This window comes from Oricola thermophila, assembly GCF_013358405.1.
Lineage (GTDB): Bacteria > Pseudomonadota > Alphaproteobacteria > Rhizobiales > Rhizobiaceae > Oricola > Oricola thermophila.
On the sequence record NZ_CP054836.1, the window covers coordinates 2437255 to 2552597 of the forward strand.

Below are 115343 nucleotides of genomic sequence, written 5' to 3' on the forward strand. Positions count from 1 at the left end.
CAGCAAGGGTCGTAGTGGACGTGTTACGCACCGGCACGGTAGATTGCCGGATCGCGGCCCGTTTCTGGCGGCAGTGCGTCAATGAAGACGAAGTCGGATGAAGAATGACTGTTTCACGCAAGGAATCTGACGAGGGCGCCAACAAGTACACGGCGCCCGCACTGTCTAAGGGGCTGGACATTCTCGAGTTGCTCGCATCCCGGGCCGAGGGAATGCGCAAGAGTGACATCGCCAAGTCGCTCGACCGGTCGATAAGCGAGATCTTCCGCATGCTCGCGGTACTGAACGAGCGTGAATACGTGTCCTTCGATCCGGCGACGGAACGCTACTCGCTGACCACCAAGCTGTTCGAGATCGCCCACCGCCATCCGCCGGTGCGACGGCTTTCATCGATCGCCATCGACACGATGAGAAAGCTGGCGCTGGACGTGAACCAGTCGGTTCACCTGGCGATCCTGCACGGCGACGACATCCTTATCATCGCGCAGGTCGACGCGCCGGGAAACAATGTCACCAGCGTCCGCCTCGGCGCGCGCGTGCCGATCACCATAACGGCATCGGGCGCGGTCCTGTTCTCTTCCCTTCCCCCGAAGGAGCGGGAAAAGCTGCTCGACCGCACTCGGCAGAAGGAGCCGGAACTGGTCGATACCTTCCGGCGAAACGTGGAGAACTTCGAGAAGCTCGGCTGGTGCGAGTCCGTATCCGAAGTCATCGAGGGCGTGCACAACATGTCCGTCCCTGTCCGCGACTATTCCGGCACGATCGTTGCCGCGCTGACGATCCCCTTCATCAACCGTCTCCGTACCGACCATTTCCTGCCGATCGGGGATACCCGCGCCAGGCTGATCGAGGCGGGCCGGACGATCTCCGAGCTTCTCGGCTCCAGGGCTTCGGCCGCCGGATCGGCCGACAGCCCCTGACCGGGAGGCACCTGCCGCCGGAGACCACGCCACCAGGACCATCAGGCACTCGGCGTTCCCGCGGGGTGGCGCACCACGCCGCGGGGACTCGCGTCACAGGTTGGGCAGGAATGTCGATATCTGCGGAAACAGGATCAATATCATTCCGACCGCAAGGAACGTGAGGAAATAGGGGATCCCCGTGCGGGCAAAGTCCTCGATGGGCACCTTGGTGACGGAGCAGGTGGTAAACATCACGGTGCCTACGGGCGGAGTGATGCCGCCGAAATTGATGGTGAAGATGAACACGATCCCGTAGTGGAACGGATCGATGCCGAGCCTCTGCACCACCGGAAGAAACAGCGGCGCCAGCACCAGTATGAGCGCGGTCCCCTCCACGAACATGCCGATGACCAGCAGCACCAGGAAGATCAGCATGAGCATCATTGTCGGGTTCTGGGTCACGGCGATCAGCGCTTCGCCGATCTGCTGAGGCACCTGTTCGAAGGTCATGATCCAGCTGAACGCGGAGGAGGCTATGAGCACGAGCATGATCGCGGCGGTCGTGGACACGACGGACCGCATCGAACGGTAGAGGGCGGCCATGGTGGTTTCGCGGTAGACCACGCAGAAGACCAGCGCGTAGAAGACGGCAACCGCCGCCGCCTCGGTCGGCGTGAAGACGCCGCCACGAATGCCGCCGATAATGATCACCGGCAGCATGATGGCCGGCAATGCCTTCAGGAACGAAACGAGGAGCGTTTCCTCGGACGGTTCCGTGGCGGGCGGCTCGTAACCGTGCTTGCGCACCTGCACGTAGGTGGTCGCCATGAGGGCCAGGGTGAGCAGCAGTCCGGGCACGATACCCGCCATGAACATCCTGCCGATCGACAGGTCGGTGACAAAACCGAACAGGATCAGGCCGATCCCCGGCGGGATCATCGGCGCAATCAGCGCCGACGACGCCGTCACCACGCTTGAAAAGGCCGGGGAGTAGCCGCGCTTCGTCATCTCCGGCACCAGCGTCTTGGCCTGCATGGCCGCGTCGCCATTGGACGAACCGGACATGCCTGCAAGCAATGCGCTGAGCACGACATTCGTCTGCGCAAGACCGCCCCACATGCGTCGCGTCAGGACAACCGCGAAGGTCATCACCCGCGACGAGATGCCGGAAAGGTTCATCAGCTCGCCGACCAGGATGAACAGCGGCACGGCCAGCAGCGGAAAGGACTGCGTGCCCAGGATGATGCGCTGGGCGAAGGCGACATCCATGATCGCAGGTTCGTTCACGACATAGAAAATGCCCAGCGACAGGATCACGAACGCGACCGGCACGCCGAGCAGAAGCATCACGAAGAAAAGGATGATGGTTGTCAGGAGCATGCCGGTGCCTCCCCGTCGCCGGAATTCGTTTCATCGTCGTCCGGCGGATCGTCCGATCCCCGGAGCGCGGTGACACTGCGCACGGCGGAAAGGACCGCCATCAGCGCGAAACCGATCGGCATCGCGATGTAGAATATCCGGACGGAAACCTGCAGCGACGGAACGCGCTGCCCGGCCCGCATCGCCAGGTCCCAGGACTTGTCCGCCAGATAGAGCGAGACCAGCAGGATGACGAGGTTGCGAACAGCCGCCAGGATTCGCCGGCCGCGCACGGAGAGATATCCGTCGATGATCCTCACGCCCAGGTGGAACCGGTCCTTGTAGGCCAGGAAGCTGCCCAGGAACACGATCCAGGCGAAGAGGATGGTCGAAGCCTCGAAGGAGAACACGAGCGGGCGTTCCAGCACGTAGCGGAAGAACACGCCGGCCAGCACGATCGCGGTCATCAACGTAAGCGCCGCGATCAGAAGGAATTCCAATCCCTTCTCGATGCCCCGGGAGATTTTGCACAGAATGGTCAGCATGCTTTTTCCTGACGATGGAGACACCACGCACCGCCGCCCCGCACCGGGCGGGGCGACGGCATCTGCGGAAAACCGCCGTTACCTGGCGCGGATCTTCTCGACCTCTTCACGCGCCCGGTCATAGAGTCCGGGGGTCCAGTCGGGGAACGCCTTGTAGATCCCGGCGGCGCCGGCCGCGAAGGCCGCACGGTCGATATCGCGCACGATCTTGACGCCCGAGGCCTCGACCTTCGCGACATCGCTCTCGTAGCTCGCCTTGACCTGGTCGGTGATCCAGTCGCAGGCCTTCCGGGTCTCCTCGGTCACGATCGCGCGGTTCTCGTCGCTGAGCGCATTCATGGCCGCAGCGCTGGTCGTGAAGGTCGAGACATCGTGAATGTGGTTCGTGGTCATGTAGTACTTCACGTGCTCGTTGTGCTTCTGGTCGAGCATCGCGGACGGCGGTGCCTCGGCCGCGTCGACGACACCGACGGCAAGCGCGTTGTAGACCTCCGGCCACGGCAGCGGCGTCGGAACCGCGGTGAAGGCCTGCTTGGCCAGCTCGATGTAGAGCGGCAGGGGTTGCTCGCGGATCTTGAGGCCCTGCATGTCCTCCGGCGAATGCACCTCGGTCTCGCGCGTGTAGAGATCGCGCACGCCGAAAGCGAAGTAGCACATCACCTTCAGGTTCTTTTCCTCGACGACCTTCTCCATGTCACGAACCAGCGGGGTCTTCATGAACTCCATGAGCTCGTCGAAGTCCTGGAACATGAACGGATAGGTCGTGACCTGGTAGTCCGGGTTGTAGTCGGCGAGGTTGGGCGTGCCCATGTGGCCGATGATCTCGCCGCCGAGCGAGATCTGCTCGGCAACCTGCGAGTTGGAACCGAGCTGGCCGCTAGGGAACAGCGCGATCTCGACCTCGCCCTTCGTACGCTCCTCGACGGCCGCCTTGAGGCGTTCGCCGGCCAGTTGCACGACGTGCGTGGGCGAGTTCATGTGCGCGAAGCGCAGAACCGTCTTCGCGTCGGCGCCGGTTGCGAATGCCGTCATAGCCGTCGCGCAAAGGGCCCAGGTGCCCAGGTGTCGCGTGATAGTCTTCATAGGGGGTTCCTCCTTTGTTTTCCCTATTCGAACGCCGGGCAACCTCTGCAACTGTTCGATGCGACCCGGAGAACCTGTTGAATCAATCGCCGCCGGGGGGTGCGTGCTCTCCCAGCCCGACGCGCTCCGTGATTTCGGCCCCTGCCTCCTGCAGTGCCTTCAGTATCTGCTCCGTGTCCGGGCCGCTGGCGCTGCGCAGCGTCGCCACGACGAGCGCGGCGCGGACGCTCGACCGCCTCGTTCCGACCAGCACGCCGACATCCAGGCCGCCGACGAAGCGCTCGCCGTCGGCGATCTCGTAGCCGCGCTCGGCGACATTGCGCACGCGGATGAGAAAGGCCTCGCGGACATCCTCGGGCAGATCGTGGAAACTCGTGTAATCCGACAGGAAGGCCAGGCGGTCCTCTTCCTCCATCGCCGCCAGCAGGATGCGCCCGGAGGTGGTGGTCAGCGGCGAATGCCGGGAACCGACCTCGATGGAGAGGCGGAACGGCCGCGGGCTCTCCTGCTGCGCCAGCACGACGATCTCGCCGTCCCGCAATGTCGTGAGGTGGCACGTCTCCCCGATCCGCTCGGACAGGCGGCGCATGACCGGAAGGGCGACGCGCAGCAGTTCCTCGTAGGGCGAGTGGGTGCGGCTGAGCTCGAAGAGCTTCAGCGTCAGCCTGTAGTGCCCCGCCTCGGTGCGCCGGATGTAGCGACGCGCCTCGAGCGCGCTCAGGGTGCGGAAAATCTCGCCGGTGGTCCTGCCGAGCGCCCTCGCGATGTCGGCCTGCGACATGGAGATCGCGCGATCGGACAGGAGCTCGAGCACGTCGAGCCCCTTGTCCAGCCCCGGAACCGAGTATTTGCCGGCGGGTTTCCCCGCTTTCCGATTATCGTCAGTCATGCTGCGAATTCCTGCTGTCTGGTGAGATGTGAACGGCGTCAGATAAACACGCCACCTCACCGGACGCGCAACCGGGCCGAAAGCCCGGACAGGCAGCGAACCGGATGTTCAGCGCCGTTCCCGGAAAGGGACGGTGCGGTTTTCAAAACGGATCATCATTCTCAACTCCTCCCGATTTCACTTCGATGCCGAAGGCGACGCCTGCCGGATCAGGGCAAGGGTTCCCGCCGTTCCACGAGGTAAAGGTGGTCGCACACCAGAACGACCGTGCCGTCCTGCTTCGTCATCTCCACGGCCTCGTGGACATAGCCGTGCGTCTTTCTCTTCGGATGGTCCCGCTTCTCGGTGATGGTCGTCTTCACCGTGATGGTGTCGCCGATGAACACCGGCCGAACGAAGCGCAGGCGGTCGTAGCCGTAGGACATCGACCGCGGGTTGATCGTGGACGCGGTCATCCCGATGCCGACCGAGAAGACGAGCGTCCCGTGCGCGATGCGCTGTCCGAAATCCTGAGTCGCGCACCACTCCTTGTCCATGTGATGGGGAAAGAAGTCGCCGGTCTGCCCGGCGTGCATGACAATGTCGGCCTCCGTGATCGTTCTGCCGAACGACCGGCGGCTGGCCCCGATTTCGTAATCCTCAAAGAACTGTTCGTGGATCATCAGGCACACTCGATCTCTTCGTGCGCGCGCAGCGCGGAAAGGTTTCTGTCGGTATCGGCCCCGAGCACGGGCGCCGCGGCCGCATTCCTGGGAACGCGCCCGTCGAAGCGGATGGGACAGGCGGTCGTCTCGATCTCGCGCCCCGAGGCGGTTTCGATGCGCTGGAGGATGTCCAGCGCATCCAGTGCGCCGGAACGCTCCAGGGACGGCCAGTCCAGGACCTCGGCACACCAGATCCCCGCCGGCTCCAGCAGGTTCATCCAGGTCTCGGTCGTCCCCGTCTTCAGGTGATCGCGCAGGATCGCCTTGATCTCGTCGCGCCGGGAATAGGCCACCGCCGGGTCGGCAAGAGGTAACAACCGATCGAGCGACAGGAGTTCCGCGAGCCGGGCAACGGGCGTCATGGCGATCGCAATGAATCCGTCCAGGGTCTCATAGATGCCGTAGGGCGCAGCCGCGTAGACATTCGCGCCGCTCACCGCGCTGCGCACCGGCTGGACATGGCCGTCATTGAGATAGCTCGTGAACTGCTCGAACTGCAGGTCCATCGCGGAAGCCAGCAGACTCACCTCGACCAGCCCTCCCCTTCCGGTCCGGAACCGGCGGAAGAGCGCCGCGAGAATGCCCTGCGCCAGGTGCATGCCCGCCGCGATGTCGGTGATCGAGATCCCCATCGGAACGGGCGCATCGGCGGCGCTGCCCGTCAGCCACACCATTCCGGAGCGGGACTGCGCCAGCAGGTCCTGGCCGGGCTTCCCGCTCCAGGGACCGGATTTCCCGTAGCCGGAGACCTGCCCGTAAACCAGCCGCGGGTTGAGCTCGCGGACATCCTCGTGGCCGAGCCCGATGCGCTCCATGACGCCCGGACGGAAATTGTGGATCATGACATCGGCCGTCGCGACCAGCCGCTTCACCGCCGCCAGGTCGTCGTCGTCCTTCAGGTCCGCGACCACGCTCTGCTTCCCGCGGTTGATCGTGTGGAAGAGCAGGCTGTCGCCGTCCACCTTCTGGTCCGCCACCACCAGGCCGCGGCAGGCATCCCCGACGCCCGGGCGCTCGACCTTGATGACCTCGGCGCCCATGTCCCCCAGGCGCAAGGCGCAGACCGGGCCGGCAAGAAACTGCGAGAAATCGAGAACCCGGATTCCGGCAAGCGGCAATTCCTCGACCGAACCACTCAAGACCACATTTCCCTTATCGTTGACCAGTGAGAGAACATTTCATATATGAGTCATCCCATAGGGATTGTGCGTCATATTTGTCAAGCGGTGACGTATTCGCATTGTCTTCACGCATGACATTCCGAATTCCGGATGTGTGATTCATATATGAAAGGTGCGGCATGGAAGAACACGGGAAAGGCGAGACTCGGCCGGCGGCCGGAACGAAGCTGATCGGAATGACCTGGGATCACCCGCGCGCCTACGACTCCCTGGTCGCCGCATCGGAGGCATACCGCGAGAAGACGGGCGTCTCCATCACCTGGGAAAAGCGCTCGCTGCAGGCTTTCGCCGACGTGCCGATCGAGGGCCTCGCGAAAGCCTATGACCTGATAATCCTGGACCACCCGCATGTGGGGCAGATCGCCGAAAGCGGATGTTTGCGCTCCCTGCCGCCGATGGCGGGAGACGTGTCCCTCGGCGGGTCGGTGGAATCCTATGTATGGAAAGGCGAGACCTGGGCATGGCCGATCGACGCCGCCTGCCAGATGGCCGTCGTTCGCCCCGACCTGGCATCGGAGTTTCCGCGCACCTGGGACGAGATCATGGCCGAAGGCGCGGAACGCTTCGGGCTCCTTACACCCCTCCTCCCGGTCGACGCCTTCGATACCATGCTGACCCTCCTTGCCAGCATGGGCGAGGAACACCTTCCGGTCGGCGAGAGCGAGTTCTGCTCCCGCGAGGGCGGCGAGCGTGCCCTGCGCGTCCTGAAACGCCTGTACCGGCTGGGACCGGGCGAGGCCGTGGAATGGAACCCGATCCGGGTTCTCGAGGCACTTTCCGAAACCGACGAGTTCTCGGGATCGCCCTGCCTGTTCGGCTACATCAACTATGCGCGCCCGGGATTTCGCAAGAACCCGCTTCTCTACGTCGACCTCCCGGTCTTCGCGATGCCCGGCTGGCGCAGATCCATCCTCGGCGGCGCCGGCATCGGCGTCTCGTCGATGAGGGAAAACGGCGACGTCGCCCAGGATTTCGCGGCATGGGTGGTCTCGGAACCCGTCCAGTCCGGCGTCTACCTCGAGAACGAGGGCCAACCCGCGCATCTCGACACGTGGAAGCGGATGCGCACCGATCCGCGCTACGCCGGTTTCCTGGACGGCGGCTTCGAAACGATCCGCATGGCATGGACTCGCCCGCGCGACCACTGGTTCCTGCATTTCGTGGACGACATCTGCGAGATCTTTCCGGATTTCTTCCGCAAGGACCGGGACGAGGCGGCATTCCTGTCCGACCTGAACAAGCTCTATCGGCATCACATCGCGAGGGACTCGAAATGAAACACGTCGTAATTACCGGCGGAAACAAGGGGCTGGGCCTCGCCCAGACTTCATTGTTCCTCGACAGGGGCGCGCATGTGCATGTCGTGGCCCGCTCGCGCGGCGAACTGGACCGGCTGCCGCAGGAGCGGCTGGATTTTGTCCAGGCCGACCTCGCGAACTGGCGGGACACCGGCTGGCTCGACGCCATCCACGCCAGGGCCGGCCACATCGACGGACTGGTCAACAATGCCGGCGTCCACCTGAAGAAACCCGTCTGGGACGTTGCCGGCGACGAGCTCGAAACCGTGCTCGACATCAACGTGAAAGCGATGTTCGCCGCATGCGGCCGCTACATCGCCCTTCAGAAGGATAGCGGCGGCGCGATCGTGAACATCTCGTCGATGGGCGGCCTCATGGCGCTGCAGTCGGCGGCGGCATATGTCACGGCCAAGACGGCCGTCATCGGCCTGACCCGCAGCGTCGCCGTCGACGCCGCCCCCATGGGCTTCCGCTGCAACGCGGTCTGCCCGGGCTTCATCGAGACCGACATGACCCGGGCCGTGCTGGAGAAGGACCCCGAGCGGCGCAGGAAGATCGAGGGGCGCATTCCGTCGCACCGTTTCGGAACGCCAGAGAACGTGGCGAAAGCCATCCACTTCCTGGTCTCGGACGAGGCGGACTACATCAACGGCGTCGCCCTGCCCGTCGACGACGGCTATTCCATCGGATTCTGAGGACATTCCATGACCCATTCAGCCACCGTCCTGGCCGCGGCGAGGACCATCGAACTGACCGAACGATCGCTGCCTGATGCCGTGCCGGAAGGTCACGTTCGCCTCGCGCTCGCCACGGCCAGCCTCTGCGGAACGGACCTGCACTACTACCGGCATTTCGCGAATGCCGGGTTCGAGCTGCAGCGCCCCGTCACGCTGGGCCACGAGGCATGCGCATATGTGACGGATCCCAATGGCAGCGACTTCGCGCCGGGACAACTCGTCGCCCTGAACCCGATAATCTTCTGCGGCGAATGCGAGAACTGCCGGGCCGGGCAGGAAAACTACTGCACCGCCAAGAAGTTTCCGGGCTCCGCCACCACGGTGCCGCATATCGACGGCTTCTTTCAGGCCCGGTTCGACTTCCCGGCCTTCTGCTGCCACGCGGTCCCGGAAGGCACCGATCCGGATCACCTGACCTTCACCGAGCCGCTTGCCTGCGCCATGCATTCCGTGACCGTCAGCCGCGCCGGCGCGGGCGACCGGGTTCTCGTCACGGGTTGCGGCCCGATGGGGCTTCTGGCGGTGGTCGCCGCGCGTTCCGCGGGAGCGGAGGTCGACGTGACCGACATCCGGCCGGAAGCCGTCGAGCTTGCCCGGAAGATCGGCGCCGGTGCCGGATTCGTTGCCGGAAAGGACGCGCCCCCCTCCGGCGCCTATGACGCGGTGATCGAGGCCAGCGGCTCGCCCCACGCATTCAACCAGGCGCTGGACGCCGCCAGGCGGCAGGGCCGCGTGTCCATCCTCTCCAACATCCAGCTCTCCGACACGCCCGTGCATCTGCACCGGATCATGCTGAAGGAACTGACGGTGGCCGGGTCGTTCCAGTTCAATGTCGAGTTCCGGCAGGCGCTGGAGCTCATCACCTCCGGACGGCAGGATTTCGAACAGCTCGTGGCCGCGCGGTTCCCGCTTTCACAAACCGCCGACGCGCTTGAACTGATGCTTTCCGGCAAGGCCGCCGGAAAGATCCTGATCAAGCCGGAGGAATAGCCGACCGTCGCGGCACCGGGGCGGGGCGGCCAGCGCCCCGTTGGACAAATCCCGCCCCTCTTGCCCGGAATCCCGGCATTTCCGCGAAAACTTGTCCACCGCATCCGGCCTTCTCGTACCCTTGTCCGCGCGACCACGGAGAGGACCATGGAGTTCGACTGGAAACGGGCGGTGGAAAGGAACCTGGACGATCTTCTGCGGATCGTCGCGCAGCTGTTCCTGGTGGCCGGGATCAGGACCGGGCGCTCGCTGGTCTTCCTGCCGCGCGCCCTGCGCAGCCGCATCCTGTCGGTCCTGCGCCCCGCCGAGTTCGCCGCCCGCCGCCTGATCGTCATGGCCGCCTGCAAGCTGGAACGGGACGTGACGCTCGGCCCGGAACGCAACGCGGGTCAGTCCGACGCGAACGCGCAGCCGGAAACAGCGCCCGAAGACGGGACGGACAGGGAGCCGGACGCAGAACCCACCGACGCGGAACTGCTCGACCTCTACCGCGACCGTCCGTCCTTCCAACTCTTCGACCCGTGGAAGCGCTACGCACCATTCCTCTTCGATGTCACCGGGCTGGACGGGCCTTTCGGCCATGTCTTCCTCGAATATGACGACGCGGAAGAAGGCTGGCCCGGTCCTGACGCCGATCCCGACGAGCTGGTGGATGCCCGTGGCATCTCGCGCCGCATCCGGGCGCTGGCACTGGCACTGGACGATCTCGACGGACAGGCCGCCCGCCTTGCCCGCTGGAAGGCGCGCCTCGAGCGGGCCATCGAGCGCATCCGCGCCGCCGACGCGGGCGAGATCGCCGGCCTGTCGCCCGACGCCGTGCGCAGGCCCGCACCATGGCGCTTCCGCCCCTTCCGGCCCGGCCTGCCGCCGGGCTGGCGAAGGCGGCCGCGAACGGAAATCGAAGAGGTGCTGAAGGAATGCCACGTGCTGGCGCTCGACGCATGGAACACGTCGTGAGAGCGCCACTGCCGAAATCCGTGTCCGTCCATGCCCCGCACGCCCGGCGCGGGACCAATGGCGCGCGTCACGCTCCTTCGCATCGCGGGAGAAAGTGCCGGGGCGTGGCGAAGGCGGATGAAGGGGAAACTGCGCCGATGCGCCTACGAGCGCGGATAGGCGATTTCCAGTTGCCGGATCTCCGCCTCCCCGAGCAGGCGCGGATTGTGTCCGCGCGTCAGGAGGGCGAGTCTGGCGGTCGCCTCCAGCTCCTCCATCGCGTTGACCGCGGCTTCCAGCGTCTTGCCCGCGACGACCGGGCCGTGATTGGCCAGCAGGACGGCGGAGTGCTTGCCGGCCAGTCCCCTGACCGCGTCCCCCATCGCGGGGTCGCCGGGCATGAAATAGGGGAGCAGTTTCACCTTGCCGAGCTGCATGATCGAGTAGGGGGTGATCGGCGGCAGCACGTTTTCCGGGTCCGTGTCCGGCAGCACCGACAGCGCGACGGAATGGGTGGAATGAAGGTGGACGACCGCGCCGGTTTCGGACGTCCCGGTTTCGTAGAATGCCGCGTGGAGGGGAACCTCCTTCGTCGGCCGGTCGCCGCCGACATGGCGGAACGAGGAGTCCAGCTTCGCGATACGCGCCGGATCGAGCCTGCCGAGCGAACTGCCGGTGGGGGTCACCAGGATCGAGCCGTCGGACAGGCGAGCCGAAATGTTGCCCGTCGAACCGTGGGTCAGGCCGCGATCGAAGATGGATTTCGCGAGGGACGCGATCTCCTCCCGCATCCGCGCATCTTCACTCATCGCCGCCTCCCATGATGCGTGCCGCCTTCAGGAAAAAGTCCGGCGCGCCGAAATTCCCCGACTTTAGTGCCAGCCGCAGCTCCCTGCCCCCGACCTTGAGGGCGGGAACGCCCGGATCGATCTCGGGGCCGATCTCGAGCGCCTCGATGCCGAGCGCGGAAACGACGGCTCCCGACGTCTCGCCACCGGCACATATGACGATACCCGCGCCGCGGGCGACCGCCACGCTTGCCGTCTCCGCGAACAGGTTCTCGATTGCGCCGGCCACCGCTTCCTTCCCGTAGCGCTCCTGGTTCTCGGCGACACGTTCCGGCTCGACGGAGGAATAAGCCAGCGGCACGCCGGGCTGGGCGAGAAGCCAGTCGCTCAACGTCTCCGGGTCGAGGCGCCCCTCCATGACATCCGAGGCCCGGACCTCGAAGGCCGGCTGGCCGGCGGCGACATGCGCCCGCACCTGGCCGCGCGTCGCGCGCGAAACCGAGCCGGCAAGCGCGATGGCCCTGGCTCCGGGGCGGGCAAAGCCGGACGCGCGGTCCGCACCGCCGGCCCGGCAGCCGAAATTGGCGGGCAGCCCCATGGCGATGCCCGACCCGCCGGTGACGAGCTTCATGTCCGGGATCGCGCGCCCGATCTCGACCAGGTCGCGCTCCGAGATCGCGTCGACGATCACGAAGGGACGTCCCTCGTCGTTCTCCCGGGATATCGCTTCCGCGATGGCGTCCGCCCCGGCTGCCACGTCGGCCATGGCGACATGGCCGACGTGGCGGCTTGTCTGGCGCGCGAGCACGCGGCGCAGGTCCGCATCGCGCATCGGCGTGAGCGGGTGGTTCTTCATGCCCGACTCCGAGAGCAGGCGATCGCCGACGAAGAGATGGCCCTGGTAGACCGTGCGTCCCGTTGCCGGGAAGGCCGGGCAGAAAACCACCGGCCCGCCGCCGAGCGCATCGCTCAGCGCCTCGGCGACGGGGCCGATATTGCCCCGGTCCGTGGAATCGAATGTCGAGCAGTACTTGAACAGGAACTGCGTGCAGCCCTGCGCTCGCAGCCAGTCCAGCGCGGCAAGGGACTGGCGCACGGCCTCCTCGGGCGCAATGGTGCGCGACTTGAGTGCGACGACACCGGCCTCGACGTCGTCACCGGCAGGCCCGGCGGGAATGCCGCAATACTGGACCACCCGCATACCGCCCCTTGCCAGGGTGTTGGCGAGATCGGAGGAACCTGTGAAATCGTCTCCTATGCAGCCCAGCTTCATGTGCCCTGCCCGGTCCTGACGAGAAAATCGGATGTCGGCTCCGCATCGAGCCTGCTGACTGTCAGCTTCCCGTCCTGCGCAACGAGGGGGAAGACCTCCCGCACCAGCGGATCATGGCCCGGGATGACGAGCGACCTGTCGCTCGCCAGGCGCGGGAGAAGATCGAAACCGTCCAGCATCGCCTGCGGATTCTCCACGATCGGAAAGAGCTTCTTCCGCAGGTAGTTTTCGTAATAGTGAGAAGCATCCGACGCGAGGACGAGCCAGCCGCGCCCGGTCTTCACGCGAACGCATTGCAGGCCGCGGGAATGTCCGCCCACCGGGTGCACCTCCACGCCCGGCGCCACTTCCGCCGCGCCTTCGTGAAACGTGACGCGACCCGAATAGACGAGGCGAACCATGTCGCAGACATGATCCACCGTGAACGGCGCGCGCATGACCTCGTGGCACATGCAGGGGCCGGTCGCGAAGGCCATCTCGGCTGCCTGAATGTGGAACCGTGCCCTTGGGAAGGAGCCCAGCGTGCCGGCATGATCGTAATGGAGATGGGTGACGACAACCGTCTCCACCTCTGCCGGATCAATGCCGAAATCGAGGAGGCATCGTTCAGGCGCGCGCAACACGGGCCGGCCGCGGCGGGCCGCCTCCGCCTCGTCATAGCCGGTATCCACGACGATCGTGCGATCGTCGTTGCGGATGACCCAGACGAAATAGTCCATGGCATGCGGGCTGGCGTGGTCGTCGTCGAAAAGGAACGAGTCGGCGCGCGTGCGGCCGTTGCGCTCGGCATATTTGAGTGCATAGACCTCGTAGGTATCGCTCATCGTCCGCCCCTTCCGAGATCGACGCGCCGGCCGTGCAGCGGCTGGCGCGGGTCCATGTAGTTCGGCACGGGCGTGGTTCCGGGCATGCACAATCCGCTCAAGACCGTTTCATCCTCCTCATCATAAGGGCACTGGCTCGCGGCGATATAGGCGTCCAGCTGCTCAAGGTTCTTGGGTCCGATCAGCACGCTGGTGACCGCATCATTGGCCAGAACCCACCGGAGCGCGAGATGCGCCGGTTCCCGTCCACGCGCGTCCGCGTGTTCCGCGGCCCGGGCCGCAAGGGCAAGCGTCTCGTCGCGAAACTCGGTTTCCATCATGCGCCTGTCGCCGCGCGCGGCACGCGAACCGGGCGGCAGGCCGTTCCTGTACTTGCCGGTCAGGACACCTCGCGCCAGTGGCGAATAGGGCACGACACCGATGCCGTGGTGACGGCAGGCGGGAATGTAGTCCGCCTCCGCGATCCGGTTGAGCATGTGATAGCACGGCTGCGCGGCAACGGGGCGGGCAATGCCGGCCCTGTCGGCCAGCGCGACCATCTCCACGATCTTCCAGGGCCGAAAGTTGGAAATGCCCCAAGTGGCAATCACGCCGTCGTCGATCAGTCGCCCAACCGCGTGCACGATCTCGTCAAGCGAAGTCTTGTTGTCGTCATGGTGAAGATAGAACAGCTCGATGCTATCCCGCCCCAAACGCTCCAGCGACATCCGCGCCGCACGCCCGATCCATTCCGGATCGAGACCGCCGCTGCCCTCCACACCCGGCAGAGGGTTGCCGCATTTCGTCGCCAGGACAATGTCCGCATTTCTCGCCGACAGCAGCCGACCGAGCATCTTCTCGGAGCCGGTTCCCGCGTAGGAATCGGCGGTATCGACGAAATTCCCGCCGACCGCGAGGAACCGATCAAGCATCGCCGCCGCGGTCGCCTCGTCCGTCTGGTCGGCGAACATCATGGTGCCAAGACACAATTCCGAAACCATGAACTCGCTCGAACCGAGCCGCCTCCTGTTCAGTGTCATCATGTCTTGCGGCTCCAGGTCTGCACCTCCTTCGCTGCCACCATGTCCGCCACTTCGGCGTCGAATGACCGGAAATGCGCGCTTTTCAGGTGGGCATCGAATGCCGCGCGATCGTCATACACCTCGTAAAGGAAGATTTGGTCCTCGCGATCTTCGTCCGTCCAGACGTCGAACACCCTGCATCCGGGCTCCCTCTCAAGGGATTCCGCAGCCTGCTGGCGCATGCGTTCCATGAAGGCCGCGCGCGTGGCCGGGCGAAGCGTGAAATTGACTGTTACGCAGTACATCAGGCGCCCTTCTCATCAGTTCTTGCATTTGCGATGTTCGGTCGGCTGCTGCGAACCACCCGGCGCAGGAGGCGCTTGGCGGCAGGGAGCTGCACCAGCACAAGCACCACATTCAGGAAGACCAGGATCGCGGCACCCGGCCGGGTGAGGAACGTGGTCAGGTCGCCGTCGGATACGAGCAGCGAGCGGCGGAAGGTCTCGTCGAAAAGTCCGCCCAGTATGACGCCTATGACCAGCGGCGCGATGGGATACTGCATGCGGATCAGCGCATAGGACACCATGCCGACGACGATCATGAGGAAGAGGTCGTTGGTTCCCCCGCCGACGGAGAAGGAGCCGATCGTGGTCAGGACCAGAACGACCGGCAGGAACACGGTCTGCGGAAGGCGCAGCACGGAAATGAAGACGCGCGCCATGAAGAGGCCGAGCACGAACATGGTGAAGGAGGCCAGCACGAGTATGGCCACGATGCGGATGATGAGCGCCGGATCGATGGTGGGGCCCGGCGTTACGTTGTTGATCATGAGCGCACCGAGCAACGCGGCCGCGGGCGGAGACCCCGGTATGCCCAGGACCAGAAGCGGGATCAGTGCCCCGCCGATACAGGCATTGTTGGCCGTCTCCGACGAAATGAGCCCCTCCAGCGAACCCTTGCCGAACTCCTCCGGTGTCTTGGAGAAGCTCTTGCCGACACCGTAGGACACCCATCCGGAAACGTCCTCGCCGACGCCCGGCAGGGAGCCGATCCCGACACCGATTGCGCCCGAGCGCGCGATGGTCGGCATGTAGCGGCGTACCTTCCGGAGATTGGGCCGGATGCGCCCGACCTGCACCGGGCTGCCGGCCTGCGGCCCCTCGCGCAGCCCGAACAGGATCTGCGGGATGGCGAATGCCCCCATCAAAACCGGCACCACCTGGAACCCGCTGAGCAGATAGGACCATCCGAATGTATAGCGCTGTTCAGAAAGGATCGGATCGAGGCCGACCATGGCCATGGCAAGGCCGATCAGGCCGGCGATCCACCCCTTGATCACCAGGTCCGAACTCATCAGCGTGCCGGAAACCAGGATTCCGAACAGCGCCAGAAGAGCCTTTTCCGGCGACGCTATCTGCTTCGACATGGCCATCAGGACCCATACGAAGACGAGCAGGCAAAAGGTTCCGATCAGGGTCCCGATGAAGGAAGCGGTCGTGGTCATGCCAAGGGCTTCGCCGCCACGTCCCTGCTTCGCCAGCGGATAACCGTCGACCGCCGTGGCCGCGGACGCGGCCGTGCCGGGAATGTTGAGCAGGATCGAAGGATAGGAACCGCCATAGATCGCGCCGACATAGGCGCCGATGAGTGCGATCAGCGATTGCTCGACGGGAAACTTGTTGCCGAAGAAGCCCGTCAGGATCGTCACGGCGAGCGTCGCGGTCAGACCGGGAAGGGCCCCGAACACGATGCCAAGCGCGACCGAACCGACAAGATAGATGTAGGTCACCGGGTCGGTTGCCAGCTCCAGAAACTGTGAGGCGAAGCCCGCGAATTGTGCGAAAATGAAATCAAGCATGGATCACCTGCCGTCCTTGCCCGCGAGCCACGGCTTGATCGTGACATAGTAGTGATACTCGATCTTCTGGAAGACGAGCCCCGTGCGATTGGGCACGTTCTGGCGGAAGCCGAAGGCCATGGCGATGATCAGCAGGATCGGCACCGCGACCGCGATAACGGGAGCAATCTTCAGATAGGCGTCGGGGCGCCGACCTGCACGGCGGATCTCGACGTACATCACCAGCGTCAGGGCGACGAACGCCGCCAAAGTCAGCCAATCGTCGTCATGGTGCGCATTCCATTCCGACCGCGGCAAATGCGCGGCCAACGCGTAGACCGAGGGAACCAGCACGACTAGAAGGGCTATCCGGGTCGCACGCAGTCGTGTTTCATGGAAACCGTAAATGAGCGCCAGCAACACGAGCGCACTCGAAAGGATGAAATCGACCCGGGGAACGAGCGCAAAGATGTAGGCAAGCATGACGAGCGCCCCGGCCGCCATGCGCTGGACCGAATCCGATCGCATCCACGCAACGACGCTTCGGAACTGCCCCGCGTCGGGGGTTCCACCCTGCCTTATCGCCGTAACAAGCAGCATCACGCCAAGCAGAAGGATCGCGGCAAATATGCCATAGGGCACAAGGGCGGCCGAATTGTACCAGCGCCCCGATTCCACGCCGGCCGCATTGGCCTGGAAGAACGGTATCTCGCTCGTCTTGAACAGGAAGAAGCCGCTGACGGCAATAAGGGTAAGCGCCGTCCAGAAATCCTGCTGGCGCAGCCTCGTTCTTTCGTTCATCCGATTTCCTCCGCTGGCACGAATCACGCCGGGCACGAATCATGCCCGGCGCAGATTTACCGGAATACCGGTTACGGCTTGGGAATGCCGAGTTCCGCAGGATCAACAGCCGCGGCCCCGAGTTCCTTCAGCGTCCATGCGAAGTTGCTTTCGAGCTTGGAGAACTGCGCGCTTGCCTCCTCGCCCGCCAGACCGGACAGATCATAGTAGTTCGATGACGCCCACTCCTTGACCTTGTCCGATTGCATGGCCTTCGCAAAGGCTTCCTCGAGCACCGCTTTCGCCGCATCGGGCGCGTCGGCCAGAACCGCGAAGCCGATAGCCTGCTTCAGCGGCAGATATTTCGAAAGGTCGGGATAGTTCTCGAATGCGGACGGGATCGTGGTTCCATCCAGGTTTCCGGCCTCCGGGACCAGCATGGCCAGCGGTTTCAATTGACCGCCCTTGATCAGTCCCTGCTGCTCGGCAAGCGAAGTGACTATAACCTGCACCTCGCCGGCGACCGCCGCTTCCTGGGCCGGCCCCGATCCTCCGTAGGGCACGAACTTGAACTTCGCGCCGGTGCCGTTCTCCAGAGCCAGAAGGTTGAGGTGATGGATAGATCCGGAACCCGAAGCAGCCGCCGGAATTGTACCCGGATCCTTCTTCGCCGCCTCGATCAGCTCTTCGAACGTGTCGAATGGCGCATTCGCCGACACCGAGATGAGGTCGGGCGATCCGCCGACGATGAAGGGATGCCACACATCGAATTTCTTGTCCCAGCCGCCCTGCACCGCAGCGGTCACGTTCGATTCCGAAATGCCTGCCAGCGTGTAACCGTCAGCGGGCTGATTGAGCACGTGGATCATGCCGTTCGATCCGGCCACACCCCCGGTCACATTGGTCACCGTGATGCTGACCGGAAGCTCCTTCTCCATCTCGGCCATGATCATGCGGTTGATCGAATCGGTGCCGCCACCGGCACCCCAGACCACAACGGTGGTGATGTCGCGATACGGATATTCCTGCGCGGCAGCCGGCACCGCGACCACGGATGCCGCCAGTACGGCAGCCGCTCCCCATTTGGTGAATTTGAGCGTCATGTCGGTTCCTCCCGATGATGGTTTGCATTCATGCGCGGCCTTCGCCGCTCGACAAGGCCATAATTTGCGTATGCATTAATTTATGCGTTGTCAACGACATTGTTTCCGGCTAAGTCTGCGGCAACATCGGAGGACCCCTGTCTATGGATGCTCGCAAACAGAATCCGGGAGCCATTTCCGGAAACAACAAGCCACCGCGTTTCACGATTGCCGTATTCGAAGGTGACGGCATTGGCCCGGAGATCATGAAGCCGACGGTCGCGCTTCTGCGCGAAATATCCGTGGCAACCGGCGCTTTCTCGCTCGATTTCGAAACAGTCCCGGCCGGCGCCACCCACTATGCCAAACATGGCGTGTCACTGCCCGAGGAATCCATGAAAACAGCCAAGGAGGCGGATGCCATCCTCCTGTCGGCAATGGGGATGCCGGATATCCGCTATCCGGATGGAACGGAGATCTCACCGCAGATCGAGCTCAGGATGGAACTCGGACTGTTCGCCGGCGTGCGTCCCGTCATCATCCAGCCCGGACAAGGCTCGCCGCTGAAAGTGGCGGAAGAACGCGGCATTGATTTCGTCATAATCCGCGAATCGACGGAAGGCCTTTTTGCCTCCCACGGAAAAGGCCGGATCAACGACAACATCTCTGCGGAGGAAACGCTGGTCATCACCCGCGAGGTTTCCGAGAAGCTGTTCGAATTTGCCTTCAACCTCGCGCGCCGGCGAAAGGAAACCGGCAGGGGGCCCGGGCGTGTCCATTGCGTCGACAAGGCAAACGTGTTCCAGGCCTTCGCCTTTTTTCGGAGCATTTTCGACGAGGTCGCCGCGCGGCACCGCGATATCAAGGCAGATGCCGCCTATGTTGACGCCGCAGCGCTCTGGATGGTTCAACGCCCACAGATATTCGACGTCCTGGTGACCGAAAACATGTTCGGCGACATCCTTTCCGACCTCGGGGCCGGACTGATGGGCAGTCTCGGACTGGCGCCATCCGCGGATATCGGCAGCGATCACGCCGTATTCCAGCCCTGCCATGGCAGCGCACCGGATATCGCCGGGCGCAACATCGCAAACCCGCTCGCCATGATCCTGTCGGCCGCCATGATGCTCGAGTGGCTGGGCCAGAAAAGCGGCACCGCGGAAATGCAGACCGTATCGGACTCGCTTTCCGGTGCGGTCGCGGATGTAATGGCAGCCGGCAGCGCGAAGACACCGGATCTCGGTGGCACAGCCTCGACCGATGATGTTGCCGAGGCGGTGCTGGAAGCATTCAGAAACCGTACAGGAACCACGGCATGACCAAATCCGAAACGGTACTCTCCGTCGCAGTGATCGGCGCAGGCTATTTTGCCGGATTCCACGTCGACGCCTGGTTGCGCAATCCCGATGCACGGCTCGAGGCCGTCGCCGACCTGGACGTGGAAAAGGCCCGCGCGCTTCTTGAAGCGAAAGGCGCGAACGGCGTGGATGCCGTCGACAGCCTCCCCTCTCTCGACGCCCGCTTCGACATCATCGACATCGCCGCCCCGCCCGCCACGCATCTTTCTCTGATCCGGCAGGCGCTTCCACTCGCGAACCGCGCCATCATCTGCCAGAAACCATTCTGCAACTCGCTCGAAGACGCGAGGGAAGCGACCCGTCTTGCAGAGGAGGCCGGCAAGCTTCTGATCGTGCACGAGAACTTCCGCTTCCAGCCCTGGTACCGCGTCATGCGCGCGGAACTGGACGCCGGGCGCATCGGCGAGCCCTTCCAGATCACCTTCCGGCTCCGACCGGGCGACGGCCAGGGCGCGGACGCCTACCTGTCGCGGCAACCCTATTTCCAGCAGATGGAACGTTTCCTGATCCACGAGACGGCCATTCACTGGATCGACACCTTCCGCTACCTCATGGGCGAACCAAAGGACGTGTTTGCGGACATTCGCAAGCTGAACCCGGTCATCGCTGGCGAGGATGCAGGGTATTTTCTCTACCGCTATGACGACGGCCGGCGCGCCATGTTCGACGGCAACAGGCTCGCGGATCACGCGGCCGACAATCCCCGCCTCACCATGGGCGAATGCCTGGCCGAGGGAAGCGAAGGCGCGATCATGCTCGACGGGTTCGGCGTCCTGCGCTTCCGACAAAGGGGAGCGGTCGAATGGCAACAGATCGAATGCGACTACGACCGCAGAAATTTCGGCGGGGATTGCGTCTACCACCTGCAGCGCCACGTGACGGACCACCTGCTTCGCGGCAGGCAGATCGAAAACACGGCGGGCGATTATCTTCGCAACATGGAGATCGAGGAGGCATTATACCGTTCCGCAGAGAGCGGTTGCGTGATATCGACTGCAGCGGTTCGGGAATAGCGAATGGTCAATACAGGGCTCAAAGACAGATCGAACGTCGGGGACAAGCCGCAGTCCCAGACCCAGCGGGCAGTCGCCCTGCTCCGCGACATGGTCATTTCCAACAAGCTGCCTCCGGGCTCGAATCATCTCGAGGCCGAGCTTGCGGAAATGCTTGGCATGTCGCGGACACCGGTTCGCGAGGCAGCGATCATCCTGGAAGGACAAGGGCTCGTCGAGGTCCGTCCGCGCAGGGGCGTGCGCATCCTGCCCATCCTGCCGAGTGACATGGAGGAAATATATTCCATCCTGACCGAGCTGGAATCGCTGGCCGCCTACAATGTCGCCCAAAGAGGACTGCAGCCCGAAGAGCTGGCGGAGTTGCGCAGCTACATCGAGGAGATGGAGGAAGCGCTCGGACAGGACGACCGCCAGCGCTGGGCCGCTGCGGACGACCGGTTTCACCGGAGGTTGATACAGCTGGCCGGAAACGGAAGGCTGGAAAATATCGTGGCCACCTACTGGGACCAGGTACACCGCGCCCGTCTTCTGACGCTCTACATCCGCCCCGCACCGCACAAGTCCAATGCCGATCACCGGGCACTCGTCGACGCCATCGCCGACGGCAAGGCCGAGGAAGCCCGCGAGATACACCGCCAGCACCGCATCGCAGCCAAGGAAACGATGATCAACCTGATCGCGACACATGGTTTCAACGCGGTATAGCGACCAGCCGAACGGCACAACCATCGGTCGGGATTTTCGCTCGCGCCGCCAATTCGGCTGCGGGTGATGCCGAATTCATCCAGTGCCCCACGCCGAAATCCGATCAGATGCCGAAGGTAATGGCCCTGCGAAGCAGGCTCTCGCGGAACCAATCCAAGTACCGGTCCCTCGAAGTACGAGGCATCGGGTGAAAGCGCATCTGCCCACCGGGATCAGCTTGCCGCGCTGCCATCGCACAACGCACCGGTCAGCCGCTCCAGGTCGAAGTCGATCGTGTCGTCGCCAAGGATATCGACAACCGTGTCTATCGCGTTCGCGGAAAACCGGCCCCTGCGCATAAGAGTTCCGGCCTTGTTCACGAGACCCTCGACATCAAGCGGCCTTTCGGGGTCACCGAGCGCATCGACAATCTCGCATCGTTCAATGCGCCCGTCCTGCGCCTCGATCTCTATCGTTGCCGACATGTGGGCGGGATAGCGCTGGTCGCAATCCCCGGAAAAATCCAGATCCACCTTTCGCCTGAGCGCGGCGATCGCAGGATCGGAAATGGCATCCGGCTCGAAATCGGCAAGCCGGGGTTCGCCCCTGAGCAGGGCCACCGCGACCGAATGCTGTATGCTGAACCGCGCCTGGCCCGCGTTTTCCGGCTCAGCCCTGTCGCAGAACTTGAGCGCATCGCCGAAAGTCCTGATCGACACGCGCGCTATGCGTTCCGCAACGAAACGCTCTCCAAGGGCGAGCGCCGCCTCGATCGAAACATGACAATGCCGGCAGGACGGCCACGGTTTGAACGTCGTTTCGAAGATCCGCCAGGGCGCCTCGGCATCCTGACATACCGCCCGGACATCACCGTCAGGGCACATCGCGGCGAAAAAACCCTGGCTTCCTTCCAGGATCGACAATGGTCCCTCGCCGCCCGCTGCCGCCACCCGGGCCGCGGTCAGCCCGTGTCGGGCCGCATGGGCAGTGTGCAACTGCTTCGTCACCGTCTCCTCGTGGCGAAGTTGCCAAAGCCCTCCCGCCAGGCTCCCCGCATGGCCGAGGGCGTATGCCGTCTTCAACGGATCGAGGTCCAGAATGGTCGCCACCCCCGCTGCGGCCCCGAACGGCCCACAGGTCGCGGTGTTGTGCCAGTAACCGTAATGGGCGAGCCCGACAGCCCGCGCGATCCGGATCATCACCTCATAGCCGCGAACGATGGCCGCGAGCACTTCGCGTCCCCCAACTCCCTCGGTTTCGGCGCAGGCAAGAACGGGCGGGATCACGACATCTCCGGGATGTACCAGTCCCTGCCGGTCGGTATCGTCCATCTCGAGCAGGTTGCCCAAGGCGCCGTTTGCGAATGCCGCCGCGTTCTCGTCGCGCCGATTGCCATACATCGTGAAGCAGGAGCCGGAACCGGCAGCCGCGTTCAGGGAGCGAAACGATACGGCACCGCATTCCGCCGTTCCGGCCGAAGCGCAGCCAATCCAGTCGAGGAGATGAAGCTTGGCTCTCGCCAGGGCCTCGTCATCCACCCTTTTCGCCGTCATTCGGGCCAGCTCAACAGAATACGAATTCATCACCGACACCTCAGACGCACCAAGCCACATAGATTCAGTACCCCCTCTTGCAGACGTATTCAAGTGTGCTAGCCTTACGTCAGCTCAGGAGGCTCACGAACGCACATGGTGAAGTTTGAGGATGTCGATTTCGAGTTTCAGACCGATGTAGTCGTAGTCGGCGCGGGAGCTTGCGGACTCACCGCCGCCCTTGCCGCGCGGGACGCGGGAGCAGAGGTTTTCGTTCTGGAGCGTGACGCTACGCCCGCCGGAAGCACCGCAATGTCACAAGGCCTGATCTGCGCGGCCGGGACCAAGCTGCAGGCGGACGCCGGCATCGAGGACAATGCCGATCTCTTTTTCGACGACATCATGGCGAGGACGAGAGGCACGGCCGATCCTCTCGTTGCGCGCGTCGTCGCGAACGAGGCCGGACCCACGATCGACTGGATGATCGCCGCCCATGGAATTCCCTTTGAGCTCAGAGCCAGTTGGTCCGGATTTTTCGGACACAGCGCGTCACGGATGCACGGAACACCTTCCAAAACCGGAACGGAACTGGTTGGGGCACTGGTGCGGGCTACCGAAAACGCCGGTGCAAATATCGTGTGTGACGCGTTAGTCGACGAGATTTATGCACGGCCAGACGGCACCATTCGCGGCGTTTCGTTTCTCCGCCCCGACGGCGGCCGCGAATTCGTCGGCTGCAGGGCTCTCGTGGCGGCGACCTGCGGCTTCGGAGCCAATACCGAGATGGTCCGGAAATACATTCCGGACTTCAGCGCAATCGCCCACTACCGCTATTTCGGTCACGAGGGCAATGACGGGAGCGGGATTCGCTGGGGCCTGGAGCTCGGAGCCGGCACCGGAAGCATGAATGCCTTTCAGGGATACGGCTCACTGGCAATGCCTCAGTCGATTGTCGTCAATTACGACATGGTCATGAATGGCGGCTTCGTCGTGAATCTTGACGGAGAGCGCTTCTCGGACGAACTGGCCGACATCTCCGGCCAGGCGATCAACGTGCTGTCTCAACGCGACGGCGTCGGATGGATGATCTTCGACGAACGGCGCCACGAACAGGCGAAGCATCTCCCCGAATACCGTGAGCTCGATGCGATTGGCGCGTTCAAATACGCAGATGATCTCGACTGCCTTGCGTCCGTTACCGGGCTGCCGGCGGACCGCCTCAAGCAAACCGTCGCCTCTGTCGAAAACGCGATTGCCACCGGACAGAAATGCCCCTTCGGTCGAGACTTCGCCGGCGTGACTCCCCTGCGCCCGCCCTACCGTGCCGTTCGAGTGACCGGCGCCCTGTTCCATACCCAGGGCGGTTTGCTCGTCGACGAAAGCGCACGAGTCTTGCGGCCGGACGGCACTCCCCTGCCGAATTTCTTTGCGGGAGGCGGAGCTGCTCGCGGAATATCGGGCGACGGACCATCAGGATATCTTCCCGCGGCGGGTCTTTGCACCGCCGTCACGCTGGGACGCCTTGCCGGCAGGAATGCAGCGGTTACCGGAGGATCGACCGACACAAGGTAGAGCCGCCGAGTGGAAAGGGAACGCATCCGCCTTGCAAGAACGAAGCGGAGGCTTCGCTTCGCGCATTTTCATGACAACTTATTGATTTAATTTATATAATTTTTTGAATAGGTATGCAATTCTCGTTGACAGCGACCAACTGGCCGGGCACGCTTTGTTGCGTCAGACGCACCTATCCAGCCAGTCACCAGGAGATCGCTAATGAGTTATTCCCGTACCCTGACAAGAGTATCCGCAGCCACGGTGCTTGCCATCACCGCAAGCTCCGCATCCATCGCGATAGCCGACGAAAGCTGGGACATGGCATTGCCGTGGGGCGTCAATGAGTTTCACACTGTCGATGCAAAGCGCTTCGCCGAAGTTGCAGAAAAGGTCACTGAAGGCAGGCTGACCATTGCGGTGCATCCCGGCGGGGCGCTTGGCATCAAGGGCCCCGAAACTGTTCGCTCGGTGCGTGACGGCGTCGTCCCGATGGCGGACGCAGTGATGTTGCAGACCGTCGGCGAGGTTCCGATCAACGGAGTGGAGTCGCTTCCCTATCTCATCAGCAACATGGACGACCTCAAGACGCTGCACTCCATAGCAAGGCAGGACTTCGAAGCCGGGCTCGCCGCGCACAATATCAAGGTTATGTATATGGTGCCCTGGCCAGCCAACCAGATATTTTCCAAGAAGGAGCTGAAATCGCCAGAGGACTTCAAGGGCCTGAAGATCCGCACTTCGGACAGCAATTCCACTCTTTTCTTCGAGGCTCTGGGCGCCACCCCCGTGCAAATGCCTATCGCCGACGTGCTTCCCTCGCTGGCGTCCGGTGCGCTCGACGCGACAATGACGTCGATGACGACTGCGGCAGACCAAAAGTACTGGGAGTTCCTATCCTACGGCTACCTCACAAGCCATCTTTGGGCATCGAACGCGATGCTTCTCAACATGGACGCCTGGAACAGGCTTTCCCCTGAAGACCAGACGGCGCTCGACGCCGCTTCGGCGGAACTCGAACCACAGTTCTGGGCGGTGTCCGCCGGCGAGGACGAGAAGGCCATAGCCAAGCTTCGTGAAGGCGGCATGACCGTAGAGGCACCGTCGGCCGAGTTGATCGAGGCAATGCAGGAAGCGGCCAAGCCTGTCTGGGATACCGTGATCGCCAAGGTCGGGCCAAGGGCCCAGGACATTGTCGACACCTATCTGGCGGAAGTCGGACGTTAGTCACCAATCGAGGCAACGGCGCCACCCGATGCGCCGTTGCCCCTGCGGGGAAGCAGCGCCATGACCTTGTTCCTGAAGATTGCAGACCGCCTCGCGCTCGCCGGAGCCATCATCGCGGGCACTTGCCTCTGCCTGCTCGTAGTGCTCGACAGCGCCGAAATCATTCTGCGCAGTTTCTTTTCGTCATCCCTATCGTTCGTCGTGGAATACAACGGATATTTGCTTGCGATGGCTTTCCTGGGAGGAACCGCACGCACCTTTCGCGAGGACGGGCATATCCGGGTGAATATGCTGATCCAGCAGCTTCCTCCACCGGCAGCCAGGGTGCTGGATATCGGCTGCACCATCGTGGGGTTCGGATTGTCCGTCTATCTGTGCATCGCGATGTGCCGTCTCGCTTATGGCAGCTACGCTCACGACACCCTCTCATTCTTTCCGAGCCGGACCCCTTTGGCCTATCCGCAAGCTGCGGTCTCCGTCACGCTTGCCATCCTGGCGGTCGCGGTCCTGGCGCGCCTCGTCCGCCTGCTCGCCAACGATGAGCCGGCAGGCGCTGCCATCACTGGCGAGGACGGAATCTGATGGCCATCTGGATCGTAATTCTCTCGGCCGTTCTCCTTCTCGGCTCATCCCTGTGGGTCGGACTGTCGTTGATCGGAATCGGCGTCATCGGCCTGGACATATTCAAGCAGATGCCAGTACAGCGCCTTCTCGGACAGGACGTGTGGTCAAGCCTTACCTCACCGGAACTCGTGGCATTGCCCCTGTTCATCCTGATGGGCGAGATACTGTTCCATACCCGTCTGGCCGACCAACTCTTTCGCGGACTGTCGCCGTGGGTCGGATGGCTCCCGGGCAAACTGCTGCATGTGAACATCCTTGGCAGTACCGTATTCGCCGCAGCGTCCGGTTCGTCGGCAGCGACTGCGGCGACCATCGGCAAGATCACCCTGCCCGAGCTCCGGCAACGAGGCTATGACAGTTCGCTGGCAATGGGGTCTCTCGCCGCAGCCGGTGCGCTCGGGCTGCTGATACCACCAAGCCTGGTCCTGATCGTCTACGGCGTACTGACCAGCGTTTCGGTGCTGCAGCTTTTTGCAGCGGGCATCGTTCCGGGCATCCTCCTTGCCCTGTGCATGAGCATGTACGTCATCCTTCGAGATGTCTTGAATCCATCGCTCACGCCCGCAGCCGAACCGCGCATCCCCATGCGCGAGCGACTCAAGTCGATCCTGTCGCTGGTCCCGCTCTTCCTGCTTGTGGTGCTTGTGATTGGTTCGATGTATGCGGGCTACGCCACACCGAGCGAAGCTGCCGTCATGGGCGTATTCGGTTCGCTTGTTATCGCCGGAGCACAGCGCGTGCTGACGGTCAGTCTGCTTGTCAAAGCGATCGATGCAAGTGTGCGGACCAGCTCGATGATCGGCCTCATTCTCGCAGGCGCCCTGTTCCTCGCAAAAGCGCTGGCGTTCCTGTCGATACCTGCGCAGGTTGGTGCGTTGGTCGAGTCCATGAGTCTTTCGCCAATCGCACTGATCTGCGTGCTGCTCGTGTTCTACGTGGTCCTCGGCTGTTTTCTGGACGGCACATCGATGATCGTTATGACCCTTCCAGTGACTTTCCCGCTGATCGTCAACGCAGGCTATGATCCGATCTGGTTTGGCGTGTTCCTTGTACTCGTAGCGGAAATGGGTGCGATTACCCCGCCCGTTGGGTTCAATCTGTTCGTGGTGCAGAACTTGACAGGTGCCAAGCTGGGGGATGTCGGTCGCGCCGCACTGCCATTCTTTGTGGTCATGCTAGTGTTCGCGATGTTCATCACGATCTTTCCTCAGGTAGTGCTTTGGCTACCGTCGATCACATGACAAATTCGCCCGTGGCAGCATGATTTTTTCCGATCGACGAGAAAAACGCTGCAGTCACTGATGGGAATGCACCGGCGATACAGTGCCCAGAGCGCGCTAAACGGCATTTGTCTCGGCAGGCTGCCGCACCGGCGAAGACAGCCGGTTCGGGGCGGACTTGGCAGGTCGAAGATGCCATTCGGAAATCGGATCGCGATACGAGTAATGCTTTAACTTGCCAAGCTGGATTAAGGTGCTACACTTTTTGCATACGTATGTATCGCCGTTTTTTTGGGCAGTACGAAAGCCGAGGAATTGTGGACGGACATGTGAGACTGCGGACGCGGACAGTGCGTTTTCCGACCATGCAACCGGTTGCCCGATTTCGTGGCCAGACGAGAGCGCTCGACTTCCTACAGTTGGTATCCTTGACCTCGATGCAACGCGGTACTCGGCTCAATCACAAAGCCGGCACCGGCAATACAACTGGTATTTGCGCTATCCGGAAAGCGACGTGAAACGGCTGCACTAGGAGAAATTTCAATACGCATAATTTCGGCTCGCTGCATGAATAGAAGAAATAAAAGGAACAAAAGCAGATGGAGATTCCCAGGGGAAATCGTGAAATCGTTCCGCTAAATGCCCTCAGGGCCTTCGAGGCCGCGGGGCGACGATTGAGTTTTGTTGCCGCAGCCGAGGAATTGTTCGTCACCCCGGCGGCGATCAGCCACCACATCAAGGCACTCGAAATCCTGGTCGGGACACCCCTCTTCATTCGTCACCATCGGGCAATCGAACTAACTGATGCCGGTCGGGATCTTCTTGTTCCACTGACCAAGGGAATGCGCATCATAGAAGATGCGACCATGGGACTGCGCAGGGCCAATGCCGGCGGCCCGCTTCGTGTCCGCGTAGCAGCGTGCCTGGCATCGAAATGGCTCCTTCCGAGACTGGAATCCTTTTACAAGGAATATCCTCAAATCGATCTACAGGTAACGGTATCCAGCCAGATCTACGAATTCAGATACAATGAGATGGATGCCATGCTTCGACTGCGCAGGGGCGAATTCAACGGCATGAGCGTAGAACCGGTTCTATCAGAGTATGTGACGGCCGTGTGTTCGCCCGAATTTCTCCAACGCAATGGGCCAATCAACGATTACAGTGACCTTGTCGACCTGCCGTTGCTGCATGACGACAATCTCAAGTGCATCCCCACATATCCCGATTGGTATTCCTGGCTTGATGCAGCCGGCGTCCATGTTGACAAGGAATTGACCGGTCACCGTTTCGATTCATCTTCGATCGTTCTGGATGCGACTCTTGAAGGTAAAGGCGTTTCGCTGGCTCGCAGTGCCCTCGTTGCTGAGGACCTGTCCGCGGGCCGGCTCGTGCGCCTCGGAGATTTCGACTATCCGATCAAGCACGACTATTTCCTGATCCACCCGATTTCCTCTCCGAAAGTGAAGCAGATCAAGATCTTCTACGAGTGGCTCTTGAAGGAGGCAGCGAAGACCGAGCAATGCTGGTCGCGACTGAAGGCTACTGACGTCGGCATCAGTATCAGGGAAATGCCCATTGCATCGCACGAAGGAAGCAACTCACAGGCATTGGCTCCGACAGTGGTGTAACCGGTCTACCCACGAGGACTTGATTGCCAAGAATTCGAAAGGGCGCTCGAAACGATTTGCGGGCAACCACTTCAGTTCGCATGAAGCGATCCGCTTCAATTCGGCTGCGAATTTCCCGTCCGGCAGTTATGCGATCACGATTGGGAACGCGGAACCGCCACTACCACTGGCCGCCACCGGACAACGGTCCAGATACTGCTGACGAAAAACACCGCGGCAAGCAACATTACCGCCGTCCACAGGATCGGATCACGAGCGTGGATGTAGTTCGAACCGCTGAACTGGAACAGACCTGAGGTCAGCAGTACCGCTCCCCACGCCAGATACAGCGAAAGCTGAGAGAACCGTTCGCGCGCCTGCGCTCTCACCGCACCATCCTCCGCATCCGAGACCAGCATCTCCAGCAACTCATCCTCATTTCGACTTGTCTGGCCAATTGCAGCCTCTCCTTCCTTCGCCATGCGACCGCTCGCCCACCGATTCAACCAACCGCCGCCGTCCGAAACAGCCGACTCCTGTATAGGCACAACAGCTTCTTGGCGACGACGGGATTTGCGCCATGAATAGGCCGCCCACAGTGCAATAGCCACGAGCCCAGCCAAATCGGTCGCAGGCTCGGGGATAAACAACAGCAACGATCCAATCGCCCCAACCAGACGCTCGGTCACGTTCAGCCCGGCGAAAAGATAGCCGGTAGTCACAGCCGCAAAGCCGATCAGCGCCAGCAATGATGTTATAGAAACCGTGGCGATCTCGCCCCAGCTTCCTTCCAACAGGATCGCGGGGTGATAAACGAAAAGAATCGGAAGAAGCAGGTTGGAAATTCCGAGCTTGGCCGCATAGAAGCCGGTTTCGATCGGCTTTGATCCCGCGATCGGGGCGGCCGCATAGGCTGTCAGGGCAACAGGCGGAGTAATGTTGGATGCAATGCCGAAATAGAAAGCGTAGAAGTGGGCAGCCATTTGCGAGATGCCGGCAACTTGCATGATCGGAACTACGGTTGCCGCAAGCGTGAGGTATACCGCAGCGGCGCTCATGCCCATGCCCATTATGATGGCCATTACCCCGCACAACATAACCAGTATCCACAAGTTGCCGTCGGCCATCCGAGCGGCCTCTTGGGCGACCTGAAAACTGAGTCCGACCGCGAAAATCGCGCCGAGCATTATTCCGGCCGCTGCAGCCGTCGCTGAAAGGCCTGCCGTCGATCGCGCCGTCTCCTCAATCGCTCCCATCAGTCGTGCCGGGTCCAGGCGGCTATTGCTGCGCAGGATGCCTATGATGAACGTGGTCGCAATTGTCATAACGGCGACAAAGACGATGGAATACCCCAACACGAGTGCTACACAAATCACGATCAGCGGAATCAGGAAGTACCCTTGCTTGCGCAGCATAGGGCCGGCGGCCGGCAGCTTCCCGCGTGGCAGCGGAGCCAATCCGTACTTTCGCGCCTCAAGGTCAATCGTGACGAACATTGTCATGTAGTAAAGCAGCGCCGGAATGGCCGCAGCGGCGATAATGGTCAGGTAGGACACCCCCATCAGATCGGCCATAATGAAAGCGACGGCCCCCATGATCGGAGGGCTGATCATGCCTCCGTTCGAAGCCGCCGCTTCAACGCCGCCGGCGAAGGCACGCCGGTAGCCCAGCTTTATCATCAGCGGAATGGTGAATATGCCGGTGGTCACGACGTTGCCGATAGCGCTGCCGGAAATCGTACCGAGCATGGCCGATGATACAACCGCTGCCTTGGCCGGCCCCCCGCGACGGTGGCCGAACAAGGCGAATGCCAACCGCGTGAAAAACCGGCCGCCGCCGACGGCGTTCAAAAGGACGCCGAAAAGGATGAAAAGCACGACATATTGCGCCATGACCGTGACCGCCACGCCGAAGATCCCGGCATTGCCGAGGAAGATCGTCTGCAGCAGGCGCGTCGGCGAGGCAGGCGCACCGTAGAACATGCCGCCGAAATGATCGGACGTCAGGGCGTAGGCCATGAGCACGAGACAGATGACGACAAGGACGCCCCCTACCGCGCGCCGGCATGCCTCGAGGATCAGCGCGATGAAAATGACGGATGTCACATAGTCGACCGGCCGGAAAATCAGCGTGCGAATGGACCACGTCTTGATTTCCATCATGAAGTAGATCGTGCACCCGACGCAGGCGCACAGGGCAAGGAAATCGAGAACGCGGCCGAACAGATAGGCCGGATGGTCCCGGCGCAGGAGGGGCATGGTCATGAAGACGATCGCCAGCGCGGTGTTGACGTGCAGCGCATTGAGCAGCTGGCTGTCCGGCGAACCGTAGATACCGATATACAGGTGAATGAAAACGTAGAAGGTGCACAGGACGGCGACAAGCCAGTGAAACAGCGCATCGACTGCGCGCATGCGTTGCCTAGAAAGCAGGGTCTCGGTCGAGGTCATGGAAGGCATAGGGCCGCGTCCCGCGTTTGATCCGCCCGGTTCGAGCGCTCATCCGTCCAGCCGGGCCCGGACGGATGAGGCCATGCGGTCTGCTACTTGATCAGACCGATTTCCCGATAATAGCGCTCCGCCCCGGGATGCAGCGGAACCTCGTTGTTGGCGAGGACGTCCTGATCGTCGATCTGCTCCGACCCGGGAAACAGGCCGTGGAACTGCTCGTATTCCTCGTACATCAGCTTCGTGACCTGATAGACCAGATCATCGGAAACATTGGCGCTCGTGACCAGCTGATTGACGTAGAACGGAACCTTCACGTCCTCGTCCTGGTTGGCATAGGTGCCGGCCGGAATCGTGTAGGGCGTAATTCCCGGCAGGATTTCACCGAGCCTGGCAAGGACTTCATCGCTCATGTCCACCAGTTCGAAGCCCGGCGAACGCTCGATCTGTTGCAGCAAGCCATAGGGTACGCCGCCGGAGAAGAAGCCGACATCCAGCCGGCCGTCCTGGAAGGCCTGGATCTCGCCGCCGTAGTCGACCGTCTCGGTAACGCCGCCAGCTTTGCGGATATCGTCGATTTCCAGGCCGTGCGCCTGAACCACCGGTTCCACGATCTGGTAGAAGAACTGCGCTTCCGGACCCGTCCATACGCGAACCGGCTTCTCCGAGAGTTCCGTCAGGCTGTCGATAACGCCCGGACGCGCAATGGTCTGCAGGGTTGAACCGTACAGCGTGATGATGTGCCGGACATCGGGCGTATCGACGTCGTATGCGCCGCGTCCGTCGGCAATCTTCTTCACCAGCCAAGTGTAGGCAATGTTGAATTCCAGCTCGCCGAGCTGAAGCATGGCCTGAGCCTGCTCACTGTCCGAGGGAACCACGGAGGCGCGGACGCCTTCGACGTTGTTGTTGATCAGCTCGGAAAGCTTGGCGGAAAAGAGGGGATAGGTTCCCGCCAGTCCGCCGCCGATCCGTGCAAACTCCTCCGCATTCGCGCTCCAGCCGGCCATCGATACCATGGCGGCCAGGACAGTCGTCCTAAGGATTTTCATGATGCATTCCACCTCTTCTGTTTGCTCCCTGTCCAATCAGGTTCACCCACGAGCTTTTCGAAGAGGTCGTGAAATGACTGAATTGAACCCCAACTCACGGCATAGCCGCGAGACGTTTTCCGAGATCGGCCTTGATCACCTTCCCGCCGGAATTTCGCGGCAGTTCATCGATGAAGTGGATTTCACTCGGAATCTTGTAAGGCGCGAGCGATGCGCGACAGTAATCCGCAAGCTCCTGGTCGGAGACCCGGTCTGCGCCCGCAACAACGAAGGCGACGACCTGTTCGCCCAGTTCTTCCGAAGGCTTGGGCACGACCGCGGCATCCGAGACATCGGGATGCGATATCAGCAGCGCCTCGATCTCGGCGGGATAAATGTTGACGCCACCACGGATGATGATGTCCTTGGATCTGCCGGTGATGAACAGGTATCCGTCGTCATCGACGTAGCCCAGATCACCCGGCAGGTACCATCCGTCCCTGAAGTAGCGCGCCGTTTCCTCGGGGTTGTTGAAGAACCCGTCCGGATGCCAGGGCGCGGACTGCCTGATGTGACCGATTTCGCCGATTGCCAGCGCATTTCCCCGATCATCGCAGATCCGGATATCCGACCCCAGGATCGGCCGACCGACCGACGGCGCGCCAGTGCCGCCCTCGTCCGCATTGAGCACGGAGACGCCGCCGCCCTCGGTCGAGGCATAGAAGTTCACGATGCGCGAATTGACAGTTCGCAGCAACTCGTCCCGTTCCTTCGGATGAAGGGCCGATCCGCTGCATATCACGAAACGGAGGGAGCGCATCGCTTCCAGCACATCCGGGGCGGAATCCTTGATGCGCCGCAGCAGGGTGGGAACAAGAAACGTCGTCGTCACTCCGTATCTGCGGACAAGCGCCTCGATATCGCCCGGCCGATATGGCGGCTGGCAAAAGACGATGGTCGCACCGCCCAGAAGATAGGATAGCGTAAACCCGCGTCCCCCGCCGAAATAGAGCGGCGTCGCGCAGAGGAACACGTCATTCGGGCTGAAATCCAGCGACATCCATTCCGAATAGTGGCGCAGGAACATCTGGCGGTGCGTTATCCGGGGCCCCTTGGGAATACCGGTGGTGCCGGAAGACAGCGACATCAGCAACGGTTCATCCGGGCTGAAATCGGCGGGCGGCGTGAATTCATGCCCGGCCCCGGACGTCACCATGTCGAACTCGATCACCGACGCGGACGTCAAGACACAGCTCGAGGGCGTGTCGGTAATGACGTAGGATGCACCAAACGCCCGGGCCACATTGTCCTTTTCTTCCGATGTCCAGCGCACGTCGAGCGGCAACAGCACCGCGCCAAGCCGAATGATTGAAAGCATGGCGATCACGTGATGCACGCCATCGCGCATCGTCAGGCCCACGACTTCGCCCCGTTTCACGCCAAGATTCTGCAGGAAGCCGGCATAGCCATCGACCGCGGACCGAAGCTCGCCGAAGGTGATTGCATGATTATCGTCGCGCAGCGCAACGCGTTCGCGACGGCGCTCCGAATTGAGAAGTATGCATTCCGCAAGGTTCGAACGGATCACAATCCCATCTCCCGTGCAATGAGATCGCGCAACATCTCGTTTGCCCCTTCCCCGAATGTCAGGAGGCGCGCATCCCGCCAGTATCTGTTCATGTCGCTTTCTTCGAAATAGGCCGTGCTCGCCATCATCTGCATGCCGTGATGGGTGACATACTGGAGAGCCTCCGACGCGAGTATCTTGGCGGCGGCGGACTCGCGTCTGCAGCGTTCGCCGCGGCTGATCCGCCAGGCAAGGTTGTAGAGTACGAAACGCGCCTGATCGACGCGCATCTGCATATCGACCAGCCGGTGACGGAGAACCTGAAACTGGCTGAGCGGCCGGCCGAACTGCTCCCTCTCGCAAACATGCGCATGGGCCAGATCGATCGCCGCCTGAGCCTGACCGATGGCATTCGCCGCCTGACCGGCCCGGCTGTACTGCAGTGTCGACATCAGAACCCGGAAACCGTCGCCAACCTTCCCGATGACCGCATCTTCCGGCACCTCGACATCGTCGAACTCGATTTCGTAGGAGATCATGGAGTTGTTGCCGATCTTGGGAAGCGGCTCCATCCGGATGCCGGCCGCATGGCGCGGCACCAGCATCATGCTCACACCATCCTTGCCGGTGCTGCCGGGATCGGTCCTGCAGGGCGTGACCAGATAGTCCGCCATGTCCGCGAGGCTGATCCATACCTTGCGCCCGCGCAGCCGCCATCCGGCGGAGGTCCGGGTGGCCCGTGTCGATATGGCCGAGGCATCGGTACCGGCCTGCGGTTCTGTCAGCGCGAGCGCAAACTGCAGCTCGCCGGCGATAAGCCTCGGGAGAAGTTCGGCCTTTTGCGCTTCCGTTCCAGCCGTCAGCAGCGTCATGCCGCCGAAATCGACATTGACGGAATAGAGCGAAGCCGCGATCGACGCATGGCGACCAAGGCGCTCCTGGATGAGCGTGACGGTCGGCCAATCCCATTCCAACCCGCCATAGACTTCCGGGAAGGGAACCCCGAGAATTCCCAATTCTCCGAACTGCCTGAAAAGATGGCCGGGAAACTCGTGGGCGAGGTCGTACCTCCGGACGGCATCAGGCGGCAAATTGCGTTCCATGAAACGGTCGATGGAACGCAGAATCTCCGATTGCTCGTCCGTGATCGAGAAATCGAAAGCCATCTCAGCGGTCCCCCGCAGGGCCGAGATTGAAGAGCTTCAGCGCCGTCTCGCGCATCAGGGCGGCATGGGATTCAGGCCGCAAACCGAGCTCCCCGATCTCGCGAACGCCGCGCACCGGCTCGATTACGGGCCAATCCGTACCGAATAGAACCTTCCCGCGCCCATAGGTATTGAGGTAGTGGACCAGTTGGGGCGGCCAATGTTTCGGCGCGTAGGCATCAACGCCGATGTAGATGTTGGGATGTTTCCACGCCATGGAGATCATCTCGTCCGTCCATGGCACACCGATATGAATGCCGATGATCGGCAGTTCCGGAAAATCGATGGCAACCTGATCCAGCGCAATCGGCCTGCCAACCGAGGGCAAACGCCGCTCCTGCGAGTAGACCAGGTTGTGGCCTACCTGCAGCATCACCGGAATGCCAAGTTCGCAGCACTTGGCGTAGTACGGATACCACTTGGCGTGATCGGGCGCATAACCGAACCAATGCGGATAAAAATGCGCGCCGACGAATCCATATTCGCGGACGGCGCGCTCAAGATCCCGAAGGCCGGCCATCCCGCGGGTGGGATCGAGCCCGGCGAGCCCGTGGAGACGATCAGGATATGCCGCACAAACCTCGGCCACGCGCTCGTAGGGGATTTCGAAGGAACCCTTGACGTTGAGGTCCCCGCAACGAACCGCAGCTATGAAGGTCCGCTCGATACCGGCGGCATCCATGCGACGCAGATATTCATCCATCTCGACGCCGCCGCGATCGGCCTCTGCCATCCTGATCTGCGTCTTGAAGCTGTCGTCCAAACCGGTCTGATCATTGGCAACTTCTCGCGGCGTGAACAAATTGCTTATTATATCAATTGCTTGAACCAAGTTCGGAACTCCATGGACATCTGTAGACTACAGACTGGTCCATCCTCGATAGTGGCTCAACAAACAAAAACTGCACTTTGGATTAGACTTTCTAAGGCAAAAGTTTTTCTGCCCGAATACGGGTTCCCACCGTCCGCCCCCGATCAAGCCGGGCTAATGCAGCGCGTGATTTTTCTAACTTTACGCAGGTCTTCCTTCGGCGCCTTAATCGGATCCGGAGGATCGAGATGGAAGACCAGAAGACTCAAAGCCATATCGTTCGCGTCGGCGACCGGAACCTGCATCTGCGCATTCTTGGCGACGGCCCCCCAGTCGTACTCCTCCATGAGTCGCCGCGCAGCAGCATGGCGCTGATGCCGCTCGCATCGCTCCTCGCACCGAGTTTCACGGTCCTGGCAATCGACACGCCCGGCTACGGATTGTCGGACCCGCTGGATATCCGGAACGCGGAGATAGAGGACTTTGCCGACGCGATCGCCTCGTCACTGAGGACGCTGGGACTGAAAAGGGTTCCCGTATACGGAACTCACACCGGCTCGACGATCGCCGTCTCCATGGCGGTTCGCCATCCCGACCTGGTCACCGGTGTCGTGCTCGACGGATACCCGGTTTTCAGCCAGCATGAACGCGACCTTCACGAGACATGCTACCTGCCGCAATTCCCGCCGGCCTGGGACGGATCGCATGTCGCCGCGCTGTGGTCGCGCGTCCGCGACCAGTACGACTTCTTTCCCTGGTACCTGCGCGGCAATAGCAGCAGGCTGCAAACACCGCGCCCCGACCTTGCCAGGCATCGGGCCGTGTTTCGCGACTTCCTGTCAGCGGGACCGGCCTATTCCATCGCATATGCCGCGTCGTTTCGTTTCGACGCGTCGGAGCAACTGGGCAAGCTCAACTGCCCGTTCCACATCATCGCCCGCGAAACCGACCTCCTGCATGGCCACCTTCAAAGGCTGCCGGAACTGCCCGCCGGCGCGAGCGCCTCTTCCTGCCCGGCCGATCCCGTGGAATGGAAGCTAAAGATCGAGCGCCTCCTGCACACCATGCCGGGAGACAAGGCACCGCCCGGTTTCCCGGAGCCGAGCCGCGTCGATGGCGGGACGAAGGTTGTGATGGACGGGTGGCTGTTTCTCGGGTTCCACGGGAATACCGGGAGCCGGAACCCGCTGGTCCTGTTGCATGACCTGCCGGGATCCGGAAACCTGATGGCCGACGAAGCGCGGCGACGTTCCGATGATGGTCTCGTGATCGTTCCGGAGCTTCCCGGCTGCGGCATCACAGAGGTGTCCGGCAGCGGGCGGGCGGACCTCGCAAGGCTTGCCACCCTGCTCGAACGGACCCTCGACATTGCAGACGCGGAACGGGCCGAGGTGGAAGGCACGGGATTGTCTTTAGACATAGCCAAGGCATTGGCCGGAATGTCGCCGCGCCTCGAGGCAGCCGAGAACAGGGGTGGTCCGGTACCTCGCGCGAGCGTGCCGGATGCGCCCCTGCCGCCCCGTTGGGATGGCGCCGATCTCATGGCGGCCTGGTACGAGACAAGGGAGACGGAACTTGCCCGGGTACAATCCGTTGGCGGTGTGGCGGGCATGGACCTCGACCGCCTGCACGCCGCATTCGTCGCGTGGTACCTGTCCGAGGACAATTACCGGTCGCTGAAATCAGCGGCAGAACAGCTGACAACGTAGCGCACGGCGCGCAAGTGCATAAGGATATTCACCTGCCAGGCGCGATCCGGCATCGCCGGGGCATTCGCAACACATGCTTCGTTTTCAGTGCTGCCACGTTCCCCCGGGAATGGATGCAATCAATTGACGCGTATAGGTACTTTTCGGACAGTTGAATATCTCATCGGGGGTTCCGCTTTCGACGATCTCTCCGGCCTGCATGACATGGACCTGATGAGAGATCATGCGCACCACCGCAAGGTCGTGACTGATGAAGAGATAGGACAGGCCGAGATCGACCTGCAGTTGGCACAAAAGTTCCAGGATCTGGGCCTGAACTAGCACGTCGAGTGCGGATACGGCTTCGTCGAGAACGACCAGCTCGGGCGATAGCGCGAGCGCGCGCGCTATGGCCACGCGCTGGCTCTGGCCTCCGGAGATTTGATCCGGGCGCTTCTCCGCGACCGACAGAGGCAGGGCAACCTGTTCCAGCAACTCGTCCACCCTGGTTCTGCGATCAACCGCGTCGCCGTAGCCATGCAGGAGCAACGGCTCCTCGATGGACTCGCGAACAGTGTAACGCATGTCCAACGAGCCATAGGGATTCTGGAACACGGGCTGGACACGCTTGCGGAAATCCTTCAGCTGGCCGGTGGACAGGTGGTTGATTTGCGCACCGTCGAATATGATGTCCCCGGAAGTCGGCTCCTCCAGCTTGAGCAGCAACCTGGCCGTCGTCGACTTGCCGGAACCGGATTCCCCAACCACCGCGACCGTTTGCCCGCGCGGAATGGTGAAACTGCTGTTCTTGACGGCAACAAAGGGTTTTCCCTTGCCGAACCATTTTCGGCGCCCGGAATAGACCTTCCTGACGTTGATGAACTCGACCAGATCCCTCCCCGGGGCGGTTTCCGAATTGCCGCCGGCCCTGGCCGGGAGACCCGGCGCAAGCTTCTCGGAGCGCAAGGTCGGGGCGGCTTCGAGCAACCGCTTCGTGTATTCATGCCCGGGCCGTCCGAGGATTTCGGCGGCGGGGCCGCTTTCGACGACATCGCCGCGATACATCACGAGTATCTCGTCTGCCCGCTCCGCGGCCATGAGGAGATCATGAGTGACAAGGATCAGCGCGGTACCGAGCTTGCCGGTCATCCGGTCCAGTTCATCGAGAATGACCTTCTGGACCGTGACGTCGAGCGCACTGGTCGGCTCGTCGGCGATCAGCAGTTGGGGGCCGCAGGCAAGGCCAATGGCGATCAGCACCCTTTGACGCATCCCGCCCGACATTTCATGTGGATACTGCCTAAAGCAGCGCTCGGGATCATGCAGGCCGATCATCGCCATCAGTTCGAGAGCCGCGTCCCGAGCGGCCTTGCCGCGCATCCGGCCATGCACTTCGAGCGCCTCGCATAGCTGGTCGCCGATTCTCTTGAGCGGATTGAGATTCGTCATCGGGTCCTGCGGTACGCGACCGATCTGCGCCCCTCGCAACTCGCGCAGGTCGGCTTCGCCAAGGACGGAAATGTCGCGGTTGTCGAAGAGTATCCGCCCGGATGCCACCCGGCCGTTCTCCGCGAGCAAACCGTTGATGCTCGCCGCCACGGTGCTTTTCCCGGATCCGGATTCACCGACGATCGCCAGCTTCCTGCCCCTGTGCAGGGTCAGGTTGAAGTCACGGACCGCGGAAAATGTTCCCGCGGCAGTCTCGAACTCGATGCTGACATTCTCCATCGCCAGCAGTGGCGCTGTGCCTTCGTTCATCACCGGACTATTCCCCAAGCCGAGGCCTCGACAGGCCGTGAATGGCCGCGGCCCCTACGCGGCCCAGGCCCGCTCCACATCGGCGATATCCACTGTCACGCCGAAGAACCAGTCGATGGTGTTGAGGGCGTGATCGTTGCGCTCCTTCGTGAATTCCGCGACCGCGTCGCGGACCACGAAGGTGCCGTAGTCCCGCTGACCGGCATCGCGCGCGGTCCCCTCGACGCAGATATTCGTGGTGACTCCACAGATTACCACGTTCCGGATGCCCGACGCGGTAAGTACCGGCTCAAGCCTCGTACCGTAGAAGGCGCTCGGCCTCGACTTGTCGATCACGACCTCGTCCGGCCGGACCTCCAGTTCGTCAATGAGCTCGATTTCCGCCATGTCGTAGCCGAGCGAGTTCATGTCCCTACGCTTCTGGTCCATCTCGTTGCGGATCACTCCGAAGTCCGCCATGCCCGCCGAATAGACATAGCGGGTGAAGATGACCGGCACGTTGGCGGCGCGGGCAAGCTTGACCAGCCTGACAGATCCCGGGATGGCCGCCCGCAACGCGGTTACATCCAAGCCACTCCTGCTCACGGTATCGTCGCTGCTGAAAAAGCCGCGCTGCATGTCGACGACAATCAGCGCCGTATCCTTTTTTGTGAGCTCAATCATGTTCGCATTCTCTCCTGTCAAATGCCCGGAATTGTCACTTGAGGACGATCAGACCGTCCGGGCGTGAACGCCAGTTCAGCCCCTTGGTAACGCCATAGGTGTAGGTGTCGGAGAACAAGGGAGCATAGGAGGTGGTCTCGTTTACCTTCGCGGTAATCCTGGAAAAGATCTCCGCCCGTTTCTCCTGATCCGGCTCCGCCAGCTGGGCATCAAGAAGGGCGTCAATCTCGGGGTCGAAAGTATATCCCTGTCCGCCTGTACGCAGCAGCATGTCGAACGGCAGATCAGCGTCCAGCATGGTGGGAGCAAACGCCATGATGTACATGCCCGGCAACGAACTGGAGAACCAGTCATTGATCATGGTGCTGTACTCGCGTCCGTCGAGTTCCACGTTCAGCCCCGCCTCTTCCAGGAAATAGGCGATCGCCTGGGCGATCTGGCTGCTTTGCGGAACAATGGCGGTCGGGTAGCTAAGCGTCAGCGGCGCGCCGTCATAGCCGGAAGCCTCAACCAGTTCCTTGGCCTTGTCGAGATCGTGGGATGTCGCGGGTATGGACGTATCATAGCCGAAGGAGACCGGTGCCACGAGTTGCGACGACGGCGTCACCGCTCCGTTGAGAAGACGCTCTCCGATGGCAACACGATCAATGGCAAAATCGACCGCCTTGCGAATTCTGACGTCCCCCAGCCACTGTGCATTGCTGTTGAAACCGACATAAATGATACGATTGCTGTTCTGGTCTATAACATCGACAGCACCGGAAGCGCGGACCGCGGGAACGGCTGAAGGGCCGAGCAAAGCAATATCCAGGTCACCTGACTGAATGGCATTCGCACGCGTCGTCTCGTCCGGTACCGGCAGGAACTTGACCGTTTCATAGGTCCCCTTCCCGCCCCAGTAGTCGTCGAAACGCTTGAGCGTGATAGCACCTCCGGCAGCCCAATCCTCGACGCTGTAGGCGCCCGATCCGATCGGCTTTCGCGCAAATTCTGCAGCTCCCATCTTCTCGTAAGCCGCCTTACAGACGATCGGGACAAGTGTGACCTGACGATCGAAAGGCGCGAACGAGGATTTGAGGCGGAATTCGACCTCATGATCAGAGACAGCCTTGACTGTCTCGATCTGACCAAGATAGCCGCCGAGCCGCGATGCCGGATCGTTCATCGCGGTTTCGTAGGTAAACACGACATCAGCGGCGGTTACGGGAGAACCGTCGTGAAACGACGCACCGCTCCGCAGCTTGAATGTCCAGGTCTTCAAATCCTCGCTGGCAAACCACTCCTCGGCCAACGCGGGCGATACTTTCCCCTCAAAATCGATTGCCGTCAGCTGGTCATAGACGTTGTAGAATACGTTCAGCGCCGGCAGATCGGTGTCATAGATCGGATCGAGACTCTGAGGTTCGGATGCCAGCGCGGCGGTGATCGTGGTTACATCCTGCGCGCCAGCCGCAAGCGGATGCAGAACCATTCCGGCGATCAGGGCTGTTGTGGCAGACAGCAGGCAAGTACGACGCGTGAGGGGCATTTGGCTGGACATGGAACTCTCCTATTTGACCGAGCGTCATTGAAATGTTGCAAATCGGCCTACCCCTCTCAACAAACTTAAATTTGCGCATTCATGAGGAAAACTTGGGCTAGTCCTGCCAGGTGATCGCAGGTTTCTCCAAATAGTCGGCTGCTTGACGCGGTCATCGAAAAATCACGACAGACATCATGACGGGAGGACGTCAGTAGCCCGCTCCAAATGCTCGAAACCACGAATCACACGACCCGCATTCAAGTGCCGGCGTTCAATTGGCATGCGGGACCGGATGCGGACCATCACGTTCCGAGAACTGTACCGAAGACATGCCCAGATCTTACCAGCCCTTCCCGCGTCGCCCGATTTCCCGGCGCAATCAGGTCGGATGCCCTTCAGCCTAAAGGCGGTTTTCGCGAACCGAACCCCTGCAGGGCGAACTGGATTCCGCCTATCAGCAGAAATATTGCCAGGGCCGGAAAGAGTGTGAGGATCTGGTTGGTCTGGAGATAGCGCTGCCCCTCATTGATCATCAGTCCGAGACTCGGAGTAGGCGGCTGAATACCAAGACCAATGAAGCTGAGCGACGATTCCACCGTGATAATCAATCCCACATCAAAAGTGGCAAGCGCCAGGACCGAGGGCATGACATTAGGCAGAAGATGCTTGCGCATGATCCACCACCCCGAACCACCGGCAGCGGTCACCGCCGTTATAAATTCGCGTTCACTGAGCGATACCACCTGCGAACGGACGACGCGACCATAACTGACCCAGTTCGTGAGTCCCAGCAGCAAGACCAGAAGAAGCGGATGCGACCCCAGCGAGGCAACGAGGATGATCAGCAACAGCACCACGGGAACGGAGAGCTGGATATTGCCCACTGCCATCAGAAGGGAATCGACCGGGCCCCGAACCCACCCACTGACAAGACCGATCGTCACGCCAACCAGAACGCTAATCAGAACCGCCCCACCCGCTATGAGCATTGAAACGCGAAGAGCGACAGAAAGCCTGCTCAAGAGGTCGCGGCCAAGCGGATCGGTCCCCAAGATGTAGCGGGAGTCCTTGAAGGCCGGCTCAAGTGCCAACATCAGGTTCTGCTTCATTGGGTTGAAGGTGGGGAGCAGGGGGACCACCACCACAAGCACCACGACAACCGCGAGCATGGCGAGGGCAACGAGGAGGGAAATGCCGCCGGTCGCGACCTTTCCCCTGGCCGGGCGTATCCGGGAAACGATGGAGTTCGCGTCGTCGCTCATGCCAGCCTCACTCGTGGATCCAGTACCCGGTAGAGAATGTCGACACCCAGGTTGATGACGATGAACACGGTCGCCGTCACGACCACGCCGGCCTGGACGACGGGATAGTCGCGCTGCACGACACCCTGGACGATCAGGCGCCCGATACCCGGCCAGTTGAACACGATCTCGAGCACGACGATGCCTCCGACCAGCACGCCGAGATTGATGCCGGCCACGGTAATGACGGGCAGAAGGGCGTTGGGAAGCATGTGGCTCAGGACGACGCGGCGGCGCGTGACGCCCTTGGCGAGCGCCGTCTTGACCCAGTCGAGACTGCGCGTCTCGTCGAAGGAGGCGTTGAGCAGCCGCAGATAGAGCGCGATCTCGTAGGTCGAGATGGTCAGGATCGGAATGACATAACCCGCCAGCGTGTTCCGCCCCATCGCCGGCAAAAGCGAAAGATAGACGGAAAACAGCATGATCATCAGAACGCCGAACAGATATGGCGGGATCGCCTGGCGTATCGTCGCGGCCCAGAGCAGCGTGTTTCGCAACCTCCTGCTGCGCGATATCTCGCCCCACACGGCCAGCCCGAGCGCGACCGCAAAGCCAATGGCAAATGAGGATACCGCGAGCTCCAGCGTGGCCGGCAGGCGCTCGAGGACAAGGTCAATGGCAGGCTGACCATGCCGCAGGGACATCCCGAGATCCCCCTGGGCCGCATGAAATATGAAATCGGAATACTGGGCGAAGAGCGGGCGATTGAACCCCAGAGCTTCGCGCATGGCCTCGACATCGGCCTGCGTTGCCTGATCCGGCAGCATCAGCCTGACCGGATCGCCGGACAGGCGCGCAAGAAAGAACACGAAACTCACGACCATGAAAAGAGTCAGCAGGCTCCAGGAAATGCGATTGATAACAAAACGTACCATTCGATTCTCAAATCCGCTTCGAGACTGAAGAAAAACCCGTCCAGCACCAATCCCAATTCATCAGGCAGAACGGAAATCGGCCATTTATTCATCCGCCTCGACTGATGAGACGCAGAAAGTCCTTACAGCGCACGCAGGAATTTCCCTGTCAGCCAGCGACAATCCTGCAAGCCGCCCAAAAACATTTCAGAACCACCAAGTTCATTCAACAAAAGAAAGCTTCGCCACAGATGAGAAATTCTAGCCCGGCCATGCGAGCGCCCGGCGCAACGGCATCATCGCCGCCGGCCCGGGTCGCCGTCCCGACAGGACGGACACTGCGGCCGTCGCAATTCCTGCGTTTCGGTTATCTGCCGCCCGCGGGAGGCGTTCGGGGCCGCGCGGCGCGAGGCGCTAGCCGGCGGTCCAACCGCCGTCCAGCATCAGGGCGCTTCCCGTCATCAGGGATGACGCATCCGAGGCGAGATAGATCGCTGCGCCGACAACATCGTCGACCTGTCCGAGGCGGCCCAACCTGATCTTCTGCAACACCGATGCCCGGAATGCCTCGTCGCGGAAATAGGACTCGGTCATGGGTGTCTCGATGAAGGTGGGACAGATCGTGTTCACGCGGATCCCGTGCGGACCGAGTTCGATCGCCAGAGCCTTCGTGAAGCCTTCCAGCGCCCATTTCGAGGCGCAGTAAAGTGTCCGGTTCGCCGCACCGACATGCCCCATCTGCGAGGACATGTTGATCACCGACCCGCCTGCCCCGGCCTCCAGCATGCGTTGCGTCACCGCCCTGGCCACGAAGATTGCCGCGCGGACATTGAGATCCATGACCGCCGCGTAATCCTCCACGGTAATCTCCCCCAGGGGTTTTGGCCTATTGGTGCCCGCATTGTTGACGAGGATATCGAATGGCGGCAGCGCCGCGATTGCCGCGGTCGTGGCCCCGGTGTCGAGGACGTCCTGCACCAGGACATCCGCCTGCCCGCCGGACTCCGCGATCTCGCGCGCCACGGCCCCGATTTCGTCGGCGGAGCGGGCGCACAGGGTGACCGAGGCGCCGCTGTCGGCGAGCGCTTTCGCGATCGCCTTGCCGATCCCCCGGCCAGCCCCGGTTACCAGTGCGCGCTTTCCGTCGAGCCGGAAAAGCCGGGCGACATTCATTCCGCGGCAGCCCCGTAGGCCACGTTGCGCCCGCCATAGCGCCGCACGCGGACATTGCACTGCTCGGCATGGCCCACGAAGCCTTCAAGCATGCAGAGCCTCGACCCGTATTCGCCGATCATGGCCGCGGCCTCGTCTGTCTCCACGCGCTGGTAGCTGTGCGTCTTCAGGAACTTTCCGACCCAGAGCCCGCCGGTATAGCGACCCGCCTTCTTCGTCGGCAGCGTGTGATTGGTGCCGATCACCTTGTCGCCATTTGCCACGTTGGTGCGCGGGCCGAGAAACAGCGCCCCGTAGGAGTGCATGTTCTCCAGGAACCAGTCGTCCCGGTCCGTCATCACCTGCACGTGCTCCGACGCGATGTCATTCGCCACGGCGAGCATCTCGTCATAGGTGTCGCAAAGGATGACCTCGCCGTAATCGGCCCAGCTGACGCGCGCGGTCTCGGCGGTCGGCAGGATTGCGAGGAGGCGCTCGATCTCGGCGAGCGTGTCCTCGGCCAGCCTGCGCGAATTCGTCAGGAGGACCGCCGGCGAATTGTAGCCATGCTCGGCCTGGCCCAGAAGGTCGGTCGCGCACATCTCGGCATCCACGGTTTCGTCGGCAATCACCATCGTTTCCGTCGGGCCGGCGAACAGGTCGATGCCGACGCGGCCGAAGAGCTGCCGCTTGGCCTCGGCCACGAACGCGTTTCCGGGGCCGACGAGCATGTGCACGGGCTCGATCGTCTCGGTGCCGATGGCAAGCGCGCCAATGGCCTGGATACCGCCGAGAACGTAGATCTCGTGGGCGCCGCCCATGTGCATGGCCGCGATCACCGCCGGATTCGGCGCCCCCTTGAAGGGCGGCGTGGCCGCCGCAATTCGCGGCACGCCGGCGACATTCGCGGTCAACACCGACATGTGGGCGGAGGCGACCATCGGAAACTTGCCGCCGGGCACGTAGCAACCGACCGACTGGACCGGGATGTTCCGGTGCCCGAGAAAGACGCCGGGAAGGCTCTCGATCTCGATATCGGTCATCGATGCCCGCTGTGCCTCGGCGAAACGCCGCACCTGCGCCTGGGCGAAACGGATGTCCTCCATGTCGCGCGTCGAGACCTTCTGCATGAGAGCCTCGATCTCGGAGGGCGACAGCCGGAAGGACGGCGGCGAGAACCTGTCGAACTTCTCGGACAATTCGCGTACCGCGACATCACCGCGCGTCTCGATATCCGCGAGGGTCGTCTCCACGACCGAACGCACCTTGGCATCGTCGTCCGATCGTTCGGTCTCCGGCTTGCCCCGCTTCAGATAAGTGACTGTCATGTGTGCTCCATTCTCCTGTCCGGATGAACAAGATCGTTTGGGTTGAGGATGGATGGTGCCGGCGCCAGACGGCGCCGTCATTCAGCCGATGTCCGGCGCTTCCCTGCCGCGCGTCAGCTGTGAGATCGTCACGGCCAGAATCAGCGCGCCACCGTTGAACACATTCGTCACCCATAGCGGGATGCCGAACATGGTCAGGCCGGTAATGCCGGTGCCAAGGAAATAGACGGCGACGATCGTGCCCCAAGGGTTGAACCGGCCCGGCATGATCGTCGTCGAACCGAGAAAGGCCGCCGCGAAGGCAGGAAGAAGGTAGTTAAGGCCCGAATAGGGATCAGCGGAACCCAGCACGCCGGCGTAAAGAGCGCCGGCCGCAGACGCGACCACAGAGGACATCACGAGAGAGCCGACGCGCACGCGCTCGACGGCGATGCCATTGAGCCTCGCGACCTCCCGGCCCCGGCCGACGAAGAGAAGTCGTCTTCCGAGCGGGGTGAAGTCGAACACGTACCACATGACCACCGCAGCCGCCAAAGCATAGTAGAAGGCGTAGGGCACGCCCAACAGGCGCCCGCCGACCACCGCCATGATCAGCGCATTGTCGATCCCGCCGATGGTCGAGGAATTGGTGAACCACTGCACGAGGCCGGACATCAGCGAAGTGCTTCCGAGCGTCACGACGAGCGACGGAATCCGGAAATAAACAATGAAAAGGGCATGGAACAGCCCGACCGCAACGCCGGTCAGCAGCGCGAGCGCGATACACAGCTCGATCGGCACGCCCTGCCACGCATTCAGGACGGCGATCAGGCAGGACGACAATGTCATGGTCGCACCGACGGCCAGATCGTAGTCGCCGGAGGTCAGGGGAATGATGATCGCCAGCGCAAGCAAGGCGGCAGGCGCGTAGGAAGCGAAAAGTATCGAGAAGTTGCCCCATCGCATGAAGGAATCCGGCATGGCGACGGAAAAGCCGATGATGAGCAGAAGCCAGACCAGAAGCAACGCGTAGCGCTCGAAGATACGCGCGTAGTTCACGGACGGCTTGCCGCGCTCGGGGGTGGTGCTTTCGGAAACACTCATGGTTCTGTTCTATCCTGTCCTGTCCTTGCGCTCTTCGCCCGGCGCGTTCGCGGTGACCGCGTCGAGGGACGAGTAGCAGGCTTGTGTGATCCGGTCCTTTTCGACGCCTGCGCCGGTCAGTTCATCGACTATGCGCCCCCTGGCGAAGACGAGAACCCGGTCGCACAGTTCCGCAAGCTGCTCGGCATCGGAACTGGCGCAGACAACGGACATTCCTTCCGCGGCCGCCCTGCGGACGGCCTCGAATATGTTGGCGCGCGTTCCCACGTCGACACCTTGCGTCGGCTCGTCGAGAAGGAGGAGACGCGGCTTGCGCTTGAGCCATCTGGCGATCAGAACCTTCTGCGCGTTCCCGCCCGAGAGCGCCGCGAGGTTCAGGTCCGGGTCGTTCGGACGGACCTCGAATTCCTCTCCCAGCCTGCGCGCCTCGCGACGCATCCGGCCGTTGCGCAGGAAGCCGCCGCGAAAATAGCTGTCCAGATCCGGAAGCAGCATGTTCTCGAAGATCTTCATGCCTCCGACGCCGCTCTGTGTCGGACGATCCCCCGGCAGCAGCGCGAAGTTCTCCTGTATTGCCCTCGCCGGCGTCATGCCGCTCAGATCGAAGGCGTCACCGCCGGACAGTTTCAACATGCCCGACTTCGCCTGGCTGGCGCCGAAGAGCAGGTAGGGAACGCGCTCGTAACCCGACCCGATCAGCCCGGTGAGCCCGATGATCTCGCCGCGCCCCACGGAAATGTTGCATCGGGGTATCCCCTCGCCAACAAGGTCTTCCACCTCTGCGAAAGGCTCGAACCTTCGGGCCTCGTGAGCGACGGACGCCGACTGCCCCAGCGAGCGCCCGATGATCATCTCGATCATACGGTCGCGGCTGGCCTCGCGGGTTTCGATCTCGCCCGAGACCTTGCCATCCCGCAGGATCGTGACCCGGTCCGTGATCTCCATGACCTCGTCGATGTCATGGGAAATGAATGTCACGCTCGATCCGTGATCGGCGATCTGGCGCATGAGCCGGAACAGGCGGTCTACCCCTTCCTTCGGCAGGAAGGGCGTCGGCTCGTCCAGCAGGACCAGTCCCGGCTGGCCGGTCCGCTCGCACTCCTCGCGAATCTCCTCGAAGGCGCGGATGATCGCAATCAGCGCGCGGTTGACCGCGCTGATCTCGTCTATGCGGCGCCACTGCTCGACATCGACGCCGTAGCGATCGAGGGTCTGCTGCGCGGCGGCCCGCTCCTTGCGCCAGTTGATATGGCGGTTGTCCCCGAGCGCGATCTGCGAAAGACGGAGGTTTTCGAGCACAGTGAGGGACGGGACCAGGCCGAGATTCTGATGAACGAAGCTCATTCCGAGCCGCCGGAAATCGGAGGCGGTCAAAGGCAGCGAAACCGGCTGCCCGTTGAAGCGCATGACGCCGCCGGGATCGGGCGCATGGAATCCGGCAAGGATCTTGATCAGCGTGGATTTTCCCGAGCCGTTGGTGCCGAGCAGCCCGTGAACCTCTCCGGGCCGGACGGTCAGCGCCACATTGTCCAGCGCGCGCGTCGCCCGGAAAGTCTTTGAAACATTTTCCAGTTCAAGGGTCGGCGGCGCCCCGGGGGGCACCACCTTCCTTTCTCGCGAAGCCTGTTCCACGGTCTTCACCGAACTCAGTTCATTTTCCAGAGTTCACGGAAGCCGGAGACATAGGCATCGCCATAGCCGGTATCGAACTGCGCCGGCGTGCCGGCCTCAGCCGCATTGTCCTTGTCGAAGATGTAGAACGGGACGTTGAGCTTGTCCGGAACCGGCAGGTCGCACAGGTCCCGCATGTTCGCGTCCACCGTCGCGTAGGCGATCCAGTCGAGGCTCTCGCCGATATCCATGTCGACCGCACCCTGCTGGATGAAATCGATGACGAAGGGCGTGCCGTTGAAGGTCGGAACCTTGATCTGGCCGAGCTTGCCGGTCAGGCGAAGCGCCGGAACGACGAACTGCGACATAGAATCGTAGATCGGAACGATCACGTCGATGTCGGGGTTGGCCTGGATCGTCGACTGGACGGAGGACTGGATCTTGGTGCCCCACTCCGCGACGCCGACATTGATTTCCTGGACGATCTCGCATTCAGGGCAGTTCTCGGCAAGCTCGCTCTCGAAACCGTCGACCAGCGGAATGGTCGGCGGAACCTCGCGGGAGACCACCAGCGCGATCTTGCCCTTGCCGCCGGTGTTCACCGTGATCCAGTTCGCGAGGATCTTGCCAATTTCGTTGAAGCCGACCGGAAGGGTGGAGGAAAGCAGCGGATTGGTCTCGTCGGACGGGTCGTAGAAATGCGACGTCGTCACCTTCACGCCCGCCTCGCTGGCGGCCTTGATCTGCGGCTCCACCGTATCAGGCGAAATGCCGGAGATCAGGTTGATGACGTCGTAGCCGTCGCGGACCGCAAAGTCGAAGCCCTGGACCCACTGGCTCGGCTGCCCCTGGTTTTCCCATTCGGTGACATCGAGCCCGATATCCTCGCCGACCGCCTTCATCCGGTCGATGATGCCCTTAAGAAACGGGTTAGCGCTGCTGTTGGGAATCGCCAACATCTTCTTGCCCGCCGCGCATGCCTTGATGTCGAACGGCTCACCCGGCGCGGTGAATACCGGTTTCTCCGAATAGACGGCCAGGCGTTCCTGAGCACGGGCTATCCCGTCCTCAACGCCTTGCGCGTTGGCCGCCGTTGCGGCGACCGACAGGGCAAGCACGGATGCAAGCCCGCTGATCTTTACTGTGTGCCTCATGATTGACTCCCGGTTTCCACGTTCAAGCGCACCCTCAGGCTTCCTCCACCTGTGTTTTGAATACGCATTCACATCTTTCCCGGTAATTTCCGGTCTGTCAATCATCGTTCGGGCCAAAGCGACTTGCCGGCGACTTTCCCCTGAGCAACCGGACGAGGCCGCAGACATACGCGACGGCATTCGATATTTGCACATCGTTCGGGATCGTGGCTTATGAAGCATCCTCCCCCCGGGGAAGGACAGCAACCGCAACCAGAAATCGGCAATGCCCGCGAGAACAGAAACCGTGTCCGCGCCATGAAGAAGAAGAAATCGAGAGTTACGTCCTTCGAGGTCGCAAAGCTGGCCGGGGTCTCCCAGCCCACCGTGTCGAGAGCGTTCACGCCCGGCGCCAGCATCGCGAAGGAGAAACGCGACCGGATCCTGGCGGCAGCGAAGAAGCTCAACTATGTGCCGAACGTCTTTGCCTCCAGCCTGTCGTCGAAACGCAGCAACATGGTCGCCGTGATCAGCGGCAACCTGAACAATCCCTTCTACTCGGAAAGCCTCCAGGTCTTCGTCGAGAGCTTCCAGCGCTCGCACCGCCAGGTGCTGGCATTCTCGGTCCAGGACGGACACGACTGCGATGACGTGATGATGCAGGCGATGCGCTATCCGGTCGACGGGATCGTGGTCACATCCGCGCAGATGTCGTCGGAACTGGTTCGCATGAGCGAGGGGCTCGGCATCCCGATCGTTATGTTCAACCGCCGTGTCTCGGACTCCGAGCTGGCGGCCGTGCAGTGCGACAACACCGAGGGCAGCGCCGCGCTCGGCCGGCTCATGGTCGCGGCCGGCGCCCGGCGCATCCTGATCGTCAGGGGCGACCCGCAGGGATCCACCAGCGGCGACCGCGTCGCGGGTTTCCGGTCGGTCGTGGACAGGACCGAAGGGTGCGTGGTCGAGGAGATCGACGGCGGGTCCAGCTATTCGGGCGCCCGGAACGCGATGATCCGCCGCTTCGGCGGGCCGGCGCCACGCTTTCCCGACGCGATCTTCGCGGTAAACGACATCATGGCGATCGGCTGCGCAGATGCGCTGCGCGAGGTGCACGGGATCAGGATTCCGGAGGACGTCATGCTGGCCGGATTCGACGGCATCCGCGAGGGCCAGCGCGCGCCCTACCGGCTGACGACCGTGCGCCAGCCGATCGAGCGGATGGTGACGGAGACGCTGGAAATGCTGGACAAGGCTCCAGACGAACAGATCCCCGCGGACGAAAGGCGGCGCGTCATTCCGGGCGACCTCATCCCGGGCCGCACCATTCCGGGCATGGAGCGGCAGGCGTAGAACGCCTGCCGCGGGCATGTCACTCGGCCGCTTGGTGGACGCCGGGTATGAAGCCGAAATCGAACGGAGCCGGTTCGCCCCGGGTCGTCTTCATCTGCGCGCGCAGCGCGGTCGTTGCCGCCGTGTCGATCACCATGTCGTCGGAGATGACGACGCCGTAGTCGGCCTCCGCCTTCTCCTGCGATACGAGGCCGTCGTTGACATCGCGCAACACCTTCTCGACGGGACGGTCCAGCGGATCTCCCCAGCCGCCCGAACCGGCGGTTATGAAGATGATCTTGTCGCCGGGCTCGACCTTCAGGTTGTCGAGCTTCGACTTGATGCGCTCGGGTTCGTCCGACCCCGCACGCACGAGCCACTTGCTCGAGGTGCCGCCGTGCAGGCCGCCATTGATGCCCCATGGCGGCACGACCTCGCGGTCGTCATGGATCGAGATCGAACCAGCCTCGAGAACCCGGTAGACCTTTTCGATTCCCGCACCGCCGCGATGAAGGCCGGCGCCGCCCGCGTCGCGCACCGGGCGGTAGCTTTCCACCAGGACCGGGTAATAGTTCTCGATGTACTCGATCGGCGTCGCGCTGAAGAGCGGCCACCAAGCATGGCCGTCCAGACCGTCGCCGCGCGGACGCCCGGGCACGCCGCCGAACAGCAGTTCCATGAGCTGGAAATATTTCCCGTTCTTGTCCTTGCCCGTGTAGATGAAGTGCGGGCTGGTGCCGTAACCCGCCGCCATCGACAGATGCGGCGCCCGCTGGCCGAGCGCGCCGGCTTGGCAGTCGAAGAAGCGCGTATGCGTGTTGAGACGGTTCGACAGGGCCGCCGGGAAGCGCGGATTGAGGAGGCTTCCCTCCGGAAGGATGATCTCGAAGAGATCGTAGAAGCCCTCGTTGAACATGATCTTCGGATCGAAGGCCATGATCATGTAGACGCCGAAGAACAGCTTGCAGAGCCCTTCATGGATATGGAAGTTGATCGGGCCTTCCGCCTGGTCGTCCGTGCCTGTCCAGTCGATGACGGCCACATCGCCGCGCCGATAGATCGAAAGATGGATCTTGAACGGACCGTTTCCCACACCGTCATCATCGACATAGTCCGTGAAGGTCACGGGTTCTTCCGGAATGTAATTGGTGATGAGAACGCGCATTGCCTCGCGCGTGCGGTCCATCAGCAGGTCACATGCGGAAAGATAGGTGTCCCGACCGAAGCGGTCGCAGATCTCGCGAACGCGCTTTGCGGCCGTGCGACATCCCGCGACGAGCGCCATCAGGTCCGCCCGGTTCATGTCCGGCGTGCGGCTGTTGTTCAGCATGATCTGGAGAACGGCGTCGTTGAGCTTGCCCTTCTCGTAGATCTTCACCGGCGGCACGCGCAGGCCTTCTTCCCAGATCGAGTAGGCATCCGCCGGCATGGATCCCGGCACCTTGCCGCCAACATCGACCATGTGCCCGAAGATGGAACTGAAGCCGACATGCACCCCCTCGTGGAAGATCGGCATCATCACGCACCAATCGTTGTTGTGGGAGATCGAGCCCTTGCAGGCATAGGGATCGTTCCAGACGAAGATGTCGTCTTCGTGGATATTGTCCTTGTACTGCTCGACGATCGCGGGGATGTAGGAGCCGAACTGGCCGACAACCATCTGACCGTCCGGATTGCAGATCATCGGGAACTCGTCATGCTGTTCGCGGATGACCGGCGAAAGCGCGACGCGCACCACGACACTGTCCATTTCGAAACGGGCATTGAGAAGCGCGTTCTCGATCAGGTCGAGGGTAATGGGATCAACTTGCTTCGTCATGATTTCATTCTCCCTTTGCGGTCGGCCAGATCATCAGGTTTCCGAGCGTGTCCACCTCGGCATAGTGATCGGGCAGCAGCACCGTCGTCGTATCGTATTGTCGGATGATTGCGGGCCCTTCGACACGCGCCCCGGCAGCGAGCCGATCACGGTCCACATGCGGGGTATCGACCCACTTGCCGTTGAAATAGCCCGGCTGCGTCTCGATGATGGCCTTGCTGACGTCGGTCGACCCCGAAGCCGGAGGCGCCTCGGCGACCGGCGGCGTCGCGCCCGTGGCGACAACGCGCAAGGCGACGAGCTCGATGGGCAGGTCGAAACGGACACCATAGAGGCGCTCGTGAGTGTCATGGAAATCGGCGAGCGCCGACTCGATACCGGATGCCTCCTCTATCTTGTCGGCAGGCACCTGGATCGTCACCTCGAAGCCCTGCTGCTCGTAGCGCAGATCGAGCGAATAGGTGATGCCGCGATCGGCTTCCGCAACTTCCTGCTCGTCGAGCCATTCGACGGCCTTCCGGCGAAGCTCGGCGAACTGTTCGAACACCTGCGTATCGTCCATGCCCGCGATCGAGCCGATCAGGGTACGCACGAACTCGTTCTTGAACTCGGCTTCGAGGAAACCCAGCGCCGACAGCACGCCCGGATTGTGCGGCACGACAACCGGATAGCAACCAAGGAGCGCCGCAATCGCGTTAGCATGAAGCGGACCGGCCCCGCCGAAGGCGACCATGCCGAAATCGCGCGGATCGAGACCACGCTGAACCGTGATCACCCGCAACGCGCCAAGCATTACCTCGTTGGCGATATCGAGAATGCCCTGGGCGGCCGCTTCCGGACCGAGGCCGATGGCCTTTCCGATGCCGGCGACAGCCTCTCGGGCGCCCTCGACGTCAAGGCTCATGTCACCGCCAAGAAGGCGTGACGGAAGATAGCCGAGCACCACGTTGGCATCCGACACGGTCGGCTCCGTGCCACCGCGACCGTAGGCTACCGGGCCAGGCATCGCGCCGGCGCTGCGCGGTCCGACGCGCAGGGAACTGGTCAGCTCGGACACCTCGGCGATAGAGCCGCCGCCCGCGCCGACGCTTCGGACATCGAGCGTAGGAACCTTGGCGGGGAAAAAGCCCACTTCCGTGGAACGGGAGATCGTGGGTTCGCCGTCGATGATCACGGAGACGTCGGTCGAGGTGCCGCCCATGTCGAAAGCGAGAAGCTTGCTGAGGCCAGTGCGGCGCGCGACCATCGCCGTCGCGGTCACGCCACCGGCCGGTCCCGACAGGACGGTGTGCACCGGACGCGAAGCCGCCGCCTGCGCGCTCATCAGGCCGCCGTCGGAGCGCACGATGTGCAGCTTGGAGTCGACCCCCACCTCGGCCAGGCGCTTCTCGATCCGCGACAGATAACGGGTCATGATCGGACGCACATAGTCGTTCATCACGGTCGTTATGGCGCGGTCATACTCGCGGAATTCCGGCAAGATGTCCGAGGAGAGCGACACGTGCATGTCCGGAAAACGCTCGAGGACGAGTTCGCGAAGGCGCTGCTCATGCGCCGGATTGGCATAGGAGTGCATCAGCGAGATGGTAAGCGCCTCGATACCCGAGCCACAGAGGTCCTCGATCAGTTCGATCGCGCGGGCCTCGTCGAGTTCGCGAGTCACATTGCCCCGGGCATCGATACGCTCGGGAATGCCGCGCGTGTCCTTCAGCGCGGCGAGCGGGTCCGGCTTGTCCATGACGATCCAGCCGAAGAGCGGCCCCGGCGTCCAGGACTTTGCGAGATGCAGCGTGTACTCGAAACCCTCCGTAACAAGAAGGCCGACACGGGCACCCTTACCTTCCAGAACTGCGTTGGTGGCAACGGTGGTGCCATGAAGGACAAGCGATATGTCCGACGGCTTGACGCCTGCCTTTTCGCAAATCAGGCGAACGCCCTCCGAAACACCGATCGACTGGTCCTGCGGTGTGGACGGAGTCTTTGCCCGGTATGTCGTCTTGGTCGCATCGTCCTGAAGAAGCAGATCGGTGAACGTCCCGCCTACATCAACTCCTAGCCTCATTGTCTGTCTCCAAATTCATTCGTTATCCACCGGCCCGGTCGATGGCGCGCTTGCTATTGAATGCGTATTCATGAAATAGTATGGTGACGCCGAAATCAAGCGATATTTCACCCGAATCTTCCGAGCGAAATAGCGGCCCGGAGGAGCGACAAGTATTTGTTTTAAAAGGAGAACCCCCCATAAATGGCGGGACATACCCTGTATGAAAAGATATGGAGCAGGCATGTCGTGACCGATTTCGGGAACGACGAGGCACTGCTCTACGTGGACCGCCACCTGGTGCAAGAGGTGTCCAGTCCGCAGGCATTCGCAGCCCTCGACAAGGCGGGACGCAAGGTGCGCCGGCCGGAGGCTCATATCGCGGTCGCGGACCACGCGGTCCCCACACTGCGAAACGGCGACACCTTCGCCGACGAGCTTGCCCGCAAACAGGTCGAGCGCCTCAATCAGAACGCCGCCAAGCACGGTATCACCTACATACCCATGGACGGTGCCGGGCATGGAATCGTCCACGTGATCGGACCCGAACTCGGCTTCACGCTGCCTGGAGCCGTGCTTGTATGCGGCGATAGCCATACCTGCACCCACGGTGCGTTCGGCTGCATTGCATTCGGCATCGGAGCAAGCGAATGCGCCAGCGTCTTCGCGACCCAGACCCTCCGGCAACGCCGGCAGAAGACGATGCGCGTCAACCTGGAAGGCGGCCTGCCGCACGGCGTCACCATCAAGGATGTCATTCTCGCCCTGATCGCTGAGATCGGAACCGGCGGAGGCGTTGGCTACGCAATCGAATTTTCCGGCTCGACTGTCCGGGACCTGTCGATGGAAGCGCGCATGACGCTCTGCAACATGGCGATCGAGGCAGGCAGCCGCGTCGGCATGGTTGCCCCGGACGAAAAGACGATCTCATACCTGGAAGGCCGGCCGCTCGCGCCGTCGGGAGATGTCTGGCAGGCCGCGGTGAAGGACTGGCTCTCGCTCCGCAGCGACGAGGATGCGGTCTACGACCGGGAGATCACATTCGATACGTCCGCGCTCGCCCCGCAGGTATCCTGGGGCACGACCCCGGAACTGACGTCGCCCGTCACCGGCGTCGTGCCGGACCCGGACGCCGAGCCGAACGAAAACCGCAGCGAGAAGATCAGGAAGAGCCTCGCCTACATGGACCTCAGGCCGGGCACGGCACTCGCCGAAATCGCCATCGATCGGGTCTTCATCGGGTCCTGCACCAACGGCCGTATCGAGGACCTGCGCGCTGCCGCGGGAATTCTCGCCGGGAGGAAAGTCGCAAGCGGCGTGGCGGCGATCGCCGTCCCCGGCTCGGCATCCGTCAAGACGATGGCCGAGGCCGAAGGGCTGCACGAGATATTCCTCGCGGCCGGCTTCGAATGGCGCGATGCGGGCTGCTCGATGTGCGTCGGCATCAACGAGGATCGCCTGGCGGAGGGAGAGCGTTGCGCCTCCACCTCGAACCGGAACTTCGAAGGCCGGCAGGGAATTGGCGGTCGAACCCACCTGATGAGTCCGATCATGGCCGCCGCCGCGGCAATTGCAGGACACATCACCGACGTCAGGGAATTTCTTTGAGACCATGAAAAAGCTGTTGAAACTGCGAAGTGTCGCCGCGCCGCTGTTCGAGAACGCGGTCGACACGGATGTCATCTTCCCGGCGAGGTTCCTGCTCATCCTGGACCGCGACGGGCTCGGCAAATACGCCTTCAATGAAAGAAGGAGCGGCACTTCCCCATTCGTCCTGGACACACCGCCTTACGACAAGGCGGAGATTCTCGTGACCGGGGAAAACTTCGGCACGGGTTCGAGCCGCGAACAGGCCGTCTGGGCATTGGCGGATATCGGCATCCGCTGCGTCATTGCCCGCAGCTTCGGCGAAATCTTCTTCGCCAACTGCTTCAAGAACGGCCTGCTGCCGATCCGCCTCGAAGGCAGCGACATGACGGCCGTCGAACGAGCGGCAAGCGCCGCCGAGCCGGTCACCGTCGATCTCGAAAGCCAGCGCATCGAGCTGGCCGACGGCACGGTCATCCGCTTCGACATCGAACCGAACCGCAAGCGCTCGCTGCTCTCCGGGCTGGACGAGGTAGGCATCATTCTCGCCGAGGAGGTGGCCGCGATCGAGGCTCATGAAGCGCGCCGTGCCGAGACGGCCCCATGGCTCGTGATCGCTTCGCGGCAGTTCGAAAACATACCCCCAAAAGAGGACGCAGCCTGATGAGTACCGAAAGCGATCTCCAGGAAAACTACCGCCGCGCATACGGAAACAGGATCGGTTTCGGCAAGAAGCCCGCGCTCATACTGATCGATTTCGTCGAAGCCTATTTCGATCCCGCATGCGAACTTTACGCTGATGTCGAGGACGCCCTCGCCTCCGCCCTCCGTATACGCGACAAGGCACGCGAGATCGGGATTCCGGTCATTTACACGAATGTCGTCTACCAGGCCGGCGGCGTCGATGGCGGGCGCTTCTTCCAGAAGGCCCTGCCGCTCAGAAACTTCGTTTCCGGGAACCCCATGGGTGCGTGGCCAAAAGGCATGGAAGTCGGCGAGCACGAACTCGTCGTCTCCAAGCAGTACCCGAGCGCCTTCTTCGGCACTTCCCTTGCTGCGACGCTCGCGACCCTGGGCGTGGACACGCTTGTCCATACGGGCCTGACCACGAGCGGCTGCGTGAGAGCCACCTGTGTCGATTGCTGCTCGCACGGCTTCATTCCGATCATCGCCCGCGAAGCGGTCGGAGATCGCCACAGCGCGCCCCATGAAGCGAACCTGTTCGACATGGACGCCAAATACGCCGACGTCGTCAGCGAGGCCGACGTCATCGAATATTTCAACAAGACGGGAAAAAGCCAATGAACAAGCCGAGCCTGCGAGCCGCCCTAGAGACCGGGAACATCGTCGTCGCGCCGGGTATCCACGACATGATCGCAGCCGTGGTCAGCAACAAGATCGGCTTCGACTTCGTCTATTCCTCCGGCTACTGGGGCACGGCATCGGCGCAGGGTATCCCCGACGCCGGAATCGCCACCTACACGGAAATGCTGGATCGGGTGGAAACCCTCTGCCGGACCGCCAATGCCAGCGTCATCGCGGATGCCGATACCGGCTATGGCGGCCTGCTGAATGTCGACCACACCGTTCGCGGCTACGAGCGCGCCGGCGCAGTGGCCATCCAGATCGAGGACCAGGAATTTCCGAAGAAGTGCGGCCACACGCCCAACAAGCGGGTCGTTCCGCGCGAGGACATGATGCGCAAGATCCAGGTGGCCTGCGAAGCGCGCGAGAAGAAGAGCGAAACGCTCATCATCGCCCGAACCGATGCGCGCCAGGTCGAGGGTTTCGATGGCGCGATCCAGCGCGGCCTCGCCTATCGCGACGCGGGCGCGGACATCGTCTTCGTCGAGGCGTTGGAAAGCGAGGAGGAGATGCGGCGCGCATGCGAGCTGATCCCCGCGCCAATGATGGCCAACATGGCCGATGGCGGAAAGACCCCCATTCGTCCCGCCTCGGAGCTCGCCGAAATAGGGTACGCTCTCGCCATCTTCCCGTCGATGACCGGCCTTGCGGCCGCCGCGGCCGTGGAAAACGCGCTGAAGGTACTCAAGGTCGAGGGCACTTCGGCATCGGACAATATCGACCTGTTCGATTTTTCCGAGTTCAACCAGCTGATCGGCTTCCAGTCCGTCTGGGATTTCGAAGCGCGGTGGGCAGAGGTGGAGGATTCCGGTCATGGCTAACGTGGCCTGCATCGGTGTCGGCACCGTGGGAAGCGGCTGGGCGGCCGTTTTCGCGCGGGCCGGACACACGGTGTCCCTGTTCGACGCGAAGGAGGACACGGTATACTCATTCGCAATGCCACGCATCGAGGCGACGCTGCGCCAGCTCCATGAGGCAATGCCCGCAGCCGAGACTCCGGGCGAGATCCTCGACCGCGTCATTCCTTGCGGCAAACTTCGCCAGGCCGTCGAAAACGCCGACTACGTGCAGGAAAGCGTTCGCGAGGACATCGACGTCAAGCGCGCCCTGTTCGACGAGATCGGGCGGCTCGTCCCCGCGACCTGCCTTCTGCTGTCATCTACATCGGCACTGCCCGGTTCTCGCTTCCTGTCGGACATCCCCGCCCCGGAGCGCGCGCTCGTGGCGCATCCGGTCAACCCGCCATCGCACATTCCGCTCGTCGAGCTGTGCGGCACCGGATTGACGGCGCCCGAAAGCATAGAGGCGGCACGCGCCTTCTATATCGACGCCGGAATGGATCCCATCGTTGTGAGAAAGGAAATCGACGGCTTCATTCTCAACCGTCTGCAATACACGCTCGTCGCCGAGGCCATGCATCTTGTCGGCGAGGGCTATTGCACCGCGGAGGAAGTGGACCGCGTGATCACCAGCGGCCTCGCCCTGCGATGGGCATCCATCGGCCCGTTCATGACCGCACATCTCAATGCGCGGGACGGCTTTGCCGGCTTCGTCGGACAACTTGGCCCGATGATGAAGAAAATGGGACAGGACGCGCGCACAGACTACGACTGGGGCCCGGAGATGGTCGAGACCATCCACGGGCAACTGTCGGCATCCCAGCCCGTCGAGACCATTCCCGCGGCCCAGGCATGGCGGGACCGGCGCATCCTCGCGACGCGGAAAATGCAGGCGGGAGACAGGATTCCGGACAAGTCCGACAACTGACGACACAGCAAGGGAGGAGGCCGGCACCGGATGCCGGCGACGCAATGATGATCTCGCCATTTGCCTTTAACACCACCAGGTCGCTGGTCTTCGAGCCCGGCGCGGCCGCGAAGCTGGCGGAAGCCGCCGGCGCCATCGTCGGAACGGCATGCCTCTTCGTCACCGATCCCGGGTTGCGGAAGCTCGGCCTCTGCGACCCGGCGATCGCCTCCCTCGAGGCGGCCGGAATCGCCGTGACGGTATTCGACGCGGTCGAAGCGGATCCGAGCCTCGCCACGCTGATTGCCGCCGTCGACGTCGGCCGTTCGGCGAGGGCTAGCGGCGTTGTCGGTTTCGGCGGCGGATCGTCGCTCGACGTGGCCAAGCTCGCGGCGCTCCTTATCGGTTCCGGGGAGGAACTCGACGAGGCCTGGGGCGTCGGCAACGCGAAGGGCCCTCGCCTGCCGCTCGTCCTGGTCCCGACCACGGCGGGAACCGGCTCCGAGGTCACCCCGGTCTCGATCATCACGGTCGGCGAGGAGGAAAAGCGCGGCGTGTCCTCGCCGGTCATCCTGCCGGACCTGGCGGTGCTCGATCCCGGCCTGACGCTCGGCCTGCCGCCCGCCATCACGGCGGCGACCGGCGTGGACGCGATGGTTCACGCGATCGAGGCCTATGCCTCGAAAAGCGCCAACAACAACCCGTTGTCGAAACTGCTGGCCCGCGAGGCGCTTCGCCTCCTGGGCGCGAACATCGAGACTGCAGTCTTCGACGGGAAGAATGTCGACGCGCGCGGCGCCATGCTGCTCGGCTCGATGCTGGCGGGGCAGGCTTTCGCCAACTCGCCGGTGGCCGCCGTCCACGCGCTGGCCTATCCGATCGGTGGCACCTTCCACGTGCCGCACGGACTTTCCAACGCGCTGGTACTGCCTCACGTGCTGCGCTTCAACGCGCCGGAAGCCGCCTCGCTCTATGCCGAAATCGCCCATGACGCCTTCCCTCACCTGGAACGCGACAGCGGCGATCAGGCGATATGCGCCGCCTTCGTCGAGGAACTCGCAGACCTGTCGAAGAGGCTTGGCATGCAGACCCGGCTGCGCGATGTCGGCATCCCCGACACCGCACTGGAAAAGATGGCATCAGACGCAATGCTGCAACAGCGCCTTCTGGTGAACAATCCGCGCGAGGTAAGCGAACGGGACGCTCTTGCGATATACAGGGCGGCCTGGTGACGCCAGCGCGCGAAGCCGACAACCCGCGGCGGCGGCACCAGTTCCGTGCCTATCGCGATCCTGCTTCTGTCATGTCCGGGCATGCATCGAAGGGCTGCCTTTCGAACTGAACCGATCCGCCTTGTCCCGGCGGCAGGAGCCGAAAGGGACCACCATGCCGCTCCGGGAAAGCCCGGCAAGGCAGCACTGAATGCCTCGACACACTCCCGGCAAATCAGCCGCGAACCCAGCTACGGTTTCGCACGGCCGCCGAACCGGCCCACTCTATGCTCGGTCACTCGTGGGCGCGCCCGAGAGACCGGAATGGAAGTACGCACCGTATTGCACCTGCCCGCCGGTTGACGCCCGGAAAAACTCGGGTCAATGTCTCGTTCCGCGCGCCACGCCAATCCGGGATGATGGCCGGTCTTGCAAAGGCTCTTTCGTCATCCAAGAGTTACACGAGGGGCTTAGTTGCTGCGCATGAAGCAACATCAAACGGGAGTATTGTGACATGAGTCTGGTAACACGCCGCACGTTCACGAAGGGCATCACTTCCCTCGCGGGGGCATCACTGGCTGCGCCATTCATCTCGCGGGCCTATGCGCAGGGCTCCTCCGGCACGGTCAACATTTTTGCCTGGGCCGGCTACATCAATGACGAGATGCTGGCCGCCTTCGAGAAGGCCACCGGCATCAAGGCCAATTTCACGCCGTACGGGACCAATGACGAGCTTCTGAACCAGCTTCGCGCCAACAATGGCGGCGGCTTCGACATCATCTGGCCAACGGTCGACCGCGTACCGAACTATGTCGAATTCGATCTCGTTCAGCCGATCGACGAGTCCAAGGTGGAGGTGGACCGGTGCCTGCCCAGCGCCTGGAAAAACTCCGAGAATCTCGGCGCCGTCATCGACGGCAAGCGCTATCAGGTGCCGACAGACTGGGGCACCGAGGCGATCAGCTACGACAAGGATCAGGTGCCGCTCGAATATGGCTCGGCCTCTTATGGCGACATCTGGAAGCCCGAGATGCAGGGCAAGGCCACCGTGCGCGGTCATTCGGCTCTTGTCGGCCTCGGGCTCTGGCTGGAAGGCGAGGGCAAGTTGCCCATGCCCATGATCGAGGCCTTCAAGTCCGAAGAGAACATGGTGAAGATCTATGACGTGATCCTCGCCGAAGCGATCGCGCGCAAGGCCAACATCGCGCAATTCTGGTCGAATGAGAACGAGGCCCAGGGCGCCTTCCGCGTCAATGGCTGCGTGGTCGGCCAGACCTGGGATTCGACGGCAGCCGCGCTCGCCAAGGAAGGTTTGCCCATCGGGTTCATCGCCCCGAAGGAAGGCGCGCTCACATGGATGGAAGGCGTGTGCATCCCCAAGGGGGCGGAGAATATCGAGCAGGCCTATGCCTTCATCAACTGGTTCCTGACGCCCGAGGCAGGGGCAATGTACACCAACACCACCTCGATCAACTCCACCGCGGTCGGCGCGGCCGAACTCACGTCCGACGACGCCAAGGCGTTCTTCGCCGCCGCCTATCCGGACGACGCACTCGACAAGCTGTGGTGGTGGCCGATCCAGGAAAGCTGGTTCGTTGCCAAGCGCAACGAATATCAGGACCGGTTCCTCTCGGCCTGATCCGGCCAACATTGCCGCATAACCGCCTTTCTGCTAAATCCCCGGGAGCCTGGGACCGCCCAGGCCCCCGGGCGATGTGCCGTTTTCCGCGCATGCGCGGAGAGTGCAGTCCCGGCCAACCGACAATTGCCGACAACTTGACCGGGGAACGTCAACAGGGGGACATGGCTCAGGCAATTCACCATAATCACGCGAATCCCGTTTTTCTCACACCTTTCGATTGCCCATGTCTCAGCCGGTAGATCTGCAAAACGTCAGCATGATTTTTGGCGATACCCGCGCCGTCAACGACGTGTCCTTCACGGTGGCTGCGGGAGAATTCTTCTCCATTCTCGGCCCCTCCGGCTGCGGAAAGACGACGCTCCTGCGCATCATCGCCGGTTTCCTTCAGCCGGCGGAGGGAAAGGTCCTAATCGGCGACAGCGACATGACGGGCCTCGGCCCCGACCAGCGCCCGACCGCCATGATCTTCCAGTCGCTCGCTCTCTTTCCGCTGATGAGCGTGTGGGAAAACATAGCATTCGGCCTCGAGGCGCGCGGCATGGCCAAGGCCGCCCGCCGGGCGAAGGCGGAGGAACTGCTGACGCTCGTGGCCCTGGAGGGCTATGGCGATCGCATGCCTGGCGAGCTTTCGGGCGGACAGCGCCAGCGCGTGGCCATTGCCCGCGCACTGGCGGTGGAACCGCAGGTGCTTCTTCTCGACGAACCGCTTTCCGCACTCGACCTCAAGCTGCGCCAGCACATGCGCTCGGAGTTGCGCGCGCTGCAGAAGCGCACGGGCGTCACGTTCATCTACATCACGCATGACCAGTCCGAGGCACTCGCCATGTCGGACCGCGTCGCCGTCATGAGCGCAGGCATCCTGCAGCAGGTCGGCTCGCCGCGCGAACTCTATGACAACCCGGCCACGCCATTCGTTGCCCGGTTCGTCGGAGAGACAAACACGATCGCCGGCAAGGTCACGACGATCGAGAAGGGCATCGCGTCGCTTGATACGCCATACGGGGTGCTGCGCGGGCGCGTCGGCCACGGGCTTTCGACCGGCATGCCTGCCAGGCTTTACGTGCGCCCGGAAGCGCTGGCGCACGGGTCGAAGGACGAAAACAAACTCACCGCGACCATCGGGCGTATCGACTTTGAAGGCGCCTTTGCGCTGGCTCACGGGAAGCTGCCGGACGACAGTCCCCTGATCGCCTCTATCGCCAGCATCCAGCTCGGCAACTCGCCGACCGCCGGAAGCAGCGCGACATTCGGGTTCCGAGCCGAAAACGCAGTGGTGCTGCCCGATGTCTGATCTCTACCACCGCTTCGGCGGCGGACTCACCACCATTTTCATCGGCCTGGTGCTCGCCTGGCTAGCGGGGATGGTGCTCGCGCCGAACCTGATGATGATCGACTACGCGCTGCGACCGAATCTGCCGCCGGCGGATATCGGCGGCCCGCGCGATGTCTACTCGCTCGACAACATCCTCTACCTGGCGAACGAAGGCGTCCACCGCGCCATCTTCTACAAGACGATCTGGGCGAGCGCGCTGGTTGCATTCCTCACCCTGATCGTTTGCTATCCGATTGCCTACTGGCTGGCACAGACGGCAAGCCCCAACCAGACAGTCATCGTCCTGATTGCCCTGACCATCCCCTTCTGGATCAACGAGGTTCTGAGAACCCTCGCATGGTACATCCTGCTCGCCTTCCGAGGGCCCCTCAATGCGCTGTTGCTTTTCCTTGGCGTCATCGATGAACCGGTGCGCTGGTACGGCAATGCCGGCGTGTTGGCGGGCATGGTCTATGCCTACATCCTGTTCATGCTGTTCCCGATCTACAATGCCATTGAATCCCTCGACAAGTCGCAGATCGAGGCGGCGAGGGATCTCGGTGCGTCCACCTGGCGCACGCACCTGCGCGTGGTCATCCCGCACGCCAAGGCCGGCATAGCGACAGGTTGCGTTTTCACATTCATGCTTGCGGCGGGCAGCTATGTTGCACCCGCTCTGCTCGGGGCCCCGGGCAGCCGCTGGTTCACCGAGATCATTTACAACTGGTTCTTCGAGGGGGGCGACTGGAACCGGGGCGCGGCCTATGCGCTGGTGCTCCTGGTCCTGTGCCTGGTCGTGGTTCTGGCCACGCTCAAGCTTGCCCGCGTCAACCTGACGGATGTGGCGAAATGAGCATGGCAGACCGTATACTGCGAGGGCTGTTCGGCTTTTATTTCGCGGCCTTCTTCGTTTACCTGTTCGCACCGCTCGTCATAATGGCGGCGGCCACCTTCAACACGAGCCGCTTTCCCACGGTCACGCCTTGGCGCGGCACAACGCTCGAGTGGTTCAACCAGCTCGCCGCCGATACCGGCATGTGGCAGGCACTATGGACCTCGTTCATCGTCGCCGTTCTGGTGGTGCTCGTGTCGGTGCCCATCGGAACCGCAGCCGCGCTCGTGCTCACCAGCCTTCACGCCCGGGCCCGCAGCTTCATGTACGCGGTGATGGTCTCCCCGCTGCTGACCCCCGGTGTCGTCATCGGCATCTCGACGCTCGTGCTATGGCGCCAGCTGGGCGTTGGCGGCGGGCTCTTCCTCATCGTGCTCGCGCAATCCACGTTCATCATCTGCTATGTGATGCTCATGGTGATCGCCCGCCTGCAACGCTTCGATCGCACGCAGGAGGAAGCTGCCATCGGCCTCGGGGCCTCCCGCTTCATGGTATTCCGTCGTGTGCTGCTCCCCTTCCTGAAGCCTGCCCTCATAGCGGCCGGCTTTCTGGCCGTGCTGCAATCCATCGAGAATTACAACACCACGCTCTTTGTACGCGGCTTCGAGACACCGCTTACGGTGTTCATAGCCACCAAGGTGCGCACGGGGCTTACCCCTGCGGTCAACGCGCTTGCGCTTATCATGATCGCGGTCACCATCGTCGGTGCCGTAATCTATGAAGTTGTGCGACGACGCTCCGAACGACAGAGATGAAGCCCGGATTTGCTCGGATCGCAAATCATCCCGTCTCGCCGGAGACTCTAGGAGGCGCAAGGCGGCTGTCGAGCAGATCGACGGCTTCCTCCGCAATCGGATAGGCTACATAGCTCAGCGCTGCGTTCAGCGAAATATGAAGCAGCACAGACTGCCGACCCGCATCGTGAGCCAGATGTCACAGATCCAGCACCTCTCCGGCAATCAACGCCGAACCAAGATCCGCTCCCGGCATCAACGCCAACACCGAGGATGCCGCCAAGCGGAAAATCACGGCGTCGGCCAAGCGCAGGCATCGCCGTGTCCGACCACAAACAGAAGAGCCGCCCGGCCGGGCGGCTCTCCACTTCATCGACAATCAGGCGTCCGGCCTCAGTTGCCGGCACACTCGCGAATCTTCTCGATGTCCGGGCCGCTCGGCGTGCGGCCCAGGTTGAACGGCGCCGACGCTTCGCGCCAGTTCTTGTAGTCGTCGAGATATTCGAGCTGGCTGAGATACACCTTGGCCGAGGTCGGGTTCTCGCATGCGACTTCCACGATAACCTCGTTGGCCATGTTCTGGATATTAGCCAGCGTCTCGTCATCGTAACGGGTGATTTCGATGCCCGCGTCCTTGAACTTCTGGTAAGCCTCGTTCGCCCGGTACTCGGTAAATGCGAGCGACCAGAGCATCGTCGCATTCGCGGCGATCTTGAGCTTCGCCTGCGTTTCCGGCGAGAGGGCATCCCATGCGGCCTTGTTGATCATCACGCCGAAAACCGAGGCCGATTGGTGCCAACCGGGAGTCGCCCAGTTGGTTGTCACCTGCTGAAAGCCGCCCGACCAGTCCACATTCGGGGTCGAAAATTCGGCACCATCGATCACGCCACGCTCAAGCGCCTGGTAGATCTCGCCACCGGCCATTGACACCTGGTTGCCGCCCAGCTTCTCAAGCAGGCGCCCCTGCTCCAGACCAGACAGGCGCAGGCGCATGCCCTGCAGGTCTTCAGTGGTCTCGATCTTCTTCTTCGTGCGGAAACCGGATTCGTTGTTGGTCACGCCATAGGGCAGGTAAACCATGCCGAAGCGACCATAGACCTCGTTGTATATTTCCGCGCCGCCCCATTCCTGAATCCAGTTCACGTAGTCCACCGCGTTGAACAGGCTGGGATGGGTCGCCAGCGGCGAGAATGCAGCATCGCGACCGGCCCAGTAACCCGGCCAATCAGCGCCGGCCTGCACGGTACCGGACTGAACGGCCCCGAAAACCTCGCCGGCGGGCACCAGACTGCCACCATCGAAGAACTCGATCGTCAACTCGCCCTTGGTCAGCACATTGGCCGTCTCGACGAACTTGCGGTCCATCTCGATAAGCTCGAGCGAGGACGGCCAGACCGTGGTCATGGTCCAGCTCTCTTCCGCAGCTGCAGGCAGGGCCGAAACCAGCGCGACCGCCGCTGCGATCATGCCAGATGATAGCTTCATGGGTACCTCCACTTGGTTAGGACTGGGTGTAAAGAACTTCCGGCAACCAGGTCACCAGCCCAGGGAACACCGCGATCAGCACACACATCGCGATTATGAGCCCGATGAACGGCATGACGCCGACTATGATATCCGAAGTGCTCACGCTGCGCGGCGCAATGGCGCGCAGATAGAACAGCGCGTAGCCGAAAGGCGGAGACAGGAACGAGGTCTGAAGCACGACCGACATCAGCACGACAAACCACAGCAGGTTCACATCCATTTCGGACACAATGGGGAGGAAGATCGGGAACGACAGCAGGACGATTCCCGTCCAATCCAGGAACATGCCGAGGACGAACACGATGAACATCATCGTCGCGATCAGCATCCACGGTTCCATATCCAGACCACGGATCAGGTTTTGCGCAGCCGTCAGTCCACCGGTGATGTTGAACACGCCGGTAAACGCCGTTGCACCCACAACGATAAACAGGATCATCGCCGAGGTCCGCGCCGTCTCCCGCATCGCTCCGAAAAAGGTGTTCCAGGCGAACCTCCTGCGCGCGATGACTATGAACAGCGCCAGCGCCGCCCCAATGGCCGAGGCCTCGGTCGCGGTGGCAATGCCAAGGATCATCGAGCCGAGAATGCCGAAAATCAGTAGCAGCGGCGGCACTGCCTCGACCAGCAGCATGCGCACCAGGTCTCCACGACTCACCTTTTCCTCAAGCGACACGGCAGGCGCAAGCTCGGGCCGGAATATGGCCACCAGTGTCACGTAACCGGCATAGATCAGCCCAAGAACAACGCCCGGCAACAGGGCGCCGGCGAACAGTTCGCCGACGGACAGCGGCGAGTATGACGCCATCAGTATCAGCATGATCGAAGGCGGAATCAGGATGCCGAGACAGCCGGAGGCCGCGATCACGCCCGATGTAAGCCGACGGGAATAGCCATATTGCAACATGGGCTTCAGTGCCATCACGCCCATCACCGTGATCGATGCACCGATGATGCCGGTCGTCGCGGCCAGCAAGATCGAGATGAAGACCACCGCCAGCGCCAGTCCACCCTTGACCGGGGCCATCAGCAGACGCAACGCCTCGAACATGCGGTCGGTCACGCCCGAGTCCGACAGGAACCGCGCCATCAGCACGAAAAGGGGAATGGCGATCAGGGTATAGTTGTCGAGAACATCCCCGAAAATTCGGTTGATGACAATGCCCAGCACCATCGGCTTGCCCGCTATGATCGCGCCCAGAACCGCAGTGCCGCCGAGCACGAACGCAAGCGGATGCCCCATGAACAGGCCGAGCAGCAACAGCCCGGCCATGATCAGGCCAATCGTCTCACCGCCCATCAGGTGTCGGCTCCGTCTTGTCGAGAATGAGTTTCAGGACCTCGCTCACGCCCTGGATCAGCAGCAGTGCCGCCGCGACCGCCATGGCGATCTTGAGTGGGTAGACCGGAAGCTGAACCGCTCCATAGGTCGTTTCACCCTGCCGCCACGAGGTCATGGCAAACTTGTAGCTCCCGGACGCGAATATCCAGGCGAAGGGGAGGAAGAAGACCAGGTATCCGGCAAGATCAAGCATGCGGCGGGGCAGGCCCGACAGCCGGTCAAGCACGAGGTCAACCCTGACATGAGATTGATGCCGCAAGGCATAACCGCCAAGCATGACGAAATAGAATCCGAACAATTGCTTGGTAACGTCAAACGCCCACCTGGTCGGCGCGCGAAAACCATAACGCAGAACTACATCATATATTATTATCGCAGCAAATATGACCGCAAATACAGCCACTATTCTTCCCACAACCTCATTGAGGCCGTCGATCAAGCGGATAACCAAGCCCCTCCCCCTTAGTTATTGCGATCTTTCGAATATTGCCAGTTACGGAGAGGCGCCAAAAATGTCAATATCACTCGTGGATTACGCAGTATCGACCCCAGCCATCCCTGTTTCAGCGGCCGGTCCTGTCCCCGCAGGCGCAAAACACATTTCGCCTCCGCAATGTTCCCCCCTCTCGTCGAAACCCCGATGCCGGATCTCAACCATGACAATTTTTTGCAGCACAGCTTGACTTGATCACCAATCCCGACGATCCCCGCGGCATGGCGGAGCATGCCGCTCGGAACCGGGATAGACTCGGTCGGCACCGTGACGATCGGCATGTTCTCGCTTGCCGGAGTCACCGGGCTGAAGCCGGTCACCACAACACTTGATACGGAGAGGGTCGAATGACCGAGACAGTCAAACGTCACCATACTGGCAAACGCATGTCCCAGATCGTGGTTCACGGCGACACGGTCTATCTGGCAGGCCAGGTCGGGCGTCCGGAGGGATCCGTCGCGCAACAGACCCGGGACTGTCTCGATGCGATCGAAAGGCTGCTCGACGAGGCGGGATCGGACAAGACCCGCATTCTCCAGGCGATCATCTGGCTTGCCGACATGGCCGATTTCGAGGAGATGAACGCCGTATGGGATGCCTGGGTACCGGAAGGTCACGCACCCGTCCGCGCCTGCGGCGAGGCGAGGCTCGCGGCGCCCGAATACAAGGTCGAGATCATCATCACGGCGGCCAGCAGGTAGATCCATGGTCGCTCCCCTGCGCTATATCGACAGCAGCGCCCTGCCTTCCGGTTTCGGCTGGAGACAGGTGGTGGACGCATTGGCAAGCGGCCACCGGCTTCCGCGCGCACAAATCCGCGACCAGTTCCTCGGTCGCGGAGACGATGCATGCGTCAACCGGGCCGCATGGATCGAGGGGCTCGGCATCGGCGTCAAGTCGTTCACGGTATTTCCAGGCAACCAGAGCGAAGGCAGGCCGTCTGTCCAGGGTGCGATGCTCGTCTTCGACGACCGGACCGGATCGCCGCTTGCGATAATCGACAGCGGGTTGATCACCTACTGGAAGACTGCAGCCGATTCTCTCCATGGCGCCATGCACCTGGCCCGGCCGGACAGCCGCACCCTTCTCATCGTCGGTACAGGCGTCGTGGCCGAAAGCCTGATCGATGCATACCCGGCCTGTTTCCCCGGTCTCGAGCGCATCCTGCTATGGGGTCGCAATCCGGGAAAGAGCCGCGCGCTGGCGGCGCGCCACCGCAAAGGAGCGACCGTTGTCGAGCCCGTCGAAGATCTTGCCGCGGCCGCGGCAGAAGCCGACATCATCTCCACTGCCACGATGAGCAAAACGCCAATCCTGAAGGGCGACTGGATCCGGCCGGGCACACACGTGGACCTGATCGGTGCCTTCAAGGCGGACATGCGGGAAGCCGACGACACCGTCCTCAGAAAGGCGCGCATCTTCGTGGACAGCTACGACACGACCATCGAGCATATCGGCGAACTCCTCATTCCCCTCGAAGAGGGCACGATCTCGCGCAAGGACGTTCTCGGGGACCTGTACGATCTCGAGCAGGGCGGGACGGGCAGGCAGGGCCCCGGCGACATCACAGTGCTCAAGAATGGAGGCGGCGCTCATCTGGACCTGATGACCGCACGAGCTTTGATGGACTGGACCGAGAACGCGGAAGCCGACTCCTAGCCGATGGGGCGGCAATGAAAGGTCGCCTTCATCGTCTCTGCCCGCGCCTGCGTACAGCAGCGTCCCGCCTACCCAGCTGCGCCGCAATGTACCGGCGGTTTGTACTTACCACGACTTCCGCGATCATCCCTATCGGGGAGCGCCTGTCGAACCGCGGACAACCAACTCCACCGGTATCATTTCCCTGTAATCGCTAAGCACCGTACTGCTACCTTCGACGAGCCGGATCAGGAGACGTCCCGCAGCAACTCCCAATTCAGTTCGCGGCTGACGGATTGTCGTCAAAGTAGGTATGAAATGTCGGGCGATTTCGATATCGTCAAACCCGACGACGGAAACATCTTCCGGCACTTTCACACCGCTTTCATGCAGGCCCGAGATGAAGCCGAGGGCCATCTCGTCGCTTGAGCAGAATACTCCCGTCGGACGATCATCCAGCGCCAGCCACTGCTCGGCCACGCGGCGGCCGCTGGCAAGCGAGAAATCTCCGTCAAAGAACCAATCCGGCCGGACGGCAAGCCCATGGCCGATGATCGCATCCCGAGTTTCCGCCGAGCGCACTTGTGTAAGGATGTTGTCGGCAGGACCGCGAATATGACCGATACGCGTGTGCCCAAGCTCGACGAGATGGGAAACCGCCATTGATGCACCGGCGATATTGTCGGCACGGATGCTCGGCATGGGAACAGTATCGTTCCACTCGCAGGCATAGATTATCGGCGGCAATGCCCCTTCGGCTTGAGGAAAGGCCGATATTATCTCGGGCAACGCCCCGTCGAGCGATATGATACCGTCTGCCCTTCCGCGATGAAGATAGTCGAAAACGAGACCGGCCGGCACGGCCGAATGCTTTGTATCAGCGACCAGTACGCTAAGCCCCGCGGCGGCTAGCGTGACCTCGATACCCGACAAGATCTCCGAGAAGAACGGATTGCCGAGGTTCGGAACGAGTACGACGACAGCGCCGGTGCGCTGCCGCCTCAGATTGCGGGCGGCAAGATTGATGCGATAGCCAGTCCTGACGGCCGCTTCCACAACGGCCTTGCGCGTCGACTCTGCAACGGTATCCGGCCGGTTCAGCGCGCGGCTGACGGTGGCCGTAGAGACGCCAGCGAGCCTGGCAACATCCTTGATCTTTGGCGCGCGCATCGTCGGCTTTCCGTCTAAGTTCCCGTCGAAATTCATTTTTTTCAAAGCTCAAAAAAAAGATTTGACTCAATCGAAATTCGCCAGCAACCTATAATGTAATCGATTGCAACGGAATGGGGCAATCCCATTTTGTAATCGATTACATCGGTGGGAGGCCGATGAATGGAGGTCGCCGGCGCGCTTGTCGCACTGACAACGCCGGCAAACAGGCAAAACGGGAGGAAACCATGAAGTTCATGAGGACGATGCTTGCGAGCGCGAGCGTACTTGGCTTGTCGGTGGTCAATGGCGGCGCCGCGGACCTGGAAGTGACCCACTGGTGGACGTCGGGCGGCGAAGCTGCCGCAGTCGCGGAATTCGCGAAGGCCTTTAACGCCACAGGCCACAAATGGGTCGACGGTGCGATCGCGGGTTCCGGCGGTACGGCACGTCCGATCATCGTCAGCCGCATCATCGGTGGAGACCCAATGGGGGCCTTTCAGTTCAACCACGGTCGCCAGGCCGAAGAGCTGATCGAGGCCGGCTTGCTACGCGACATGACCGAAATCGCTGAGGCCGAGGGCTGGCGCGATGTGGTCAATCCGCCGTCGCTGCTTGACGCCTGCACCGTCGACGGCCGAATCTATTGTGCACCCGTCAACATCCATTCGTGGCAGTGGCTGTGGCTTTCCAACAAGGCATTCGAGGATGCCGGGGTTGCTGTTCCGACCAACTGGGACGAGTTTGTTGCTGCAGCGCCGGCACTTCGGGAAGCCGGCAAGCTGCCGCTTGCCCTCGGTGGTCAGCCCTGGCAAAGCTCCGGCCTTTTCAACGTGCTGATGGCCACGTTGGCCGGACCCGAAATTCTCGAGAAAATCTACGGCGAGGGAGATACCGAGCTGGCTGCGGGACCGGAAATGGCACGTGTCTTCCAGGCTGCTGCCGATGCCCGATCGATGGCCGATGGATCGAACGTCCAGGACTGGAACCAGGCCACGAACCTCGTGATCACCGACCAGGCCGGAGGACAGATCATGGGTGACTGGGCGCAGGGCGAATTTGCCGTTGCCGGTGAAAGTGCAGGTTCGGACTACAGCTGCCTGCCGGGCCTGGGCGTACACGAAGTCATTTCCACCGGCGGTGATGCCTTCTACTTCCCCGTCGTCGACGACCCGGAAATCACCGAGGCGCAGAATGTGCTGGCCAAGACCCTGCTGGCGCCGGAGACCCAGGTGAACTTCAACCTCAAAAAGGGTTCGCTTCCGATCCGCGGCGACATCGACCTATCCGCAGCGAACGACTGCATGAAGAAGGGGCTGGAAATCCTCGCCGCCGGCAAAACGATGCCGGACGTGAACATGCTGAACACGGAAGACACCAACAACCAGCTGAACGACCTGTTCGTCCAGTTCTTCCAGGATTCGTCGATCACGCCCGAAGCGGCACAAGAGCGGTTCGTCGAAATCGTCAAGAACAAGGACTGATCCTCTCCCGGGCATGACTTATGCCTTCCGCCGGCCCGTCTGCGGGCGGGTCGGCGGTAGCCTCGAACAAGGTCAACAAGGAGACGACCGGTCATGACGCTGCACCCGCGTCCTGTTCGGCTATTCCGCAACCTGAATGCGAAGATAGCCGCGATCCCGATGATCCTGACGGCACTGTGCATCTTTCTCGGCGGCACGGTCTGGACCATCGTCTATTCCTTTACAGGCTCCAAGCTCCTGCCTCGCATGAAGTTTGTGGGCCTCGACCAATATGAGCGGCTCTGGAGCACGGAGCGCTGGATCGTATCGATCGAGAACCTTCTCATCTACGGAATATGTTCTCTCGTCTTCAGCCTCGTTATCGGTTTCCTGCTGGCGGCACTGCTCGACCAGAAGATCCGGTTCGAGAATACGTTCCGGACCATCCTTCTCTACCCCTTCGCGCTCAGCTTCATCGTTACCGGTCTCGTCTGGCAATGGCTTCTCAACCCGGATTTCGGTGTTCAGAACATCATCCGCAAGTTGGGTTGGGAGAGCTTTTCGGTCGACCCACTCTATGACGCGGACATCGTAATCTACGGCATTCTCATTGCAGGGCTGTGGCAGGGAACCGGCCTTATCATGTGCCTGATGCTGGCCGGTCTGCGAGGCATCGACGAAGACGTGTGGAAAGCGGCCCGGGTCGACGGGATACCGACCTGGAAAACCTACCTCTTCATCATCATTCCGATGATGCGACCGGTCTTCATCACGACGCTCGTGATCATCGCGTCCGGGATCGTGCGCGTCTATGACCTCGTCGTCGCGCAGACCAGCGGCGGACCCGGCATCGCTTCTGAAGTGCCGGCAAAATATGTCTACGACTACATGTTCCAGGGCCAGAACCTTGGCCAGGGCTTCGCTGCGTCGACAATGATGCTTCTTTCCGTGCTGATTGTCCTCGTACCGTGGGCATATCTCGAATTCGGGAGCAAGAAACATGGCTAGCCCGGCAACGATCGAGACGGCAGCGGCCGACAAGTCACCTTCCGACGCGCGCCTGCTCGACGGACCGCACGGACCAAGACCGCGTCCGCGGATCTCGAGACGAAACATCTTCCTCTACGGGACGCTCATCGTCGTTTCGCTCTACTACCTTTTGCCGCTCTATGTGATGATCGTCACGTCGCTGAAGGGCATGCCGGAAATCCGTCTCGGCAACATCTTCGCGCCGCCATTGGAGATCACCTTCGAGCCATGGGTGAAGGCCTGGGCGGAGGCATGCACCGGCCTCAACTGCGACGGGCTTTCGCGCGGTTTCTGGAATTCCGTGCGGATCACCGTGCCTTCGGTATTCCTGTCGATCGCGGTGGCCTCGGTGAACGGATACGCACTGGCCAACTGGCGCTTCAAGGGCGCCGACGTGTTCTTCACCATCCTCATCTTCGGAGCGTTCATCCCCTACCAGGTAATGCTCTACCCGATCGTCATCATCCTGCGGGAAATCGGCCTCTACGGCACATTGTCGGGCCTCGTGCTCGTGCACACGATCTTCGGAATGCCGATCCTCACTTTGCTGTTCCGCAACTACTTCACTTCGCTGCCGGAAGAGCTGTTCAAGGCAGCGCGTGTCGATGGCGCTGGTTTCTGGGGAATCTATTTCCGGATCATGCTGCCGATGAGCCTTCCGATCTTCGTGGTCGCGATGATCCTGCAGGTCACGGGCATCTGGAACGATTTCCTGTTCGGCGTCGTCTACACCAAGCCCGACACCTATCCGATGACCGTGCAGCTCAACAACATCGTCAACTCGGTCCAGGGCGTGAAGGAATACAACGTCAACATGGCCGCAACGCTGCTCACCGGGCTCGTCCCGCTCTTCATCTACTTCGTATCCGGCAAACTGTTCGTGCGCGGCATCGCGGCCGGCGCCGTGAAAGGTTGAATACTCATGGAAAGCGTATCCATCCGCGACGTGAGCCTTAACTTCGGGGCCGTTCGCGTACTCGAAAACCTGAATCTCGACGTGATGAAAGGCGAGTTTCTTGTTCTCCTCGGACCGTCGGGATGCGGGAAATCCACCCTGCTCAACTGCATCGCCGGCTTGCTCGACGTCAGCGACGGGCAAATCTTCATCAACGGCCGCAACGTGACATGGGAACAGCCGAAGGACCGCGGCATCGGCATGGTGTTCCAGTCCTATGCCCTCTATCCGCAGATGACGGTGGAAGGCAATCTCAGCTTCGGCCTAAAGAACCAGGGAATGCCACGCGCTGAAATCCAGAAACGCGTGAAACGCGCCGCCGGCATCCTGCAGATCGACAACCTTCTGCACCGGAAACCAGCCCAGCTCTCGGGCGGTCAGCGCCAGCGTGTCGCCATCGGCCGGGCGCTGGTGCGCGATGCGGACGTATTCTTGTTCGACGAGCCGCTGTCCAACCTCGACGCCAAGCTACGCTCGGAACTCCGCGTCGAGATCAAGCGGCTGCACCAGCAGCTCGAAAACACGACAATGATCTATGTTACACACGACCAGATCGAGGCCATGACACTGGCCGATCGTATCGCCATCATGCGGGGTGGGGCGATCCAACAACTCGCCGACCCGGCAACGATCTACAACCGGCCGGTCAACAAGTATGTTGCAGGGTTCATCGGCTCGCCCGGAATCAACTTCATCGACGGCACCGTCGAGACCGACGGCGCACCGGCATTCCGTACCGATGAAACCGAAATCAACTTGGAACGCTACGAGTTCTCGGATGGCATGCCCGCGGCCGGTGCCGCCATATTCGGCATTCGCCCGGAGCACATAGCCTCCGGAAAGGCCGCGGCGGACCAGCCGATCAGGGCCGAGGTCGTCGTCGATGTGATCGAGCCGATGGGAGCGGACACCCTCGTGTGGTCGAAACTCGGCGGCCAAGAGATCCGGTTCCGGGTCGACGGCCAGACATCGCTGAAAAAGGGCAACCACGTGCCGATCGGCTTCGACCCGGCGCGGGCATCGATCTTCTCATCGGAGACCGAAATGCGCCTTTGACCCTTCCCCGCCTCGCGCGGGAATTGGAATCCGATAGCCCGGCGCCCGGGCAGCGCCAACATTGCGGAGCAAGCAAAGACATGACCGAAATCTCCTACCAGCTCTATTCCTCCCGGGAATTCCCGCCCCTTACCGACACGCTCGGAATGCTGAAACAGCTCGGCTACTCGCAGGTCGAAGGCTATGGTGGCCTTTACGATGATCTCGACTTGCTGAAGAACGCCATTTCTGAAAGCGGTCTTTCCATGCCGTCCGGCCATTTCGGCCTGGACCTGCTTGAGGACAACCCGGACGGGGCAATCGCCATTGCCAGGGCGGCGGGCATGCGGGCCGTGTACTGCCCACATCTGGCTACCAATTTGCGGCCGACAGACGCGGAGGGTTGGCGAGCGTTCGGCGGCCGGCTGGAGAAGATCGGCGAGCCTTTTCGCGCGGCGGGCCTGACCTTCGGCTGGCACAACCACGATTTCGAGTTCGCGCCGCTCCCCGACGGCACGGTGCCGATGGAACATATCCTCGAAGGCGGCCCGGGGCTTTCCTGGGAGGCGGATATCGCGTGGATCGTGCGAGGTGGTGCCGACCCTCTCGACTGGATCAGCCGCCACGGCAACCGCATCTCGGCTGTTCACGTGAAGGACATCGCGCCGGCCGGCGAATGCATTGACGAGGACGGCTGGGCCGATGTCGGACACGGAACGATGGACTGGAACGAGCTTTGGACGGCGCTCCGAGCCACACCGGCAAACCTTTTCGTCATGGAGCACGACAAGCCGAATGACGACCGACGCTTCGCCAGCCGCTCGATCGAGGCGGTCCGCAAGATTGCAGGGGAGACTTGAACATGGCCGCTAAGCTTGGAGTGGGAATCGTCGGCTGCGGGAACATTTCGACCGCCTATCTGTCACTGGCGCCAATGTTCAGGGGAATCGAGATCCGGGCCTGCGCGGACATCAATGCAGCCGCGGCGCAAGCCAAGGCAACGGAGTTCGGAATCCGTGCGGAAACGGTGGATGGCCTCATGGCGGCCAGCGATATCGACATCGTGGTCAATCTGACGATTCCGACCGCCCACTATGCCGTTTCGAGCATGGCGGTCGAGGCCGGAAAGCATGTTTATTCGGAAAAGCCCTTTATACTCTCGCTGGAGGAAGGCGCGGCGCTTCTGAAGGCGGCGGAGAACAAGGGCGTGCGCATCGGCTCCGCGCCGGACACATTTCTCGGTGGCGCACACCAGTTCGCGCGCCACATCATAGATGACGGAGCAGTGGGCAGGATCACGTCGGGCACGTGTTTCGTCATGAGCCACGGCATGGAGCACTGGCATCCAAATCCGGACTTCTTCTTCAAACCCGGTGCAGGCCCGGTGCTCGATGTAGGACCATACTATGTCACCAACCTTATCCAGCTTATCGGGCCGGTGAAGCGCGTGGTCGCACTCTCTTCCACGCCGGCCCCCGAGCGTACCATCACCTCAGAGCCGCGCCACGGGGAGAAGATCAAGGTCGAGACCCCGACCACCGTTCATTCGCTGCTCGAGTTCGAGAACGGGGCGACGGTCATGTTTGGGGCGAGCTGGGATGTGTGGCACCACACGCACAACAACATGGAGCTGTACGGCGAGGCGGGCACGATCCAGGTGCCGGATCCCAATTTCTTCGGCGGGGAGGTGTCGGTGACGAAGGGGGCCGAGCCGGTCGAGGCGCTGCCGGAATGGAACCACCCCTTCGCGGTGCCGAACGAGAAGCACGGCTCCGGCATGGCCGCGAACTACCGCGCCGCGGGCCTTGCCGACATGGCGCTCGCCATCCTGGACAACCGGCCACATCGCTGTTCCGCCGAACTTGCGCTACATGCGGTCGACGTCATGACCTCGATCCTCAAGGCAGGAGAAACCGGAAACTGCATTTCCATCTCTACACGCTGCGAGCGGCCGGCCCCGCTCGGGGTGGAAGAAGCGAAGGCCCTGCTGAAAACGACCTGAAAGGCAAGTCAATGTGGATACCAGCCGAAAACCGATACGAACGAATGGTCTATCGCCGCTGCGGCCGCTCCGGCCTCGACCTGCCGGCGATCTCGCTCGGCCTGTGGCACAATTTCGGCCACGACACGCCGCACGACACCAAGCGCGCCATCGTCAGAACGGCGTTCGATCACGGGATCACCCATTTCGACCTTGCCAACAATTACGGCCCGCCGCCCGGCAGCGCCGAGGAGGCGTTCGGCGAGATCCTGCGCACCGACCTGAAGGGCTACCGCGACGAGCTCATCATTTCCTCCAAGGCCGGCTACCTGATGTGGCCCGGACCCTACGGCGAGTGGGGCAGCCGGAAATACCTGATCGCCTCGTGCGACCAGTCGTTGAAGCGGATGGGACTGGACTATGTGGACATATTCTACTCGCACCGGTTCGATCCCGACACGCCGCTGGAGGAGACCATGGGCGCGCTCGACCAGATCGTCCGTTCCGGCAAGGCGCTGTATGCGGGCTTATCTTCCTACAATTCGCAGCGGACAAGGGAAGCGGTGAAGATCCTGAACGATCTCGGCACGCCGTGCCTGATCCACCAGCCCTCCTACAACATGCTCAACCGCTGGGTGGAGCGCGACGGCCTGAAGGAAACGCTCAAGGATCTCGGCATCGGCTCGATCGCGTTCACGCCGCTCGCCCAGGGCATGCTGACCAACAAGTACCTGAAGGGCGTTCCGCAGGACAGCCGCGCGGCGCAGGGCAAGTCCCTGAAAACCGAATTCCTGAACGAGAAGACGATCGAGCACATCAAGAAGCTCAACGAGATTGCGCAGCGTCGGGGCCAGTCGCTTGCCCAGATGGCGCTCGCCTGGGTGCTGCGCGAAAACGGCATCACATCCGCGCTTATCGGCGCATCGCGACCCGAGCAGGTGATCGACTGCGCCGGCGCCGTCGGGAACCTCGAATTCACGCCGGAGGAACTGGCCGAAATCGACAAGTATGCCGACGAAGAGAACATAAACCTGTGGGCGCAATCCGCCGAACAACAGAAGGGAGCGGCGCAGCGATGATCCGCAATCCCATACTGCCCGGCTTCAACCCCGATCCCTCCTTCTGCCGGGCAGGCGAGGATTACTACATCGCGACCTCGACCTTCGAGTGGTACCCCGGGGTGCAGATCTTCCATTCGCGCGACCTGGTGAACTGGACCCTTGTCGCACGACCGCTCGATCGCAAAGAACTACTCGACATGCGCGGCAATCCCGACAGCTGCGGCATCTGGGCGCCGTGCCTTTCCCATGCCGACGGCAGGTTCTGGCTGGTTTACACGGACGTGAAGCGGCTCGACGGGAACTTCAAGGACGCCCACAACTACATCACCACCTGCGAGACGGTCGACGGCGAGTGGTCCGATCCTGTCCATGTGAACTCGTCCGGTTTCGACCCGTCACTGTTCCATGACGACGACGGGCGGAAATGGTTCATGAACATGCAGTGGAACCATCGCGGGCCGGGCACCGGCGGAAACCCGAAACACGCCTCCTTCGACGGCATCCTGCTGCAGGAATGGCACCCGGAAAAGGGCCTGATCGGCCCCGTGACCAACATCTATCCCGGTACCGACAGGGGGCTGACAGAGGCGCCGCACATCTTCAAGCGCAACGGCTGGTACTATCTCACCACGGCGGAAGGCGGCACCGGCTACGGCCATGCCGTCACGATGGCGCGATCGCGCTCGATCACCGGCCCCTACGAGGACCATCCGAACAGGCACCTGATCTGCACCACGGACGCACCCGACCATCCGTTACAGCGCACCGGACATGGTCAGTATGTCGAGACCCACTGGGGCGACATCTATCACACCTTCCTGATGGGCCGGCCCATTCCCGGACCGGACGGGACCGGACGTTTCTGCCCCCTGGGGCGCGAAACCGGCATCGAGCGCTGCGTATGGGGAGAAGACGACTGGCTCTACCTGGAAGGCGGCGGATTGCTCCCGCGCGTCGAGGTGCCCTCCCCGACCGGCACCGTGCCAGCAGAACCGGAAGCGGTGCGCCGAAAATTCGACGGCGACATGCTGCCCGACGAGTTCCAGTGGCTGCGAACGCCGGAAACCGACCGCATCTTCCGGCTCGGCAATGGCGTGCTGACCCTGATCGGGCGCGAAAGCATCGGCAGCTGGTTCGAGCAGGCGCTTGTCGCACGGCGGCAGGAACATCTCGCCTATGCGGCGGAAACGCAGGTCTCGTTCGAACCCGTCACCTACCAGCAGGCCGCGGGACTGACGACCTACTACAACCGTTACAAGTTCCATGCGCTGCTCGTGACCCACGAACCGGGAACCGGTCGCGCGCTCACCATACTCTCCTGCAACGGCGACTGGCCGGACGGTGCACTGACCCTGCCGCTCGACCAGCCGGTCCCGGTCGCCGAGGGGCCGATCGAGATGCGCGTCGAGGTCGATCACGCGCGCCAGCAGTTTTTCTGGCGGCAGGAAGGCGGGGAATGGCGCCCCATCGGTCCCGTCCTCGATGCGGCGGTGATTTCCGACGAGGGCGGTCGCGGCGAGCATGCATCGTTCACCGGCGCCTTCACGGGCATGGTGTGTTTCGACACCAGCGGCTCGGGATTGCCCGCCGCATTCACCCATTTCAACTACCTGCCGCGACAATAGAGCAGACGGAGACAGCATTCATGGCAAAAACGATGAAGGGTGCCGGCATCTTCCTTGCGCAGTTCGCAGGCGACAGCGAACCGTTCAACAGCCTGCCGTCGATCGCGAAATGGGCCGCAGGACTTGGATACGAGGGAATCCAGATACCGACCTGGGACACGCGCCTGTTCGACCTGCGCAAGGCGGCGGAATCGAAAACCTATGCCGACGAGGTCAACGGCATCGCGGCAGAGGCCGGCGTCGCGGTTACGGAACTCTCCACGCATCTGCAGGGCCAGCTCGTGGCCGTACACCCGGCCTATGACGAGCAATTCGACGGCTTCGCACCACCGGAGGTGCACAACAATCCCAAGGCACGCCAGGAATGGGCGGTCGAACAGGTCATGCTGGCAGCCAAGGCATCACGAAACATGGGGCTCGATGTCACGGTGTCGTTTACCGGCGCACTCGCCTTCCCCTATCTGTACCCGTGGCCGCAACGCCCGGCCGGCCTCGTCGAGGAGGCGTTCGGCGAGTTGGCGCGGCGGTGGAAGCCGATCCTCGACATCTACGAGGACAACGGCGTCGACATCGGCTACGAGATCCATCCCGGCGAGGACGTGTTCGACGGCATAACGTTCGAGATGTTCCTCGAACGGCTCGGCGGCCATCCCAGATGCACGATCAACTATGACCCGTCGCACTTCGTGCTCCAGCAGCTCGATTACCTCGCGTTCATCGACATCTACCACGAGCGGATTTCCGCGTTTCACGTCAAGGATGCGGAATTCAATCCGACAGGCCGGCAAGGCGTCTATTCCGGCTACCAGGACTGGACGAACCGGGCCGGACGCTTCCGGTCGCTCGGAGACGGCCAGGTCGATTTCGGCGGCATCTTCTCCAGGCTGGCGCAATACGACTATGACAGCTGGGCGGTTCTGGAATGGGAATGCTGCCTGAAGCACCCGGAAGACGGCGCAGCAGAAGGCGCGCCGTTCATCAAGAATCACATCATTCGCGTCACCGAAACCGCCTTCGACGACTTCGCCGGCGGCGACACGGACCGTGACACGATCCGCAAGATGATGGGAATCTCGTAGGAGCAGGCATGGTCAGCGCGTCAAATACAGAAAATCACGCCGGGCCGATCAGACTCGGGATGGTCGGTGGCGGACAGGGCGCATTCATCGGCGCTGTCCACCGCTACGCCGCACGTCTCGACGGTCACTTCCAGCTTGTTGCGGGGGCATTGTCATCCGATCCCGACCGCGCGAGGGCATCGGGCGCCGAACTCGGTCTCTCACCCGACCGCTGCTATGGGTCGTTCGAGGAAATGGCGAGGGCGGAAGCGGATCGCCCGGACGGCATCGAGGCCGTTTCCGTCGTGACCCCGAACAACATGCACTACCCCGTGGCCAAGGCGTTTCTGGAAGCGGGCATCCACGTCATTTGCGACAAGCCACTGACATCCACCCTCGACGACGCCCGCAAGCTGGTCGACCTCGTCGAGAAATCCGGAAAGCTCTTCGTCCTGACCCACAACTACACCGGATATCCCATGATCCGCCAGGCCCGCTCCATGGTGGAAGCCGGGGAACTCGGCAACATCCGCGTGGTGCAGGTCGAATATCCGCAGGACTGGCTGGCCGAACCCATCGAGCGCGAGGGCCAGAAACAGGCGGCATGGCGTACCGATCCCGAACGCTCCGGCGCCGGCGGCTGCATCGGAGACATCGGCACGCATGCATGGAACCTCGCCACTTTCGTGACCATGCTGAAAACAGACCGACTTTCCGCCGATCTCGACACATTCGTCCCGGGACGCCTGCTGGACGACAATGCCCATGTCATGCTGCGTTTCAGGCCGGAGGGCGGGGCACCGGCCGCGAAGGGGATGCTGTGGGCCAGCCAGGTTTCCCCGGGCAACGAAAACGGCCTGAAACTCAGGGTGTACGGCACGAAAGGCGGTATCGAATGGGCGCAGGAGGACCCGAACCGGTTGTGGTTCACTCCGCTCGGTCAGCCGAAACGGCTCATCACCCGCGGCGGGACCGGCGCCAACGAGGCCGCCGCGCGCGTGACCCGGATTCCGGGAGGACACCCGGAGGGATACCTGGAAGGCTTCGCCAACATCTATTCCGAGGCGGCTGCAGCCATCCGTGCAATGCGGGCAGAGAACGGCAAGGTGCCCGGCGAACTGCTGTTTCCCACCGTGCATGACGGCCTGGACGGAATGCGCTTCATCGAGGCGTGCGTGAATTCCTCGAAGGCGAACGGGAAATGGACGGAGCTTCCGGCCTGACACGCGCAGCCGGCCGCCGGTTCAGGCGGCCTCGCGTTCGGGAAGAAACTGCCGCAAGTCGGCCTCGCCCAGCGTTTCGTTTTCGAGCAACAACCTGGCCGACGCTTCCAGAGCCTCGCGCCGGGATTCCAGTATGGCGACCGTGCGGTCGAAGGTTTCATCGACGATGCGCCGCACCTCCTCATCAATGGCCGCGGCAGTCTCGTCCGAATAGTCGCGGTCCCGGACGCCGTAATAGGGCTGGTCCGTGCCCAGATGCGAACGCTGCTCCTTCTCCAGCGCCACGTGACCAAGCCTTTCGGTCATGCCGTAGCGCGTGACGATCGCGCGGGCGATGTCCGTGACCTTCACAAGGTCGTCCGCAGCGCCCGTGGAAAGATGGCCGTAAACGATCCACTCCGCGGCTCGCCCGCCCAGGAGAACGGCCATCTTGTTCTCGAGTTCCTTGCGCGTCATCAGGAACCTGTCTTCCGTCGGTCGCTGAATGGTGTAGCCGAGTGCCCCGATGCCACGCGGTATGATGGATACCTTGTGAACCGTATCCACGCCCGGAAGTGACATGGCGACCAAAGCATGGCCCATCTCGTGATGGGCCACGATCTCACGCTCCCTGGGATTCAGCAGCCGGTTGCGCTTCTCCAGCCCGGCGACGATACGCTCGACCGCGTTGTTGAAATCCTCCATGGTCACTGCATCGCCACCGCGACGCGTGGCCAGCAGCGCCGCCTCGTTGACCAGGTTGGCGAGATCGGCGCCGGTGAAGCCGGGCGTGAGAGCGGCGACCTTTTCCGGGTCGACATTCGCGGCAAGCTTCACCTTCCTGAGATGCACGTTCAGGATCGCGACACGACCAGTCCTGTCCGGACGATCGACGAGCACCTGCCGGTCGAAACGCCCTGCCCTGAGCAAGGCCGGATCGAGGATTTCCGGCCTGTTGGTGGCCGCCAGGAGCACGAGACCGGCGGACGAGTCGAACCCGTCCAGCTCGACCAGCAACTGGTTGAGCGTCTGCTCCTTCTCGTCATGGCCGCCGGACAGCGGCCCGATCCCGCGCGCGCGGCCGAGCGCATCGAGCTCGTCGATGAAGATGATCGCGGGCGCACGCGACCGCGCCTGCTCGAACAGGTCGCGCACACGCGCTGCCCCGACGCCGACGAACATCTCAACGAATTCCGAACCGGAGATGGAGAAGAAGGGCACGCCGGCCTCGCCCGCCACCGCCTTGGCAAGCAGCGTCTTGCCCGTGCCGGGAGGACCGACAAGCAGCACGCCCTTGGGCATGCGGCCGCCCAGCCTGCTGTAATCGGTCGGATTTTTCAGGAAATCGACGATTTCCTTCAACTCGTCCTTGGCCTCGTCAACGCCCGCGACATCCTCGAATGTCACGCCGGTATCGGACTCCACATAGACCTTGGCCTTGGACTTGCCGATCTGCATAAGCCCGCCGCCGGCCCCGCCCATGCGCTTGAGCATGAACATCCAGATGCCGACGAAAATCACGATCGGGACGATCCAGGAAAGCAGATCGCGCAGGAAGGTGCTCTCGACCTGGCCGGTCACGACGACATCGTGCTTGCGCAAGTCTGCCGCGAACTCGGGCTCCACCCGCGTGGTGAAGAACATCGGCTTGCCGTCCTGCTCTTCCTTGAACCGCCCCTGGATGTAGCGGTCGGACACGGCAACCTCGGCGATCTTGCCCTCTTCCAGATAAGCCTGGAACTCGCTGTAGGGTATCTGCGCAACCTGGGTCGCCGTGGTGTAGAAGTACTGGAACAGCGCCAGCGCAATGAAGGCTGCGATCCAGTACCAGAAATTGAACTGCGTCTTGTTGTTCATCGTCCCTGTCCTTCGCGAGACGGCTGCCGGGTGATGGCAGGACCGATCACGGTTTCGGATTATGCGCATTCACCCGATGCGCGCATGGCCACCCATCCCGGACGGAGAATGGCCCGCCAGCAGCCAGCTGCGGGCGAACGAGGCACTCCGGGTGCCCCGCGATCCTACATCTTCACATCTATCTCCACCCCCCTGGACCTGTGCGGCACATCTATCGCGACCGATCCGGCGGCCCGCGTGATGTATATGTCGGCGGTGCCGTCCCCGACCGGGATCCGGCGAACCATGACACGCTCCAGCCGTTCCGGCAGATGCGGTCGTGTCAGGCGTACGGTGCGCGCCCTCGCATCCACTTCGAGGCCGAGCGAGGCAGCAAGCATGCCGAAGGGCGCGGCTGCCGCCCATGCCTGCGGCGAGCAGGCGACCGGGTAGAGTGTCGGCGCGACACCGCGCCGACGCCGGAAACCGCAGAACAGCTCGGGCAGACGCTGAAGGTCCATGGTGGAGGCCGCATCGAGGATGGCCCCGAACAGGCGCGCTGCATCATCGGTATGCCCGTATCGTGCCATGCCCAGCGCAGCGAGCGCCGTGTCGTGCGGCCAGACCGAGCCGTTGTGGTAGCTCATCGGATTGTAGCGGGCCTCCGTCGTCGCCACCGTGCGGATGCCATAGCCGGAAAAGAAGGTGGGCGACATCATCGCGCGGACCACCTCGCCCACGCGGGCCGGCCGTGCCGCACCGGAAAACAGGAGGTGGCCGACATTGGAGCCGCGCACCGCGCAGGGACGTTTCTCCCCGTCGAGCGCCATGGCATAGAAGCCCATTTCGTCCTGCCAGAATGCGCGGTCGATGCGTTCGAGAAGCTCGTTCGCCCGGCTTGCCAGGCGATCGGCCCGCTCATGCTCGCCCATTATCCGGGCGAGCACGGAACCGGACCGAAGCGCGTCATACACGTAGCCCTGCACCTCCACCAATGCGATCGGTCCCTCGGCCAGCCGACCGTCCGCGTGGAACGTCGAGTCGCTGCTGTCCTTCCAGCCCTGGTTCACGAGGCCATCGGGACGGCGGCGGAAATATTCCACGAAGCCGTCGCGGTCGCGGTCGCCGTCCCTCTCGATCCAGTCGAGGGCGCGGCTGACCGCCGGCCAGATCTCGTGGATGACATCGGCATTGCCGGTGCGCCGCCAGTAGGCGCCGGCAAGCGCGACGAAGAGCGGCGTCGAGTCGACGGAACCGTAATAGCGCCTGAACGGAACAAGCCCGAGATTGGCCAGCTCGCCGTCGCGGGATTCGTGCAGGATCTTGCCCGGCTCGGCATCGCTCGCGGGATCGTCGGACGATGCCTGGGCGGCGGCGAGATAGCGCAGCACGCCGCGCGCGATATGCGGATCGGCCCACAGCATCAGCCATGCGGTGATGATCCCGTCACGGCCGAAGGGCGTCGAAAACCAGGGGACGCCGGCGAAGGGATACGCGCCCTGCGCCGTCTCGGTGGTCAGCATCGTGATGTCGGCGCGCGAACGGCTGAAGACCTGGTTGACCAGCTCGTCGCTGGTCTCCACCTGCGCGCCGCGGTGCGTCTGCGCCATGATGGAACGGCAGGCATGCCGCATCTGGCTGAAGAAGCGGCGCGGCGGCACCTTGGCCTCCGCCTGCGGATCGCATTGCAGGTCGACGAAAACCGTCCGGGATCCGCGGGCCGGCAGGTCCAGCCGCCACCGCGCCCGCCGCTCGGCGATCTCCGTCGGCCTCGGCCAGAAACGCAGCCGCGTCACGCGGCGCTCGCCGTCGGCGCTGGCATAGGTGAAGGTGACGGTGTCGCCGCCTTCCACCGAAACGGCGACATCACCCCTCTGCGCGCGCTCATAACCGCGCGCCTCGAAGATGTCGGCGAAATCGACATCGAAGGAGAGATCGAGATCGGTCTCGATAGCGTTCAGGTCGAAACTGCGGACGGCTATGCGCTCGTGACAGCTGCCTTCCCAGAGATACTTGGTGCGGTAGACATGCAACGTGTCGCGCGGCAGGATCTTGTCGCCGTCGCGCCAAATGTCGGGGTTGGCGAGATCGGCAATCAGCGCTCCCGTCTCGAGGGTCACGTGGGAACTGAGCAGAAGGAGCGCCTCGCCGGCCAGCGTCAGGCGCATGCGCGACAGGCGCCGCGTGTCGCGCATATATATGCCCGCACCCATCAGGTCCGTCGGCTCGACATCGCCATGCGCGTTGAGCAGCGCGAACATGTCGCCATGCTTAAGGATGCGCGGGCTGGCATCGAGCGGTGGCGCAAGCGGTGGCTCCGAGCCATCGTAGCCGCCATGCAACTGCGTGGTCTTCGAGCGTTGCAAATTGGAAGTCATGCAAGCGTCCTCGCGATGAGCTCCGCGTGAGCCGTCGTGCGGCTCACGCTCCATTTCAAGGGAACCGGCACCACCGTGTCAGGTGGTGTTCTTTCCGTTCGCGCGGTCGGTCTTGACGACGTCGGCAGCAACATGCGGCGCAGGCATGCCCGACGAGCGAACACTCGTTTTCCCGCGATTTCTCGCCTTCGCGAGAAGCTGTTCATAGACTTCGACATAAGCCTTCGCCATTGCAAGATCGGAAAACCTGCGCTCAAAGGTACGGCGTATCCTTGCACGATCGAGTTCGGCAGACCGGGAAATTGCGGCGACCGCGTCATCGACGCTGGTCACATGAAATCCGGTCACGCCGTCCTCGATCACCTCGGGCACCGACCCGTTCGGCCAAGCAATCACCGGCGTGCCCGCCGCCATGGCCTCAATCATGACCAGGCCGAACGGCTCCGGCCACTGTATCGGGAACAGCACGGCACGCGCATTGCCAAGGAACTCGCTCTTCTGGGAATCGCCGATCTCGCCGATGAACTCGACATGGCCCTGCTTGATCAGGGGCTCCACCGTTTCAGTGTAGAAACCGCGATCGAGCGTATCGACCTTGGCCGCGATCCGGATCTTCCAACCCGCGCGCCGGGCGATGTCGATGGCAATGTCGGGGCCCTTCTCGGGCGAAATGCGTCCCAGGAAGGCCACATAGTCATCTGATGGCGATTCCACCGGACGAATGACGTCCCGCTTCATGCCATGCGGAATCGTCGCCACGAAGTTGGCGAACCGGCACGGCGTCCGCTGGCTGTCGGAAACAGAAACCAGAGGAAACCGCCGATGCGTCGCGAGGAACGGCGTCAGATCCTTCATGTCGAGACGGCCATGCATGGTGGTGACGGTGCGCGCAGCCACGTCCTCGAACAGGAGCATCTGAAAGCAATCCGTATGGAAATGCAGGATATCGAAACTGTCGATCCGCGACCGCACGTCTTCCATCATGGCCAAATGTGCAGGCAGGTCCCACGATCGTGCCGGGTCGAGGCGCAGCGCCTTGTCGCGGCAAGCCACGAGCCGGGCCTTTGTCCTGGAGTCGCCGCTGGCAAAGAGTGTCACATCGTGACCAAGTTCCACCAGCGTATCGGCCAGCGTGGAAACGACACGCTCGGTTCCGCCATAGAGTGATGGCGGCACACTTTCATACAACGGAGAAATTTGAGCAATCCGCATCGATCAACTCCCTTCGAAAAGAAAAGTCAAAAGCGTCGGATTTCCGGCGGATGACTGAAGCATCCCATTTTGGCAGCTACGAGCTAGGTACGGCTTTGCGCCTAATCAAGTGCGGACAAATTTGTATCTGCGGATGCGAGCGGCGGGCGGTTCCCAGGCGTTCCGGACGCCGGCCGCAACACTGCAACCCGCAAACGAGCAAACAGCGGACAATCGCCCTTTCGGGGCCCAGCGGTTACCCGATATAGGCCGCCAGCGTCGCCCCGACACCATCCTTCCAGAGCGAACTCAACGCACTGGCGAAAGCAGCGGCAAAAACCGGATGCCGGCCCAGGTCGCCGAAAATGTCATGCATGGACAACCAAGCGGAAGGATCGGTGCGCGCGGCGAGCGCATTCCGTTTCAGCCGCCCCGCCGCGATGTCCTCGACAGTGATGACGTTGCCGCTCTCGTCCGTACCCGCACAATAGCGGCACCATAGCGCAACCTCCAGCGCGAGTCCGTCGACCGGCTGACCAGCGTCCAGTCGCGCTGTTATCGTCGGCAGGATGAATTTTGGCTGCCGGTTGGAACCGTCGAGACAAAGCCGCGGAATCGTGTCGCCGACCGCCTCGTTGGAAAAACGCTCGACGATCTTCTCGTAGTAGGCTTCGCGACTGGTTCCCGGGATATCCGGCACGGTCGGTATGATCTCGGTAAATTCCAGCTTTTCGAGAAAGCCGGTCACCAGAGGGTTGCGCATCGCTTCGTGCACGAAATGGATGCCGAGCAGGCCGGCAGGATAGGCGATGGTCGCGTGCCCACCGTTGAGAATACGCAACTTCATCAGTTCGTATGGCGCCACATCATCCACGAATTCGACACCAACGGTCTCCAAGGCCGGACGCCCCTGCGGGAAATTGTCTTCCAGCACCCATTGACGAAACGGTTCGCAAATGACGGGAGCGGCATCCTCGATATCGAATTTCTCTGCCACGAGAGCGATTTCACGCCGGCCGGTTGCAGGCGTTATGCAATCGACCATGCCGCAGGGAAATGCGACATTGTCGGCGATCCAGTCATGCGTGTCGTCGGGCCGACCTTGAGCAAGCCCCAGAACGGCGTTGCGTGCGACATGACCGTTTTCCGGGAGATTGTCGCAGGACATCACGGTGAAGGGTGGAACGCCGGCCGCTCTTCGCCTCAGCAACGCGGCGATCAGAATGCCGAATACCGTTTTCGGGTCGTCGGGATTGTCGCGGTCCGCAACGATTTCCGGATGCGATGCGTCGAACCCGCCAGTCTTCGCATCGACATAGTACCCACCCTCCGTCACCGTCAACGAGACTATACGTATCTCAGGCCGGGCCATGGTTTCGATCAGGACAGCCGGATCGACTTCGGCGAAATCGACCATCGAACCGCACACCGTCGCTGAAAATCCCTCGGGGTCCAGCTCCACCACCGTCGTCAGCCAGTCCTGCTCCTTCAGCCGGTCGCGCATCGACGCGTCATAGGACTTCACGCCCGCCCCAACGATAGCCCAATCACGATCGCGGCCCGACTCGAAAAGCCGATGGAGATACATGGCCTGGTGAGCGCGGTGGAAGTTGCCTACTCCAATGTGCACGATACCGGCGGAAAGATCCGCACGCCCGTAGGATGGCTTCGCTACCCGCGCAGGCAGAGACCGCATAGCGGCCAGAGATAACTTGATAGTCATGGGATCAACTCATCCAGTTGCCGCCGTCGACATTGTAGGTCTGGGCGACGATGTAGTTCGCTTCGTCCGAGGCCAGGAAAACCGCCATGCCGGTGAGATCCTCGGCACGTCCCATGCGCCCGAAGGGAACAGCCTCACCGACTTCCTTTTTCTTCTGGCCCGGCGCCTTGTTCTCGTACTTGGCAAAAAACGCGTCCACGCCATCCCAATGCTCACCGTCGACAACGCCAGGAGCGATGGCATTCACGTTGATGCCGTACCGGATCAGGTCGAGGCCGGCAGACTGGGTCAGACTGATGACTGCCGCTTTCGTCGCACAATAGACCGCAACAAGCGGTTCACCGCGGCGACCGGCCTGGCTGGCCATGTTGATGATCTTTCCGCCGCCGCGCGCAATCATGTGACGGGCCACGGCCTGCAGGGTGAACAAGGTTCCCCCGAAATTGATGTCGAAAACACGACGGCAATCCTCGCGGTCGATCTCTACAATCGGCGCCGCCGTGAAAACCGCCGCGTTGTTGACAAGAATATCGATCGCGCCGAAACGGCCAACCGTCTCGGCAATGGCGGCGTCTATGCTTTCCTGGCTGGTGACGTCCATTTCCACCGCAATCGCGGTATAGCCGATTTCCGCCGCCGTCTCGCGTGCCCGGACAATATCGATGTCGGCCACGGCCACCCGCGCGCCCTCGCGCACATAGGCTTCGGCAAATGCCCTGCCAATGCCACGCGCCGCGCCAGTTATCAGTGCCGACTTGCCTTCCAGCCGCTTCATTGCATTGCCATGCCGTTTTCGTCGAAACGGTGAACGCGGCCGTCTTGCGGCGTCAGCCAGACCGTGTCGCCATGATGCAAGCCGACTTCGCCATCGGCCCGCACCGTCATTGTTCCGGCATCGGTATGGACGTGCAGAAATGTGTCGGAGCCGAGATGCTCGGAGACGCCGACCTTGCCCTTCCACATCCCCTCGGTGGTCGACAGCGCGATATGCTCGGGCCGAACGCCAATCGTGGCGGCGCCCTGCTTGCCGGCTTCAGGTCCCTCGATGAAGTTCATCCTCGGCGAACCGATGAACCCGGCTACAAACAGGTTGCGGGGATTGCGGTAGAGGTCCAGCGGCGAGCCGACCTGCTCGATCACCCCGGCATGCAACACGACGATCTTGTCGGCCATGGTCATCGCCTCGACCTGATCATGGGTGACATAGACCATCGTCGTTTTCAGGCTCTGGTGCAGTTCCGATATTTCGAGGCGCATGTTGACGCGCAACGAAGCATCGAGGTTCGACAGGGGTTCGTCGAACAGGAAGGCTTCCGGTTCGCGCACGATGGCGCGGCCGATGGCGACGCGCTGGCGCTGGCCGCCCGACAGCTGGCCGGGCCGGCGATCAAGATAATCAGTCAGATTGAGGACACTGGCCGCCGCAGCGATCTTGCGTTCGATCTCGTCGGGATCGATACCCGCCATGCGGAGAGGAAAGGCAATGTTCTTCTTCACCGACATGTGCGGATAGAGCGCGTAGGATTGGAATACCATCGCAAGGCCGCGCTTGGCAGGCGGCTTCGATGTCGCGTCGACGCCATCGATCTCGATAACGCCCGAGGTGACGTCCTCCAGCCCCGCGATCAGGCGTAGCAATGTGGACTTGCCGCAACCCGACGGTCCCACGAAGACCACGAACTCGCCGTCCTCTATCTGCAGATCAAGTGGCGGAATGACCTGGGTCGATCCGAAGCTCTTGGTAACCTGCTTGAGCGTGATGCTTCCCATGAGTTCGTTCCCCTATTTCACCGCGCCAAAGGTCAGGCCGCGGACCAGTTGTTTCTGGCTGAACCAGCCGAGGATGAGGATCGGCGCAATCGCCATGGTCGATGCTGCCGAAAGCTTTGCGTAGAAGAGGCCTTCCGGGCTGGAATAGCTGGCGATGAAGGCGGTGAGCGGAGCAGCCTTGGCAGCCGTGAGGTTGAGCGTCCAGAATGCCTCGTTCCACGCCAGGATGACATTGAGCAAAAGCGTGGAGGCAATGCCTGGCACGGCCATAGGTGTCAGCACATGGATGATCTCGGACCACAGCGTCGCGCCGTCCATTCGCGCCGCCTCGAGGATCTCTCCGGGGATTTCCTTGAAGTAGGTGTAGAGCATCCAGATGATGATCGGCAGGTTGATCAATGTCATCACGATGACGAGACCGAAGCGGGTATCCAGCAATCCGGTATCGCGGAAGATCAGATAGATCGGGATCAGCACGCCCACCGGCGGCAGCATCTTCGTGGACAGCATCCACAGGAGCACGTCCTTGGTGCGCTTGCCGGGCACGAAGGCCATCGACCATGCTGCCGGGATGGCGATCAGAAGACCGAGTACCGTGGAACCGAGGGAGATGACGACCGAGTTCATGAAATGGCGGAAATAGTTCGACCGCTCCTGGACCTCGGCGTAGTTTTCGGTCGTCCAGTCGAAGAACAGGAAGGACGGAGGCGATGCGATCGCCTCGGCCTCTGTCTTGAACCCGGTCAGGATCGTCCAGAGGATCGGAAAAAAGATCAGGAAGCCGATCAGCCAGGCAATGGCCGTGAAAAAGGCTTTCCGGCGGGGGGAGACTGCGCGCGACATGATTGCTCCTAAGCCTCCAGATTCTTTCCGATCATCCTCATCAGGAAGATCGCGACAATGTTGGCCAGGATGACGGCAACGATGCCACCGGCCGAGCCGCCGCCGACATCGAACTGAAGCAGCGACTGGGCGTAGACGAGATAGGTGATGTTCGTTGACGCATAGCCGGGGCCGCCATTGGTGGTGACGAGGATTTCGGCAAAGACGGACAGCAGGAAGATGGTCTGGATCAGGATCACCACGGTGATCGCACGGGTCAGGTGGGGCATGACGATATGAATGAAACGGCTGACGACGCCGGCGCCGTCCATCTCCGCAGCCTCCAGCTGTTCCTGGTCGAGCGACTGCATCGCGGTCAGGAGAATGAGCGTTGCGAAGGGCAGCCATTGCCATGCCACGATCAGGATGATGGAAAGGAGCGGTGCGTGGGACAGGAAATCGAAGGGCTGAAGACCGACGGCCTTGGCCAGATAGGCGAAAAGGCCGTTCACCGGGTTCATGAACATGTTCTTCCAGACAAGGGCCGAAACGGTCGGCATAACGAAGAACGGTGCAATGACGAGGATGCGAACTATCCCCTGCCCCCAGATCGGTTGGTCAAGCAGGACGGCGAGCGCGGTGCCGCCGATCACCGTGATCAACAGGACACCACCAACAAGGAGCAGCGTATTGGTCAGCGCCGCGAAGAAAGCGGGATCGGTCAGGAAGTAGCGGTAGTTGGTAAAACCGGTCCACTCCTCCATGCCGGGCATCAGCAGGTTGTATCGCAGCAACGAGAAATAGATGGTCATCGACAGGGGAATGATCATCCAGCCGAGCAGGAGGATCACTGCGGGTGAAATCATCAACCGACCCGCGAAACGTGAATGCTGGGTAGCCATTGCAGCCTCCCCTATCGATGCGAACCAAAGGAATCAGGAACGACGGAGGCCGGCGGACGAACCACCGGCCTCTGCCGGGAGGAGGCCGTTACTTGACGTAGCCGGCCTTCATCATCTCGCGCTCGGCGAGTTGCTGTGCACTCTGAAGCGCCTGATCGGCCGAAACAGTGCCCGCGAGCGCGGCTGAAAACTGCTGGCCGATGGCCGTCGCAATGCCCTGGAACTCAGGAATGGCAACGAACTGCACACCGGTATACGGAACCGGATCGACCGCAGGATTGGTCGGGTCGGCCGCATTGATCGACTCGAGTGTCATCTTGGCGAACGGCACCTTGGCATATTCCGGGTTCTCGTAGAGCGAAGTACGGGTTCCGGGCGGCACGTTGGCCCAGCCCTCGTTTTCGGCGACGAGAGCGAGATAGTCCTTCGAGGTCGCCCAGGCGATGAACGCCTTGGCCGCATCGACCTTCTGCGAACCGGCGGGGATCGCGAGGCTCCAGGCCCAGAGCCAGTTGCCGCGCTTGCCAAGCCCGTTGTCGGGCGCGAGGGCGAAGCCGACCTTGTCGGCCACGGTGGAATCATCCGGATTGGTCACGAAGGACGCGGCGACCGTCGCATCGATCCACATGCCGCACTTGCCGGTCTGGAACAGAGCAAGGTTCTCGTTGAAACCGTTGTTCGAGGCACCGGGCGGGCCGTAGTTGTTCATCAGGTCAAGATAGAAGGTCAGCGTGTCCTTCCAGGGCTGCTGGTCGAACTGCGGCTTCCAGTCCATGTCGAACCACTTGGCACCGAAGGAGTTGGACATGGCCGTCAGGAAGGCCATGTTCTCGCCCCAGCCGGCCTTGCCGCGCAGGCAAATTCCGTAAACCTCGTTGTCCTTGTCGGTCATCGCCGCCGCGGCTTCCTTGATGAAGTCCCAGGTCGGGGCTTCCGGCATTTCCAGGCCGGCCGCTTCCATCAGATCGGTACGGTACATCACCATGGAGGATTCGCCGTAGAACGGCGCCGCATAGAGTTCGCCGTCCACGGTCAAACCGCCCCGGATGGCCGGCAGCAGGTCGTCAACATCATATTCCGCCGGCAAGTCATTAAGCGAAACCAGCCATCCCTGCTTTCCCCAGATCGGGACCTCGTAGGTGCCAATGGTCATGACGTCGTACTGGCCACCCTTGGTGGCGACATCCGTGGTGACTCGCTGACGCAGAACGTTTTCCTCGAGGGTCACCCATTCGAGGTCGATGCCCGGATTCTTGGACGTGAAATCGTCGGTGAGTTTCTGCATGCGGATCATGTCGCCGTTGTTGACGGTGGCGATGGTCAGCGTTTCCGCGGAGACCCCGGTAACCGCAAGCGACAGGGCAGACGCACCCAAAAGGGCGCGGACTAAGATTTTCATGATTTCCTCCCAATGCCGACGATGGGCATTTGCTATAATAACGAGCAGATACTCACATCACGCAAGACAAGAGTCAAGGCTCCGGGCAAAGAAGCCAGCACCCAAAACGCCACAATCCGGAAATATGTCATCTAAAACAGAGACTTAACAATATCGAGCAATCGCCCGTCACTTGAGCAATTGCTCTGCAGTGTACTCGTTCGTGATCAGGCTGTTGATCAGCCGCCCCTTCATGGCACCACGAATGGCACCGACCTTCGCCTCTCCCGCCGCGATACCGACAACCGGATTCGGTGGATCAACAACCAGGGGCGCACTGTTGACGCGATCATTGATCAGCCCCTCGATGATCCTGCCTTCGCCGTCATATACCCAGCTTGTGATTTCCCCGACGGCGCCGGCACGGTTGAAGGCACGAATATCATCGCGGCTCAGGAAACCGTCGACGAGCAGCGGGGCATTCATGTCCATGTTGCCGATACCGACAAAGGTGACATCGGCCTGTCGTGCAAGCTCGAGAATGTTGTGAACGGGCTCCTGGTTATGGAGAAGTTTCTTCTCCTCGACAGAACGGGCATAGACCGGCAGCGGCATGGGGTAGTGTTTCGCATTCACGCGGTCGGCCATGCGTATGACGACGTTGTAAGCCGTCGCCGAACCGTCCGACATCATGTTGCCAAGCAGCGAAACGATGGAATGCTGCGGGCAGTCGAGCGGAGGCAGCTGCTCGACACAGGCGCGCAGGGCACGTCCGGTGCCTATGGCCATTATCTTTGGATGCTGCGATTTGAGATGACGCTCCATCTCCGCGGCACCTGCCTGGGCAATACCGACGATGGAGGAGGGCGCATCGGGGTCGCTGGGCACGACCTCGCAATCCCTCAACCCGAAGGTTTCAACGAGGCGCTTGCCCAGTTCCATGCAGTGGGCGATGGGGTGATCCAGACGCACCTTGATCAGGCGTTCGCTGACGGCCAGCGACACCAGTCGCTGGGCCGATTGACGAGAAACGCCGAGCTTGCGGGCGATCTCGTCCTGGGTGTTCCCGGCAACATAGTATAGCCAGCCTGCGCGGGCCGCATCGTCGAGACGGCTGGTTTCGTTTTCGCTTCTGCTAGCCATGAGTCGCCGTCACCGCCCTGTTCGGGTTTTTGAGTTCCGGCGCCATTTCAAAGAATTGTGCCCATTTGTCAAAAATGGTGAGGGCCCCGTCCCTATCGAGTTCGTTGCGGGGAACGCCTTCCAGATGACTGCCACCGACGAAACGCCAGACCTCCATGCCTGCCGCCTGCGCCGCAAGAACACCGGGCATGGAGTCCTCGACAACGAGGCAACGATCCGGAGCAACACCCATGGCCTCGGCGGCAAGAAGGAACAGATCGGGCGCCGGCTTTCCGTTCGCAACCTGCGACGCCGTGAACAGGCGATCCCCGAATCGCGATTCCAGACCAGACAGGTAGAGCGAACGGCGCGCCCTCTTGGGGCTGGAACTGGTCGCGACACAAAACCGGGTGTTCAGCGCGTCGATGACTTCCTTCACACCGGAAACGGCGCTGAGTTCCATCTCGAACGCAGCCAGAAGATCCGCGCGATAACGCTCCTCGAAATCGGAATCGAGATCAAGGCCGTAGTTGATCCGCACCTCTGCGGCGACTTTCGTCCAGGAGCGGCCGAGGAAGTGTTTCTGCACGTAGGGGAAATCGACATGCACGCCTACGCGGCCAAGCTGCTCGATCAGAATGCGCGCGCTGATGACCTCGCTGTCGATCAGGACGCCATCGCAGTCAAAAATTACTAGATCGATCGATCGTTCACGCATCGGGAAGCCGCACCCCTTCTTCGCCCGAGGACATTGGCATTGCCGCTCCAATACATCCATGGCGGATTTCGGCAAGACATGACAGATGCGAACACACCGCGCCGAGTTGTCTCGCGAGTCCCGTTTCCCCGGGCGCGCCCGGAAACCAGGACACGTCCCGCGGCCCAGCCGAGGAACCGCAGGAGAACGATCACGCTCGGCGAGCCGGAAAGCCTAGGCCGGAACCCTCTCAGGCTCTGTTGCGCCGACGATGCCTTCCTCGCCGGGCACCGGTACCATGAAGCGATCGAAGAAAGCGGCGATTTCGTCATGGGCGTCCAAGGGCAGAACATGCGCCACATACTGATCGGGCCGCACGATCAATACGCATCCCCGCTTGCGGTCAATTCTACGAATATCAAAGATATCCCTCCCGCTTTTCAAGTCGGGACAGAACATCTTCTCGTAATCGACGAGCCCCATCCGTCCTTTTCGCGGCAGCAGGAGAGCGGGCATTTTCTCGAGCGCCAGATCGTGTCTGTCCTGCTGGAATATCGCACGCACATCGATCACGGAGTCGATGTCTGCGCCGGCGGGAGTATATTTCCGCACCGGCGAGTTCGGTGCATCGGAAAGGTAGTTGCAAAAGCGTCCGATCGCGGCCCCATTCGCAGCAGGATCTTCATCGGGGCAGAACACGTAAAGATGCCAACGCGCATCCGCGGATACCGTATGGCCCAGCTCCAGGACCTTTGCGTCCGCAAGGCGGACTACCGGCGCCGAGTGAAACCGGGTCCCGATTTCGAAACCGGTGGCCAGGGACTGCCATGTCGCATCCCCGGTCAGCACGGAGGGGTTGTACTTCACCGACATGCCGGCCGTGTAGCGTCCATGCTCGACGAAGTAACGCTGGAACCTCGGCGTTTCGACCGGTTCTACTCCAACCATTTCCGGCGGCTCGCTCATGATGCGCGACCACTCCCGATCGAATGAAATCAGGTCATGCGCGACGGCCTGACGCTCGGCGGAATAGCTGTGAAGAATTTCCGGTCGGCATCGCCCTTTCAGAACCGAGACAAGCTTCCAGCCAAGGTTGAAAGTGTCACCCATCGACACGTTCATCCCCTGCCCCGCCTTCGGGCTATGGGTGTGACAGGCATCGCCCGCGATGAATACGCATGGCAAAAGCGATTCAGCGTCTGCTTCCGGAACATCGTCGAACTTGTCGGTCAGGCGCTGGCCGATCTCGTAGACAGACCACCATGCCACCTCGTGAACCTCAATCGAATAAGGCCGAAATATGCGCTGTGCCGCCGCGATCAGCCGATCGACCGTAATATTCCGGTTCGCCACCCTCTCGCCCTCGGCGAGCTTGTCCAGCTCGATATAGAGGCGTGTCAGATAGCCACCCTCGCGGGGAATGATGATGATGTTGCCTTCCCCGGCCGACTGGATCAGCGTCTTGCATCGAATGTCGGGGAAATCGGTGATCGCAAGCACGTCCATAACGCCCCAGGCCTGATTGGCCGAGTCGCCAACGAGTTCGCGCCCGATCGCAGCTCGAACCCTGCTGCGGGCACCATCGCAGCCGACCACATATTTTGCCCGGACCGCAACAAGCTCCCCTTCCCGCCCGGGTTCCAGGCGCTCGAGTGTTACAAATACAGGATAGTCCCCGGCCGCCCGATCCACTTCGAGTCCGACAAGCTGCATCGAATAGTCGGGTTCCAGGCGTGATGGAGAATTGCGCATGACTTCCAGGAACATGTCATGCACACGCGCCTGGTTGAGGATGATATGCGGCATTTCGGACAGTCCGTCCTCGACGTCCTGAACGCGACCATTGCGCGAAATGTGCTCAGGCCTGTTCGGGTCGGGTTTCCAGAAGGTTGTCTCGTTGACCCAGTAGCCCTGCTTCATCACCTTTTCGGCAAAGCCGAAGGCATTGAACATTTCCATCGACCTGCAGGAGATGCCGTCGGCCTGTCCCTTTTCCATCGGCCCGGGCTTGCGCTCCACGATCCGTGTCCTGATCTCGGGAAAGGCTGCAAGCTGCGCCGCAAGCGCAAGACCGGCCGGACCGGCGCCGACTATGAGTACATCCAGCATTTCCGGCATTCCATCTTCCGGACGACCGGGCGCAGCATCGGAGACTTCCGGATCTCCCGGCCGGAAGCCGTTCAGATGGTACTGCATTGTTTCCTCCCGAAAGCCATAATTAATAAGTGTACATATTATATGCATCGATGATGTGGCTCGTCAACAAACAAGTATGTTCAACTATCAACTTCGCATATTGACTCGTCCATATCTGTCGGAGAGACCGGCACCGAGTGGGAGGGGTACATTGAGAGTAAGCTTGAGGATGCCGGGGCACCTGATCCGGCGATTGCACCAGGTATCCACGCAATTGTTCCTGCAACGGATGCGAGACGCGGGATACGATATCACACCGGTTCAGTTCGCTGCGCTCGATACGCTTCGGCACAGCGAGGGAATAGACCAGGCAGGCCTTGCACAAGCCATCGGCAAGGACCGTGCGACCGTGGGGGCAGTAGCCGATCGGCTGGAACAGAAGGGACTCGTGAAAAGGGTCATCAGCAGTCGCGACAAACGGGCGCGCGAACTTAGCATCACGAGGGAAGGCGAAGCCGTCCTCGATGCGGTATCGCCAATGGTCGAACAGATGCAGAAAGAGATACTGGCAGGGCTCGACGACGAAGAATACGAACAGTTCATCGCCCTCGCCGCCAAGGCGGTGAAAGCCGCCGAAGCGGCTCTCGAGGAGTAAGAACCCGCACTAGCGGAACATCGCCTGCGGAATCAGCAGCGCGATCTGCGGAAAGACCACGATCACCAGCAGGCACGCCGCCATCGCGAACCAGAACGGCAGAACGCCGCGGAAGATGGTCCCCATTGAAACATCTTCCGCAACACTCTTCACCACGAAGACATTCAGCCCCACGGGCGGCGTGATCATGCCCATCTCGATAACGATCACGGCAATCACGCCGAACCAGATCGGATCGAAGCCGGCCGCAGTGACGATAGGAAAGAAGATGGGGATCGTCACGACGAGCATTGCCAGACCGTCCATGAACATGCCCAGAGCAAGATAGGCAAGCACGATCAGGAACAACAGGCCGTACGGACCGAAACCCGCTGCGGTCATGGTTTCGCCGAGCGTCGCTGGCAATTCGGTAAGCGCAAGGAATGGATTGAGAACGCTCGCGCCGATGATGATCAGATAGAGCATTGCCGTGGTGCGCACTGTGTCGGAAACGGCCTTCACGGCCTGCTCCCGGTTCATGTTCCCGGAAATGCCGGCCATCAGGGCCACCATTCCCGCTCCCACGCCCGCGGCCTCTACCGGAGTGAATATCCCCAGATAGATGCCACCGATCGAGACCACGATCACCAGAAGCAACGGCATTGCCCTGAGCAGTGCCTTGAACCGCTCTTCAAACGGCACGAATTCTCCACGCGGCCCGGCACCCGGGTTGCGCAAAGTCACGAACGCAATGGCCCCCATGAAGAATGCTGTCAGCAGAAGGCCGGGCAGGATACCTGCCATGAAAAGCTGCCCGATGCTCTCCTCGGTCAGAATCGCGTAGATCACGAAACCGGTCGAGGGCGGGATTAGGAAACCCAGCGTCCCCCCTGCCGCCACGGCACCTGTCGACAATGCATCGGAATAGCCGAAACGCTTCATCTCCGGCAGGGCGACCCGCCCGATCGTCACAGCAGTGGCCACAGACGACCCGCTGACGGCGGAGAAGGCGGCACAGCCAACAATCGATGCCGATGCCAGCCCCCCACGCAACCATCCAACCCAGGCAAAGGCAGCCTCGTAAAGCCGACTGCTGAAGCCTGCCGCGGAGGCTATGTTTCCCATCAGGACGAAGAGAGGAATCACCGTGAGCGAATAATTGGAAGCCGATGAAAAGGTCTCGGTCAGCAGCAGCGCATTGGCAGACCGGGTTCCGTTCAGGATCACCGTTCCGAAATAGCCTACCGCAAGCATCGCCATGCCCACGGGCATGCGCAAAATCATCAGTACGAACATTGCGCCGATGCCGCAGAGCCCAATTGCAAAATCACTCATTGCGGTTCGCTCCGGTTCGAAGAACATCAACGAATTGCAGGACCAGCACGACTGCATAGAGGACGGACCCGAGCACGATCAGCCCGTAGAAAGGCCACAGCGGTATGGCGAGCATATTGGTCGCATCGCCGAACTCGGCCGCATCCTTCAGCTTGGCCCAGGCACGCAAGGCAAGCCGATAGAGCAGGAAGGCAGCGATCGCGCGCGCAAGCAGGTCGCCAACGAATCTCCCCCACGCGCCGATCACGCCATCCATCACGTCAACACGGATATGGTCCTCGTGCTGCGCGGCCACGGGCATCGCAAGCATAACCAGCGCGACCGAAACAAGCTGGATGATCTCGTTGGAGCCCAAAATCGGCGTCCCGAAGACATAGCGCATGACGACCCCGGCAAAGGTTGCCACGAGCAGCAAGACTAGCGAGACCGATGACAGCACCGTCAACACGCGAACGGCCCATCCGACGGTCGTCGAATGGGCCAGTCCGCGCGGCTTTTTCACCGCGGCTTCGTCAGTCATTTCGAAGGGCTTCTACATAGGCCCTGGCTTCGATGCCGTTGGCCTCCGCTTCTTCGACGATCCGTTCCACGGCCGCTGCCGAGGCCTCGTTGAATTTCGCGACTTCGTCGGCCGACAGTTGAATGTGCTCCTTGCCCTCGTCGGATGCAAAATCCGCGAGGATGCTGTCAGCCTTGCTCACCCAGGCCTTGCCGCCCCGGATTGCAGCCTCACGTCCCGCATCCAGCACGATCTTCTGCTGCTCATCAGACAGATCGCGGAAGCTGTCGCGATTCATCAGAAGGAAGAATTCCGAGATCGTCGTATCCATTCCCGTGGTGACGTATTTCGTCACTTCAGCCAACCGGAATGCCGTGAGCGCGGTCGCATCGATCAACGCACCATCAAGCACTCCGGTCTGCATCGCATTGTAGATCTCGGAGGCGGGCATGGAAACCGGCGTTCCACCCCATGCCTCCACGACCACCCCGGCATTCCGCGAAGGCACGCGGATCTTCAGACCCTTGAGGTCTTCCATGGTGCGCACGGGCTTTTCCGCGGTGAAAAGCAGGTTCGGCGCATTGTTCCAGAGGCCAAGCAGAACCACGCGGCGATACTCGTCGGAAAGCATGTCGATATTGGCAATGATCCGCTCGGTGCCCGTTTCGGGAGAGATCACGCCCGGAAGCTCGGTCAGCAGGGTCTTCGGGAAAATCGATGCCGTATAGCCCGGCAGACCGAACGCGATATCAGCCACGCCGTCGACCGCACGGTTGTACTGCTCGGCCGGGCCCGGTCCGAGTTCGCCGCCCATGAATATGCTCACGGTGATCTCGCCGCCGGTAGCCGTCTCGATCGCCTCCGCGAAAGGCTTGTAGACATCCTCCACGACGAAGTGAGACGGCGGCTGGAAGTCGGCCAGCTTCAAATCGCGCGCCGAGGCCAGCGGCGCCATCATAACCAGTGCGGCCGCAACGGCCGCAGTGAGTGTCCTTTTCAGCATCTTCCTCTCTACTCCTGTTTCGGATGCTCGGGCGGCCCCGGAGGGATCGCCTTTCGCAGGCATTTCCGCGCGACGACGCAGCAACGCACGGCATTGCGAGCCGCCGTTGCCGGTGGCCGCGGAAAAGTTCAGGCTGTCCTAGTGGTGCTCTTCGAGCGGCTCCCGGTCTCCCGCAGCAGGCAGACGGAAACCGCAGGGATGACATCGCATCGTCCGGTCTTCCATCGAGACTTGATTGATAAGTCGACGTACCATAAGCACGGATTTGCGAATGCGGTCAATCAAAAAGTAAGTGCATTTACTAGTTTGCGAAGACGACTGGCCTGTAGAGGCGGTCAGCCGAACATTCCGGCCGCAATGCCGCCAATCGGGAGATCGTGGACGGATCCCGACCTGTCCCGCAACCCCGGTTCCAATTCCCGGGACCGCGACTAGTATTTCCCAATGACAACAGCCTTTTCAGGCATGGAGATGGGGGAATGGAAATGGAATTCGAATGCTATCGCGGCGTCGTGCATCCCTGGCTCTGCGATGCAATGGGGCACATGACGACTCGTCACTACACCGCGATGTTCGATGACGCCTCCTATCACATGTTCTCAATGCTCGGTTTCACGCCCGAACACCTCGCTTCAGGCATCGGCCTCGCAGACGTGAAACTGACAACCTCGTTTCTCGCCGAACTGAATGCCGGGGCGCTCGTCATCATCCACGGCAAGGTGACACGCATCGGCACGAAATCGCTGACCGCCTTCTACCGGATGAGCAATCTGCACACCGGCGAGACAGCGGCGACCGTGGAAGCCGTGACGGCGCAGTTCAACCTGAAGACCCGACGGGCCATCCCGCTCCTGCCGGAAATCCGCGAGGGTGCCGCGCGGCATCTCGCGGAAGGGACCGCCCCGCCAGCCTGATGCTCTCCTACGACAAGCGCGGTCAGCTCTTGAAGCCGTATTTGCGCATGATCGCCCAGATCGCCTTGTTCAGCGCCACAAGCTGCGCGATGCTGTCGCTGATGCGGTCGATTTCGCGGGCATCGAGCTGCTCGACCTTGCCGTACCGCACCGCATCCCGGCTTTCGACTATCCGCATCAGTTGCGTCGCCCCGCGACCGCTTTCCGGATCGAAGGAATAGATGCAGTGATTGTATTTGTTGCGCAGACGCAGTTCCCGCGTCAGCTTCCGGCTGACTTCGAGGACGGCATCCCTGCAATCCTTGGGAGTCTTCTCCATCTTCGCAAGTCTTTCGACCAGATCGATTCGCGCGCGCGGCGTGTTCAGCGTCAGGAAAATGATGATGGCGGTTTCCTTGTCCGTACGCGCCAGCCCCCCAATCAGGTAGATCAGAAGACTCTCCGTATTTGTCCACGTGTAATTGAGCTGCCCTATGAGAAGCAGTATGCGCTGCAATTCGGCAGCCGGGTCTTCGAAGGCTCGGCCCGATGATGCCGCAGCAGATGTTGGCTTCCCCGACTTCACGACCTGAGCCATCGGCAGATCACGCCTGCACGCCCGGCGTTTTCTCGTTCGCAAAGAAGAGCGCCGCGGCCTCGGTACGGTTGTGAACACCGAGCTTCTTGATGATGTTGTGAATGTGTATCTTGACCGTGTTCTCCGACAACTCCAGATCGGCCGCGATAACCTTGTTCTGGCAACCCTGCGCCACCATGCACAGGACTTCCTGTTCCCTGGTCGTCAGCTTCTCCAACATGCGCCGTGCAGCTTCCGGCCTGGCCGCGCTCGCCAGATCGGCCTGGATGCTTGCGGAATCCGCCACTCGGTGATGAGCGCCCTGCAGCTTGCGAATCAGGTTCGGCGGGATGTACTCGCCACCCTTCAGCATGATCTGCAGAATCGACAGCCAAATATCGAGATTCACATCCGTCGGCAGGATGCCCTTCACCGCCCCCGACAAGATACGACTCACCAGGAAATCGTCCGGATCAAGATGCATCGGCGCCATAACAGCGACCGTGGATGCCGGATCCGGAAACCGGGCCTCGTCGTCGAGGCTCGCAAATTCCGCGTAACAGGCCAGGTCGATCAAAATCAGCTGTGTGTTCGATTGCGCCAGTTCCCGGGCCTGAGCGGCTTCGGGAATCAACCGAACATCGAGCCATGGAAATGCCCTCTCCACCGCCGCATGCAGGGCATCGGACATCGTATCCTGGCGTGCGATGATGAGAAGCATCCGTCGCGACCCGCCAGCCGGAGCGGGCCCGCCCGGTGTGGAAAAGATGCTGTTGGACAAGTTTTTGGGTAGAATAGCATTCTGGAACATTCTGGCCCTCCCGACCCTGAATTGAACAAGGGTTAACTCCCAGACATGCCCCTAGGGAAGAAAATCTAAACCATATCAATGGGAAGAGGAATAGCCCGATTGGTCTATGCCGATGAAATCCTACCCATTCGGGTTAATCATTTATCCTCCAAATTGACGCTTGGCCGAGCTTCCATTTCTTGGGAGCCGCCGACCAAATAATGCTCAATACCAAGATTTAACAGTGAAATCTGGCCTGCTGATTCGCGAGTTTCGGGATGCGCGAATCAGCTTGGGGCCAAGCTTCTCGACTTCCCAAGCGTTCGTTCTTCACACAGCTTTTTTCGGCCAGGTCACTCGCCGCGACATTATCCCCAGCCGCATCACCGCCGCGAGTCCCGATATGGCACACATTCCTTCGCGGAAACCGCTGCCGGACGCCCGGAATAGACCTATGGGTGTAGCGCGAAATGTTGTCTTTAGCGCTGCCAAGGTCGGCGCGACACTCCCTCCGTTACATGGGGCGGGAATATCAGGACAAAGCGTTCGGCAGCTTCCCGATTCGTGCCTTGCCCCGATTGGCCCGCCTCCACCTGAAACATCAGGATGGGAGGACATCCACGACGACAATTCCAAACACGATTCCGAGGTGCACGCCGCGTAGGCTCGCGTCCGCGCCCTCGAACACCAAGAAATCCTAGAAACAGACCGAACGGCAAAGACCCAAAACAGATGAATTGCGGTCACGCTGTCCCGGTCTTCCATAAAGGAAGAAGACAATGAACAGACATTGGTTCCCATGGGACTGGCAGAGACAAGACCAGGATCAAGAGCAGGATCAGGATCAGTGGCAAGATCAGGATCAGTGGCAGGTTCAATTCGGCAAATCGATCAGTGAAGCCGATTCGGACTCTGATGCCGATGCCAAGTCCGAAAGCGAATCCGAAGCGGATTCGGATGCCAAGTCGGAATCGGAAAGCGAAGCCGAGGCCGAAGCGAAGTCCGAAAGCGAATCCGATTCCGACGCCGACGCCAAGGCTGACGCAAACGCAGACGCCGATGCTGACGTCGACGTGAAGGTCGAGAACGAAAACGAGAACAAGAATATCAACATCAACAAGGCGGAACTGGAGAGCAAAACCGATGTCGATGTTGATGTCGACGTGAACGCCGATCTCGACCCGTTCTCAGACATCGAACTCGAAGACTCCGATGTCGAGAACCTTATCGTCAACAAGAGCGGAACGGTCGACCTTGATCCCGGCGACGACATCGACGTCGCGATTTCCGGGCTCAACAACTCGCTCAACGGCGTCGGAAACGACAATGCCATCGTCATCAACCAGGTCGCGACTCTCGAAGACAACGACAAGCTTGATGAAGCCAAGGTCGATAACGACGGCGGCTTCACGCAGCGCTTCGATGTCAGGGGTGGTACGGCCGAGGCATCCGAAGGCATCGAAGCCGGCGGAACGGGCGGCGACAGCGACGGCGATGCCAAGAGCGAAGGTGGCGAAGGCGACGATGCCGATGCCAAGGCCGACGACGCCTATGCCTATGGCGGCGCCGGTGGCTACGGCGACGGTGGCGAAGCGACCGGAGGCGATGGCGCGATTGGCGGCGATGCCGGCGCTATCTCGGCGGCCCTCGGCGCGCTCGGCGTAGGCCTCGGCAGCGGCGGAGCGTCCAATGACGGCGGCGACGGCGGCAAGGCCGAGTCCGAAGGCGGCAATGCCGACGCCTGGGATGGTGGAAAGGCATCCGCTGATGGCGATGACGTCAGCGCCAGCGACGCCGGCAACAACTCTGCCGACGGCGGTTCTGAAACTGGTGGAGCAGTTGGCCTTGGTGCTGGTGTCGGCACCGGTATCGGTGGCCTGGGTCTCGGCGCTGGCAACGGCTTCGGGGCCGGTTCCGGCACCGACAGCGGCAATGCCGGCAACGGTGGCGGCAGCGGTACCGGCGGTAGCAATACCGCACAGGGTGGCAATGGCGGCTTCGCACTGGGTGGCGACAGCAAGGCCTTCGGCGGTGACGGCGACGATGCCGACGGCGGCAATGGCGGCGATTCCGAGGGCGGCAACGGCTTCGGCTCCGGTTCGGCCTTCGGCAATGCCATGTCGGCTGCGGGCGCCATTGGCGGCGCAGGCGGCTCAGGCGGAGCAGCCACCGGCGGTGAAGGCGACGGTGGCATGGGCACCGGCGGCTTCGCGATGGGCGGCGATGCCATTGCCTGGAGCGTCGGCGGCGATGCCGGGAATGCCTCCTCCGGCGACGGCGGTGCCGGCGGTGCCGGCGGCATGTGGGGTTCGAACAATGGCGACGACGGCTTCGTCGAAGGCCATTCGACCGCCACGGCCGATGCCATTGTCGATACCGAGGCGTTCAACATGGACCTCGTGCTCGGAGCGAACCTGCAGCAGAACGCGGTCGACATGACCGTGGTCGGCGGCAGCCTCACCAGTTCCGTGTCGTCGGTCGGTGAAGACGATGGCGTCGACGGCGTGCTGGGCTAGCAGCCTCCTGGCCTGATCAAGAGATGGGCTGCGCGGTCTCCGCGCAGCCTCCTTTTCCGGGGCAACAAGATCAAACGAGTCTAACCAACCGACCCAAAACAGGGGGATATCATGATCCGCGACTGGATTACCGAAGCTATCGCCCATTTTGTCGGTCTGTTCGAGACGATCATAGAAGCAGCCCGATCGCGGGAATCCTATGACGAATTCCGTGCGGCCCGCGCTGCCGAGGAAGAAACCAGGCAGTTGGAACAAAGCCGGCCCGACACGGAAGTCGAGCTCGAGCAGGAGGAATTCGAACCCGACTCCGACTACCAGCCGCTTCCTCCGGAAGTCGAGAAGCTGGCGATGGTGAACGCGGTCCGGTTCGAACAGCCCGATCCTGCGCAGATCGGGGAGAACGTCATCTATCCCGGCTACATTTCACAATCCGGCCAACCCCAGTCCTCGTCGGCCAAGGCGCTACCGCCCGAATTCGAGCCGATAGGCTCCTACGCGGTTGTCGTGAACCAGTTGAATCACCTTTCCGACAACGACAATCTGTCCATTGGCGGTTCGGGACTTGCTTTCGCCAATACCGATGACAGCAGCGAAAGCCTTGAACAGCTGCTGTCCGAAGCGCTTGAGCTCGCACCGCTTTCCGAACTGGAAATGCCCAAGACCGAAGCGGACATCCCCTCGGTCATCGAGGCAGCGAGCGGGAACCTCAACGATTTCATCGACGCTCACGGCGACGACGAGGGTGTCTCCGTCACGAGCAGCGGCGCCATTCAGGGTACTTTCGTCAACGGGAAGGCCGCGGAAGCAGCGCCCGAGATCAATGATCACTGGCACAAGGAAGAGCCCGAAGTGGACTTCACGCCGGAGAAGGTCAACGGCACCGACGAACCCGCGATCGAACTTGAAGCCGGCGGGAACGTTGCGGTCAACGAAGCGGTGATCATGAACAACTGGGTAGTCGCTCCCGTGATCGTGGGCATGGGCGACAGCTACGAGATCAACGCTATCGTGCAGATCAACGCATGGTGGGACCAGGATCTTGTCGCCACCGAGGCTTTCGACCATCACGACATGAAGGGGCACGGGCACGGCGGCACGAAGGCTTTCAACGTAGCCGATTTCGACCGTACCGATCCGTCGAAGGAAGGAAGCTCCGGCAGCCATTCCGGCGGCGACGATTCCTTGCAGTTCCCCGCCCAGTGGGCAGTCAGCTCCATCGAAGGCGACCTCGTCATGATGAACTGGATCGAGCAGATCAACTTCATCCTCGACAACGACCAGGCAGTCCTCGCATCGAGCGGCGTCAAGGCGAGCGTCGTCGCCGGCGGCAACTCCCAGTTCAACATCACGTCGATCGAGGAACTCGGTTCGTATTACGATCTCATCATCGTCGACGGCAGCATGTACGATGCAGCATTCATCCAGCAGATGAACGTTCTTGTCGACAACGACATCGTCGGCGCAGTCAACGGATTCGCGACCTCGGGCACAGCCGACACCACGATATCCGGGACGTCCGACAACCTGCTCTGGAATCAGGCAAGCATCACGAATATCGGCGGTTCGGACCGGTTCGACCCGATGTCGGACATGTACCAGCAGTTTGCCGAAACGATCGCCAATGGCAGCATGAGCGTGGCGGGCGGCAGCTTCGCCGACAGCGCCTTCGCAGGCCTCGCCGGCATCCGCGTGCTGCACGTGAAGGGCAGCATCTACGACCTGAAGTACATCAAGCAGACGAACATCGTCGGCGACAACGACAAGGTCGCCCTGGCGCAGAGCCAGGTCCTGTCAAACGATGCGGCGGACTGGGACATATCCACCGGCTCAAACGACCTGATCAACGTCGCCGCCATCTACGATGTCGATGCGACCGGATCGACACATCTCCTCGGTGAACACTATTCCCAGGAAATCCTGATCCAGGCCGATATCATCTCCTGCGATCCGGACCTGGGCGGGCAGGATCCGAACGTGCTGATCAACGAAGCGATCGCCTTTCTCGACGATCAAATGGTTGGCTCGGAAACCGAAAGCTCCGAAAATCCGGTGGGTGCTCCCGCGCCATGCGACACAACGCATCCCGACGTCATGCAGTCGATGCTGGCCTGACGGATAAAAGGGGGAGCAACAGGCATGAAAACATACCGTGAAGGCTTCCGCAGTGTCGGCCCCGAGCGCAGGAAATGGGAACCACAGCGTCGTATTGAACCCACGCCGGGAGAGCCGCCATCGAAAACCATGCCTCCGGATGAAGGCCTGCGCAACCGGCTCGCCAACCTGACGCAGAAAACCGAGCACAGCCTCGACGACATCGACCGGTCCGTGGACGCGCTACGCTGTGCCACTTATGCAGGACCGACGAAACGCCTGCGGCCAGAAGCCAGGATGGCTGCCCAGCCGCGCACGGAACGGATGATTCCCGCCCCGCCCGCCGAGTCTCCGGCGGAAAGCGAAGCCACGCCGGACGGCGCGACAACCGCCGACATTGATGCAAGGGCCCGTCGTGACAACGATATGCCGGCGGCAGAACCGCGCACGGAAACAACGGCGCCAGCCGAACCGGCGGACGACAACGGCGCGACGAACGATGCCGGGACCGATCCGGGAAACGGGCCCGCGCTCGGCGCAAACGACTCCAAGACAGCGGATGATACCCCGACCGGAAAAGCGCGGACGGAAGCGAAAACGGAAGTCTACGAACCGGGGAAAGTGGTCCTCGACGGAGACTCCGGCCCGGTCATGGCGCGGCCGAAGGATCCTGACAAGAAATCCCCGAAGACAGTCGACGGTGGCGGTAGCGGAGCCGGATCCGGCAGCGGTGATGGCGGCGGTGGTGGCCATTTCCACAAGCGTCTCGGTCCGGTGGACTTCAGCGCCAGCCTGAAGGCCGGCAAGCGCGCGATCCGCAAGAACATGGCGGTCGTCATTCTGTTCACCATCGCCACGAACATTCTCGTGCTGGCCATCCCGATATACCTGTTCCAGATTTCCGATCGGGTGCTGACCAGCCGATCCCACGACACGCTGGTCATGCTCACTGCGGTGATCGTGCTCGCGGTCATCCTGCAGGCCGCCTTCGACGCGATCCGCCGCTTCATACTCATGCGCACCGCCGTCGAGGTGGCTGTCCAGCTCGGATCCCCGGTTCTGAGCGCGGCAGCACGCGCCTCGCTGCACAGCAACGGCAAGGAATACCAGGTGCTTGGCGACCTGCAGCAGCTTCGCCAGTTCCTCGTTTCCGGGACGCTGCTGGCATTTCTGGACGTGCCCATGGCACCGCTGTTCTTCCTGGCAGTTTTCTTCGTGCATCCGCAACTCGGCTGGATCGTCGTGGTCGCCGCACTGGCACTGTTGTTCATAGCCTTCATCAACCAGAAGACGACCTCGGCGCCGTTCGCCGATGCCAACCAGCATCTGAGCCGCGCAAACCTTCATCTCGACTCGATGTCACGCAATTCCCAGATAATCAATGCGATGGCCATGATCCCGGAAGCGGTGAAGATATGGGGGCGCGACACCGCCAAGTCGCTTTCCAGCCAGGTAAAGGCCCAGGATCGGAACATCGTTTCCGCCGCATTCTCAAAAGGCTCGCGCATGCTGACCCAGGTGGCGCTGCTTGGCTGGGGCGCGAACCTGGCGATCGCCGGGGAGATGACCGGCGGCATGGTCATCGCCGCCTCCATCATCGCCGGACGCGCGCTGTCGCCGATCGAAGGCGCCATCGAGGGCTGGAACAACGTGATCCAGTCTCGCGCCGCATATGGGCGGATAACGCAGCTTCTCACGGCATCGCCCATGAATTTCGAACGGCTGGAACTGCCGCGGCCCGAAGGCCGGCTCGACGTGGAACGCCTGCTCTTCGTTCCGCAGGGGACGAAACGGGTCGTCCTCAACGGCATCACCTTCTCGCTGCAGCCGGGCGAAAGCCTCGCGATCATCGGCAATTCCGGCGCGGGGAAATCGACACTCGGCAAGATGCTCGTGGGCTCCATCCTGCCGACCTCGGGCAATGTCCGGCTGGATCTCATGGATCTGCGCAACTGGGACCAACGCCAGTTCGGCGAAAACATCGGTTACCTGCCGCAGGACGTGCAGCTGTTCCCCGGCTCGATCAAGGCGAACATCGCACGGATGCGCGAGGATGCCACCGACGAGGCGATCTTCGAGGCGGCCAAGCTCGCGGACGTGCACGAGCTGATCGCCAATTTCGCCCAGGGCTACGAAACATTCGTTGCCGGTGACGGCACGCCACTGTCCGGTGGACAGAAGCAGCGGATCGCGCTGGCGCGAGCCTTCTTCGGCAATCCGCGACTGGTCGTCCTGGACGAGCCCAACTCGAACCTCGATTCGGACGGAGAGGCGGCGCTTGCCAGGGCCATGCAGCACGCGAAGAAAAACAAGATCACCGTCGTCACGATCACGCAGCGCCCGAGCCTTCTGCAAAGCGTCGACAGGATACTGCTCCTGACCAACGGAACGGTGGCCATGTTCGGCACGCGCGAGGAAGTCCTGCGGGCCCTGTCCCTCGGCGGCCCGCCACGGACCGGCATCGCCGACAACCGCAACAACTAGGGAGGCTCGACAATGTCACTACCGGTCGCAGCTGGTGATCAGGAATGGTTTGCCGAAGTCCCGCGCTCGATTCGCGGACACGTGATCCTGGGCATAATCCTCATTGTCCTGTTCTTCGGCGGTTTCGGAGCCTGGGCCGCCACGGCACCGCTGGCGGCAGCCGTGATCTCGCAAGGCAGCTTCGTGGCAACCGGCAACAACAAGATCGTCCAGCACCTCGAAGGCGGGATCATCGAGGAAATACTCGTCTCCGAGGGCGAGAAGGTGGAAAAGGGGCAGCCGCTGATCAGGCTTGACGAGACCGCGGCATTCACGCGCGAAAGGCAGGTGTTCCTGCGCCGTGCCCGTCTCGAGGCGGTCGTGGCGAGGCTCAGGGCCGAGCAGGAGGGCGCGGAGGAAGTCGTCTTTCCGCACATCATCACGAGCAATCTGAACGATCCCGACATCTCGGAAATCGCGGAGGAGCAGCGCATCAACTTCCAGACGACCGGCGAGAAGCTGACCAGCGACATCCAGCTGCTTGAACACAACATCGATTCGCTGGAGTTCCGGATCCGCGGCTACGAGGGGCTCCTGGAATCCTCAAGGCGGCAACTGGCCCTGCTGACCGAAGAACATGAAGGCAAAAAGCAGCTCTACGACAGGGGCTTCATGCGAGCTCCGGAACTCAAGGCAATCGAGCGGGCGATTGCGGAGACCAAGGGCAATATCGAGCGGGTAACCGCCGAGATCGACGAAACGCGCTCGCAAATCGATCGGTTCGAGCAACAGATCCGGCAGACCAAGAACGCCTACCGTCAGGCCGCGCTCGACCAGCTGCAATCCGTTGCCGCGGAACTGGATACCGTCCGCGAAGAGGAACGGACAGTGCGAAACATCCTTCACAGGGCCGTGATCCATGCGCCGGTGAGCGGTGTCGTCGTGCGCATGCACTATCATTCCGCCGGCGGCGTGATCGAAAGCGGCAAGCCGATCCTGGAAATCCTTCCCTCGAATGTTCCGCTGATCATCGAGTGCCAGATATCACAGTCCGACATCGACAGCGTGAAGCCGGGACAGCAGGCCATGGTCCGCCTCACCGCCCTGAACCGGCGGACCACACCGGTGCTCTATGGCGAGGTGTTCTACGTGTCCGCGGACTCGGTGCCGGACACGACCGGCCAGCGATACGAGGCATATGTCGTCCGCGTGCGCCTGCCGGCGAACGAGCTGTCGCGTATTGCCGGCTTCAGCCCGACCCCCGGAATGCCGGCCGAAATCCTGATCCAGACAGCCGAACGGACCTTCCTGAGCTACCTGGTGAAGCCCATCCGCGACAGCATGTCGCGCGCCTTCACCGAGAAATGACGGCACAGGCGTCCGGAAGTCCAGCAGGGCGACAGGAACCCCTTGGCATGCACCGGGCGCCAGTTTTCGGTGAACAGCGGACCGGCATGCCGGGTATCGTCTCGCAACGCGCGACCATACGCGCTAGTTTGGCCGCATGGGCGATGACATATTTCCCATAGCCGAAAGGGACCGGGAACGTCTCGGACGGTATCTCGAATGCCGGTCCGCCTTGATGCCACCTGCCCGCGAGCTGATCGAGAAAGCGCTCATGGACGGGTGGACGGCAAGCGAGATCGCCGGTGCCCTGGTCAGTCTGGCCGCCGAGCTCTTTCCCTACGAGGACAGCGGAAACTGAAGCCATGGGCAGCGGACGCGGCAATGCCGACCGGCGCGGTCTCGACCGTGCCGTACCTACAATCCGGTACGCAGATGCCAGAGTTCCGGGAACAGCTCGACGGAAAGCATCCGCTTCAGATAGTTGACGCCGACGGTGCCGCCGGTGCCCCGCTTGAAGCCGATCACGCGCTCAACGGTCGTAACGTGGTTGAACCGCCAACGGCGAAAATAATCTTCGAAGTCGACCAGCTTCTCGGCAAGCTCGTACATCTCCCAGTGCCTTTCCGGCTCGCTGTAGACGACCGTCCACGCCGCGACCACGCCCTCGTCGGCTTCATAGGGCTTTGTCACATCGCGGTTCAGCACGGTCTCCGGCACGGGTACACCGCTTCGCGACAGGCATCGCAGCGCCACGTCGTACAGGCTCGGACGGTTCATCTCCTCCTCCAGCAGCGTCGCGATGTCGGCGCGGTGGGCATGGGGACGCAACATCGCCGGATTGCGATTGCCGACGGTGAACTCGATAAGCCTGTACTGCCAGGACTGGAAACCGCTCGACTGGCCGAGCGCGTCGCGGAAGCGCGTGTAGTCGGCCGGCGTCATCGTGCGCAGGACATCCCATGCGTTGTTGAGCTGCTCAAATATGCGGGCAACGCGCGAAAGCATCTTGAATGCCTGGCGGTGGTGCCCATCCCGTAACGCGGAGCGCGCCGCCCCGAGCTCGTGCAGCGCCAGCTTCATCCACAGCTCCGAGGTCTGGTGCTGGATGATAAACAGCATTTCGTCATGGGCATCCGAAAGCGGCGCCTGCGCGGTCAGGACACGGTCCAGTCCGAGATAGTCCCCGTAGGACATGCGCCCGTCGAAAGACATTTCCGCGCCTTCCTCGGCGGGATCGTATGGCATTGCCGTCATGTAACTGCACTCCTCCTGCGGAATTCCGGCTTGTCCCAGCCGCTCGTGGCAATGATTTCGGCAAGGATCCGGACCGCGCGATCCACATCGTCCTCGCCGACATAAAGTGGTGCAAATCCGAAGCGCATCACGTCGGGCGCGCGGAAATCGCCGATCACTCCGCGCGAAATAAGAGCCTGCATGGCGGCGTATCCCTCCTCGAAGGCAAACGAGACCTGGCTACCGCGCCTTGCGGGATCGCGCGGAGACACAAGCGCAAGCCCCGGACACTCCCCTTCAACACCGGCGATGAACCGCTCGGTCAGCTCTATCGACCGGCGACGCAGGTCGTGCATGTCAACACCGTCCCAGACGTCGAGCGCCGCATCGAGGATCGCGAGCTGGATAACCGGCGGCGTTCCGACGCGCATCCGTTCGATCCCCCTGCCCGGCCGATAGTCCGGGTCGAAGGCGAATGGCGCCTCATGACCAAGCCAGCCGGAAAGCGCCGGCTCGACCTGCTCGGCAAGGTCCGGACGGATATAGATGAAGGCCGGCGCGCCGGGGCCGCCATTCAGGTACTTGTATG

The 115343-nt window shown here is 61.9% G+C and carries 101 protein-coding genes (2 of these 101 only partly in view); 45 read left to right on the forward strand and 56 right to left on the reverse strand.

The genetic code is table 11. The features are described 5' to 3' along the window. Nucleotides 1-15, forward strand: partial view of a lactonase family protein gene (locus HTY61_RS11805; RefSeq protein WP_175276979.1) — the 3' portion only. 1089 nt of this gene lie to the left of the window's left edge; the window shows 15 of its 1104 coding nt (coding positions 1090-1104); its start codon lies beyond the left edge, outside the window; its stop codon occupies nt 13-15. An 89-nt stretch (nt 16-104) separates the two neighbouring features. Continuing rightward, a complete protein-coding gene (locus HTY61_RS11810) occupies nt 105-920 on the forward strand; it encodes an IclR family transcriptional regulator (protein WP_175276980.1) in 816 nt (271 codons plus the stop codon). 93 nt (nt 921-1013) lie between these two features. On the opposite strand, the gene HTY61_RS11815 is transcribed toward HTY61_RS11810, so the two are convergent. The 6 genes from HTY61_RS11815 to HTY61_RS11840 all read right to left on the reverse strand — a co-directional run bounded on the left by HTY61_RS11815 (nt 1014) and on the right by HTY61_RS11840 (nt 6621). Then, nucleotides 1014-2282 carry a TRAP transporter large permease gene (locus HTY61_RS11815; protein ID WP_175276981.1) on the reverse strand — a complete coding sequence of 423 codons (1269 nt, stop codon included), beginning with the start codon at nt 2280-2282 and terminating at the stop codon, nt 1014-1016. Next, a complete protein-coding gene (locus HTY61_RS11820) occupies nt 2273-2806 on the reverse strand; it encodes a TRAP transporter small permease (protein ID WP_175276982.1) in 534 nt (177 codons plus the stop codon). Before HTY61_RS11820 ends, HTY61_RS11815 begins: the two co-directional genes overlap by 10 nt. Nucleotides 2807-2884: 78 nt before the next feature. Next, nucleotides 2885-3889: a TRAP transporter substrate-binding protein gene (locus HTY61_RS11825; RefSeq protein WP_175276983.1), complete on the reverse strand. Its 1005-nt coding sequence runs from the start codon at nt 3887-3889 to the stop codon at nt 2885-2887. Between the two features lie 82 nt (nt 3890-3971). Next, complete coding sequence (locus HTY61_RS11830) at nt 3972-4778, reverse strand: IclR family transcriptional regulator (protein WP_175276984.1); 807 nt, start codon at nt 4776-4778, stop codon at nt 3972-3974. A 209-nt stretch (nt 4779-4987) separates the two neighbouring features. Beyond that, nucleotides 4988-5437 (reverse strand): MaoC family dehydratase, encoded by a 450-nt coding sequence (locus HTY61_RS11835; RefSeq protein ID WP_197945424.1) that lies wholly within the window; start codon nt 5435-5437, stop codon nt 4988-4990. Between the two features lie 2 nt (nt 5438-5439). Further along, nucleotides 5440-6621 carry a CaiB/BaiF CoA transferase family protein gene (locus HTY61_RS11840; protein WP_175276986.1) on the reverse strand — a complete coding sequence of 394 codons (1182 nt, stop codon included), beginning with the start codon at nt 6619-6621 and terminating at the stop codon, nt 5440-5442. Between the two features lie 161 nt (nt 6622-6782). Here HTY61_RS11840 and HTY61_RS11845 point away from each other — a divergent pair, with 161 nt between their 5' ends. The 4 genes from HTY61_RS11845 (at nt 6783) to HTY61_RS11860 (ending at nt 10645) form a co-directional block, all read left to right on the forward strand. Beyond that, a complete protein-coding gene (locus tag HTY61_RS11845; RefSeq protein WP_175276987.1) occupies nt 6783-7940 on the forward strand; it encodes an extracellular solute-binding protein in 1158 nt (385 codons plus the stop codon). Then, the gene (locus HTY61_RS11850) at nt 7937-8656 is read left to right on the forward strand and encodes an SDR family NAD(P)-dependent oxidoreductase (protein ID WP_175276988.1); all 720 of its coding nucleotides are present in this window, start codon (nt 7937-7939) and stop codon (nt 8654-8656) included. The genes HTY61_RS11845 and HTY61_RS11850 overlap by 4 nt, the downstream gene beginning before the upstream one ends. 9 nt (nt 8657-8665) lie before the next feature. Then, nucleotides 8666-9688: a zinc-dependent alcohol dehydrogenase gene (locus tag HTY61_RS11855; RefSeq protein ID WP_175276989.1), complete on the forward strand. Its 1023-nt coding sequence runs from the start codon at nt 8666-8668 to the stop codon at nt 9686-9688. 147 nt (nt 9689-9835) lie between these two features. Then, the gene (locus tag HTY61_RS11860; protein ID WP_175276990.1) at nt 9836-10645 is read left to right on the forward strand and encodes a hypothetical protein; all 810 of its coding nucleotides are present in this window, start codon (nt 9836-9838) and stop codon (nt 10643-10645) included. Nucleotides 10646-10788: 143 nt separating this feature from the next. On the opposite strand, the gene otnC is transcribed toward HTY61_RS11860, so the two are convergent. From otnC to HTY61_RS11900, 8 genes are all read right to left on the reverse strand, one after another. After that, nucleotides 10789-11433, reverse strand: coding sequence for a 3-oxo-tetronate 4-phosphate decarboxylase (gene otnC, locus HTY61_RS11865; protein ID WP_175276991.1), 645 nt, complete (start codon nt 11431-11433; stop codon nt 10789-10791). Beyond that, nucleotides 11426-12685: a 3-oxo-tetronate kinase gene (otnK, locus tag HTY61_RS11870; protein ID WP_175276992.1), complete on the reverse strand. Its 1260-nt coding sequence runs from the start codon at nt 12683-12685 to the stop codon at nt 11426-11428. The genes otnC and otnK overlap by 8 nt, the downstream gene beginning before the upstream one ends. Further along, a complete protein-coding gene (locus HTY61_RS11875) occupies nt 12682-13509 on the reverse strand; it encodes an N-acyl homoserine lactonase family protein (protein WP_175276993.1) in 828 nt (275 codons plus the stop codon). The genes otnK and HTY61_RS11875 overlap by 4 nt, the downstream gene beginning before the upstream one ends. Further along, nucleotides 13506-14531: an aldo/keto reductase gene (locus tag HTY61_RS11880; protein ID WP_175276994.1), complete on the reverse strand. Its 1026-nt coding sequence runs from the start codon at nt 14529-14531 to the stop codon at nt 13506-13508. The genes HTY61_RS11875 and HTY61_RS11880 overlap by 4 nt, the downstream gene beginning before the upstream one ends. Further along, the gene (locus HTY61_RS11885) at nt 14528-14815 is read right to left on the reverse strand and encodes a putative quinol monooxygenase (RefSeq protein WP_175276995.1); all 288 of its coding nucleotides are present in this window, start codon (nt 14813-14815) and stop codon (nt 14528-14530) included. The genes HTY61_RS11880 and HTY61_RS11885 overlap by 4 nt, the downstream gene beginning before the upstream one ends. Beyond that, a complete protein-coding gene (locus HTY61_RS11890; protein WP_175276996.1) occupies nt 14815-16368 on the reverse strand; it encodes a tripartite tricarboxylate transporter permease in 1554 nt (517 codons plus the stop codon). The genes HTY61_RS11885 and HTY61_RS11890 overlap by 1 nt, the downstream gene beginning before the upstream one ends. A 3-nt stretch (nt 16369-16371) precedes the next feature. Continuing rightward, on the reverse strand, nt 16372-17148 hold the full coding sequence (locus tag HTY61_RS11895) for a hypothetical protein (protein ID WP_175276997.1): 777 nt from the start codon (nt 17146-17148) through the stop codon (nt 16372-16374). 71 nt (nt 17149-17219) lie between these two features. Continuing rightward, a complete protein-coding gene (locus HTY61_RS11900) occupies nt 17220-18230 on the reverse strand; it encodes a tripartite tricarboxylate transporter substrate binding protein (protein WP_175276998.1) in 1011 nt (336 codons plus the stop codon). Nucleotides 18231-18373: 143 nt separating this feature from the next. Between HTY61_RS11900 and HTY61_RS11905 the strand changes: the two genes are divergently transcribed. The 3 genes from HTY61_RS11905 to HTY61_RS11915 are packed head-to-tail and all read left to right on the forward strand — an operon-like array spanning nt 18374 to nt 21285. Beyond that, nucleotides 18374-19528 (forward strand): isocitrate/isopropylmalate dehydrogenase family protein, encoded by a 1155-nt coding sequence (locus HTY61_RS11905; protein ID WP_175276999.1) that lies wholly within the window; start codon nt 18374-18376, stop codon nt 19526-19528. Continuing rightward, a complete protein-coding gene (locus tag HTY61_RS11910) occupies nt 19525-20580 on the forward strand; it encodes a Gfo/Idh/MocA family protein (RefSeq protein WP_175277000.1) in 1056 nt (351 codons plus the stop codon). The genes HTY61_RS11905 and HTY61_RS11910 overlap by 4 nt, the downstream gene beginning before the upstream one ends. A gap of 3 nt (nt 20581-20583) precedes the next feature. Then, a complete protein-coding gene (locus HTY61_RS11915) occupies nt 20584-21285 on the forward strand; it encodes a GntR family transcriptional regulator (RefSeq protein WP_175277001.1) in 702 nt (233 codons plus the stop codon). A 212-nt stretch (nt 21286-21497) separates the two neighbouring features. Here HTY61_RS11915 and HTY61_RS11920 read toward each other — a convergent pair whose 3' ends face one another. Then, a complete protein-coding gene (locus HTY61_RS11920; RefSeq protein ID WP_210268614.1) occupies nt 21498-22817 on the reverse strand; it encodes an MmgE/PrpD family protein in 1320 nt (439 codons plus the stop codon). A 135-nt stretch (nt 22818-22952) separates the two neighbouring features. Here HTY61_RS11920 and HTY61_RS11925 point away from each other — a divergent pair, with 135 nt between their 5' ends. From HTY61_RS11925 to HTY61_RS11945, 5 genes are all read left to right on the forward strand, one after another. After that, nucleotides 22953-24368: an FAD-dependent oxidoreductase gene (locus HTY61_RS11925; protein WP_175277003.1), complete on the forward strand. Its 1416-nt coding sequence runs from the start codon at nt 22953-22955 to the stop codon at nt 24366-24368. A gap of 201 nt (nt 24369-24569) precedes the next feature. Beyond that, a complete protein-coding gene (locus HTY61_RS11930) occupies nt 24570-25574 on the forward strand; it encodes a TRAP transporter substrate-binding protein (protein ID WP_175277004.1) in 1005 nt (334 codons plus the stop codon). 60 nt (nt 25575-25634) lie between these two features. Continuing rightward, a complete protein-coding gene (locus HTY61_RS11935; protein ID WP_175277005.1) occupies nt 25635-26156 on the forward strand; it encodes a TRAP transporter small permease in 522 nt (173 codons plus the stop codon). Then, a complete protein-coding gene (locus tag HTY61_RS11940; RefSeq protein ID WP_175277006.1) occupies nt 26156-27439 on the forward strand; it encodes a TRAP transporter large permease in 1284 nt (427 codons plus the stop codon). Before HTY61_RS11935 ends, HTY61_RS11940 begins: the two co-directional genes overlap by 1 nt. A 578-nt stretch (nt 27440-28017) precedes the next feature. Further along, entirely contained in the window at nt 28018-29049 is a 1032-nt protein-coding gene (locus HTY61_RS11945) for a LysR substrate-binding domain-containing protein (protein ID WP_175277007.1), read from the forward strand. Nucleotides 29050-29183: 134 nt separating this feature from the next. Here the strand turns inward: HTY61_RS11945 and HTY61_RS11950 are convergent, their stop codons facing one another. The 5 genes from HTY61_RS11950 to HTY61_RS11970 all read right to left on the reverse strand — a co-directional run bounded on the left by HTY61_RS11950 (nt 29184) and on the right by HTY61_RS11970 (nt 36011). Further along, nucleotides 29184-31478 (reverse strand): TRAP transporter permease, encoded by a 2295-nt coding sequence (locus HTY61_RS11950; RefSeq protein ID WP_175277008.1) that lies wholly within the window; start codon nt 31476-31478, stop codon nt 29184-29186. A gap of 92 nt (nt 31479-31570) precedes the next feature. Then, nucleotides 31571-32527 (reverse strand): TAXI family TRAP transporter solute-binding subunit, encoded by a 957-nt coding sequence (locus tag HTY61_RS11955; RefSeq protein ID WP_175277009.1) that lies wholly within the window; start codon nt 32525-32527, stop codon nt 31571-31573. Between the two features lie 94 nt (nt 32528-32621). Beyond that, nucleotides 32622-34094, reverse strand: a complete 1473-nt coding sequence (locus tag HTY61_RS11960) for a class I adenylate-forming enzyme family protein (RefSeq protein WP_175277010.1) — start codon at nt 34092-34094, stop codon at nt 32622-32624. Further along, the gene (locus tag HTY61_RS11965) at nt 34091-35239 is read right to left on the reverse strand and encodes an acyl-CoA dehydrogenase family protein (RefSeq protein WP_175277011.1); all 1149 of its coding nucleotides are present in this window, start codon (nt 35237-35239) and stop codon (nt 34091-34093) included. The genes HTY61_RS11960 and HTY61_RS11965 overlap by 4 nt, the downstream gene beginning before the upstream one ends. Nucleotide 35240: 1 nt before the next feature. Further along, the gene (locus tag HTY61_RS11970; protein ID WP_175277012.1) at nt 35241-36011 is read right to left on the reverse strand and encodes an amidohydrolase family protein; all 771 of its coding nucleotides are present in this window, start codon (nt 36009-36011) and stop codon (nt 35241-35243) included. 326 nt (nt 36012-36337) lie between these two features. On the opposite strand from HTY61_RS11970, the gene HTY61_RS11975 reads away from it, so the two are divergent. Then, complete coding sequence (locus HTY61_RS11975) at nt 36338-37798, forward strand: alpha/beta fold hydrolase (RefSeq protein WP_175277013.1); 1461 nt, start codon at nt 36338-36340, stop codon at nt 37796-37798. Between the two features lie 84 nt (nt 37799-37882). Here the strand turns inward: HTY61_RS11975 and HTY61_RS11980 are convergent, their stop codons facing one another. From HTY61_RS11980 to HTY61_RS12025, 10 genes are all read right to left on the reverse strand, one after another. Then, complete coding sequence (locus HTY61_RS11980) at nt 37883-39535, reverse strand: dipeptide ABC transporter ATP-binding protein (RefSeq protein ID WP_175277014.1); 1653 nt, start codon at nt 39533-39535, stop codon at nt 37883-37885. 54 nt (nt 39536-39589) lie between these two features. Then, entirely contained in the window at nt 39590-40198 is a 609-nt protein-coding gene (locus HTY61_RS11985) for a cysteine hydrolase family protein (RefSeq protein ID WP_175277015.1), read from the reverse strand. A 34-nt stretch (nt 40199-40232) separates the two neighbouring features. Beyond that, nucleotides 40233-41738, reverse strand: coding sequence for an ABC transporter substrate-binding protein (locus HTY61_RS11990; RefSeq protein ID WP_175277016.1), 1506 nt, complete (start codon nt 41736-41738; stop codon nt 40233-40235). 377 nt (nt 41739-42115) lie between these two features. Further along, on the reverse strand, nt 42116-42982 hold the full coding sequence (locus HTY61_RS11995; protein WP_175277017.1) for an ABC transporter permease: 867 nt from the start codon (nt 42980-42982) through the stop codon (nt 42116-42118). After that, nucleotides 42979-43896 carry an ABC transporter permease gene (locus tag HTY61_RS12000; RefSeq protein ID WP_175277018.1) on the reverse strand — a complete coding sequence of 306 codons (918 nt, stop codon included), beginning with the start codon at nt 43894-43896 and terminating at the stop codon, nt 42979-42981. The genes HTY61_RS11995 and HTY61_RS12000 overlap by 4 nt, the downstream gene beginning before the upstream one ends. A 393-nt stretch (nt 43897-44289) precedes the next feature. Then, entirely contained in the window at nt 44290-45048 is a 759-nt protein-coding gene (locus tag HTY61_RS12005; protein WP_175277019.1) for an SDR family NAD(P)-dependent oxidoreductase, read from the reverse strand. After that, entirely contained in the window at nt 45045-46355 is a 1311-nt protein-coding gene (hisD, locus tag HTY61_RS12010) for a histidinol dehydrogenase (RefSeq protein ID WP_175277020.1), read from the reverse strand. The genes HTY61_RS12005 and hisD overlap by 4 nt, the downstream gene beginning before the upstream one ends. Nucleotides 46356-46436: 81 nt before the next feature. Continuing rightward, nucleotides 46437-47438, reverse strand: a complete 1002-nt coding sequence (locus HTY61_RS12015; RefSeq protein WP_175277021.1) for an ABC transporter permease — start codon at nt 47436-47438, stop codon at nt 46437-46439. 9 nt (nt 47439-47447) lie between these two features. Beyond that, entirely contained in the window at nt 47448-49079 is a 1632-nt protein-coding gene (locus tag HTY61_RS12020; protein WP_197945310.1) for a sugar ABC transporter ATP-binding protein, read from the reverse strand. 5 nt (nt 49080-49084) lie between these two features. Further along, the gene (locus HTY61_RS12025; protein WP_175277022.1) at nt 49085-50203 is read right to left on the reverse strand and encodes a sugar ABC transporter substrate-binding protein; all 1119 of its coding nucleotides are present in this window, start codon (nt 50201-50203) and stop codon (nt 49085-49087) included. Nucleotides 50204-50500: 297 nt separating this feature from the next. Between HTY61_RS12025 and HTY61_RS12030 the strand changes: the two genes are divergently transcribed. Then, nucleotides 50501-51532, forward strand: a complete 1032-nt coding sequence (locus tag HTY61_RS12030; protein ID WP_175277023.1) for a LacI family DNA-binding transcriptional regulator — start codon at nt 50501-50503, stop codon at nt 51530-51532. A 19-nt stretch (nt 51533-51551) separates the two neighbouring features. On the opposite strand, the gene HTY61_RS12035 is transcribed toward HTY61_RS12030, so the two are convergent. Continuing rightward, nucleotides 51552-53330 (reverse strand): hydantoinase B/oxoprolinase family protein, encoded by a 1779-nt coding sequence (locus tag HTY61_RS12035; RefSeq protein ID WP_175277024.1) that lies wholly within the window; start codon nt 53328-53330, stop codon nt 51552-51554. A gap of 4 nt (nt 53331-53334) precedes the next feature. Beyond that, on the reverse strand, nt 53335-55392 hold the full coding sequence (locus HTY61_RS12040) for a hydantoinase/oxoprolinase family protein (protein WP_175277025.1): 2058 nt from the start codon (nt 55390-55392) through the stop codon (nt 53335-53337). Nucleotides 55393-55575: 183 nt separating this feature from the next. On the opposite strand from HTY61_RS12040, the gene leuC reads away from it, so the two are divergent. The 10 genes from leuC to HTY61_RS12090 all read left to right on the forward strand — a co-directional run bounded on the left by leuC (nt 55576) and on the right by HTY61_RS12090 (nt 65881). After that, nucleotides 55576-56979: a 3-isopropylmalate dehydratase large subunit gene (gene leuC, locus HTY61_RS12045; protein ID WP_175277026.1), complete on the forward strand. Its 1404-nt coding sequence runs from the start codon at nt 55576-55578 to the stop codon at nt 56977-56979. 4 nt (nt 56980-56983) lie between these two features. Continuing rightward, on the forward strand, nt 56984-57622 hold the full coding sequence (gene leuD, locus HTY61_RS12050) for a 3-isopropylmalate dehydratase small subunit (RefSeq protein ID WP_175277027.1): 639 nt from the start codon (nt 56984-56986) through the stop codon (nt 57620-57622). Continuing rightward, nucleotides 57622-58263 (forward strand): isochorismatase family protein, encoded by a 642-nt coding sequence (locus tag HTY61_RS12055; RefSeq protein WP_175277028.1) that lies wholly within the window; start codon nt 57622-57624, stop codon nt 58261-58263. The genes leuD and HTY61_RS12055 overlap by 1 nt, the downstream gene beginning before the upstream one ends. Continuing rightward, entirely contained in the window at nt 58260-59144 is an 885-nt protein-coding gene (locus HTY61_RS12060; protein ID WP_175277029.1) for an isocitrate lyase/PEP mutase family protein, read from the forward strand. Before HTY61_RS12055 ends, HTY61_RS12060 begins: the two co-directional genes overlap by 4 nt. Next, nucleotides 59137-60090: a 3-hydroxyacyl-CoA dehydrogenase NAD-binding domain-containing protein gene (locus HTY61_RS12065; RefSeq protein ID WP_175277030.1), complete on the forward strand. Its 954-nt coding sequence runs from the start codon at nt 59137-59139 to the stop codon at nt 60088-60090. The genes HTY61_RS12060 and HTY61_RS12065 overlap by 8 nt, the downstream gene beginning before the upstream one ends. A gap of 50 nt (nt 60091-60140) precedes the next feature. Then, a complete protein-coding gene (locus tag HTY61_RS12070; RefSeq protein ID WP_175278532.1) occupies nt 60141-61301 on the forward strand; it encodes an iron-containing alcohol dehydrogenase in 1161 nt (386 codons plus the stop codon). 493 nt (nt 61302-61794) lie between these two features. Next, the gene (locus tag HTY61_RS12075) at nt 61795-62919 is read left to right on the forward strand and encodes an extracellular solute-binding protein (RefSeq protein ID WP_175277031.1); all 1125 of its coding nucleotides are present in this window, start codon (nt 61795-61797) and stop codon (nt 62917-62919) included. Nucleotides 62920-63145: 226 nt separating this feature from the next. After that, nucleotides 63146-64213, forward strand: a complete 1068-nt coding sequence (locus HTY61_RS12080; RefSeq protein ID WP_175277032.1) for an ABC transporter ATP-binding protein — start codon at nt 63146-63148, stop codon at nt 64211-64213. After that, nucleotides 64206-65087 carry an ABC transporter permease gene (locus HTY61_RS12085; protein WP_175277033.1) on the forward strand — a complete coding sequence of 294 codons (882 nt, stop codon included), beginning with the start codon at nt 64206-64208 and terminating at the stop codon, nt 65085-65087. The genes HTY61_RS12080 and HTY61_RS12085 overlap by 8 nt, the downstream gene beginning before the upstream one ends. Before the next feature lie 2 nt (nt 65088-65089). Then, on the forward strand, nt 65090-65881 hold the full coding sequence (locus HTY61_RS12090; RefSeq protein ID WP_246272791.1) for an ABC transporter permease: 792 nt from the start codon (nt 65090-65092) through the stop codon (nt 65879-65881). A gap of 25 nt (nt 65882-65906) precedes the next feature. On the opposite strand, the gene HTY61_RS19620 is transcribed toward HTY61_RS12090, so the two are convergent. From HTY61_RS19620 to HTY61_RS12105, 4 genes are all read right to left on the reverse strand, one after another. Next, entirely contained in the window at nt 65907-66029 is a 123-nt protein-coding gene (locus HTY61_RS19620) for a hypothetical protein (RefSeq protein ID WP_281367544.1), read from the reverse strand. A 224-nt stretch (nt 66030-66253) separates the two neighbouring features. Further along, on the reverse strand, nt 66254-67345 hold the full coding sequence (gene dctP, locus HTY61_RS12095; protein WP_175277035.1) for a TRAP transporter substrate-binding protein DctP: 1092 nt from the start codon (nt 67343-67345) through the stop codon (nt 66254-66256). Nucleotides 67346-67361: 16 nt separating this feature from the next. Further along, nucleotides 67362-68687, reverse strand: a complete 1326-nt coding sequence (locus HTY61_RS12100) for a TRAP transporter large permease (RefSeq protein ID WP_175277036.1) — start codon at nt 68685-68687, stop codon at nt 67362-67364. After that, nucleotides 68677-69144, reverse strand: a complete 468-nt coding sequence (locus tag HTY61_RS12105; RefSeq protein WP_343045224.1) for a TRAP transporter small permease subunit — start codon at nt 69142-69144, stop codon at nt 68677-68679. The genes HTY61_RS12100 and HTY61_RS12105 overlap by 11 nt, the downstream gene beginning before the upstream one ends. 425 nt (nt 69145-69569) lie before the next feature. Here HTY61_RS12105 and HTY61_RS12110 point away from each other — a divergent pair, with 425 nt between their 5' ends. Both HTY61_RS12110 and HTY61_RS12115 read left to right on the forward strand, forming a co-directional pair. Beyond that, on the forward strand, nt 69570-69923 hold the full coding sequence (locus HTY61_RS12110; RefSeq protein WP_175277038.1) for a RidA family protein: 354 nt from the start codon (nt 69570-69572) through the stop codon (nt 69921-69923). Between the two features lie 4 nt (nt 69924-69927). Further along, complete coding sequence (locus tag HTY61_RS12115; RefSeq protein ID WP_175277039.1) at nt 69928-70881, forward strand: ornithine cyclodeaminase family protein; 954 nt, start codon at nt 69928-69930, stop codon at nt 70879-70881. A 129-nt stretch (nt 70882-71010) separates the two neighbouring features. Here HTY61_RS12115 and HTY61_RS12120 read toward each other — a convergent pair whose 3' ends face one another. Then, on the reverse strand, nt 71011-72066 hold the full coding sequence (locus tag HTY61_RS12120; RefSeq protein WP_246272792.1) for a LacI family DNA-binding transcriptional regulator: 1056 nt from the start codon (nt 72064-72066) through the stop codon (nt 71011-71013). A 191-nt stretch (nt 72067-72257) separates the two neighbouring features. Between HTY61_RS12120 and HTY61_RS12125 the strand changes: the two genes are divergently transcribed. The 10 genes from HTY61_RS12125 (at nt 72258) to HTY61_RS12170 (ending at nt 83439) form a co-directional block, all read left to right on the forward strand. Beyond that, nucleotides 72258-73493 carry an ABC transporter substrate-binding protein gene (locus HTY61_RS12125; RefSeq protein WP_175277040.1) on the forward strand — a complete coding sequence of 412 codons (1236 nt, stop codon included), beginning with the start codon at nt 72258-72260 and terminating at the stop codon, nt 73491-73493. A 93-nt stretch (nt 73494-73586) separates the two neighbouring features. Continuing rightward, nucleotides 73587-74480, forward strand: coding sequence for a carbohydrate ABC transporter permease (locus HTY61_RS12130; RefSeq protein WP_175277041.1), 894 nt, complete (start codon nt 73587-73589; stop codon nt 74478-74480). Next, complete coding sequence (locus HTY61_RS12135) at nt 74473-75417, forward strand: carbohydrate ABC transporter permease (RefSeq protein ID WP_175277042.1); 945 nt, start codon at nt 74473-74475, stop codon at nt 75415-75417. The genes HTY61_RS12130 and HTY61_RS12135 overlap by 8 nt, the downstream gene beginning before the upstream one ends. A 6-nt stretch (nt 75418-75423) precedes the next feature. Beyond that, a complete protein-coding gene (locus HTY61_RS12140; RefSeq protein WP_175277043.1) occupies nt 75424-76512 on the forward strand; it encodes an ABC transporter ATP-binding protein in 1089 nt (362 codons plus the stop codon). An 80-nt stretch (nt 76513-76592) separates the two neighbouring features. After that, a complete protein-coding gene (locus HTY61_RS12145; RefSeq protein ID WP_175277044.1) occupies nt 76593-77351 on the forward strand; it encodes a sugar phosphate isomerase/epimerase family protein in 759 nt (252 codons plus the stop codon). A 2-nt stretch (nt 77352-77353) separates the two neighbouring features. Beyond that, nucleotides 77354-78493: a Gfo/Idh/MocA family protein gene (locus HTY61_RS12150; protein WP_175277045.1), complete on the forward strand. Its 1140-nt coding sequence runs from the start codon at nt 77354-77356 to the stop codon at nt 78491-78493. A gap of 11 nt (nt 78494-78504) precedes the next feature. After that, nucleotides 78505-79551 (forward strand): L-glyceraldehyde 3-phosphate reductase, encoded by a 1047-nt coding sequence (gene mgrA, locus HTY61_RS12155; protein ID WP_175277046.1) that lies wholly within the window; start codon nt 78505-78507, stop codon nt 79549-79551. Continuing rightward, nucleotides 79548-81158 (forward strand): glycoside hydrolase family 43 protein, encoded by a 1611-nt coding sequence (locus HTY61_RS12160; RefSeq protein WP_175277047.1) that lies wholly within the window; start codon nt 79548-79550, stop codon nt 81156-81158. The genes mgrA and HTY61_RS12160 overlap by 4 nt, the downstream gene beginning before the upstream one ends. Nucleotides 81159-81178: 20 nt before the next feature. Then, complete coding sequence (locus HTY61_RS12165; protein ID WP_175277048.1) at nt 81179-82237, forward strand: sugar phosphate isomerase/epimerase family protein; 1059 nt, start codon at nt 81179-81181, stop codon at nt 82235-82237. An 8-nt stretch (nt 82238-82245) separates the two neighbouring features. Then, complete coding sequence (locus HTY61_RS12170; protein ID WP_175277049.1) at nt 82246-83439, forward strand: Gfo/Idh/MocA family protein; 1194 nt, start codon at nt 82246-82248, stop codon at nt 83437-83439. Between the two features lie 21 nt (nt 83440-83460). Here HTY61_RS12170 and ftsH read toward each other — a convergent pair whose 3' ends face one another. From ftsH to HTY61_RS12230, 12 genes are all read right to left on the reverse strand, one after another. Then, a complete protein-coding gene (gene ftsH, locus HTY61_RS12175) occupies nt 83461-85275 on the reverse strand; it encodes an ATP-dependent zinc metalloprotease FtsH (protein ID WP_175277050.1) in 1815 nt (604 codons plus the stop codon). A 164-nt stretch (nt 85276-85439) separates the two neighbouring features. Next, nucleotides 85440-87632 carry an amylo-alpha-1,6-glucosidase gene (locus tag HTY61_RS12180; RefSeq protein ID WP_175277051.1) on the reverse strand — a complete coding sequence of 731 codons (2193 nt, stop codon included), beginning with the start codon at nt 87630-87632 and terminating at the stop codon, nt 85440-85442. A 78-nt stretch (nt 87633-87710) separates the two neighbouring features. Beyond that, on the reverse strand, nt 87711-88844 hold the full coding sequence (locus HTY61_RS12185) for a glycosyltransferase family 4 protein (RefSeq protein ID WP_175277052.1): 1134 nt from the start codon (nt 88842-88844) through the stop codon (nt 87711-87713). A gap of 235 nt (nt 88845-89079) precedes the next feature. Beyond that, entirely contained in the window at nt 89080-90546 is a 1467-nt protein-coding gene (locus HTY61_RS12190) for a mannitol dehydrogenase family protein (protein ID WP_175277053.1), read from the reverse strand. A gap of 4 nt (nt 90547-90550) precedes the next feature. Beyond that, nucleotides 90551-91321 (reverse strand): L-iditol 2-dehydrogenase, encoded by a 771-nt coding sequence (locus tag HTY61_RS12195; RefSeq protein WP_175277054.1) that lies wholly within the window; start codon nt 91319-91321, stop codon nt 90551-90553. After that, nucleotides 91318-92316 carry an ABC transporter ATP-binding protein gene (locus tag HTY61_RS12200; RefSeq protein WP_175277055.1) on the reverse strand — a complete coding sequence of 333 codons (999 nt, stop codon included), beginning with the start codon at nt 92314-92316 and terminating at the stop codon, nt 91318-91320. The genes HTY61_RS12195 and HTY61_RS12200 overlap by 4 nt, the downstream gene beginning before the upstream one ends. Before the next feature lie 12 nt (nt 92317-92328). Next, on the reverse strand, nt 92329-93159 hold the full coding sequence (locus HTY61_RS12205) for a carbohydrate ABC transporter permease (protein ID WP_175277056.1): 831 nt from the start codon (nt 93157-93159) through the stop codon (nt 92329-92331). A gap of 8 nt (nt 93160-93167) precedes the next feature. Beyond that, nucleotides 93168-94040: a carbohydrate ABC transporter permease gene (locus HTY61_RS12210; protein WP_175277057.1), complete on the reverse strand. Its 873-nt coding sequence runs from the start codon at nt 94038-94040 to the stop codon at nt 93168-93170. An 88-nt stretch (nt 94041-94128) separates the two neighbouring features. After that, entirely contained in the window at nt 94129-95439 is a 1311-nt protein-coding gene (locus HTY61_RS12215; protein ID WP_175277058.1) for an ABC transporter substrate-binding protein, read from the reverse strand. A 168-nt stretch (nt 95440-95607) separates the two neighbouring features. Further along, a complete protein-coding gene (locus HTY61_RS12220; protein ID WP_175277059.1) occupies nt 95608-96561 on the reverse strand; it encodes a sugar-binding transcriptional regulator in 954 nt (317 codons plus the stop codon). Then, on the reverse strand, nt 96554-97258 hold the full coding sequence (locus HTY61_RS12225) for an HAD family hydrolase (protein WP_175277060.1): 705 nt from the start codon (nt 97256-97258) through the stop codon (nt 96554-96556). The genes HTY61_RS12220 and HTY61_RS12225 overlap by 8 nt, the downstream gene beginning before the upstream one ends. 213 nt (nt 97259-97471) lie before the next feature. Continuing rightward, a complete protein-coding gene (locus HTY61_RS12230; RefSeq protein WP_175277061.1) occupies nt 97472-99433 on the reverse strand; it encodes an FAD-binding monooxygenase in 1962 nt (653 codons plus the stop codon). Between the two features lie 151 nt (nt 99434-99584). On the opposite strand from HTY61_RS12230, the gene HTY61_RS12235 reads away from it, so the two are divergent. Continuing rightward, on the forward strand, nt 99585-100028 hold the full coding sequence (locus tag HTY61_RS12235) for a MarR family winged helix-turn-helix transcriptional regulator (RefSeq protein ID WP_246272793.1): 444 nt from the start codon (nt 99585-99587) through the stop codon (nt 100026-100028). 9 nt (nt 100029-100037) lie between these two features. Here HTY61_RS12235 and HTY61_RS12240 read toward each other — a convergent pair whose 3' ends face one another. From HTY61_RS12240 to HTY61_RS12250, 3 genes are read right to left on the reverse strand one after another with little or no spacing between them, the layout of a single operon-like run. Continuing rightward, nucleotides 100038-101342, reverse strand: coding sequence for a TRAP transporter large permease (locus tag HTY61_RS12240; RefSeq protein WP_175277062.1), 1305 nt, complete (start codon nt 101340-101342; stop codon nt 100038-100040). After that, nucleotides 101335-101862 carry a TRAP transporter small permease gene (locus HTY61_RS12245; RefSeq protein WP_175277063.1) on the reverse strand — a complete coding sequence of 176 codons (528 nt, stop codon included), beginning with the start codon at nt 101860-101862 and terminating at the stop codon, nt 101335-101337. Before HTY61_RS12245 ends, HTY61_RS12240 begins: the two co-directional genes overlap by 8 nt. Further along, on the reverse strand, nt 101855-102844 hold the full coding sequence (locus tag HTY61_RS12250; RefSeq protein WP_175277064.1) for a TRAP transporter substrate-binding protein: 990 nt from the start codon (nt 102842-102844) through the stop codon (nt 101855-101857). The genes HTY61_RS12245 and HTY61_RS12250 overlap by 8 nt, the downstream gene beginning before the upstream one ends. A 479-nt stretch (nt 102845-103323) precedes the next feature. Between HTY61_RS12250 and HTY61_RS12255 the strand changes: the two genes are divergently transcribed. Beyond that, nucleotides 103324-103758, forward strand: coding sequence for an acyl-CoA thioesterase (locus HTY61_RS12255; protein WP_175277065.1), 435 nt, complete (start codon nt 103324-103326; stop codon nt 103756-103758). 22 nt (nt 103759-103780) lie between these two features. Here HTY61_RS12255 and HTY61_RS12260 read toward each other — a convergent pair whose 3' ends face one another. Together HTY61_RS12260 and HTY61_RS12265 are read right to left on the reverse strand one after the other, a co-directional pair. Continuing rightward, nucleotides 103781-104245: a hypothetical protein gene (locus HTY61_RS12260; RefSeq protein WP_246273040.1), complete on the reverse strand. Its 465-nt coding sequence runs from the start codon at nt 104243-104245 to the stop codon at nt 103781-103783. 97 nt (nt 104246-104342) lie between these two features. Further along, the gene (locus HTY61_RS12265) at nt 104343-105035 is read right to left on the reverse strand and encodes a helix-turn-helix transcriptional regulator (protein WP_175277067.1); all 693 of its coding nucleotides are present in this window, start codon (nt 105033-105035) and stop codon (nt 104343-104345) included. Between the two features lie 848 nt (nt 105036-105883). On the opposite strand from HTY61_RS12265, the gene HTY61_RS12270 reads away from it, so the two are divergent. The 5 genes from HTY61_RS12270 (at nt 105884) to HTY61_RS12290 (ending at nt 113879) form a co-directional block, all read left to right on the forward strand. After that, nucleotides 105884-107620 (forward strand): hypothetical protein, encoded by a 1737-nt coding sequence (locus HTY61_RS12270; protein ID WP_175277068.1) that lies wholly within the window; start codon nt 105884-105886, stop codon nt 107618-107620. 111 nt (nt 107621-107731) lie between these two features. After that, on the forward strand, nt 107732-109732 hold the full coding sequence (locus HTY61_RS12275) for a hypothetical protein (RefSeq protein ID WP_175277069.1): 2001 nt from the start codon (nt 107732-107734) through the stop codon (nt 109730-109732). 303 nt (nt 109733-110035) lie between these two features. After that, nucleotides 110036-112195, forward strand: coding sequence for a type I secretion system permease/ATPase (locus HTY61_RS12280; RefSeq protein ID WP_175278535.1), 2160 nt, complete (start codon nt 110036-110038; stop codon nt 112193-112195). Nucleotides 112196-112207: 12 nt separating this feature from the next. Next, nucleotides 112208-113542, forward strand: coding sequence for an HlyD family type I secretion periplasmic adaptor subunit (locus HTY61_RS12285; RefSeq protein ID WP_175277070.1), 1335 nt, complete (start codon nt 112208-112210; stop codon nt 113540-113542). A 136-nt stretch (nt 113543-113678) separates the two neighbouring features. Continuing rightward, a complete protein-coding gene (locus HTY61_RS12290) occupies nt 113679-113879 on the forward strand; it encodes a hypothetical protein (RefSeq protein ID WP_175277071.1) in 201 nt (66 codons plus the stop codon). Nucleotides 113880-113935: 56 nt separating this feature from the next. Here HTY61_RS12290 and kynA read toward each other — a convergent pair whose 3' ends face one another. Both kynA and kynU read right to left on the reverse strand, forming a co-directional pair. After that, nucleotides 113936-114775 (reverse strand): tryptophan 2,3-dioxygenase, encoded by an 840-nt coding sequence (kynA, locus tag HTY61_RS12295; RefSeq protein WP_197945313.1) that lies wholly within the window; start codon nt 114773-114775, stop codon nt 113936-113938. Next, nucleotides 114772-115343, reverse strand: partial view of a kynureninase gene (kynU, locus tag HTY61_RS12300; protein WP_175277072.1) — the 3' end only. 622 nt of this gene lie beyond the right edge of the window; only the last 572 of its 1194 coding nucleotides appear in the window; the start codon falls outside the window, past its right edge; it ends in the stop codon at nt 114772-114774. Before kynU ends, kynA begins: the two co-directional genes overlap by 4 nt.

Coding starts and splice junctions, on each gene's coding strand:
- HTY61_RS12280 (WP_175278535.1), top strand. CDS start 110,036: ATGATTCCCGCCCCGCCCGCCGAGTCTCCGGCGGAAAGCGAAGCCACG.
- HTY61_RS11950 (WP_175277008.1), bottom strand. CDS start 31,478: ATGACCTCGACCGAGACCCTGCTTTCTAGGCAACGCATGCGCGCAGTC.
- HTY61_RS12065 (WP_175277030.1), top strand. CDS start 59,137: ATGGCTAACGTGGCCTGCATCGGTGTCGGCACCGTGGGAAGCGGCTGG.
- HTY61_RS11920 (WP_210268614.1), bottom strand. CDS start 22,817: ATGACGGCGAAAAGGGTGGATGACGAGGCCCTGGCGAGAGCCAAGCTT.
- HTY61_RS11915 (WP_175277001.1), top strand. CDS start 20,584: ATGGTCAATACAGGGCTCAAAGACAGATCGAACGTCGGGGACAAGCCG.
- HTY61_RS12135 (WP_175277042.1), top strand. CDS start 74,473: ATGGCTAGCCCGGCAACGATCGAGACGGCAGCGGCCGACAAGTCACCT.
- HTY61_RS12255 (WP_175277065.1), top strand. CDS start 103,324: ATGGAAATGGAATTCGAATGCTATCGCGGCGTCGTGCATCCCTGGCTC.
- HTY61_RS12185 (WP_175277052.1), bottom strand. CDS start 88,844: ATGCGGATTGCTCAAATTTCTCCGTTGTATGAAAGTGTGCCGCCATCA.
- HTY61_RS12145 (WP_175277044.1), top strand. CDS start 76,593: ATGACCGAAATCTCCTACCAGCTCTATTCCTCCCGGGAATTCCCGCCC.
- HTY61_RS11980 (WP_175277014.1), bottom strand. CDS start 39,535: ATGAACGAAGGCACAGCGCCACTGCTGGCGATGGAGAATGTCAGCATC.
- HTY61_RS11830 (WP_175276984.1), bottom strand. CDS start 4,778: ATGACTGACGATAATCGGAAAGCGGGGAAACCCGCCGGCAAATACTCG.
- HTY61_RS11990 (WP_175277016.1), bottom strand. CDS start 41,738: ATGTCCAGCCAAATGCCCCTCACGCGTCGTACTTGCCTGCTGTCTGCC.
- HTY61_RS12025 (WP_175277022.1), bottom strand. CDS start 50,203: ATGAGGCACACAGTAAAGATCAGCGGGCTTGCATCCGTGCTTGCCCTG.
- HTY61_RS12180 (WP_175277051.1), bottom strand. CDS start 87,632: ATGACTTCCAATTTGCAACGCTCGAAGACCACGCAGTTGCATGGCGGC.
- HTY61_RS12220 (WP_175277059.1), bottom strand. CDS start 96,561: ATGGCTAGCAGAAGCGAAAACGAAACCAGCCGTCTCGACGATGCGGCC.
- HTY61_RS11930 (WP_175277004.1), top strand. CDS start 24,570: ATGAGTTATTCCCGTACCCTGACAAGAGTATCCGCAGCCACGGTGCTT.
- dctP (WP_175277035.1), bottom strand. CDS start 67,345: ATGAAGCTATCATCTGGCATGATCGCAGCGGCGGTCGCGCTGGTTTCG.
- HTY61_RS11880 (WP_175276994.1), bottom strand. CDS start 14,531: ATGATGACACTGAACAGGAGGCGGCTCGGTTCGAGCGAGTTCATGGTT.
- HTY61_RS11860 (WP_175276990.1), top strand. CDS start 9,836: ATGGAGTTCGACTGGAAACGGGCGGTGGAAAGGAACCTGGACGATCTT.
- HTY61_RS11885 (WP_175276995.1), bottom strand. CDS start 14,815: ATGTACTGCGTAACAGTCAATTTCACGCTTCGCCCGGCCACGCGCGCG.
- HTY61_RS12030 (WP_175277023.1), top strand. CDS start 50,501: ATGAAGAAGAAGAAATCGAGAGTTACGTCCTTCGAGGTCGCAAAGCTG.
- HTY61_RS12090 (WP_246272791.1), top strand. CDS start 65,090: ATGGCAGACCGTATACTGCGAGGGCTGTTCGGCTTTTATTTCGCGGCC.
- HTY61_RS11875 (WP_175276993.1), bottom strand. CDS start 13,509: ATGAGCGATACCTACGAGGTCTATGCACTCAAATATGCCGAGCGCAAC.
- HTY61_RS12035 (WP_175277024.1), bottom strand. CDS start 53,330: ATGACGAAGCAAGTTGATCCCATTACCCTCGACCTGATCGAGAACGCG.
- HTY61_RS12270 (WP_175277068.1), top strand. CDS start 105,884: ATGAACAGACATTGGTTCCCATGGGACTGGCAGAGACAAGACCAGGAT.
- HTY61_RS11900 (WP_175276998.1), bottom strand. CDS start 18,230: ATGACGCTCAAATTCACCAAATGGGGAGCGGCTGCCGTACTGGCGGCA.
- HTY61_RS12230 (WP_175277061.1), bottom strand. CDS start 99,433: ATGCAGTACCATCTGAACGGCTTCCGGCCGGGAGATCCGGAAGTCTCC.
- HTY61_RS11810 (WP_175276980.1), top strand. CDS start 105: ATGACTGTTTCACGCAAGGAATCTGACGAGGGCGCCAACAAGTACACG.
- HTY61_RS12225 (WP_175277060.1), bottom strand. CDS start 97,258: ATGCGTGAACGATCGATCGATCTAGTAATTTTTGACTGCGATGGCGTC.
- HTY61_RS11945 (WP_175277007.1), top strand. CDS start 28,018: ATGGAGATTCCCAGGGGAAATCGTGAAATCGTTCCGCTAAATGCCCTC.
- HTY61_RS12290 (WP_175277071.1), top strand. CDS start 113,679: ATGGGCGATGACATATTTCCCATAGCCGAAAGGGACCGGGAACGTCTC.
- hisD (WP_175277020.1), bottom strand. CDS start 46,355: ATGACAGTCACTTATCTGAAGCGGGGCAAGCCGGAGACCGAACGATCG.
- HTY61_RS12195 (WP_175277054.1), bottom strand. CDS start 91,321: ATGAAGCGGCTGGAAGGCAAGTCGGCACTGATAACTGGCGCGGCGCGT.
- HTY61_RS12200 (WP_175277055.1), bottom strand. CDS start 92,316: ATGGGAAGCATCACGCTCAAGCAGGTTACCAAGAGCTTCGGATCGACC.
- HTY61_RS12115 (WP_175277039.1), top strand. CDS start 69,928: ATGGTCGCTCCCCTGCGCTATATCGACAGCAGCGCCCTGCCTTCCGGT.
- HTY61_RS11895 (WP_175276997.1), bottom strand. CDS start 17,148: ATGAACGAAAGAACGAGGCTGCGCCAGCAGGATTTCTGGACGGCGCTT.
- HTY61_RS12265 (WP_175277067.1), bottom strand. CDS start 105,035: ATGCTTCTCATCATCGCACGCCAGGATACGATGTCCGATGCCCTGCAT.
- HTY61_RS11905 (WP_175276999.1), top strand. CDS start 18,374: ATGGATGCTCGCAAACAGAATCCGGGAGCCATTTCCGGAAACAACAAG.
- HTY61_RS12060 (WP_175277029.1), top strand. CDS start 58,260: ATGAACAAGCCGAGCCTGCGAGCCGCCCTAGAGACCGGGAACATCGTC.
- HTY61_RS12075 (WP_175277031.1), top strand. CDS start 61,795: ATGAGTCTGGTAACACGCCGCACGTTCACGAAGGGCATCACTTCCCTC.
- HTY61_RS12040 (WP_175277025.1), bottom strand. CDS start 55,392: ATGAGGCTAGGAGTTGATGTAGGCGGGACGTTCACCGATCTGCTTCTT.
- HTY61_RS11910 (WP_175277000.1), top strand. CDS start 19,525: ATGACCAAATCCGAAACGGTACTCTCCGTCGCAGTGATCGGCGCAGGC.
- HTY61_RS12190 (WP_175277053.1), bottom strand. CDS start 90,546: ATGACTATCAAGTTATCTCTGGCCGCTATGCGGTCTCTGCCTGCGCGG.
- ftsH (WP_175277050.1), bottom strand. CDS start 85,275: ATGAACAACAAGACGCAGTTCAATTTCTGGTACTGGATCGCAGCCTTC.
- HTY61_RS11820 (WP_175276982.1), bottom strand. CDS start 2,806: ATGCTGACCATTCTGTGCAAAATCTCCCGGGGCATCGAGAAGGGATTG.
- HTY61_RS11970 (WP_175277012.1), bottom strand. CDS start 36,011: ATGGCAGAGGCCGATCGCGGCGGCGTCGAGATGGATGAATATCTGCGT.
- leuC (WP_175277026.1), top strand. CDS start 55,576: ATGGCGGGACATACCCTGTATGAAAAGATATGGAGCAGGCATGTCGTG.
- HTY61_RS11815 (WP_175276981.1), bottom strand. CDS start 2,282: ATGCTCCTGACAACCATCATCCTTTTCTTCGTGATGCTTCTGCTCGGC.
- HTY61_RS12250 (WP_175277064.1), bottom strand. CDS start 102,844: ATGCTGAAAAGGACACTCACTGCGGCCGTTGCGGCCGCACTGGTTATG.
- HTY61_RS12245 (WP_175277063.1), bottom strand. CDS start 101,862: ATGACTGACGAAGCCGCGGTGAAAAAGCCGCGCGGACTGGCCCATTCG.
- HTY61_RS11890 (WP_175276996.1), bottom strand. CDS start 16,368: ATGCTTGATTTCATTTTCGCACAATTCGCGGGCTTCGCCTCACAGTTT.
- HTY61_RS12210 (WP_175277057.1), bottom strand. CDS start 94,040: ATGGCTACCCAGCATTCACGTTTCGCGGGTCGGTTGATGATTTCACCC.
- HTY61_RS12205 (WP_175277056.1), bottom strand. CDS start 93,159: ATGTCGCGCGCAGTCTCCCCCCGCCGGAAAGCCTTTTTCACGGCCATT.
- otnK (WP_175276992.1), bottom strand. CDS start 12,685: ATGAAGCTGGGCTGCATAGGAGACGATTTCACAGGTTCCTCCGATCTC.
- HTY61_RS11985 (WP_175277015.1), bottom strand. CDS start 40,198: ATGATTGAGCTCACAAAAAAGGATACGGCGCTGATTGTCGTCGACATG.
- HTY61_RS11850 (WP_175276988.1), top strand. CDS start 7,937: ATGAAACACGTCGTAATTACCGGCGGAAACAAGGGGCTGGGCCTCGCC.
- HTY61_RS11935 (WP_175277005.1), top strand. CDS start 25,635: ATGACCTTGTTCCTGAAGATTGCAGACCGCCTCGCGCTCGCCGGAGCC.
- HTY61_RS12085 (WP_175277033.1), top strand. CDS start 64,206: ATGTCTGATCTCTACCACCGCTTCGGCGGCGGACTCACCACCATTTTC.
- HTY61_RS11925 (WP_175277003.1), top strand. CDS start 22,953: ATGGTGAAGTTTGAGGATGTCGATTTCGAGTTTCAGACCGATGTAGTC.
- otnC (WP_175276991.1), bottom strand. CDS start 11,433: ATGAGTGAAGATGCGCGGATGCGGGAGGAGATCGCGTCCCTCGCGAAA.
- HTY61_RS11825 (WP_175276983.1), bottom strand. CDS start 3,889: ATGAAGACTATCACGCGACACCTGGGCACCTGGGCCCTTTGCGCGACG.
- mgrA (WP_175277046.1), top strand. CDS start 78,505: ATGTGGATACCAGCCGAAAACCGATACGAACGAATGGTCTATCGCCGC.
- HTY61_RS11975 (WP_175277013.1), top strand. CDS start 36,338: ATGGAAGACCAGAAGACTCAAAGCCATATCGTTCGCGTCGGCGACCGG.
- HTY61_RS12285 (WP_175277070.1), top strand. CDS start 112,208: ATGTCACTACCGGTCGCAGCTGGTGATCAGGAATGGTTTGCCGAAGTC.
- HTY61_RS11965 (WP_175277011.1), bottom strand. CDS start 35,239: ATGGCTTTCGATTTCTCGATCACGGACGAGCAATCGGAGATTCTGCGT.
- HTY61_RS11955 (WP_175277009.1), bottom strand. CDS start 32,527: ATGAAAATCCTTAGGACGACTGTCCTGGCCGCCATGGTATCGATGGCC.
- HTY61_RS12055 (WP_175277028.1), top strand. CDS start 57,622: ATGAGTACCGAAAGCGATCTCCAGGAAAACTACCGCCGCGCATACGGA.
- HTY61_RS11855 (WP_175276989.1), top strand. CDS start 8,666: ATGACCCATTCAGCCACCGTCCTGGCCGCGGCGAGGACCATCGAACTG.
- HTY61_RS12150 (WP_175277045.1), top strand. CDS start 77,354: ATGGCCGCTAAGCTTGGAGTGGGAATCGTCGGCTGCGGGAACATTTCG.
- HTY61_RS12140 (WP_175277043.1), top strand. CDS start 75,424: ATGGAAAGCGTATCCATCCGCGACGTGAGCCTTAACTTCGGGGCCGTT.
- HTY61_RS12080 (WP_175277032.1), top strand. CDS start 63,146: ATGTCTCAGCCGGTAGATCTGCAAAACGTCAGCATGATTTTTGGCGAT.
- HTY61_RS12130 (WP_175277041.1), top strand. CDS start 73,587: ATGACGCTGCACCCGCGTCCTGTTCGGCTATTCCGCAACCTGAATGCG.
- HTY61_RS12100 (WP_175277036.1), bottom strand. CDS start 68,687: ATGGGCGGTGAGACGATTGGCCTGATCATGGCCGGGCTGTTGCTGCTC.
- HTY61_RS11845 (WP_175276987.1), top strand. CDS start 6,783: ATGGAAGAACACGGGAAAGGCGAGACTCGGCCGGCGGCCGGAACGAAG.
- leuD (WP_175277027.1), top strand. CDS start 56,984: ATGAAAAAGCTGTTGAAACTGCGAAGTGTCGCCGCGCCGCTGTTCGAG.
- HTY61_RS12275 (WP_175277069.1), top strand. CDS start 107,732: ATGATCCGCGACTGGATTACCGAAGCTATCGCCCATTTTGTCGGTCTG.
- HTY61_RS12120 (WP_246272792.1), bottom strand. CDS start 72,066: ATGAATTTCGACGGGAACTTAGACGGAAAGCCGACGATGCGCGCGCCA.
- kynA (WP_197945313.1), bottom strand. CDS start 114,775: ATGACGGCAATGCCATACGATCCCGCCGAGGAAGGCGCGGAAATGTCT.
- HTY61_RS12160 (WP_175277047.1), top strand. CDS start 79,548: ATGATCCGCAATCCCATACTGCCCGGCTTCAACCCCGATCCCTCCTTC.
- HTY61_RS11940 (WP_175277006.1), top strand. CDS start 26,156: ATGGCCATCTGGATCGTAATTCTCTCGGCCGTTCTCCTTCTCGGCTCA.
- HTY61_RS12125 (WP_175277040.1), top strand. CDS start 72,258: ATGAAGTTCATGAGGACGATGCTTGCGAGCGCGAGCGTACTTGGCTTG.
- HTY61_RS11995 (WP_175277017.1), bottom strand. CDS start 42,982: ATGAGCGACGACGCGAACTCCATCGTTTCCCGGATACGCCCGGCCAGG.
- HTY61_RS12165 (WP_175277048.1), top strand. CDS start 81,179: ATGGCAAAAACGATGAAGGGTGCCGGCATCTTCCTTGCGCAGTTCGCA.
- HTY61_RS12110 (WP_175277038.1), top strand. CDS start 69,570: ATGACCGAGACAGTCAAACGTCACCATACTGGCAAACGCATGTCCCAG.
- HTY61_RS12005 (WP_175277019.1), bottom strand. CDS start 45,048: ATGAATGTCGCCCGGCTTTTCCGGCTCGACGGAAAGCGCGCACTGGTA.
- HTY61_RS12170 (WP_175277049.1), top strand. CDS start 82,246: ATGGTCAGCGCGTCAAATACAGAAAATCACGCCGGGCCGATCAGACTC.
- HTY61_RS12015 (WP_175277021.1), bottom strand. CDS start 47,438: ATGAGTGTTTCCGAAAGCACCACCCCCGAGCGCGGCAAGCCGTCCGTG.
- HTY61_RS12000 (WP_175277018.1), bottom strand. CDS start 43,896: ATGGTACGTTTTGTTATCAATCGCATTTCCTGGAGCCTGCTGACTCTT.
- HTY61_RS12240 (WP_175277062.1), bottom strand. CDS start 101,342: ATGAGTGATTTTGCAATTGGGCTCTGCGGCATCGGCGCAATGTTCGTA.
- HTY61_RS12215 (WP_175277058.1), bottom strand. CDS start 95,439: ATGAAAATCTTAGTCCGCGCCCTTTTGGGTGCGTCTGCCCTGTCGCTT.